The organism is Sorangium sp. So ce295 (assembly GCF_051527405.1).
Lineage (GTDB): Bacteria > Myxococcota_A > Polyangia > Polyangiales > Polyangiaceae > Sorangium > Sorangium cellulosum_B.
The window spans coordinates 1897547-2012889 of sequence record NZ_CP150324.1 but is presented as its reverse complement, the minus strand read 5'-3'; the positions used below and the strand labels follow the sequence as shown (position 1 = coordinate 2012889).

The 115343-nt window shown below is 71.4% G+C and carries 85 protein-coding genes, 1 tRNA gene and 1 pseudogene (2 of these 87 running past the window's edge); 39 read left to right on the top strand and 48 right to left on the bottom strand.

Features of this window, described 5'->3' with window-relative positions; translation table 11 throughout:
* Both WMF11_RS07680 and WMF11_RS07675 read left to right on the top strand, forming a co-directional pair.
* Positions 1 to 10: the final stretch of an FG-GAP repeat domain-containing protein gene (locus tag WMF11_RS07680; protein WP_437976978.1), read on the top strand. The gene continues 1064 nt to the left of window position 1, outside the view; the window shows 10 of its 1074 coding nt (coding positions 1065–1074); its start codon lies beyond the left edge, outside the window; its stop codon occupies positions 8 to 10.
* A gap of 506 nt (positions 11 to 516) precedes the next feature.
* Complete coding sequence (locus WMF11_RS07675) at positions 517 to 1710, top strand: hypothetical protein (RefSeq protein WP_437976977.1); 1194 nt, start codon at positions 517 to 519, stop codon at positions 1708 to 1710.
* 33 nt (positions 1711 to 1743) lie between these two features.
* Here the strand turns inward: WMF11_RS07675 and WMF11_RS07670 are convergent, their stop codons facing one another.
* From WMF11_RS07670 to WMF11_RS07660, 3 genes are all read right to left on the bottom strand, one after another.
* Complete coding sequence (locus WMF11_RS07670) at positions 1744 to 2541, bottom strand: hypothetical protein (protein ID WP_437976976.1); 798 nt, start codon at positions 2539 to 2541, stop codon at positions 1744 to 1746.
* 5 nt (positions 2542 to 2546) lie between these two features.
* Positions 2547 to 3962 carry an AAA family ATPase gene (locus tag WMF11_RS07665; RefSeq protein ID WP_437976975.1) on the bottom strand — a complete coding sequence of 472 codons (1416 nt, stop codon included), beginning with the start codon at positions 3960 to 3962 and terminating at the stop codon, positions 2547 to 2549.
* A gap of 109 nt (positions 3963 to 4071) precedes the next feature.
* A complete protein-coding gene (locus WMF11_RS07660; RefSeq protein WP_437976974.1) occupies positions 4072 to 5772 on the bottom strand; it encodes a hypothetical protein in 1701 nt (566 codons plus the stop codon).
* Between the two features lie 233 nt (positions 5773 to 6005).
* On the opposite strand from WMF11_RS07660, the pseudogene WMF11_RS07655 reads away from it, so the two are divergent.
* The 3 genes and pseudogenes from WMF11_RS07655 to WMF11_RS07645 all read left to right on the top strand — a co-directional run.
* Positions 6006 to 6143 (top strand): annotated as a pseudogene (locus WMF11_RS07655) (AAA family ATPase); the annotation flags it as partial.
* A gap of 9 nt (positions 6144 to 6152) precedes the next feature.
* Positions 6153 to 7259 (top strand): AAA family ATPase, encoded by a 1107-nt coding sequence (locus tag WMF11_RS07650; protein WP_437910962.1) that lies wholly within the window; start codon positions 6153 to 6155, stop codon positions 7257 to 7259.
* Positions 7260 to 7399: 140 nt separating this feature from the next.
* Entirely contained in the window at positions 7400 to 7987 is a 588-nt protein-coding gene (locus WMF11_RS07645; RefSeq protein WP_437976973.1) for a DUF4276 family protein, read from the top strand.
* 501 nt (positions 7988 to 8488) lie between these two features.
* Here WMF11_RS07645 and WMF11_RS07640 read toward each other — a convergent pair.
* Complete coding sequence (locus WMF11_RS07640) at positions 8489 to 8725, bottom strand: hypothetical protein (protein ID WP_437976972.1); 237 nt, start codon at positions 8723 to 8725, stop codon at positions 8489 to 8491.
* A 453-nt stretch (positions 8726 to 9178) separates the two neighbouring features.
* On the opposite strand from WMF11_RS07640, the gene WMF11_RS07635 reads away from it, so the two are divergent.
* On the top strand, positions 9179 to 10486 hold the full coding sequence (locus WMF11_RS07635) for an ABC transporter substrate-binding protein (RefSeq protein WP_437976971.1): 1308 nt from the start codon (positions 9179 to 9181) through the stop codon (positions 10484 to 10486).
* A gap of 163 nt (positions 10487 to 10649) precedes the next feature.
* Here WMF11_RS07635 and WMF11_RS07630 read toward each other — a convergent pair whose 3' ends face one another.
* The 6 genes from WMF11_RS07630 to WMF11_RS07605 all read right to left on the bottom strand — a co-directional run bounded on the left by WMF11_RS07630 (position 10650) and on the right by WMF11_RS07605 (position 19834).
* Complete coding sequence (locus WMF11_RS07630) at positions 10650 to 12797, bottom strand: TonB-dependent receptor plug domain-containing protein (RefSeq protein ID WP_437907766.1); 2148 nt, start codon at positions 12795 to 12797, stop codon at positions 10650 to 10652.
* Positions 12798 to 12890: 93 nt separating this feature from the next.
* Positions 12891 to 15740, bottom strand: coding sequence for a response regulator (locus WMF11_RS07625; protein WP_437907765.1), 2850 nt, complete (start codon positions 15738 to 15740; stop codon positions 12891 to 12893).
* A 5-nt stretch (positions 15741 to 15745) separates the two neighbouring features.
* Positions 15746 to 16312, bottom strand: coding sequence for a response regulator (locus WMF11_RS07620; protein WP_437907764.1), 567 nt, complete (start codon positions 16310 to 16312; stop codon positions 15746 to 15748).
* A 62-nt stretch (positions 16313 to 16374) separates the two neighbouring features.
* Positions 16375 to 17412 (bottom strand): hypothetical protein, encoded by a 1038-nt coding sequence (locus WMF11_RS07615; protein ID WP_437976970.1) that lies wholly within the window; start codon positions 17410 to 17412, stop codon positions 16375 to 16377.
* Complete coding sequence (locus WMF11_RS07610) at positions 17403 to 18029, bottom strand: hypothetical protein (protein WP_437550540.1); 627 nt, start codon at positions 18027 to 18029, stop codon at positions 17403 to 17405. The genes WMF11_RS07615 and WMF11_RS07610 overlap by 10 nt, the downstream gene beginning before the upstream one ends.
* Positions 18030 to 19315: 1286 nt before the next feature.
* Positions 19316 to 19834: a hypothetical protein gene (locus WMF11_RS07605; protein WP_437907762.1), complete on the bottom strand. Its 519-nt coding sequence runs from the start codon at positions 19832 to 19834 to the stop codon at positions 19316 to 19318.
* Between the two features lie 960 nt (positions 19835 to 20794).
* Between WMF11_RS07605 and WMF11_RS07600 the strand changes: the two genes are divergently transcribed.
* From WMF11_RS07600 to WMF11_RS07585, 4 genes are read left to right on the top strand one after another with little or no spacing between them, the layout of a single operon-like run.
* Positions 20795 to 21067 (top strand): hypothetical protein, encoded by a 273-nt coding sequence (locus WMF11_RS07600; RefSeq protein ID WP_437976969.1) that lies wholly within the window; start codon positions 20795 to 20797, stop codon positions 21065 to 21067.
* Positions 21064 to 21690: an RNA polymerase sigma factor gene (locus WMF11_RS07595; protein WP_437298401.1), complete on the top strand. Its 627-nt coding sequence runs from the start codon at positions 21064 to 21066 to the stop codon at positions 21688 to 21690. Before WMF11_RS07600 ends, WMF11_RS07595 begins: the two co-directional genes overlap by 4 nt.
* Entirely contained in the window at positions 21683 to 22591 is a 909-nt protein-coding gene (locus WMF11_RS07590) for a hypothetical protein (RefSeq protein WP_437976968.1), read from the top strand. Before WMF11_RS07595 ends, WMF11_RS07590 begins: the two co-directional genes overlap by 8 nt.
* A gap of 9 nt (positions 22592 to 22600) precedes the next feature.
* Positions 22601 to 23620: a hypothetical protein gene (locus tag WMF11_RS07585; RefSeq protein WP_437976967.1), complete on the top strand. Its 1020-nt coding sequence runs from the start codon at positions 22601 to 22603 to the stop codon at positions 23618 to 23620.
* Positions 23621 to 23623: 3 nt separating this feature from the next.
* On the opposite strand, the gene WMF11_RS07580 is transcribed toward WMF11_RS07585, so the two are convergent.
* The gene (locus WMF11_RS07580; protein WP_437976966.1) at positions 23624 to 24478 is read right to left on the bottom strand and encodes a LamG domain-containing protein; all 855 of its coding nucleotides are present in this window, start codon (positions 24476 to 24478) and stop codon (positions 23624 to 23626) included.
* Positions 24479 to 24826: 348 nt separating this feature from the next.
* Between WMF11_RS07580 and WMF11_RS07575 the strand changes: the two genes are divergently transcribed.
* From WMF11_RS07575 to WMF11_RS07565, 3 genes are all read left to right on the top strand, one after another.
* Entirely contained in the window at positions 24827 to 26287 is a 1461-nt protein-coding gene (locus WMF11_RS07575; RefSeq protein WP_437976965.1) for a DUF1592 domain-containing protein, read from the top strand.
* A gap of 52 nt (positions 26288 to 26339) precedes the next feature.
* Positions 26340 to 27917: a DUF1552 domain-containing protein gene (locus WMF11_RS07570; RefSeq protein WP_437976964.1), complete on the top strand. Its 1578-nt coding sequence runs from the start codon at positions 26340 to 26342 to the stop codon at positions 27915 to 27917.
* Positions 27918 to 27996: 79 nt separating this feature from the next.
* Complete coding sequence (locus WMF11_RS07565; protein ID WP_437976963.1) at positions 27997 to 30309, top strand: di-heme oxidoredictase family protein; 2313 nt, start codon at positions 27997 to 27999, stop codon at positions 30307 to 30309.
* Between the two features lie 113 nt (positions 30310 to 30422).
* On the opposite strand, the gene WMF11_RS07560 is transcribed toward WMF11_RS07565, so the two are convergent.
* Entirely contained in the window at positions 30423 to 31208 is a 786-nt protein-coding gene (locus tag WMF11_RS07560; protein ID WP_437976962.1) for an SDR family NAD(P)-dependent oxidoreductase, read from the bottom strand.
* A gap of 266 nt (positions 31209 to 31474) precedes the next feature.
* Between WMF11_RS07560 and WMF11_RS07555 the strand changes: the two genes are divergently transcribed.
* From WMF11_RS07555 to WMF11_RS07540, 4 genes are all read left to right on the top strand, one after another.
* Positions 31475 to 33859: a lysyl oxidase family protein gene (locus WMF11_RS07555; protein ID WP_437976961.1), complete on the top strand. Its 2385-nt coding sequence runs from the start codon at positions 31475 to 31477 to the stop codon at positions 33857 to 33859.
* A 99-nt stretch (positions 33860 to 33958) separates the two neighbouring features.
* On the top strand, positions 33959 to 35710 hold the full coding sequence (locus WMF11_RS07550) for a M16 family metallopeptidase (RefSeq protein WP_437976960.1): 1752 nt from the start codon (positions 33959 to 33961) through the stop codon (positions 35708 to 35710).
* A gap of 4 nt (positions 35711 to 35714) precedes the next feature.
* The gene (locus WMF11_RS07545) at positions 35715 to 37358 is read left to right on the top strand and encodes a M16 family metallopeptidase (RefSeq protein WP_437976959.1); all 1644 of its coding nucleotides are present in this window, start codon (positions 35715 to 35717) and stop codon (positions 37356 to 37358) included.
* Positions 37355 to 38161, top strand: a complete 807-nt coding sequence (locus WMF11_RS07540) for a phosphatase PAP2 family protein (protein ID WP_437976958.1) — start codon at positions 37355 to 37357, stop codon at positions 38159 to 38161. The genes WMF11_RS07545 and WMF11_RS07540 overlap by 4 nt, the downstream gene beginning before the upstream one ends.
* Positions 38162 to 38230: 69 nt before the next feature.
* Here the strand turns inward: WMF11_RS07540 and WMF11_RS07535 are convergent, their stop codons facing one another.
* Positions 38231 to 39892, bottom strand: a complete 1662-nt coding sequence (locus WMF11_RS07535; RefSeq protein ID WP_437979287.1) for an FG-GAP repeat domain-containing protein — start codon at positions 39890 to 39892, stop codon at positions 38231 to 38233.
* A gap of 198 nt (positions 39893 to 40090) precedes the next feature.
* On the opposite strand from WMF11_RS07535, the gene WMF11_RS07530 reads away from it, so the two are divergent.
* From WMF11_RS07530 to WMF11_RS07520, 3 genes are all read left to right on the top strand, one after another.
* Positions 40091 to 40567: an SRPBCC family protein gene (locus WMF11_RS07530; RefSeq protein WP_437976957.1), complete on the top strand. Its 477-nt coding sequence runs from the start codon at positions 40091 to 40093 to the stop codon at positions 40565 to 40567.
* 119 nt (positions 40568 to 40686) lie between these two features.
* Positions 40687 to 41145, top strand: coding sequence for a thioredoxin family protein (locus WMF11_RS07525; protein WP_437976956.1), 459 nt, complete (start codon positions 40687 to 40689; stop codon positions 41143 to 41145).
* A 276-nt stretch (positions 41146 to 41421) separates the two neighbouring features.
* The gene (locus WMF11_RS07520; protein WP_437976955.1) at positions 41422 to 42414 is read left to right on the top strand and encodes a hypothetical protein; all 993 of its coding nucleotides are present in this window, start codon (positions 41422 to 41424) and stop codon (positions 42412 to 42414) included.
* A 77-nt stretch (positions 42415 to 42491) separates the two neighbouring features.
* On the opposite strand, the gene WMF11_RS07515 is transcribed toward WMF11_RS07520, so the two are convergent.
* From WMF11_RS07515 to WMF11_RS07455, 13 genes are all read right to left on the bottom strand, one after another.
* Entirely contained in the window at positions 42492 to 43655 is a 1164-nt protein-coding gene (locus WMF11_RS07515; RefSeq protein ID WP_437979286.1) for a sigma-54 interaction domain-containing protein, read from the bottom strand.
* A gap of 152 nt (positions 43656 to 43807) precedes the next feature.
* A complete protein-coding gene (locus tag WMF11_RS07510) occupies positions 43808 to 44563 on the bottom strand; it encodes an ABC transporter ATP-binding protein (RefSeq protein ID WP_437976954.1) in 756 nt (251 codons plus the stop codon).
* Positions 44564 to 44632: 69 nt separating this feature from the next.
* Entirely contained in the window at positions 44633 to 45415 is a 783-nt protein-coding gene (locus WMF11_RS07505; RefSeq protein ID WP_437976953.1) for an ABC transporter permease, read from the bottom strand.
* 23 nt (positions 45416 to 45438) lie between these two features.
* On the bottom strand, positions 45439 to 46299 hold the full coding sequence (locus WMF11_RS07500) for an ABC transporter permease (protein WP_437976952.1): 861 nt from the start codon (positions 46297 to 46299) through the stop codon (positions 45439 to 45441).
* 64 nt (positions 46300 to 46363) lie between these two features.
* Complete coding sequence (locus WMF11_RS07495; protein WP_437976951.1) at positions 46364 to 47446, bottom strand: ABC transporter substrate-binding protein; 1083 nt, start codon at positions 47444 to 47446, stop codon at positions 46364 to 46366.
* 166 nt (positions 47447 to 47612) lie between these two features.
* Positions 47613 to 49010 (bottom strand): hypothetical protein, encoded by a 1398-nt coding sequence (locus WMF11_RS07490; RefSeq protein ID WP_437976950.1) that lies wholly within the window; start codon positions 49008 to 49010, stop codon positions 47613 to 47615.
* A gap of 302 nt (positions 49011 to 49312) precedes the next feature.
* On the bottom strand, positions 49313 to 50842 hold the full coding sequence (locus WMF11_RS07485) for an amidohydrolase family protein (protein WP_437976949.1): 1530 nt from the start codon (positions 50840 to 50842) through the stop codon (positions 49313 to 49315).
* Positions 50843 to 50974: 132 nt separating this feature from the next.
* Positions 50975 to 51223, bottom strand: a complete 249-nt coding sequence (locus tag WMF11_RS07480) for a hypothetical protein (protein WP_437976948.1) — start codon at positions 51221 to 51223, stop codon at positions 50975 to 50977.
* 425 nt (positions 51224 to 51648) lie between these two features.
* A complete protein-coding gene (locus WMF11_RS07475) occupies positions 51649 to 52545 on the bottom strand; it encodes an STAS domain-containing protein (protein WP_437976947.1) in 897 nt (298 codons plus the stop codon).
* Positions 52546 to 52680: 135 nt separating this feature from the next.
* A complete protein-coding gene (locus WMF11_RS07470) occupies positions 52681 to 53709 on the bottom strand; it encodes a hypothetical protein (RefSeq protein ID WP_437976946.1) in 1029 nt (342 codons plus the stop codon).
* Positions 53710 to 54089: 380 nt separating this feature from the next.
* Entirely contained in the window at positions 54090 to 55043 is a 954-nt protein-coding gene (locus WMF11_RS07465) for an aminoglycoside phosphotransferase family protein (RefSeq protein ID WP_437976945.1), read from the bottom strand.
* Positions 55040 to 55582 (bottom strand): hypothetical protein, encoded by a 543-nt coding sequence (locus tag WMF11_RS07460; protein WP_437976944.1) that lies wholly within the window; start codon positions 55580 to 55582, stop codon positions 55040 to 55042. Before WMF11_RS07460 ends, WMF11_RS07465 begins: the two co-directional genes overlap by 4 nt.
* Positions 55583 to 55872: 290 nt before the next feature.
* Positions 55873 to 57237 (bottom strand): FAD-dependent monooxygenase, encoded by a 1365-nt coding sequence (locus WMF11_RS07455; protein ID WP_437976943.1) that lies wholly within the window; start codon positions 57235 to 57237, stop codon positions 55873 to 55875.
* On the opposite strand from WMF11_RS07455, the gene WMF11_RS07450 reads away from it, so the two are divergent.
* The gene (locus WMF11_RS07450) at positions 57232 to 57876 is read left to right on the top strand and encodes a TetR/AcrR family transcriptional regulator C-terminal domain-containing protein (protein WP_437907737.1); all 645 of its coding nucleotides are present in this window, start codon (positions 57232 to 57234) and stop codon (positions 57874 to 57876) included. The two genes, WMF11_RS07455 and WMF11_RS07450, sit on opposite strands and share 6 nt — an antisense overlap.
* A gap of 146 nt (positions 57877 to 58022) precedes the next feature.
* Here the strand turns inward: WMF11_RS07450 and WMF11_RS07445 are convergent, their stop codons facing one another.
* A complete protein-coding gene (locus tag WMF11_RS07445) occupies positions 58023 to 59036 on the bottom strand; it encodes a hypothetical protein (RefSeq protein ID WP_437907736.1) in 1014 nt (337 codons plus the stop codon).
* A 363-nt stretch (positions 59037 to 59399) separates the two neighbouring features.
* Between WMF11_RS07445 and WMF11_RS07440 the strand changes: the two genes are divergently transcribed.
* Positions 59400 to 60236 (top strand): cyclase family protein, encoded by an 837-nt coding sequence (locus tag WMF11_RS07440; RefSeq protein ID WP_437976942.1) that lies wholly within the window; start codon positions 59400 to 59402, stop codon positions 60234 to 60236.
* A gap of 26 nt (positions 60237 to 60262) precedes the next feature.
* Here the strand turns inward: WMF11_RS07440 and WMF11_RS07435 are convergent, their stop codons facing one another.
* Both WMF11_RS07435 and WMF11_RS07430 read right to left on the bottom strand, forming a co-directional pair.
* Positions 60263 to 60652 carry a tautomerase family protein gene (locus tag WMF11_RS07435; protein WP_437550482.1) on the bottom strand — a complete coding sequence of 130 codons (390 nt, stop codon included), beginning with the start codon at positions 60650 to 60652 and terminating at the stop codon, positions 60263 to 60265.
* A gap of 32 nt (positions 60653 to 60684) precedes the next feature.
* A complete protein-coding gene (locus tag WMF11_RS07430) occupies positions 60685 to 62373 on the bottom strand; it encodes a D-glucuronyl C5-epimerase family protein (RefSeq protein WP_437976941.1) in 1689 nt (562 codons plus the stop codon).
* Between the two features lie 431 nt (positions 62374 to 62804).
* Here WMF11_RS07430 and WMF11_RS07425 point away from each other — a divergent pair, with 431 nt between their 5' ends.
* The 4 genes from WMF11_RS07425 to WMF11_RS07410 all read left to right on the top strand — a co-directional run bounded on the left by WMF11_RS07425 (position 62805) and on the right by WMF11_RS07410 (position 68184).
* A complete protein-coding gene (locus WMF11_RS07425) occupies positions 62805 to 63971 on the top strand; it encodes an RtcB family protein (RefSeq protein ID WP_437976940.1) in 1167 nt (388 codons plus the stop codon).
* Positions 63972 to 64116: 145 nt separating this feature from the next.
* A complete protein-coding gene (locus tag WMF11_RS07420) occupies positions 64117 to 65898 on the top strand; it encodes a Rieske 2Fe-2S domain-containing protein (protein WP_437976939.1) in 1782 nt (593 codons plus the stop codon).
* A 73-nt stretch (positions 65899 to 65971) separates the two neighbouring features.
* On the top strand, positions 65972 to 66859 hold the full coding sequence (locus WMF11_RS07415; protein ID WP_437976938.1) for a serine/threonine-protein kinase: 888 nt from the start codon (positions 65972 to 65974) through the stop codon (positions 66857 to 66859).
* A 5-nt stretch (positions 66860 to 66864) separates the two neighbouring features.
* Positions 66865 to 68184: a GNAT family N-acetyltransferase gene (locus WMF11_RS07410; RefSeq protein ID WP_437976937.1), complete on the top strand. Its 1320-nt coding sequence runs from the start codon at positions 66865 to 66867 to the stop codon at positions 68182 to 68184.
* 10 nt (positions 68185 to 68194) lie between these two features.
* Here the strand turns inward: WMF11_RS07410 and glgX are convergent, their stop codons facing one another.
* Together glgX and WMF11_RS07400 are read right to left on the bottom strand one after the other, a co-directional pair.
* Positions 68195 to 70324, bottom strand: coding sequence for a glycogen debranching protein GlgX (gene glgX / locus WMF11_RS07405; RefSeq protein WP_437976936.1), 2130 nt, complete (start codon positions 70322 to 70324; stop codon positions 68195 to 68197).
* Between the two features lie 88 nt (positions 70325 to 70412).
* Entirely contained in the window at positions 70413 to 70664 is a 252-nt protein-coding gene (locus tag WMF11_RS07400; protein WP_437716242.1) for a hypothetical protein, read from the bottom strand.
* A 619-nt stretch (positions 70665 to 71283) separates the two neighbouring features.
* Here WMF11_RS07400 and WMF11_RS07395 point away from each other — a divergent pair.
* Positions 71284 to 72417 (top strand): hypothetical protein, encoded by a 1134-nt coding sequence (locus WMF11_RS07395; RefSeq protein WP_437976935.1) that lies wholly within the window; start codon positions 71284 to 71286, stop codon positions 72415 to 72417.
* Positions 72418 to 72540: 123 nt separating this feature from the next.
* Here the strand turns inward: WMF11_RS07395 and WMF11_RS07390 are convergent, their stop codons facing one another.
* Together WMF11_RS07390 and WMF11_RS07385 are read right to left on the bottom strand one after the other, a co-directional pair.
* Positions 72541 to 73734 (bottom strand): glycosyltransferase family 4 protein, encoded by a 1194-nt coding sequence (locus WMF11_RS07390; RefSeq protein ID WP_437976934.1) that lies wholly within the window; start codon positions 73732 to 73734, stop codon positions 72541 to 72543.
* A gap of 14 nt (positions 73735 to 73748) precedes the next feature.
* Positions 73749 to 74828 (bottom strand): glycosyltransferase family 4 protein, encoded by a 1080-nt coding sequence (locus WMF11_RS07385; protein WP_437976933.1) that lies wholly within the window; start codon positions 74826 to 74828, stop codon positions 73749 to 73751.
* Positions 74829 to 75078: 250 nt separating this feature from the next.
* Here WMF11_RS07385 and WMF11_RS07380 point away from each other — a divergent pair, with 250 nt between their 5' ends.
* From WMF11_RS07380 to WMF11_RS07365, 4 genes are all read left to right on the top strand, one after another.
* The gene (locus WMF11_RS07380) at positions 75079 to 75975 is read left to right on the top strand and encodes a hypothetical protein (protein ID WP_437550460.1); all 897 of its coding nucleotides are present in this window, start codon (positions 75079 to 75081) and stop codon (positions 75973 to 75975) included.
* Between the two features lie 78 nt (positions 75976 to 76053).
* Positions 76054 to 77136, top strand: coding sequence for a nucleotidyltransferase domain-containing protein (locus tag WMF11_RS07375; RefSeq protein WP_437550458.1), 1083 nt, complete (start codon positions 76054 to 76056; stop codon positions 77134 to 77136).
* A gap of 28 nt (positions 77137 to 77164) precedes the next feature.
* The gene (locus WMF11_RS07370; RefSeq protein ID WP_437976932.1) at positions 77165 to 77881 is read left to right on the top strand and encodes a hypothetical protein; all 717 of its coding nucleotides are present in this window, start codon (positions 77165 to 77167) and stop codon (positions 77879 to 77881) included.
* Between the two features lie 173 nt (positions 77882 to 78054).
* Entirely contained in the window at positions 78055 to 79458 is a 1404-nt protein-coding gene (locus WMF11_RS07365) for an ATP-binding protein (protein ID WP_437976931.1), read from the top strand.
* 40 nt (positions 79459 to 79498) lie between these two features.
* Here the strand turns inward: WMF11_RS07365 and WMF11_RS07360 are convergent, their stop codons facing one another.
* From WMF11_RS07360 to WMF11_RS07350, 3 genes are all read right to left on the bottom strand, one after another.
* On the bottom strand, positions 79499 to 80821 hold the full coding sequence (locus tag WMF11_RS07360; RefSeq protein WP_437976930.1) for a glycoside hydrolase family 113: 1323 nt from the start codon (positions 80819 to 80821) through the stop codon (positions 79499 to 79501).
* A gap of 52 nt (positions 80822 to 80873) precedes the next feature.
* On the bottom strand, positions 80874 to 82859 hold the full coding sequence (locus WMF11_RS07355) for a serine/threonine-protein kinase (RefSeq protein ID WP_437976929.1): 1986 nt from the start codon (positions 82857 to 82859) through the stop codon (positions 80874 to 80876).
* Positions 82860 to 83141: 282 nt separating this feature from the next.
* Positions 83142 to 83489 (bottom strand): transcriptional regulator, encoded by a 348-nt coding sequence (locus WMF11_RS07350; protein WP_437976928.1) that lies wholly within the window; start codon positions 83487 to 83489, stop codon positions 83142 to 83144.
* Positions 83490 to 83693: 204 nt separating this feature from the next.
* On the opposite strand from WMF11_RS07350, the gene fusA reads away from it, so the two are divergent.
* Positions 83694 to 85805, top strand: a complete 2112-nt coding sequence (gene fusA, locus WMF11_RS07345) for an elongation factor G (RefSeq protein ID WP_437976927.1) — start codon at positions 83694 to 83696, stop codon at positions 85803 to 85805.
* Positions 85806 to 85830: 25 nt separating this feature from the next.
* On the opposite strand, the gene WMF11_RS07340 is transcribed toward fusA, so the two are convergent.
* Positions 85831 to 87453 (bottom strand): L,D-transpeptidase, encoded by a 1623-nt coding sequence (locus WMF11_RS07340; RefSeq protein ID WP_437976926.1) that lies wholly within the window; start codon positions 87451 to 87453, stop codon positions 85831 to 85833.
* A gap of 220 nt (positions 87454 to 87673) precedes the next feature.
* Between WMF11_RS07340 and WMF11_RS07335 the strand changes: the two genes are divergently transcribed.
* Positions 87674 to 87747, top strand: a tRNA-Arg gene (locus tag WMF11_RS07335).
* Positions 87748 to 87953: 206 nt separating this feature from the next.
* Here the strand turns inward: WMF11_RS07335 and WMF11_RS07330 are convergent.
* Together WMF11_RS07330 and WMF11_RS07325 are read right to left on the bottom strand one after the other, a co-directional pair.
* Positions 87954 to 88790: a hypothetical protein gene (locus WMF11_RS07330; protein ID WP_437976925.1), complete on the bottom strand. Its 837-nt coding sequence runs from the start codon at positions 88788 to 88790 to the stop codon at positions 87954 to 87956.
* A gap of 244 nt (positions 88791 to 89034) precedes the next feature.
* The gene (locus WMF11_RS07325) at positions 89035 to 90069 is read right to left on the bottom strand and encodes a GNAT family N-acetyltransferase (protein WP_437976924.1); all 1035 of its coding nucleotides are present in this window, start codon (positions 90067 to 90069) and stop codon (positions 89035 to 89037) included.
* 91 nt (positions 90070 to 90160) lie between these two features.
* Here WMF11_RS07325 and WMF11_RS07320 point away from each other — a divergent pair, with 91 nt between their 5' ends.
* From WMF11_RS07320 to WMF11_RS07310, 3 genes are all read left to right on the top strand, one after another.
* Entirely contained in the window at positions 90161 to 91618 is a 1458-nt protein-coding gene (locus WMF11_RS07320) for a PLP-dependent aminotransferase family protein (protein WP_437976923.1), read from the top strand.
* Between the two features lie 163 nt (positions 91619 to 91781).
* Positions 91782 to 92042 (top strand): SemiSWEET transporter, encoded by a 261-nt coding sequence (locus tag WMF11_RS07315; RefSeq protein ID WP_437976922.1) that lies wholly within the window; start codon positions 91782 to 91784, stop codon positions 92040 to 92042.
* Positions 92043 to 92219: 177 nt separating this feature from the next.
* Positions 92220 to 92882: a methyltransferase family protein gene (locus WMF11_RS07310; RefSeq protein ID WP_437550435.1), complete on the top strand. Its 663-nt coding sequence runs from the start codon at positions 92220 to 92222 to the stop codon at positions 92880 to 92882.
* Between the two features lie 109 nt (positions 92883 to 92991).
* On the opposite strand, the gene WMF11_RS07305 is transcribed toward WMF11_RS07310, so the two are convergent.
* Entirely contained in the window at positions 92992 to 94308 is a 1317-nt protein-coding gene (locus tag WMF11_RS07305; RefSeq protein WP_437907716.1) for a serpin family protein, read from the bottom strand.
* Positions 94309 to 94407: 99 nt separating this feature from the next.
* On the opposite strand from WMF11_RS07305, the gene WMF11_RS07300 reads away from it, so the two are divergent.
* Entirely contained in the window at positions 94408 to 94893 is a 486-nt protein-coding gene (locus WMF11_RS07300; RefSeq protein WP_437907715.1) for a gluconokinase, read from the top strand.
* 82 nt (positions 94894 to 94975) lie between these two features.
* Here the strand turns inward: WMF11_RS07300 and WMF11_RS07295 are convergent, their stop codons facing one another.
* Positions 94976 to 96289, bottom strand: coding sequence for a hypothetical protein (locus WMF11_RS07295; RefSeq protein WP_437976921.1), 1314 nt, complete (start codon positions 96287 to 96289; stop codon positions 94976 to 94978).
* Between the two features lie 978 nt (positions 96290 to 97267).
* Here WMF11_RS07295 and WMF11_RS07290 point away from each other — a divergent pair.
* Positions 97268 to 99901, top strand: a complete 2634-nt coding sequence (locus WMF11_RS07290; protein ID WP_437976920.1) for a GAF domain-containing protein — start codon at positions 97268 to 97270, stop codon at positions 99899 to 99901.
* A 720-nt stretch (positions 99902 to 100621) separates the two neighbouring features.
* Here the strand turns inward: WMF11_RS07290 and WMF11_RS07285 are convergent.
* The 4 genes from WMF11_RS07285 to WMF11_RS07270 form a co-directional block, all read right to left on the bottom strand.
* Complete coding sequence (locus tag WMF11_RS07285; protein WP_437976919.1) at positions 100622 to 100966, bottom strand: hypothetical protein; 345 nt, start codon at positions 100964 to 100966, stop codon at positions 100622 to 100624.
* A gap of 744 nt (positions 100967 to 101710) precedes the next feature.
* The gene (locus tag WMF11_RS07280) at positions 101711 to 103852 is read right to left on the bottom strand and encodes a response regulator (protein ID WP_437976918.1); all 2142 of its coding nucleotides are present in this window, start codon (positions 103850 to 103852) and stop codon (positions 101711 to 101713) included.
* Between the two features lie 727 nt (positions 103853 to 104579).
* Positions 104580 to 105695 carry a prephenate dehydrogenase/arogenate dehydrogenase family protein gene (locus WMF11_RS07275; protein WP_437907710.1) on the bottom strand — a complete coding sequence of 372 codons (1116 nt, stop codon included), beginning with the start codon at positions 105693 to 105695 and terminating at the stop codon, positions 104580 to 104582.
* Between the two features lie 197 nt (positions 105696 to 105892).
* Complete coding sequence (locus tag WMF11_RS07270; RefSeq protein WP_437907709.1) at positions 105893 to 107023, bottom strand: serine/threonine-protein kinase; 1131 nt, start codon at positions 107021 to 107023, stop codon at positions 105893 to 105895.
* Between the two features lie 404 nt (positions 107024 to 107427).
* On the opposite strand from WMF11_RS07270, the gene WMF11_RS07265 reads away from it, so the two are divergent.
* Positions 107428 to 112509 (top strand): AAA family ATPase, encoded by a 5082-nt coding sequence (locus WMF11_RS07265; RefSeq protein ID WP_437976917.1) that lies wholly within the window; start codon positions 107428 to 107430, stop codon positions 112507 to 112509.
* A gap of 33 nt (positions 112510 to 112542) precedes the next feature.
* Here WMF11_RS07265 and WMF11_RS07260 read toward each other — a convergent pair whose 3' ends face one another.
* The 3 genes from WMF11_RS07260 to WMF11_RS07250 form a co-directional block, all read right to left on the bottom strand.
* The gene (locus WMF11_RS07260; protein ID WP_437976916.1) at positions 112543 to 113112 is read right to left on the bottom strand and encodes a cytochrome C; all 570 of its coding nucleotides are present in this window, start codon (positions 113110 to 113112) and stop codon (positions 112543 to 112545) included.
* A gap of 65 nt (positions 113113 to 113177) precedes the next feature.
* Complete coding sequence (locus WMF11_RS07255) at positions 113178 to 115331, bottom strand: heavy metal translocating P-type ATPase (RefSeq protein ID WP_437976915.1); 2154 nt, start codon at positions 115329 to 115331, stop codon at positions 113178 to 113180.
* Between the two features lie 2 nt (positions 115332 to 115333).
* Positions 115334 to 115343, bottom strand: the 3' end of a protein-coding gene (locus tag WMF11_RS07250) for a hypothetical protein (RefSeq protein ID WP_437907705.1). The gene runs 581 nt beyond the window's last position; the window shows 10 of its 591 coding nt (coding positions 582–591); its start codon lies off the right edge, out of view; the stop codon is at positions 115334 to 115336.

The following is a 115343-nucleotide window of genomic DNA, read 5'->3' as shown; positions in this document are numbered from 1 at the left end:
AGGCAACTAGCGCTATTGCGGGAAGTCGGGCCGGGAAGCGAACCGCCCTGACGCCAGGGGCGCCGAGGAACCAGGGGAATAGGAGGGAAATGCAGGAACAGCCCTTCCCCTCGCCTCTTGGCGGCCTTGGCGCCACGGCGTTTTTTCTGCTGATCCGGGGCAACTTCCCGCAGTGGTGCAAGGTGCCCTGCGAGGTCACACAAGCAACCGAGCATGTTCCGGTATGGTTCTCAGGGTCAGGCAGTCCGGGCGTTGAGCGCATCCACCGTGCTTCGCGCCGGACCTGGGCGCGGCGCCACCTGCGCGCCCACACGGCCAATCCCCGCTTCTTGCATCCAGGGTCGTTGGAGATGCATTCGATGCACATCGAGCTGGTCGCGCTTCTGGATCCAGGGTGCTTGCCGCGTTTGCGCGATGGTTCCGGGAGGCCGAGGGAGACCATCGGCTCCTCGGCGCTCTGCACGGCGGCTCGGCTCCGTCTCTTCGCTGCGTTGATTGCAACCCAGGGGAGTGCACATGTTCGTTCCTGACGTGAAGCTCGTGCTCGGCACGGCGATGCTGCTCGTTCCATCCATCACTTGCGTGAGCCCGCGGGATGCGTCCGAGGTGCCCGAGCGCGCGGACAGCGGCGTACGGGCCGGGGTCGGCGAGGCCCGGCAGGCCCTGTGTTTTGGTCGGACGATCACGAACGTCCTCGTCCTGCCGGAGACGTTCCACTGGGAGGACGCCGCCCACCTGCTCCGCGTGGCGGAGGGGTTCGGCCCGCGGACCCTCAGCGTCTCCGTGTCGGCGAGCGTCACGCCGGCGGTGCGCGTGCTGAGCACCACCGCGCCCAGGGTGCCCCCGCCCCGGCCCGTGGCGCGCGCACGCGACAGTCGCGCGCCCAACAACCTCTGGCCCTTCCCGGCGCTCGCGGAGGAGGACCCGTTCGGGGTCTTCCAGCCCTTCCCGGGCGCGCCGGGCGGCTTCGGCGCGTTGAGCCCTCAGCCCTCGACGGGAATGCCGGGCAGCGGCGGCGGCTGGAGCTATCAGCCCGCGCCGGGCATGCCGGGCGGCGGCACCTGGGGTCCTCAGCCTTCCTCGGCCACGTCGGGCACGCCGGGCGGCGACACGTCCGCGGGCGCCCAGCCCACACCGGGACCGCTGGACGACTGCGTGCCGTCGGACGACCAGATCACCAGGGCGGTCGGGTTCGACGTGAGCGCGAGCGTCGGGCTCGACGCGACCTCGGTCCTGTTCGTGCCCACGGCCGCGCTCGCGCGGGTCTCGGCCTATCCGGTCTACCAGCAATACACCTGGGATATCGTCAGCACCACCGGCTGGAACTGGGAGACCCATGCAGCGGAGACCGTCGTCGTGGGCTCTGGCATCGCCTACAGGCCGATCGGTATCTATTTCGATACCGACCTCATCTATGACCTGGCCGCGATCGGCGGCGGTCTGATCGACCCGGGCCCGTACGTGGACCCGGGCGGCGGCACCGGCGGTGCGGGCAACGGCTCGACCTCCCCCGGAGACGACGAGGCCAGCGGCGCCGGGACCACCGGCGTCGCGGCCACCGCCGCGGCGACCGGCGGCACGGGCACGGGAGCCGGCGCGGGCGGCCCCGGCGATTCGGGCTCCGGCGCCGGTGGCCGCGACGGCGCGGGCGGCGCCGGCGCCAACGACGGCGCGGGCGGCGCGGGTGGTCCTTGGATCATCGATCCGTAGACCGCTGCCGGTGCCGGCGCTTCACGTCCTCCATCACGGTCGCTCGAGCTCGAGGCCCCACTGCCGCCGGACCTCCGGAGGAAAGTGGTGATCGAGGACGTCATGGGAGAGCGCCTTGAACGCCTGGCGCCGATAGAACAGCGTCCTCAGGGCGGATCGCCAGGCCCTCGCGACGGCGCGGCCGCCTCCCGCACGGATTGCCTCCCGGATCGCCTTCACATGATGGCTGACGAGGTCGGACACATGATCTCCGTAGTCCGTCACGAGCGCGGGGCGGTCGAGCTTGAGGACCTGGATCGTCCTCTTGCCCCGTCGGCTCCCGCCACGAGCCACGGGGATCCATTTCTCTTTCTTCCCAGTCTGGCGGAATGGCACGAACTGGATGTGCTCGATCGGATCGTCCTCGCCTGAAGGATCGATGAGGATGGCCCGCTCGGGCCCCGGTGGACTGTGCCCCGCCGGCAGGATACGGCTCTCGCGGGCGAGGGGGAATCTGTTCTTCTTGTGCCGTCGATTGCAGCTGGGACAGGCGAAGAGGAGATTCTCCCACGTCCACGCCAGCCACCAGTAGCCGTGCGTGGGACGTCCCTGGCCGCGGCAGGCGCGGGTCTTGGGCCGGAAGTGCTCGACATCGTTGTAGAGGCGGTCGATGCGGCGCTCGCAGTAGCAACACGTCCGCCCTTGCGCTTTCCAGAGATCACGGCGGGCGATGTTGTATCTGTTGCCGAAATCCTTCGCCTTCGGTGGCGCCTCCCGTACGAGGGCCGCGAGCCGCTTCACCTCCACCTTGCGGATGGCCTCCAGCCCTTCCGGCTTCGGGCCTCGGTCCACGCGGATCACCGTCCTCGCGCCTTCTTCGTTGACCGCCCCCCGCTCGTCCTGGTGCGGGGCACCGGTTCCCACTCGGGCTCGACCTCGGCGGCGCGGAGCTTCTGCCGCAGCGCGACCATCTCCTGCTCCTCCGCGTCCGAGCGACCGGGGTCGTTCGCGAGCAGGCCGTAGCGCTGCGCGGCCTCGCCGAGATCGGTCGGAAAGAGGCGATCGATCCCGAAGAACTCCTCGTACAGCTCGCTCCCGGTCATGAGCGCAGGCGACTCCCCGGTCTTCCGGGCGATCACGTCGCCGTCCCGGTTCCGGCCGAGCCGGACGATCTCGTCCTTCGCGAAGCCGGGGAGGACCAGGGGCGAGTGGGTGGTCACCACGAACTGCATCCGCGGGAACACCTTCCTCAGCTTCGGCACAAGCTCAGCCTGCCAGCTCGGGTGCAGGTGGAGGTCGATCTCGTCGATGAGGACGAGACCGCTCTTCTCCGAGGGGTTCACGAGGGCCCCGTAATTCGACGTAGTGGCCAGGATCTGAGTATCGGCCACGATCTGACCGATGAGGTCCGCGATCCAGGAGATCAGCCCCTGGTAGCCATGGGACAGCCACGTCGCGGGCAGCGTGAACGTGGAGGAGCCCGAGCGCAGCTCGAAGCGGTGCGCTTCCACGAGGTCGGCGGCGCTCTTCACCCCGCCGCGGCGCCGGAGCTCCAGCCCGCGCACGCGCGGAAGCAGGCGGGAGCGGCGAAAGAGGGCGTCGGACAGCATCTCGGCGTAACGGGAAGGATCGATGCCGAGGTCCTGGAGGATGTCGGCGAACCCGGTGCCGAGGATCGGGGCGCCGTCGAACAGCGAGTCGAGACGGCTCAACGTCGGATCGTCCGGGCGCGCGGCGCCGTGCGGCTTGGGTAGGCGCCGGTTGACGCCGTACCCGGCCACGAACCACCACGGCGCGCCGATGGCGCGGGCTTCGCGCAGGGGGCCCGGATCGGCGCTGCGCACTGGATCGAGGTGTTCCTGTGGATGCGCAGAGGGCTCCCCGTAGTCGGACGAGCCCACGAAGACCTTCCATCCGGGCGCCAGGCTGAGCCGGCTCTGCAGGAACTTTGGCGGCTGGCCTGGCTTGCCGCCCCAGCCGGGATACATGCGCGAGCGCCCTTCGGGCAGGGGGCCGAACGCGAAGTTGGCCGCGATGTCGAGGGGCTCGTCCGGGTGCCGCCGGTCCGGCAGCGAGGGGATATCGGCGAGCTGGTTGGCCCGGTCGGGGCCGCTCGCCGCGAGGGCGATGGCCTGCAGGATGGATGTTTTGCAGAGGCCGTTCTCGCCGACGATCACGGTCCACATCCGCGGTTCGCCGGAGGAAGAGGTGAACGACAGCCGCAGATCGCGGAGCAGCTTGAGGTTCCGGACGTGGATCTCGCGGAGGTACACGGCGGCATCCTAGCGCAACCGGCGCGCGGGGTTGGGTGCGGAGCGCTGGCGGAGCTCGCCGCAATGAAGCGGCATCGCCAGCCTGTACAACAGCTCCGCTGCGCCGCCCCTACGGCGCCGCCCGCGCGATCTCGTCGGCCGCCCGCGCCCTCTCCTCCGCCGCCTTCGCGAGCGGCCCCGTGAGGAGCGCCTGCGCCTCGCGGAAGCGCGCCGCCACGTCGGACCAGTAGCTCGCCTCGGCGCTCTGCGGGGCGGCGATCTGCTTGATGACGGCCGCGTCGTACGCCGCGATGCCCGCGTACGCCGAGGCGGGCTTCGCGCGGGCCACCCAGTCGAGCGCGGCGAGCTCGCCCAGGCCGAGCCCCGCGAGCGGCGCCCGCCGCATCATGAGCGCCGCGTCCTCGGGGCCGTTGCGCAGGCCGAGCGCGACCGCGAGCAGCGCCGTCGCCTCGGCGGGGCGCGGGGTGTCCTTGGGCCACGCCGCGAGCAGCGCGGTCGCCTGATCGAAGTCCACGGCCCGCCAGTACAGGCGGCCGAGCTCGAGCCGCGCCCTCGCATAGAGGAGCCTCGACTCGGGCGAGAGCTGCGCGGTGCGCAGCGCCGCGCGGTGCTGGAGCGGGACGCCCCGGCCGAGCAGGACGCGCAGGAGCTCGGGCCGCGCCGCCGCCTCGGGCGCGATCAGGCGGCCCGCGTAGTACGTCGGCAGCCGGGCCGCCAGCCGCTCGACGGCCGACGAAGGGGCGGCGCCCGCCGCGAGCGGCGGCAGCTCCAGCGCGTCCAGCGCGTCGACGCGCCGGCCGCCGTAGAGGCGCGAGAGCATCTCGCGCGCGCCGTCGACGCGGGCGTCGCGGAGGACGCCGACCGACGAGAGCTCGCGCAGGCCGACGAGCGCGGCGTCACGGCCGCGCGCCTTCCAGGGATCGAGCAGCTGATCGAGCTCGCCGTAATAGACGTTCGCGAGCTCCGCGTCCTTCCGCATGGCGTCCGGCAGCGGCGCGGACCGGACCGCCTCGACGAGCCGCATGTCGGCCCGCCCGGACTCCACGGCGACGATGCCCTTCGCGTAGAACGGAAGCTCGACGCCGCGCCGCCCGAGATCCTCGATCGCCCGGGCCTGCTCCGTCACCCACGCGAAGAGCGGCCCCTTGGTGAACGCGAGGACGCGCTGGACATCGTAGGGCGGCCGCAGCGTGGGCGGCTCGGTCGCGGTGCGCGCGAGCCGGGCGGAGAGCGTCAGGCCGAGCAGCACCTGGTAGAGGTCGCCCCGGAGCGCGGCGGGCGGCGCTTCGAGGAGCGGCGCGGCGACGGCGTCGCCGCAGGTGATGGGCGCGAGCTCGGCCCGGAGCGCGCGCGCGAGGCCCGCCTCGAGGCCCGCGCACGCCTCGACGCCCGCGAGCCGCGCGTCGCGCTTCGCCGCGTCGTCCTCGGCGAGCGCGGCGTCGAGCGCCTCGAGCGCGCCCTGCGCGTCGCCGCAGGGCTGCGCCGGCGCGACGGCGGCGCGCCGCACGAACGCCTCGCAGGCGCGCGGCGCGGCGGGCACGCCAGCCGGCGCCGGGGGGACCAGCGCGGTCTTCGGGTCGAAGGGCGCCGGCTTCAGGATCGGGAGCCACTCGTCCTTGAGCGTGCCGTGGACGGCGAAGGCCTCTTCCTCCGGGAGCGGCGCCGGCGGCGGGGTCGCCGGGCGGCCGTCGCCCGGCGAGACCGGCGCGTTCGGCGCGGGCGGAGGCGCCCCGGCGCAGGCCGCGAGGGAGAGCCCGATCGCGGCGGCGAGGGCGTTGAAGGCGAAGTGCGAGCGAAGGTGGGAGGGCATCACGTCTCCTTGGACACGGGCGGTCCGCAAAGGTTTCGCGGAGGAGCGGCGGGCGTCCATCACAATCCGAGCGGGGGCATCCGTGGAGCGCACCGAGGAGGCGGGCGGGGGGCACAAGGTCACGGTCCGCGGAAGCGGAAGCGCGGGCTCAAGGCGAGGCGGGTCGCGCCGGGGCACGATGGATGCGGGCGAGAACGCCTGCAGCGCCCGAACCACGGTAAGCTCGACGCCCGATGACGAACGCCGGACCTACGATCCCGATCCAGCAGCTGCACGTCGAGAATTTCGGCTGCGTGCGAGACGCCACGGTCGAGCTCGAGCCGCTGACGGTGCTGGTGGGGCCCAACGACTCCGGAAAATCGATGCTGCTCAGGTCGCTCTTGACCTGGGCGGCGGCGAGCCGCTCAACGGATGGCTGGGGAGCCGTCTTCCCCACGCCCGAGGCCATGAACGCACATTCGTTCAACGGAAAAGGGGGGCCGATCCGGATCGGCTCGCGTGGCCTGAGCGGCAATGTCGAGTACAGCTATGATGTCGCGGTCGATGTAGGGCGCTTCGGCGTGCAGGTCCAGGCCGAGCATCTGCGCCTCGGTTCGGCCTGCGCGGAGAGGACCGGGCAAGAACTGACGTTCCGCGCTTCGGCCGACGACCGACCCGATGGACCGCACGGTTGGATGGATCTGGGCGCCCCCCTCCTCAACCGGCGATGGTTCCCTGCTCCGGACGGGGCAATCAAAGAATGGCAGCGATTCTCCGAGATGTTCCAGGCTGCGGAGCCGCTGCTCGCGGTGCTAAGCGCCACTGGCATCTATTCCTTGCGCCCGGAAGCGCTGCATCGCGGTGTACCCCATGCGATCGCGTCCTCGCGCGAGGAGCGGGTTGCGCGCCTGGGAGTCCACGGAGACGGGCTCGCCAACGTGATCGCCGACCTTCTGCTCCGCGGCCGAGACATCCTGGAGCGTATCGAGGATGCGCTCACGAGAGCGATGCCCCAGGTCAAGCGCATCGACATCAAGCAAAGGCGTGCGGACCACGGCGCGGCGCCGGTGAACGAGATCGAGCTCGTTATCCGGTCCGGCACACGGATCCCGAGCCGCTCGGTCTCCCATGGGGTGCTCCTCTATCTCGGATATCTCTATCTGGTGCTCGGCCCGGATCCCGCCCCGTTGCTCCTGGTCGAAGAGCCAGAGACGGGGCTGCACCCCGGCATGCTGCGCAAGCTGGTAGGGCTCTTCCGCGACATGAGCACGGGGGCCCACGGCGGCGCAGCCACGCAGGTCATCCTCACCACGCACTCGCCGATGCTGCTCAACCTGATCGAGCCGCAGGGGATCCGCGTCGTCCAGCGAGGCGACGACGGCGCGACCACGGTCACGCCTTTCATGAAGCCTTCCGGGATCGAGGCGCTGCTCGACTACCAGGGCCCCGGGGAGATCTGGGTCAACGAGGGGGAGGAGTACATCGTCGGGAGCGACGCTCGGCCGTGACCCTGCGGATGGAGCTGTGGGTAGAGGGACCCACCGATGCACGGACAGCGCGCCGCGATGGCCGCCCGGAAGAACGAGAGCCGGCCGAGGGCGGCGCGCTCGTGCCGCTCGTACGCAAGGCGCTGGCACGCGCGCCAGGCATGACCGAAGCTGCGCTCGACGAGGCCCTCCCTGTAGAGAGGATCGTCGCGCACCGCTTGCAAAGCCGTATCCGCGACGAGGTCAAGCTCGATGACGGCGAGCGGCGCCGCAAGCTGAGCATCAAGGGATGGAAGGTGCTCTCGGCGATCCAGAAGTCGCGACGACGGAGCCCCGAGACGCTCATCGTCGCGGTATGGGATCGGGACCGGGAGGACGCGCCGCTGCGCGATCGTGAGACGATCCTCGATGCGCTCCGCGTCCACGGCACGAGCGGGGCTGCCGTCGGGATCTGTGTCGAGGAGCTCGAAGCTTGGCTGCTCGCCGATTCCGGTGCTTTCCGCCGCGCCTTCGGCCGAGGTCCCGCGAGTGGGCTCTCGAGAAGCCCCGAGTCCGAACACGACCCCAAGACGATGCTCGAAGCTGTGCTCTCCAGTTACCCTGGTGTCGAGGACCGAGCCCGTGCATACGGACAGATCGCGAAATCCGTGGATATCGAGGTCCTCATCCGGTGCTGCCCGCGCGGCTTCGGCGCGTTCGTGGATGCGCTCGGAGAGTTCATCGCCCCCGATCTGCGCGCGCGTCGCTGAGCGAGGCGCAACAACGGCGCGCGACGCCCGTGGGTCGCGAAGCCCACGGCGCCGCGACCCTGCTCCCTATCGTGGGCGATGCCTACGACCTCGGCACCGCCTCCCAAACGACGCCGCGGCCAGGTCGCGACTTCCGCGTCACCTCAAACGACGCCGCGACCGAAGCGCAACCCAGCGTGCCAGCGCGTGCCGGCGCGTACCAGCCGCCGTGCGCTCACCTTGACACCGTCTCGGCTCCTCTGGATGCTATGACCCTACAGCACGACGCGCTCCCGAGATCCGTTGAGCGGATCCGCGCGACACGCGATCGAGGAGGCTCGCTCTACGGCACGGGTGCTGTGCGGTGGGCAGCGCCGCGCGACGCTGCAGCGCGGGACGCATCGGCCAAGGAAGTCGCGCAGGAGCGCGGGCCGTCGACGCGGGCGTGGCGGAGCAGGCCGACTGCCGACAGCCCGCGCAGGCCGACGAGCGCGGCGCCACGGCCGCTGGTCCACCAGGGCTCTAGCAGCCGGCCGAGCTCGCCGTGGTAGACGTTGCAGAGCGGCACCTTGGCGAACGCGAGAAGGTGCTGCCCGTCGTTGGGTGGCTCGGTCGCCCGGTGAGCGCGAGCCGGGTGGTGAGCGTGAGGCCGAGCAGCACCCAGCACATGTCGCACCGCAGCGCCGCGAGCGCCGCCTCCGGCAGCGGCGCGGCGATGGCGCCACCGCAGGCGATGGGCGCGAGTTCGGCCCGGAACACGCGCGAGGCCCGCCTCGACGCCCACGCATACATCGACGCCCGCGAGCCGCGCGTCGCGCTTCGCAGCGTCGCCCCCGGCGAGCGCGCCCTCCGCGTCGCGTCGCCGCAGGGTTGTGCGGGCGCGGCGCCAGCGCGTCACGAGAAAGCCTCGCACTCGCTCAGCGCGGCGGGCGCGCCGGCCAGCGCCGGGAGGACCTGCGCGGTCTTCGGGTCGGAAGGTGCCTGCTTCGACAGCCGCGTTCGACGGGCATCGATCGCAGAACGCAAACAGCAAACCTTGTGGTGCGCATCGCACCCACGGCCCTTGACAGCTCCGTCCTCAATGCGATGTCATCGTCTCGAAGGACAACCATGTACACTGCGATGCCTACCGTTCGGGACTGCCTCCATCGAGCCGGCGCGTGGCTGGGCGCTCGCAGGCGACGCATGCGCTGTATGGAGACCGGGCTGATTGTGGGACTCGCGTCCCTGCTCTCGACGTCCTGCTCGTCGACGGCGCCCGATGAGCCCGATGAGCCCGAGAACGCCATCAGAATCGGGGCCCTCCTCCCCTTCTCCGGGGGCGAGTCGGCCATCGGCCGCAACCTCGAGCAAGCCATGTTGCTCGCGGTCCAAGACCTGAACGCCGCGGGCGGGCTCGAAGGGAGGCCGTTCGACATCGTGAGCCGAGACAGCCACTCGACCCAGGACCGCGGGCTCGACCAGCTGCTCTCGCTGATCTACACAGATGATGTCCGTTACCTGGTAGGGCCCGAAGAGAACGAGCTCGCCCGCGACATCGCGATCGAGGTGAAGAAGGAGGACATCCTCCACATGCTGACGGGTTATGCCGCGCCCTCCATCGCGCGCCGTGAGGACGTGGGCGGCAGGATGAGGCTCGCCCCTTCCCCGTTCGGCATCGGCTGCGCGCTCGCGAAACACATCGTCAGCGAGGGTGTCCGCACCGCCAATAGCCTCTCCGCGCGGGACGACTACAACACAGCCGTCAGCACCGAGTTCACGACCCATTTCGCGGCGCTCCAGGGCAGGATCCTCCCCTCGGTGACGTTCAAGCCGGGCGAGACGTACAAGGACAAGATCAGAGCCGCCTTCTACCTGGACGACGAGACGGAGCGGGCGCCGGCCGGCCGCACGCTGCTGGCCGCCTATCCCGCCGCCGCCTCGACCATCGTGACCGAATGGACCGTCCACGGGCGTCCGGGCAGGTGGCTCCTCGGGCCTGCGTTGCACACCGAGGTGTTCCTCGCCAACATCCCTCAAGGCGCGCTCGATGACTCCTACGGGATCTCGCCCTCCCTCAGCCTGCGGAGCGAGTGCACCCCCAAGGACGAAACCGGGGAGAAGCTCGATTGCACGAACTGGAACACCACGGCCTTCACCTATCACTTCTCCCGCCGGTGGAACCGCGAGGTGCCGTTCCCCGCAGCGCACTTCTATTACGACGGCGTCGTCCTCATCGCGATGGGCCTCGTGTACGGCTACGCGACCACCGGGCAGATCATCACGTCCGGACATGAGCTGCGGCAGAAGATCCTCGAGCTCAACGACCCCAAGAACGACGTCGCCTTGTGGTGGGATCTGAACACCGCGATGGCCAGGCTCCGCGCGGGGACCCCGCTCCGCTACATCGGCGCAGCCGCCGAATACGAGTTCGACTCCTACGGGGCGAGCCAGAATCACATCATGCAAACGTGGACCATCGAAGGCGACAAATTCCGCGATCTCGACCCCTTCGACGCCAAGTGTGTGGTCCAGCACTGATCGAGAGCGGTTTTCAGCTGAGCCTGGTACGAGCGTCGCAGAGCGGCGGTCACCCGCACAGGAGACGGGTCCAGATCGGCGTTTTCGGCGCGGAAGCGCACTCCTGTGCGCTGAGCACCGAAAACGTCGAGATGGGCCCGTATCCGAAGCGGGTGACCGCCGCTCAATAGCGGTGTCGTAGCTCGAAGAAGATCTCGCGCGGCGCGAGCGGGTACTCGAAGCCCGAGAAGCCGGGATCCGGGCCGAAGGTGCCGAGGATGTTCTTGGCGCGCACGGCCAGGGTCGTCTCGTGCCCCGGGATGATCCACAGGTTGCGCGCGACCAGGCTGGCGTTCCACCTGAGGTACGTGGGCAGCTCGAACGCGCCGCCGGCCTCCAGGGTGCTCGCCTCCGCGGACTGCCGGGGCCCGACGAGGATCCCTTGCGTCGAGAGCTCCAGCGGCACGGAGCTCGGCGACGGCAGCTTCACATAGGCGCCGGCGCGGGCGATCCAGCGCGGGTACGCGACCATCGACGAGCCGACCAGATCCGCCTGGTACCCCACCTGGCCGGAGTCCCGGGTGGAATGCACGGTCTCGAACGACCCGTAGCCCCCGAAGGCGTCGCCGTGCCGCAGCTCGGCGCGGGTCGCCCAGATCAAGGACTTCTGGCTGGCGATGTTCAGCGCCGTCTTGTTGATGCCCCGCGGAACGAACTCTGCCTTGTCGTTCAAGAGGCTGTACGACACCCCCGTGCTCGCCGAGGCCCAGACAGCAGGCCTCCACGTCAGCTCCGCGTCCACGGTGTGGATGAGCTGAGGCGACAGGCGCTCGTTCCCGATCACGTCGCCCGGCACGAGGGGCTCGGCGAAGAGCAGATACGGGGACGGCGCCTTGAAGGCGCTGCCGTATAGCAGCTTGGCCACGACCGTCTTTCCCAGGTGCGAGGTCGCCCCGAACCGACCGGTCAGCTGATTGCCATACTTGCTGTGGTGATCGTAGCGGAGCCCGCCCGTGACCTTCAGCCACGGATCGAGCACCTTGAGGTTGGCGCTAAGGAGCGCTCCGATGTCGACAAGCTCGGCCGATTGCTGCTCCCGCTCCGGGGAGCCGAAGGACTGCCCCGTTTCCTTGGTGACCCGGCGGAAGGACGGCAGGTCCTCCTTGTCGTAGACGGACTCCAGATTCAATATCAGGTTGAATCGGTCCCACGGCATCCACCGGGCCTCGACGCTCGCGTCCACGCCGCGATACGCCATGCGCCGCTCGATGTAGTACCAGCCGCCGGCGAGGTCGACGCGGTCGTCCGGCAGGACGCCGCCCTGGAAGTACATCCCTTGCACCGCGAACGCGAGCTCCCGGTTCAGCTGGTAAAGCCCGTCGATCGCCACGCGACGCTGCTGGAGGCTGATCACCGTGCCGACACGGTTCCCCTCGTCGTCCGTCCCGCCGGTGAGCTGGGCCCATTGCGCAAAATCCCCGCCGCGCCGGAGGCCTGACCAGTACGCGCTGAGCCTGAGGTGGTGCCCACGCTCGGGATGGCGATACCCGATGCGCGCCCCGACGACCCCCGACAAACGCTCGAGGTTCTGGGCGTCCAGGCGCCCCGCGTTGTAGGGCGGGATGCGTGGAAGCGGGGACTGGGTAGGCATCTCCAGGCCGCTTCGATCGTCGAGCTCCCCCGCGGCCGTCAGCATCATCTCGAAGCGGTCGGTGAACATGCCGCCCACGAGGTCGAAGCGGCCGCGCGGGTGGTCCCTCGTCACGCCGGCTTGCACCGTGCCGTCGACGAAGGGAATGTCCTCCGGATCGAGGGTGATGATGTTGACGACCCCGAGGAACGCATCGGCGCCATAGAGCGCCGACGCCGGACCGCGGACGATCTCGATCTGCTTGATGGCCGACAGCGGGATCAGCTCCGTGCCCAGCCAGTTGCCGCTGGTGGTCCGGAACGCCGCCGATCGACCGTTGATCATCACCTTGATCCCGCCGCTCTCGGCCCCCAGCCCGCCTGTCATCCCCTGCACGCCGGCGTTCGGCAGGATGTGGTCGTCGATGAGATAGAACCCGACGACGTGCTCCAGCACCTCGCCGACGCTCGTGTATCCCCAGCGCTGGATCTCTTCGGCGGTGATCGCCGTCATGATGGCGGGCGCGTCGTCGAGGGTCTCCAGCGTCTTGGTGGCGGTGGACACCTCGACGTCGAGCAGCCTCAAGAGGTCGACGTCCTCGAGCGCGTCGTTCCGGCGCTCACCCCCCACCGCCTTCGGCGCTCCCGGCGCCGTCGCGGTCGTCGGCTGGGCCCATGCGAGACCGGGGATCGAAGCGATCACCAGCGCAACCATCCACCGGGTTTCGAGTGAGGCAAGCATCATGCGGGTTCAGTGGGCTCCAGACATTCGTCCATCGTCGATTCGGCGCGATCGTCACGTCGCCTTGGCTGTCGCAGCGAGCTCCTCCTTCAGGGCAGCGCTCACGGAGTCGAACTCGTCACGTAGCCGCGTGATATCGCCCGCCTGCGGCAGCTCGCCTTGACCTGCGGCGAGCTGCATCTTCTCCGCCAGCTCCGCGACGCGCGCCGCGCCGATCGAGAGCATGCTGCCCTTCAGCTTGTGAGCGTTCGCCTTGATCTCTGCAGCCACGGCGCTCCGGATGACCGCCTCCAGGCCATCGAGCTGCGCCGGCACGTTCTTGAGGACGAGCTCGATCAGCTTCCGCGAGCGCGGGACCTCCGGGTCGAGCACCGGCGCGCGCGCCGCCTCCAGCTCGGGGGCGGAGGGAGACCGCGACGACGGGGGCTCGTCCCGGCTCAGGACCACGTGCCGCCACAGGGTCTTCTGCAGAGATTGAGGGCGTACCGGCTTGGCCAGATAATCGTCCATCCCCGCCGCGAGCACCCGGTCCCGCTCGCCGACGAGCGCGTGCGCCGTCAGCGCGATGATCACCGTGTGTCGATTCCTCGAGCGCTCCCAGGCGCGGATCTCCTGGGTGGCGGTGTACCCGTCCATCACGGGCATCTGGCAATCCATGAGCACGGCGACGTACCGCTTTCGCTTGACGCACTCGAGCGCCTCCTGGCCGTTGCACGCGGTCTCCACGCGCAGACCCAGCTGCTCGACCTGCTCCATCGCCACGTAGCGGTTGATCTCGTTGTCATCGACGACCAGCACGGGGAGCTTGCTCGCGATCTTACCCGGCTCCGCGCCGGGCTTGCTAGGCGGCGGGGTCGAGGCGCCCGTGAGCGCGCTCTGCAGCGTGTTGTACAGCTCGGAGACGCGGAGCGGCTTGGGGAGCTGCGTGACCATGCTGGAGTCCATCCCGCTCAACGTCACGCTCGATCCCATGTGATAGAGCGCCACCACGGGCAACGTCTGCAGCGCCGGGACCGACTGGATCGTCCTGAGGAACTCCTCGAGGCCGAGGTCGTCCATCTGGACACCGACGACGGCGGCGCTGAACGGCCGCTTCTCCAGCACCGCGAGCTCGAGCCGGTTGATCGCGTCCCTGCCGGAGGTCGCGGACTCGGCGTCGAAGCCCCACGCCACCAGGTGCTCCACCACGACGTCGCGCCAGCTCCTGCTGATCTCCACCACGAGCGCGCGGCGCCCGCTCGCCCACTCGGCGGAGCGGATCTGCTCGCCGCCGGCCGTGACGCCGACCCGGATCGTGAACCAGAACCGGCTGCCCTGCCCCGGCGTGCTGTCGAGGCCGACCTCGCCGCCCATGACCTCGACGAGGCGCTTGCTGATCGCGAGCCCGAGGCCCGTGCCGCCGTGCTTGCGGACCAGCGAGCCGTCCACCTGCGAGAAGGCCGCGAAGAGCTTCTTCTGGTCGTCGGGCGCGATGCCGGGGCCGGTGTCCACCACGGCGAGCTTGATGAGCGCCGTGGCCTTGTCCTGCTGAGAGATCGAGGCGTCGATCAGCACCTCTCCGCGCTCGGTGAACTTGATCGCGTTGCCGACCAGGTTGGTGAGCACCTGGCGGAACCGGTCGGGATCGCCCACGATGCCCGTGGGGACGCGGCGCTCGACGCGGTACACGAGCTCGAGGCCCTTCTCGTGCGCCTGGCTCGCCATCAGCTCCGCGACCTCCTGGATGACGAGGCGCAGATCGTAGGAGACGTGCTGCGCCACGTACTTGCCGGCCTCGAGCTTCGAGAAGTCGAGCACGTCGTTGATGATCGACATCAACGTGTTGGCGGAGGCGTCGACGGTCTCCACGTAACGCCGCATCTTGCCGTCGAGCGACTGGTTCTGCATGAGCCGGATGACCCCGAGGATCCCGTTCATCGGCGTCCGGATCTCGTGGCTCATGTTGGCGAGGAACTCGCTCTTCATCCGCGACGCCTCGAGCGCCTGCTCGGTCTTCACGCGCAGCTCCTCGAACGCCTGCTCGTTCGCCTCGACCATGCTGTTGAAGGCCGATCCGAGCAGCTCGAGCTCGTCGCCGCTCGTGATCTGCACGCGCTCCCACTTCTTCCGATCCACGATGGGCGATTCGGTCGGCGGTGCGCTCGATCGGAGCCCGGTGGCGATGGCCCCCGCCGCCGTGCGCAGCGCGAGCAGCGGCTCGGTGATGTGGACGGCGACCCGCTTGACGAGGAAATAGCTGGCCGCCCCGCTGCCGAGGATCAGCGCCACGATCAGGCCGAGCGTGGTCACGAGCCGGTTCGCGGCGAGGTCCCGGGCCTGGACCATGCGCTCGGCGACGCTCCTCGTGCTGACGCCGTAGATCACGCTCCCGGCGTGGGCCCCCTCCGAGATGACCGGGGCCGCGACCTCGAGGACGTCCTCTCCGCCCAGGGGGTTCTGCCGCCGCCGCAGCACGAGCCGGGACTGGTGCGCGGTGCTGATCCCGAGCGACTCCAGGTCCGCCGCTGTGTAGTTCGGCGCCGCCGGGCCGGGCGCGTCCTTCGAGGCGGGCGCCCGGGCCAGGCCGCTCGCCGCCCAGACCCGGTTCTCCGCGTCGAAGAACACCCCGTAGGCGATGTCGTTGTTCTCCGAGACGGTCTGGTGAATGAGCGCCTTGACATCCCCGAAGAGGTTGTCAGCCACCAGGCTGCGCAAGGCCAGCGCCTGGTTGAAGCCGAGCAGGCGCGCCTTCTCTTCCAGGCCGCTCAGGAGCTCCTGCTCACGCTTGGCCTGGACCGCGCGATCCGTCGAATAGATGAGCGCGCCGCTCGCGAGCAGCGTGGTGCCCCCGAGCAGCAGCAGCGCGCCCAGGATCAGGCGAAGCAGCTTGATGCGGAGCGAGCCGTGGGTGTTCGGGGTTGCCATGCACTCTACTTTGGACGCCTCATCGAGGGCGGCGGGTTAGAGGAGGACGACGCCGCAGAAGACCCCGCAGACGAAGGCGGCGGCGGGCTGGTCTTCCCGGCGCGCGCGGCCACCGCGCGCTCGACCGCCGGCGCCAGCGCCACGTGCAGCTTCGCCTTCGAGACGATGCCGTCGGCGCCGACCTTCTCGCCGATCGCGCTCAGCTTGTCGATATCACAGCTGGAGACGAGGACGATACCCAGGTTCGAGAGCTGCGCGTTGTCCCGGAGCAGCTTCGCCAGCTTGTCGCCGTTGATGGTCGGCATGTTGATGTCGAGCGCGACCACGGAGATCTTGTCTCGCTTGATGACCGCCGTCGCGCCGATGGGCGTGGCGAGCTCGACCACATCGAAGCCGGCCCTGACCAGGACGGCGCGCATCGCCTCGCGAGCGATCTCGTCGTCATCGATCACGAGCACCCGGATCATGACGGCGCGCTCCAGGGGCGGCAGCACCGCGCGCGACGCTCTCCACGCGACGAGCAGATGGCGGGCGAGCCCGGGATCTCGATGGTTCGAGCTGGCCCGTCGCATCGTGACCATGTGCCCGGTTGGAAAGGTAATCGCACGGCGCCTCCATTCCCCCCGATACGCGCTCACCTACCGATGAGAAAGTCAACCTGGCCGAACTCACTGGAATTCAGCCCGAAGCGCCGTGCGAGCCTCACGTCGACCAGGCGTTTCACCGAGATGGGCAGGCGGACGCCCGACGACCGGAGCTTCCAGTCGGCGTCCGCGAGCTCGTAAAGCACATCCGCCGCTTGCACCGCGAGCGCCTGGGTGTCGGGGATGGCAGCGAACGTCCCGAACTCCGCGTGCTCGTTCACGAGCGAACGGACGGCCACGACCACCGGCGCGCCGAGCCGGTCCACGTAGGGCAGCCAGACGTTGGTCAAGAACCTCGGGCTCAGGAGGCCATTGTCGTTCGGCAGCCAGATCGCGTCGACCTTCGCCCGCTGGAGGTTCACCAGCGCGGCGCGGAGGTCCTGCACCCGTGGCTTGTTCGAGAGCTCTTCCTTGACGAAGGTCAGCTTCTCGACGTGCATGAGCGATTCTTGTCGCGCGATGTGATCCGCGAAGCCCTGGCGGTAGACGACGCCGACCCGATGAGCGTCGAGGCCCAGCGTGCGCAGGCCCACCATGGCCGTGACCGCCGGCACCTCGTAGGAGATGGCGACCGAGTTGGGGACGGTGCGCTGGAGCTCCTCGGCGAAGGACGCCATCAGGATCAGCGCGACCGGCGGGGTCGGGACGGTGCGCGCCCACTCGCGATACAGGAGCACGGTCGAGTTGTTGACAAGCACCACCGCCTGCGGGCGATCGCGGGCGACGATCTGCGCCACGAGATCGGGGCTCGACGCCTCGCCGCGCAGCAGCGAGATGATGACGCGGTGTTCCCCGGACAGCTCGACGCGGAGCGATTTCAGCATGTCGTCGAGCTGCGGATCCGAGGGGGCGATGACGGAGATGACCGGCCTCGCGTCCGGAGGCGGCGGCGTGAGCGTCGGCGCCGGGTCGCTGGCCACGGGCGTGGCTGGGCCCGACGAGCAGCTCAGGGACAGCACGAGCCCCGCGAGGGCGGAGGCCCGCAGCAGCGAGCGCCGAGAGAGGGGACGCGTCGACCTTACTTCCATTCGTCAACCCCCAGATCGGCCAGCACGTGTTTCGGAAGCCTCCGGATCGCGCCCTCCAGCGTCTGGCGCTCGCCCAGGAACGTGACCGCCACCAGCCCGACCTTCGCCGTCGAGAGGCTGAGGATCGTGAACGTCATCTTGCTCCTCGACTCGAAGTCAGAACGAAATCGCTCGGGGAGGAGGACCGCATCAGCCGTCTGGAACTGGAGCAGCTGCAAAAGATCTTCGATCTTCGTGACGCGCTGGACCTCAGGCGCGGTGCTCACACCCAGCAGCCCGGCCACGAACTTAGGGAGCGATTTCCGTTCGACCAGATCGACGATCCCGTATCTGAGACCGGAGAGCATCTCCTTGGTCAACGCCCTCGTCGAGACCAGGAGGTACTGCTCCGCGTCGCTCCCCGCCTTCATGCCCTGGATGTCGGCGGTCCGATTGAGCGAAGCCAGGACCGGCTTTGGCGAGAGGGCCGCGTCGGGCGGCGTCGACTCGAGCGCGGCTTTGAAATCGCTCAACTTTCCGAACACGGTGACATCGACGCCGGGCATCGACTCCTCGATCTTCTGCTCGAGGGCCCGAGCGCGGAGCGGTGTCACCGCATACACATAGAGCGTGGCCACGGGCCCAGCCGTGATAGGCGGGCTGAGCAGCAGAAGACAGCACCCGATGAGCAGAGCCGCCGCGAGCAGGGCCGCCGGCGCGCGCGTCGATCGGAGCCCCCGGCGAAGCGGAACTCCGGTCCTGTCGGGCCAAGCGCGCTCGGCGAGGGTCCTGAGGAGTGAGCGAAATCCCCCGTGCCGAACCGGAGGAGCCGCGCGGTTATTTCGTGGCACCCACGATGATGCCCAGCGGGTTGCGATTCGCGCCCGACACGCGAGGTGCCCCACGGCCCGCTCGACCGCTGACCGCCGTGCCCCCGTGGAGCGCCTGCAGCTCGTTTCCACCAGGCTCATGCCCTCCCGGTCATCATGGGTAGGGAGCGTAGCCGATGGTTAACCCTCTTTGTCAAGCGCCCCCGCGGAGGCGCCCCCGCGGTCCCACGGAGCTTGGCGAAATGGGGACGCCGGAGAGGGTGACGACACCCGACGGCCGCTCCCCCAGCAGCCGGCCAGCACGACCACGCCGGCGCTGCCGAGCACGCCAAACACGAAGGCGAGCGCTTGACATGCTCCTCACGCACCTCGGTCTCAGGGCTCGATCTCGAGTCCCAGGAGCGGCATGCCCCCCGCACAGCGTAAGCAAGAGATGGCGCCTCCGAGAGACCAGCAGATGGCGTCCCGGATTCGCGCGACACATCCTGCCTTGTCGACCTACATGGTGAGCGATGGTGCATCGTGATACTCGGTAATTTTACCTTGTCATGCACAACAGCGGATCCATGGGTGCGCGTTCGCTCCCTGCCACCGAGCTCGAAAGCTCGCGCATCGCGCTCGATCTACGTACCGCCTGCTTACCGCTGGCGCTCTATCGCTGGCGCTCTACTTGGTGGCGCTCTGCCGCTGGCGCTCTCCTGCTGTCGCTTGCCGCTGCCGCAGGACGATCGTGGCGCCCAGCTCTCCGGTGCGGCGTCCCGCCAACAATCGCCCCGACAATGGGATTGTAGTCCATCGGGTCGCCACACAGCAACCCTCGCGAACCGCGAACGCAGGGTCGGGGTATCGCGGCTCACGGCGGGTGGCGCGCCACAGAGGCGCTGGCGCCGACCGCCGCGCAGTCGTGAGGCAGGGCCCCCTTGCGACCCGGCGTATTTGCGAGGAACTCTCTTGACCTGGGGAACGAAGGTTCCACTCGAAGGGCGCTCAGCCAGCGGACGGGCACACCGCTGCCCGCCGCTGCCCGGAGCGCCGGGCGAGCGGAGCGGCTCGCCCGGCGAGGCGGCGCGCCGCGCTCCGGCGCGCCGTTCGTCTCAGTACCACTCGCTGCCGAGGCCCAGCGTGAAGGTGAATGTCGTCCCCTCTGGCAGGAACACCGGGTGGAGATCCGCGCTGATGGCGAAGCCGCTCCGGCGCGCGCCGCTCCCGGCGAGGCCGCCGAGGATCAGCGCGCCCCGCGCGTGAGCGCCAGGGTACCAGGCCGCCGTGCTCTCACAGCCGGCGCTCGGGAGCGGGATGCCGCCCTCCGGGACCTCCGCGCCGCAAGTCGCGACGGCCACGTAATCCATGGACGGTCCCGCGCCGAGATCGAGGAAGTGGAACAGCGTGAAGCCCGCGAGCACCGAATTGTAGTCGATGAACCCCGCCTCGAATCCAGCGCTGTTCTCGGTGCTCTCGGGGGTGAGCGTCACCATCGGTGTGTTCTGGTAGTATATCCCGAAATAGTGGTTGACCTGGACACCGAGCCGGCCCGAGAGCGCGAAGACGGCCCCCGCGCCCGTGGGTGACTCGATGATCCCGCCGCCGAGCGTCGTACCGAAACGAAAGCGCATCCCGTCCTTCTCGTCGTCCTCGGGCTCCTTCGGTTGCTCCTCGGGAGCGGGCGGAACCGGCGCGGGCGGCTCCGGAGCGGGCGTGGCCGCGGCCGGCGCGGACCGCGGCGCGGGCGGCGGTGCAGGCGCTGGCGCGGACCGCGGCGCGGGCGCGGGCGGCGGTGCAGGCGCTGGCGCGGACCGCGGCGCGGGCGCAGGCCGCGGCGCAGGCGGCACCGGCGTGGGAGATGGCGGCGGGAACGGCATGGGAGCGGGCGCAGGCGCAGGCGCGGGCTGCACCGGAATCGGCGCTGGCGCGGGTGCGGGCGCAGGTGCGGGCTGCACCGGTGTCGGCGCGGGCGCCGGCTGCACGGGTGTCGGCGCGGGCGCCGGCTGCACGGGTGTCGGCGCGGGCGCCGGCTGCACGGGTGTCGGCGCGGGCGCCGGCTGCGCCGGTGTCGGCGCGGGCGCCGGCTGCACGGGTGTCGGCGCGGGTGCCGGCTGCACGGGTGTCGGCGCGGGCGCGGGCGCAGGCTGCACCGGTGTCGGCGCAGGAGATGGCGGGGGTGCTGGCTGCGCGGAGGCAGACGGGAGCGGCTCTGGAGGAGGAGGCGGCGGGAGGGGAGCGTCGCCCTGGGTCAAGGCCGTCGCCGAGACCGCCAGTGGAACGGTGAGCGCCGCGAGCGCGGCAAGCCAGCGAGGGGGTGTCATCCGGTCTTCCTCGATGCGCTCCTCGCGGCCGTCAAGCGCGCGGAGGTGCGCGCTGTCGGTCGCGGTGCGCCGCAGCGGATGATCCGCCCGCGAGCCGTAAAGCGCCAGCCCATCGACGACCGCCCGATGAACGTCGCCCCCCGTCCCTCCACTTTTCTTCACGGAACGCGGCGGCTCCGGTCACCAGCCCCTCGATCCATGCGCCGAGCTCGCCAAGCCCTCCGCTGCGGTATCAGCCCCCTGCTCGGGATCCGCTTCTCCGTGGCATGTGTGGAGGAAACGCTCCCCCCAGACGCGACCGGGGGCGGCGGCACTGGAAATATCCAGGAGACGAGCGACGATCGGTCGCTCGAAGCGCAGGCGGCGACCATGCGAGAAGCGGTTCCACTACTCGAATCGGACCCCGACGTCTTCCGGCGCGCCTGGTTCTCCGGAAGGACCGACGCGATCCCCGACGTGAACCTGCTCGGCGCGAGCGCCGAGCTCACCGCGCTCGGCGAGCTCACCGTCTCGCTGCCCTGCGAGGAGGAGCGCAGCCCGTGACGGCCCGCGCGGCGGTCGCTCCCTCGACGCCTCCGCCCGCCGGCGCGGTGGCCGCCGTCCCCGCCGCCGGCGTGCAGGCCGCGCCGCTCGACTTCGCCGAGGTGTACGAGGAGATGTTCCCCTTCGTCTGGCGGACCGTGCGCCGGCTCGGCGTGGACGCCTCGGCGCACGAGGACGTGTGCCAGGAGGTGTTCGTCGTCGTGCACCGGCGGCTCCCGGAGTTCCTGGGCCGCTCATCGCTGAAGACGTGGGTCTTCGGGATCGTCGTGAACGTCGTGCAGACGCACCGGAGATCGCTGCGCCGCAAGAGCCCCGCCCACCGCGGGACAGGAGAGACCGTGGATCCCGAGCTGCTCGCGGGGCCGAGCAACCTCAGCCCCTACGAGGCCATGACGAGGGCCGAGGCCGCGCGCGTCGCGCACGAGCTGCTCTCGTCGCTCGACGAGGAGAAGCGCGTGGTGCTCCTCCTCGCCGAGCTGGAAGAGATGCCGGCGGCGGAGATCGCGCGGGGCATCGGGGTGAACGTCAACACCGTGTATGCGCGGCTGAGGGCCGCTCGACAGGCGTTTTCCGACGCGGTGCACCGCCACCACGCCAGGATCCGAGGAGGCCGCAATGGATGAGCTGGGGACCGGGGAGCGAGCGCTCCTGAACGCCCTTCGTGACGAGGACGAGCCGACCGACGACGACAGACGTCGCACGCGCGCGGCCGTGTGGGCGAGGCTCGGCCTCGCAGGGACGGCGGCCACGGCCACGGCCGTGGCCGTGAGCGCCGAGAGCGCCGGAGCCGCGGGCTCCGCGAGCGCCGGCGCGGCCGCGCACGCGGTCGGCCCCGCCGCCGCGAGCATGGCCGCGGGCGCGAGCACCGCGGTCGCGAAAGGCGCGGCCATCACGCTGCTCGGCGCCCCGATGAAGATCGGGCTGGCGGCGCTGGTCGTCAGCCTCGCGACGGGGGCCGCGCTCTACTTCCCGACACCGGGCGAGGCGCCCGGTGCGCAACGCGCGCAGGAGGCGGCGGAGAGCGCGGCCGAGGCGCCCCGAGCGGCGCGCGCCGCCGCGCCCTCCAGCGCCCCGAGCGACGGGACGCCTGCGTCCGCCGAGGCGAGCGCCTCCAGCAAGGCCGACGCTCCCGAGGCGTCCGGCGCGCCCGCCGAGCCGAGCGCCGCGCCCCCGGCGGCGGCCGCGGCGCGCGCGACGGCGTCGCGCGCGCCCCGGGCGGCGGCCGCCGCGAGGCAGGGCTCCGAGGGGCTCGACGCGGAGATCGCGCTGCTCCGCGACGCGCAGCAGGCGCTGCAGGCGGGCCAGTTCGCGCAGGCGCTCTCGAAGCTCGACGAGCACGCCAGCCGGTACCCGCGGGGCGTGCTGTCGACCGAGCGCGAGGCGTCGCGCGCGATCGCGCTCTGCCGCTCCGGCCGCGCGCCGTCCGGCAGGGCGATCGCGGCGAGGCTGCTCGCGAAGAGCCCGGGCTCGCCGCTCGCGACGCGCGTGCGCGCCGCGTGCGGACAGGAGGAACAGGAGGAGTAGAGTGCGCGGGTGCACGTCTCGAGGTGGGCGCATGCGCCGTCGATCGTTCCGGCGCTGATCGCCGCGGCAGGGCTCCTGCCCGCGCGCGCGCTCGCGGCGCCCGCCGCGCCGCGCACCATCGATCTCCGCTGGGAAGCGCCGGCGGGGTGCCCGCCGGTCGACGAGGTCCGGAGCGAGATCGCCCGGCTGCTGGGGACGTCGGAGCAGCGCCAGCCGATCGAGGTCGAGATCGCGATCGCTCGCGAGCGCCACGAGCGCTACCGGCTCGACCTGCGCATCCGCGCGCCGGCGCCGGGCGAGCGGGTGATCCGTGGCGACGACTGCGCGTCCATGTCGCGGGCAGCGGCGCTGATCGTCGCGATGTCGATCGATCCCGACGCGGTCGCGCGGAGCGCCGCCGCGCAGCCCGCGCCGCCCCAGGCGATCGCCGCCCCCGCCGCCAGCGCGCCGCGCCCGCCGCCTCCCGCGCCGCGCCGCCCACCTCCCGCGGCGGCGCGGCCGTCCGCCGCGAACGAGCGCGACGTGGAGGGAGCGCTCTGGGTGAGCGCGCAGATCGAGCAGGCGCTCGTCCCGACGATCGGCGTCGGGCTCGCCGCGGGCGGCGGGATCCGCAGCGGCTGGTTCCGCGTGGACGGCGCGGCCGGCGTGGTGCCGTCGAGCTCGAGCCACATCGCGGGGCAGGCTGCAGGCGCCGAGTTCCGGCTCTGGTTCCTCGAGGTCGACGCGTGCGCGCTCCCGCTCGAGCGCCCCATCCGCGTCTACGCCTGCGCGCTCGGCCGCCAGCACTGGCTCCGCTCCAGGGGGCGGGACGTCGACGAGCCCTTCACCCTCACGACGCCGATCTTCGCGGCCGGGCTCGGGACGCTGCTCGAATGGCGCATCGCCGCTCCCGTGAGCGTCGAGGGCGCGCTGCACGCCGTCGTCCCGCTGAGGCGGCCGCGCTTCGTCGTCGAGAACCTCGACGGCACCGTCTACCGCCCCCCGGCCGTGGGCCTCAGCGCGCGCCTCGGTCTCGCTCTCACCTTCTGAGCCTCAGGGCAACTCCGGGCCGGCGCGCCACGCGGCCTCGATCGCGCAGCCGGCCAGCGCCCCGCGGTAGAGGCGCAGCTCGTCGTAACGCCCTCCGAAATACGGATCCTGATCGAACTGGGACCGCCCGAGCCAGTTGTTCGCGTCCTTTATCGCCGAGAGCGGAAAGCCGACCGGCGTGCTGCCGAGCAGCGCACCGTCGAGGTAGAGCGAAAGGGTCCCCGCCGCGCCGTCGAAGACCGCGGCGAGCTGATGGATCTCGGCGTCATCGAGCGTGGGCGCGGTGGTGACCTGCACCTGACCCGCGGCGCCGCTGTCGCTCGCGAACGCGGCGATGCCCGGCGGGTCGAAGCCCGTCGAGGGGGTGATGACGAGGTAGGACCGCCCCACGCTCGAGTCGCCTTCGACGGGATTCTCCCCTGTGCTGCCGACGCCGAAGTCGACGACGCGCAGGTACGCCCCTCCGCCGTTGCGGGCGACCCAGACCATGACGGTGACGTCGCGGAGCCCCGAGAGGAGACCCGCGGGCAGATCGACGTAGTCGTCCTCTCCGTCGAGGGTGAGCCCCCCTCCGCCGTCGAGGCTCGCGCCGCCGAAGATCTCGCCGTCGGCGCCGCCGACCGTATCGGCGACGACCGTCCCCACCCCGTCGAACGTGTACCGATGAGCCAGCGACGGCAGCGCATCGCAGGGGGCCGCGCCGCTGCCGCCTTCCCCGCCGCCGCCCGCCTCGCCGCCGCTTCCCCCCTGCCCGCCGCTTCCCGCCTCACCGCCGCTCAGCGCCCCACCACCACGCCCCCCTTCCCCGCTGCCACGACCACCTTCCCCGCCGCCGCCCACAACCGACGTCGGAGTCATACGGCCCACCGCAATATCCATATCTGCCCCACATCCGGACAGGCCGAGGAGCAGCACCATCATCGTAGTCTTCCGCGCGCACGACACAGGCTGATCGTAGCGCGGGTGTGCGGTCGATTCGATCACGAAAGGCGCGCGCTCCGGCGACGAGGGGGAGAGTGCTGATTCCACACGCGGGAGCCGACCATGATGTGCCGACTTGACCGAGTGTTCGCGAGTCCCTGGCTCGTCGCCGGGGGATGTCTCTTGAGCGTCTCGTGCACTGGCATCCTCGGAGGTGATGACGCTCCGGGGCAGGAACCGGGAGACGACGCCGCCGTCGCGCCAGGCGGGATGCCTTTGCACCACATGACAGCATCGGAGTACAACAACACCGTCGCCCACCTCCTGGGCACGCGCCTGCGGCCGGCGGACGGGTTCCCGGCCTCCGGCGCGAAGGGCTTCGACGCGAACGCCAGCGCGCTCTCGAGCCTCTCGCAGGTCCTCGTCCAGGGGTATTACGACGCCGCCAAGACCCTGGCGGCCGACGCGTTCTCGAACGAGGCGCAGCGCGCCCAGATCCTCGTGTGCGACCCGGCGGAGGGCGCGGGCGCGGACGACGCGTGCGCGCGCGAGATCATCGAGCGCTTCGGGCTGCGCGCCTTCCGGCGCCCGCTCGAGGCGGCGGAGGTCGACCGGTACGCGGCGCAGTACGACGACGCGGTCACCACCCTCGAGATGTCCCCCGTCGAGGCGGTGCAGCACGTCGTCCGGAGCCTGCTGACGTCGCCGAATTTCTTCCTGCGGATCGAGGTCGGCCCTGACTCGAAGCGATCGCCGGGCGCCCTCGGCGGCCATGAGATCGCGTCGCGCCTCTCGTACCTCCTCTGGAGCTCGCTCCCGGACGAGGAGCTCTTCGACGCCGCAGAGGGCGATGCGCTGGCCACCGAGGACGAGCTCCGGGAGCAGGTGGACCGCATGCTGGCCGACCCGAAGAGCGCCGCGTTCTTCCAGAACTTCTTCGGGCAGTGGCTCGGGACCCGCACGCTCCCGAGCCACAGCGTCGACACAGCGATGTTCCCGGGCTGGAACGACGAGATGAAGGGCGCGATGATCGACCAGGCCAACGCCTATTTCACCGGCTTCACGACCGGCGAGCGGCCGTGGTCCGAGTTCCTCACGGCGCCCCACCCGGAGAGCCCGCTGCTCGCGCCGCTCTACGCGAACGACCCCGAGGCCGAGCGCGCCGGGTTCCTCACGCTCCCCGCGTTCCTCACGCTGTCTTCCCGCGCCGATCGGACCTCCCCCACGTCCCGCGCGAAGACGATCCTGGCGCAGCTCTACTGCGCCGAGCTGGCCCCTCCCGCCGGCGTGGATATCCCGGAGCTCGAGGCCGCGGGAGGCGACACGGGCGCCGTCGACAACGTCCGCGAGAAGCTCGAGAAGCACCGCGAGTCGCCCGACTGCGCGGGCTGCCACGATGTCCTCGATCCCATCGGGCTGAGCCTCGAGAACTTCGACGCGATAGGCGCCTACCGGACCGCGTACCCGAACGGCGACGCCGTCGACGCGACTGGCGAGTACGGGGGCGCGAAGTTCCAGGACATCTCGGGCCTCATCCCGGAGCTCCAGAAGGACCCCCAGCTGGGGATCTGCCCCTCCGAGCAGCTCTTCACCTATGCGTTGCGCCGGCGCCCGAGCGGCGGCGACAGGGGCGCGCTCGAGGCGATCGCCGCGCGCTGGGAGAAGGGGACGATCGCGGATCTGGTGAAGCAGGTGGTGACCAGCGAGTCGTTCCGCCTCCGCGCGGCGAAGGTCGGGGCGAAGTGAAGCCGCAGGCGTTGTTTCCTCACGGAACCAGGGACGAAGGAGCGATGCGCACATGAAACGCGGAATGACACGCAGGAACCTGTTGCGCGGCGCGGGCGTCTGCCTGGCGCTGCCGTTTCTCGAGAGCCTCGCGCCGCGCACCGCGCGCGGCGGGGAGCCCGGCACGCCGAAGCGCTTCTTGCTCTGCACCTTCCCGAACGGGGCGCCCCACCACTGGTGGGAGACGGCGCCCGCGTTCGGCAAGACGCTGAGGGGCGCCGATTTCAAGCTGCCGAGGGTGCTCGAGCACTTCGCGCCGGTGAAGTCGAAGATGCTCATGATAAGCCGCCTCGGCAACCACACGTGGAGCAAGCAGCAGAACGCGTTCCTCGAGCCGTCCCACTCGCGCTGCATGGCCGCGCTGTCGACCTGCGTGGACGCCGATGAGCTCGGGAGGGCCGCCGGGCAGGACCTCGGCGAGTGGGTGGGCAACGGCGTCTCGGTCGACCAGCTCATCGTGCAGAAGGCAGGCCCGGAGCAGGCGACCCGCATCCCGTCGCTGCAGACGGGGCTCGGGGTGAAGCCCGGCTTCTTCGACGGGCGCAGCTACGCCTACAATCAGGCCGTCTCCTGGAAGAGCCCGAGCGAGCCGCTGAAGCGCTCGGTCAACCCGAAGGCGGTGTTCGACGCGCTCATCAACGCGGGCGCCGCGAGCGCGCCCTCCGTGCCAGGGCAGACCGACGAGCAGGCCAGGATCGAGGCGGAGCGCCGCGCCGCGACCGAGAAGAGCGTCATCGACGCGGTGCTCGCGGACGCGAACTCGCTCATGGGCCGGGTCGGCTCGGACGATCGCAAGATCGTCCAGCAGTACCTGGACGCCCTGCGAGAGACCGAGAAGAACGTGACCCGCGTCCAGTCGACGATGCCCCCGTCGAGCCTGGGCTGCAGCCCGATCGGCCAGCCCGGCGTGGTCCCCGAGCCGCCGGGGCAGCAGGAGGGGCTCAACGAGAACGACAGCACGGAAGCCGGCGAGTACAAACACGAGGATCACGCGAACGTCATGATCGATCTCATCGTCATGGCCATTCAATGCGACGTGACGCGCGTGATCACCCACATGCTCGACGACGCGCGCTCCGAGTTCGAGTACCGGTGCATCCCGGCCGACGTCCGCGCGAAGGTGGGACTCGAGTACAGGGAGGGCAGCAGCCTCCATTATCACTCCTGCCAGCACGGCCCCGGCAACCTGGGCGCCACGGACGAGGGCGGGCGCTACGCGGTCGTCGAGGAGAGCAACCTCGATTTCGCGGCGATCAACTGCTGGCTCGGCCAGAAGACAGCGCAGCTCGCGCAGCGGCTCGACGCGATCCCCGAGGGGGATGGAACCGTGCTCGATCACTCGGTGATGGTCTACATGAGCGAGATGCGTACGCACGACCACGACGCGTACGATCTGCCCATCGTCCTCCTGGGCGGCGACGGCGTCTTCCTGAACGACGCGCACGTCGCGTATGGCCCCCTCGGCCAGGATCGCCAGCTCCGCGATCTGTGGTTCACCATCATGAACCAGTACTACAACCTCGGCGTCGCGTCGTTCGGCGAGGATCGCCGCGGCGTGCCGAACGCGCTCCTCGAGGAGATCCTGCGGTAGCTCTGCGGTTCACGGTCTCGATGGATGGGCTCACACCGGAGGTCGAAACGCGATGTTCGAAAGCCGCTCACGTCGGTTGGTGTCCGGGGGTCTTCATGTCGCGCTCGGGCTGCTCGTGACCTGCGCAGCAGAGCTCGGGTGCTCGAGCGACCCTTCGCCCGCGTCTCCCTCGCACGGGTCGCCTTCGCCGGAGTCGCCCTCGCCGGGCGACGGGGGCGGTCCGGGAGGGGCGCCGCCCTGCGAGGAGACGAGCGACGGGCCAGCGCTGCCGCAGGCGTTCGCGCTGAACTGCGGCGGGTGCCATAGCGCTCACGGCAAGCCGGCCGGCGGGTTTCCCGATCTGTTCGCCTTCGAGGGCACCCTGGAAGAATTCACGGCGCAGGTGCGCACGGGACGCACGGAGGACGCGCGCATGCCGGCCTTCGGCGAGCAGCAGATCGCGACGGCCGACATCGAGGCGATCTTCGCTTATTTCTCTGCGGGAGCGCCGCCCGCGCCGGCCTGCGACGGCGGCGCGGTCGATCCCGGCGAGTGCTCCGGCGTGGACGGCGAGATCTCCCCGCTGTTCCCCTCGGCGACGGCGGGCAAGCCGATCACCACGAGGGCCGCCGACGGGACGATCACGCTCGAGGCCGCAGGGCGCGTGCGCGGGCGCCACGAGAAAGAGGAAGAGTTCAGCCCGTACCAGCCGCGCTATTTCGAGAACCGGAGCTACAAGTTCATCGTCGAGGACACGATCCCGGCGGGCGGCAGCACCGTCAAGTTCACCTGGCTCCCCAAAGCCAGCGCATCGCTCAACCAGACCATCAACTTCCGCTGCTGGTACTCGGGCGAGGGCAACGTGTTCGACTCGAACAACGGCATGAAGCGCATCACGAGCACCCACTGGGAGTTCGTCGTGGATCGCAACGCCAGGGACAGCAGGGAGATCCGCGCGGGAGATCTGCTGGAGTTCGAGTTCGGCGTGTTCCTTGACGCGGGCACCGTCGAGGGGAGGACGAGCTATTACAGCGACACGTTCCGCTACCGCGTCGGGAGCGGCGAGCTGACGCCGTTCAACGAGCCGAACGAGGCGGCCCTGTCGGGCGGCGACGGGACGATACCGTACATCTACGAGGAGCCTCATCTCTATTACGAGCAGATGGCGCTCAACATCCAGGAGAGCTCTATCCAGCCTTTCCTCGAGGGGCGCCGCCTGTTCCATACCGATTTTGCCACAGGCGAGCACAGCGAGGGCGGTAACCCCGTCTTCGACGAGCACGCGGGCAAGGCGGGGCCGCTCTCGAACCAGGCGGCGTGCGTGGGCTGCCATATCAACAACGGTCGCGGCGCCCCGCCCGAGCCCGGCGAGGCGATGGAGACCGCCGTCGTGAAGCTGTTCGGCGCCGGAGCGAACGCGGACGGCGGGCCCGCCGCCGACCCGAGCTACGGCCGGCAGCTGCAGGACAAGGCGCAGGGCGGGGTCGAAAGCGAGGGTACGGCCACCGTGGCCTATACCGAGGAGCCCGGGCAGTTCCCCGATGGCACGCCGTACGTCCTGCGAAAGCCCACGTTCCGCCTCGACGGGCTCTCCGCAGGGCCCATCGCGAGCTACTCGGTCCGCGTCGCACGCCCGCTCGTGGGCATGGGCCTCCTCGAGGCGATCGCAGAGGACGCGCTGCTCGAGCGCGCAGACGGGATGGACTGCAATCAGGACGGTATCTCGGGCCGTCCGAACCTGATCCCGGACCCCGCCTCGGGGGTGACGCGGATGGGGCGCTTCGGCTGGAAGGCGGGCAAGGTGAGCGTGCCCCACCAGGTCGCCGACGCGCTGGTGGCGGACATGGGCGTGACGACGAGCCTGTTCCCTGTCGAGGAGTGCGGCGAGGCGCAGACGGGTTGTCAGGACGGTACGCGCGGAGATCCCGAGCTCTCCGACGAGGATCTCGACAGGCTCTCCGTCTACATGCGCATGCTGGGCGTGCCGCCGCGCCGCGACACGGCGGACCCGGCCGTCCAGCGCGGCGAGGCGCTGTTCAGCCAGGCAGGGTGCGCGAGCTGCCATGTCCCCTCGATGAAGACCGGGGGCCGCCACCCGCTCGTCGAGCTGCGGGATCAGCTCATCCAGCCCTTCAGCGATCTGCTCCTGCACGACATGGGAGAGGAGCTCGCGGACACGTCGACGAGCGACCACCTCGCGGGGCCGCGCGAGTGGCGGACGCCGCCGCTGTGGGGCATCGGGCTGCTCGAGGCCGTGAACGGCCACACCCAGCTGCTGCACGACGGCCGCGCGCGGAACGTCGTCGAGGCGATCCTGTGGCACGGCGGCGAGGCGGACGCCGCGAAGCAGCGCTTCATGGCGCTCCCCGCGGGAGATCGCGACGCGGTGGTCGCCTTCCTGCGCTCGCTCTGAGCCCCCGCCTTGCGGAGCCCGCTCCGGGCGCCCCCTCCCCGCCCCCACCTTCCTTCGGCTTGCTCGGGTGCTCGGTCCGCTCGGCGTTCCGGCGCGGGAGGGGCGCGCTCGGCTCAGAACCCCGACCGGCGCGCCATCCGCTTCGAGAGCCAGCGCATGGGGCCAGGCGCCACGCGGGCGGCGAGGCTCGCGGTCTTCACGAACAGGCTCGTCTCCAGGACGTCGCGGCCCGCATCGACGGCGCGCACGATCATCTCGGCGACCTCGTCCGGGCTCTGCTTCTTGTGGCCGGGCGGGCGGTAGCCGACGTTGTCGTCGGTCACGACGGCGTTCGCGTGGAACGGGGTCTCGACCGGGCCCGGCCGCACCACGAGCACGCGCACCCCGCGCGACGAGAGCTCCGCGCGGAGCGACATCGCGAGCGCCTCCAGCGCGAACTTCGACGAGGCGTACGGGCCCATCCGCGGCGCCGCGACGAGCCCCGCGATCGAGGAGACCATGACGAGGGTGCCTTTCGTGGCCGCGAGGGGCTCGATCGCCAGCTGCGCGAGGCGCACGGGGGCGACGACGTTCAGCCGGTAGAGCGCCTCGAGCTCGGCGGGATCGATCTCGATCGACGGCGTGTAATAGCCGCGCCCGGCGTTGTTCACCAGCACGTCCAGCCGGCCGTACGCGGCGAGCGCCCGCTCGCAGAGCGCCTTGCGGTCCTCCTCGACGGTCACGTCGCCGGCCACCGCGAGGGCGTCGCCGCCCGCCGCGCGCACCTCCGAGGCGACGCCCTCGAGCGCGTCCCTCCCGCGCGCGCTCAGCACCACGCGCGCGCCGCGCTTCGCCCAGGAGAACGCGAGCGATCGACCGATTCCGCTGGATGCACCGGTGATGACGACGACGGGAGCCATGTCGGCGAGAGTACACGCTCCGCCGGTGAACCGAGCGAAATACGCTGTTCGCGCCCGACCCGGGCGCGCCAGGCACCGAGAGATCCCGCAAAGGGACGGTCGGAATGTCGCGTGGCCGCGCGCTCGAGCTGCTTTCGACCGCCCGCGCGCCTACGATGCGGGCCTTGCTTCGCTGTGCGCAGCGGCGACGCGACACCGCCCGATCCACGCCGCTCCTCAATCGTCCTCGCCCGGTGACCATGAAGAAGCTTGTCAGAACGCTGTTGGTGGGAACCCTCCTGACGGCCGCCGCCTGCGGCGATGGCGGGCCGCCCTCAAGCGGGGCAGGAGGCGGCAGCGCGGGAGAAGGCGGTTCCGGCAACGGCGGTGAGTCCGGGAGCGTCCGTTGCCCCGGCTCGGACATCGTGTGTCCCGGGGGCGCGCGGTGTCAGATCGACGCCGAGGGCAAGCCGTCGGGCTGCGCCGCCGCGTGCGACGAGGCGCGCGCGTGCGGCGACGCGGTGTGCTGCAGCCCCGGCGCCACGTGCGTGCGCGGCGGCTGCGAGGCGGCGGACCTCGTGCTCGGGCCCCCGGAGCGAGGAGAGCCGGTCACGTTCGCCACGGTCCGCGTGGACGAGGACGCGTGCGAGCTGCTGCATGGGTGCTTCGGCGCGAGCGGCCGGCGGGCGCTCATGCGCTTCCACGTCTCGCTCGAGAACGCCGGCGACGTTCCGCTCGACCTCGGCGTGCCCTCGGAGAGCGACGTCTTCGAGCCGAACTTCTGCGAGGACAGCTACGTCGTCCCGCGCTTCTTCCGCGCGCGCCTCAGCCAGGGCGGCGCGGTTGTCGCCGAGGCCGAGCTCGACGCGCGCTGCGTCGCGATGCCAGGCGGCCAGTACGGCTGCGGCGCGCAGGGCCTCGGCCCGGGAGAGCACGTGGAGCAGCCCGGCACCCTGGCGTGCAACGCCCTCGACGTGACCGGCGTCCCGGCCGGGCTCTACGAGCTCGAGATCACCGTGAACCCGGACAGGACCGTCGCCGAGGCGCGCTTCGACAACAACACGATCGTCCTCCCGGTCGATTACCCCGCCTGCGACGGGGCGATCTGCGGCGGCGCGTGCTGTCCCAGCGGCCACGCGTGCGAGGCCGGCGTCTGCGTCGTGCCCGACCTTCGCCCGGACAGGCAGCGCATCGTCGACACGATCCGGTTCTCGTACCAGACGTTCCCCAGAGACGCCTGCGAGCTCATGGAAAGGTGCATCGGCGGCCCGGGCCGGCGGCATCTCCTCGAGTTCGAGGGGCGCGTCGAGAACGCAGGGCCCGGCCACCTCGACCCCGGCCCCGAGTTCAACAGCCCGCTCTTCGAGTATGCGCAGTGCCACCAGCACTTTCATTTCCTGGACTTCACCGATTACAGGCTGGTGGACGCGGAGGGCGAGGTCGTCTCCCTGGGGCACAAGCAGGCGTTTTGCCTCGTCGACATGGAGCCCCTCGATCCTTCGTCCCCCGCGCCGCGCGGCTACCCGACCTCGGGGGGCATGGGGTGCAACTTCCTGAGCGCGGGCTGGGCCGACACCTACGACGTCGGCACGCCGTGCCAGTGGGTCGACGTGACGGACGTGCCCGAGGGGGACTACACCCTCCGCGTCACCGTCAACCCGGTCGGCGCGATCGCCGAGCAGGCGATCGAGAACAACGTGGTCGAGGTGCCCGTCCACGTCCCGGCGTTCGCGCCCTGCGAGCCCGAGCCGGAGATCTGCGGGGACGCGGTGGACCAGGACTGCGATGGGCTCCCCGATGACGGCTGCGAGGGCGAGGGGTGCGCCTCCCCGGTGCCCGAGGTGTGCGGCAACGCGGTCGACGAGAACTGCAACGGCGTCCCGGACGACGGCTGCGCGCCGATCCCGGGCGCCGACCGCTGCGAGACGCCGGGGGAGCTGGCGGGCTCGATGGATTACGCGGCGGAGATCACGGCCGGGAACACCTCCGACGTCGCGCTGCCGTGCGGCGGCAGCGGCGGCGAGGTGTTCTTCCGGTTCACGCTCCCGTCCGACGAGGTCGTGTACCTCGGCACCCTGGCGTCGGACGTCGACACGGCGCTCGCGGTGCTCGAGGGCGACGGGTGCGGCGGCCCCCCCGTCGGCTGCGCGGCCAGCAGCTGCGGCGACGCCGCGCCGGGCGCGCACTTCGCGGCCAGGCTCCCGGCCGGGACGTACACGGTCGTGGTCAAGGCAGCGCACCCCGAGGCGCTCGGCACGGTCCGCCTCAGGTTCCAGCGCGCGTCGTGCCTCGGCGAGAGGGCCGGGGTCATCTCGGGCAGCGGCCTCGTCAGCGGCGACACCACCGGGGCGCCGATCCCTCCCAGCTCCCTGTGCGGCGCGAGCAGCCCTGAGCAGACGTTCTATGTCCCCGTCTGCCCGGGGATGTCCACCGTGGTGTCCTCGTGCGGCCTGACCGACTTCCCGATGACGATCAAGACCGCGGACGACGCATGCAATCCCATCAATATCGAGTGCTTCGGCCCGCTCAGCGCATGCGCGGGCGAGAGGGAGGGCGTGAACTCCCGGATTTACGGGGCACGACCGGGAGGGAGCCTCGGCGCCATCACCGTGAAGGGGCGTACTCCGGTGGATTTCGGGCCGTACCAGATCTTCGTCACGCCATTCCAGTGACAGGGGCGCGCCGCGGGGCGTGAACACACAGCGCCGCGCCCCCATTCCACGAGCGAAGTTTGCGCTCGACCTCGGGCAATCTGCGCTAAAACCGCGCCCATGCGAGCCCACCACCGGTCCGAACGGACGCGCCTCCGGGCGCTCTCGTCCCTGTCCAGCGCGCTCGTCGCCGCGCTCGGCCTGACGTTGCCCGCCTATGCCGCGCCCCCGGCCGCAGCGCCGGCGCAGCCTGCGGCGGCTCAAGCTGCGGCCAAGCCCACGCCCGCGGCGGCGGCGCCGATCGCGACGAAGGCGCAGCCCGCGGCGGCGGCGACCAGCGTGAGCGTCGCGATCCCGGTCGAGAAGTACACGCTGGAGAACGGGCTCGAGGTGGTCCTGCACGAGGATCACCGCACGCCCGTCGTGGCCGTCAACGTCTGGTACCACGTCGGCTCCAAGGACGAGCCGCGGGGGAAGAACGGCTTCGCGCACCTGTTCGAGCACGTCATGTTCCAGGGCTCGAAGCACGTGGGCGAGGACATGTTCTTCAAGTACCTGGAGCGGGCCGGCGCGAGCGAGCGCAACGGGACGACGAACAGCGACCGCACCAACTACTTCGAGACCGTCCCCGCCAACGAGCTCGCGCTGGTGCTCTGGCTGGAGAGCGACCGGATGGGGTGGCTGCTCGACCACGCGAACGACGCGACCTTCACGAGCCAGCGCAACGTCGTGAAGAACGAGCGCCGCCAGAACTACGAGAACGCGCCCTACGGCCTCGTGCCGCAGTTCCTCCGCGCGGCCCTGTTCCCGGAGAGCCACCCCTACCACCTGCTGACCATCGGCACGCCCGAGGATCTCGACGCGGCGCAGATGGACGACGTGAAGGCCTTCTTCCGGACGTTCTACGTGCCCAACAACGCGACCCTCGTCGTGGCGGGCGACATCGAGCGAGACAAGGCGAAGGAGCTCATCCAGAAGTACTTCGGCCCCATCGCGAAGGGCGCCCCGCCGCCCGTGGCGACGAAGCCCGACCCCGGCGACCTCGCGACCGAGAAGCGCCTCGACATCGAGGCGGACGTCGAGCTGCCCCGCGTGACGATCAGCTGGGTGACGCCGCCGAGCTTCGCGCCCGGCGACGCCGAGCTCGACCTCGTCGCCAACGTCCTCGCCTCGGGCAAGACGAGCCGCCTCTACAAGAAGCTCGTGTACGATCTCCAGATCGCGCAGGACGTCTTCGCGTTCCAGCAATCGAGCCAGCTCGCCAGCACCTTCCAGATCACGGCGACGCTGAAGAAGGGCAAGTCGCCCGAGCAGGCCCTGAAGCTCATCGACGCCGAGCTCGACCGGCTGCGCAAGGCGCCGCCGACGCAGGACGAGCACGACCGGGCCCAGGCCAAGGTGCTCTCGGAGCTGGTCTTCAGCATGGAGCAGGTGACGGCCCGCGCGAACGCCATCAACAACTACAACCAGCTCACCGGCGATCCGGGGTACTTCCCGAGGGACGTGGCCAGGTACGAGAAGGCCACCGCCGCCGACCTGCAGAAGGCGACAGCGGATCTCCTGCCCCAGGGCAGGCGCGTGATCGCCCTCGTCACGCCGAAGCCGGGCGCTCCGAAGGCCGGGCGCCTCGTGAAGCAGAGCGGGGCGGCGACGCCCGCGGCGGCCGCGAAGCCCACCACCGCGGCGCCGTCGGCAGCGGCGAGCGTGCAGCCCGCGGTCGCGGCGCCCGCGGCCGCGCCGGCGGGCGCGAAGCCCGCGGCCGCGCCGGCGACCGACAAGCCGGCGGCCGCGCCGGCCCTCATGAAGCCCGCTGGCGACAAGCCCGCGGTCGACAAGCCTGCGGCCGGGCCGGCCGCGCCGAAGGGGGGTTGAGCCCATGCGCATGAAACGAACCGTCTCCGCCTCGCTCGCAGCCGTGGCGCTCGCCGCCTGCGCTCCGGTCACGTCGACGCCGCCCCCCGCGCCCCCCGGCGCGCAGCCCCCCGCGGCGGCGCCGCCCGCCGCCGCGGCGGCGGACGACTTCCGCAAATCGCCGCCTCCCCCCGGGCCGGACGTGGTCTTCCGGCCGCCGCAGATCGAGGAGGCGAAGCTCGCGAACGGGATCCGCGTCCTCGTCGTGGAGCGGCACGAGCTGCCGATCGTGGCCGTGGACGTGACGACCGTCCGCGGCGCCGATCAGGCCGAGCCGGGCGTCGGCGCGTTCGCGGGCGCGATGCTCATGCAGGGCACCAAGACCCGCAGCGCGCTCGCGCTCAGCGACGCGCTCGGCAAGCTCGGCGCGAGCTTCTCGTCCGCGGTCGGCTTCGACGGCGGCGGCGTGCAGGGCCAGAGCGTGACGCCGCGGTTCGGCGAGATGCTCACGCTGCTCGGCGACGCGTACATGAACCCGGCCTTCGCGCCGGCGGAGATCGAGCGCGAGCGGTCGCGCCGCATCACCCAGCTCGCCGAGATGAACGATCGCCCCGCGTCGCTCCTCTCCATCGCCCAGGCCCGGGTCCTCTACCCCGAGGGCCACCCGTACAACGCGCCGCTGATCGGCACCGAGGCGGCGCTGAAGAAGATCACGGCGGGCGCCCTGGCGAAGTTCCACGCCGCGCAGTTCCGGCCGGAGCTGACGACCGTCGCCATCGCCGGGGACATCACGAAGGCCGACGCGGTGAAGGAGGTGGAGCGGGTCTTCGGCGCCTGGAAGGGCCCGGCCTCCGCGCCGCCCGCCCCCGCCAAGGCGGCGATCCCCGCCGATCCGCCGGCGCTCGCCGCAGGCGCGCCGCGCGTCGTCATCGTCGACAGGCCGGGGCTCACGCAGTCGACCGTGACGGTGGCGCTGCCGGGCGTGCCGCGCGCGACGGCGGACTACGACGCGCTGCTCGTGATGAACACGCTCCTCGGCGGGCAGTTCTCGAGCCGGCTCAACCTGAACCTGCGCGAGAAGCACGCCTACACCTACGGCGCGCGCTCCGGCTTCGACATGCGCCACGGAGCGGGCCCGTTCTCCGCGGGCGGCGCCATCGTGCGGGAGAACACGGGCCCCGCCGTGAGGGAGATCTTCGCGGAGATCGACCGGATGCGGAGGGAGCCCGTCACGAACGAGGAGCTCGCGGACGCGAAGGCGAACCTCATCCGCCAGCTGCCGGCGCGCTTCGAGACGGCGGACGCGACCGCGTCGACGATCGCGGGCCTCGCGGTCTACGATCTGCCGCTCGACGAGTACGCGACGCGACCGGCGAGGCTCCAGCGCATCACGCCCGCGGACGTGCAGCGGGTCGCGCAGAAGTACCTCGTGCCCGAGCAGCTCCGGGTCGTCCTGGTGGGCGACGCCGGCGCTGTCGGAGAGCAGCTCTCGGCGTTGCAGCTCGGTGAGGTCATCGTGCAGAAGGCGCCAGGCGTGGCGGCCGGACCGGCGGCGGCGGCGAGCAAGCCGGCGGCGCCCGGCAAGCCGTCGGCGCCCGCCGCGCCCCAGGCTGCGAAGCCCGCGGCGCCCGCGCAGCCCGCGGCGCCCCCCGCAGCGAAGAAGCCGTGAGGTACGCCGCGCCGCTCGCCTGCGTGTGCGCGCTGGCGTGGAGCGCGCCCGCCGCCGCGCAGGCGGGGCCGGCGGCCCCGGACTGGGCGTTCGGGGCGCCGGCGGGCGAGGTGGCGGTCGTCGCGGCCTGCACCGCCTCGCTGGCGACGTACTTGCTGCCTCAGCGCCGCTCGGCGTGGGGCGCAGCCTCCAGCGAGGAGCGCAACGAGACACTCGGCCTCGCCAGCGACATCACCGGCGCCGCCGCGGGCACGCTGCTCCAGCTCGGCAGCGGGTACGCCCTCGAGGGCAGCTACCTCGCGGGCGCCGGCGTCCCCCACCCCTTCTCCCGGGCGCTCAGGACGTCGCTGATCGAGCTCGAGGCGGCGGCGCTGTCGACAGGCCTCTCGAGCATGATCAAGCGGCTGTCGGGCCGGTGCCGGCCGCGCTCGTGGCGGACGGACCGATGCGGGGACACCGATCTCGACTTCGACGCCTTCCCGTCGGGCCACACGACCCCGGTCGCGGCCATCGCGGGCGTGCGCCTCAACCTCGCGCTGCGCACGACCGGCGACGCCGCGCCGCGCCTGGGCGCGCTCGCCCTCGCCGAGGCGGCGACGGTGGTGACGATGGCGCTGCGGATCGGCGCCGGCGCGCACTCGTGGCAGGACGTCGGCGCCGGCATGATCCTGGGCCACGTGACGGGCTTCGCGCTCGCAGCGATTCACCCGATCCAGCCGACCAGGACGCGGTTTGCGGCGGGCGCGCTGCCGCAGGAGCCGGGGGCGGAGCCGGCGATCGTTACTTGGTCGTGGGCGTTCTGATCGTGCGCCCGCGAGCGCCCCCCGCGCGGGCGGCGGGTGAGCTCCAGCGGAGAGGCGCCCAGGCACGCGTCAGCGGTGCGCCACGGCAAAGCCGAACTCTCTGTCCCCCGGCGGCTGTGAGATCGAGGTGTCCTCGACCTTGGGATCTGCGATGACCGAACCACCGAGATACAAATAGACGATGTTCTCCTCCGTGATGGCGATCGTGAGATCCGAGTACCCGTCGCCGTTGATATCACCGGGAGAGCCAAGGCGCTGTCCTGTCCTGTCTTCGATGGCGTCTCTGTATATGGCCGTATCCGGTTCGTCCAGCTCCGACTCATTGCCACCGAGGTAGACAAGCACCTTCGGGGAGCGGTCCGCGACGGCGAAATCGTCGAACCCGTCGTTGTTGAGATCGCCCACCCCAGCAACGGTGATGCCGAACGCGTCGTCGCCTGCGAGCGTGACGTCCGGCGCGGAGCTCAACCCCTGAGGTCCGCCGAGGTAGAGGTACGCGTGGCTCGTCTCGTACGACCCGAGGATGACGTCGCCGAAGCCGTCGCCATTGACGTCGCCAGCGGCGTCGAGCGACCTAGCGAACCTCGAGCCACCGGACGGATCGACCAGCTCTACTTTGGGTGTGGTATCGAACCCTTTGCCGGGGTTCCCATGGTAAATGCGCACGACGTCGCCGTCGGACGAGTAGAACAACACCATGACATCCGAGAAGCCGTCGCCATTGACGTCGCCGGCCGACGACACCATCGTACCAACGCTGCCTGCGCTCTCCACGCTCTGACCAAACGCTAGCGCAATCGGCCCGTCGAGCGCTGCCGAGCCTCCCAGGTACACGTAAGCGGTCGGCTCGGAAAAGCCGGTTCCCGAGACGAGCACATCGCCGAACCCATCTCCGTTGACATCACCGGCAGAAGCGACGTAGGGACCTAGCTCACCCAGCGCCGAGATCCCTTCGAGTGTCTCGTAGTCTGCCCTGAACCGATCGCCGCCACCACCGCGGTAAATGTATGCCTTATCGTGATAGGTTGCTCCCGTCAGCGCATCGGCATAGCCGTCGCCGTCCACGTCGCCCGCGCACGACAGGGACATCCCGAAACCATCGTTCCGGCCGTTCGGGCTGAACACCAGGCCATCGTCGTCCATGCCGAGCTGCTCAAGAGGCGCCCCATAGTAGAAGTAGATCGCATTCTCGGCCACGAAGCTGTATGCACTTATAGCGATATCGTCATAGCCATCGGCGTTGTAATCGCACCTGGCTCGGCCGACGTTGATCCATCGCGCCCGCGAGAACTCCGAGCAGGAGTCTCGCGAGCAGGCGCGCACGCGCCAGTAATAGCGCCGCCCGACGGGCGGCAGGAGCGCTATCGGCAGATCCTCCTCCGGCTGGAACTCGGTGTGTTCCGTGGTGGCCGAGATCGCGTCCGTCATATCTGGATCGGCGCTGTACTGTAGCTCGTACTCGATGGGCGCGTCGGTGGGCGACACGGAGGCCTCCCACACGAACCGGGGTCGCTTCGAGCCGCTCTTGCGCAGGGCGCCGAGATAGGCATCGTTCTTCGGGAGCCGCAGGACGGGCACCGACGGCGGCTCTCCGGAGCCGCCGTCACCCCCGACGGACGACGTCGATCCGCTGCCGCCCGCTCCCGCGTCGCCGCCGCGGCCGGCGATATCGACGAACTCATCGAGGCCCAGAATCTGGCCGCAGCCGGTGACCAGGCCGATGGCGACCATCGCCACCGCACCGGCTCGATGAACTCCACCTTTCGCACCAGCTCGCATGAGATGCCATGAAATCATGGGGGTTCATGAAGGTCAAGCGACTCGCTCGCACTCGCTCTCGGTCTGGGAGCGGTGGAGATCGCTCTCTTCCGGGATGCAGGCACGAGCCCATGACGAGCGCTGCACGCCGCGCGGGCGCGACTGCGCGCCGTGATCCATCCTCGCGGCATGCCCATCTTCGAGAAGCGCACGCGCATCGCCGCGCCCCCCGAGCGGGTCTTCGCCTTCCACGAGCAGCCCGACGCCCTCGAGCGCCTCACGCCCCCCTGGGAGCACGCGCGCGTGCTGGAGAAGGCCGGCGGCATCCTCGTCGGCGCGCGCGTGGTCGTGGAGACGCGCGTCGGCCCCGTCCCGCTGCGCTGGGTCGCGGAGCACACGCAGTACGAGCGGGGGCGGATGTTCCAGGACACGCAGCGCAGCGGGCCGTTCAAGCGCTGGGTGCACACGCACCGCATGGACCCCGACGGCTCGGGCGGCTGCTACCTCACAGACCACGTGGAGTACGAGCTCCCGCTCGGCGCGATCGGCCGGCTCGGCGGCGGCCTCTTCGTCCGGCGCAAGCTGGAGCGGATGTTCGACTACCGCCACGAGGTGACGCGACGGGCCTGCGAAGCCCCGCCGCGGTAGCCCGCTCGCCGACCGCCGCGTCCGCCGCACGGCCGACACGCCCCCTGGTTGCCAAGGCGTACGCCGGACCCAAGTTGCTCGCAATGCCGCGGCACGCGGCGACGGCAAGGAGAAGGATCATGGCTATCTACCGTTGCGGCCGCTGCGGCTCGATCAACCGGGTTGCGGACCAGAGGGTCAAGGATCGGCCGGTCTGTGGCCGCTGCAAGGCGCACCTCGACACGACGGGCGCTCCGCAGCCGGTGAACGGGGCCGCGCTCGAACAGGCGATTGCGAGCTCTCCTGTCCCCGTCCTTGTCGACTACTGGGCCACCTGGTGCGGCCCGTGCCGTGTCGTCGCGCCGGCCCTCGACGAGCTCGGCCGCAGGAATGCGGGCAAGGTGCTGGTCCTCAAGCTCGACACCGACGCCGATCCGGCGGAAGCCGGGCGCCGGCGCATCCAGGGGGTGCCCACGTTCGTGCTCTTCAGCGGAGGGCGAGAGCTCGATCGCCGCAGCGGCGTGACCTCGCGCGCCGATCTGGAGCGCTGGATCGAGACCAGGGCCGGGCAGCCCTCCACGGGCGCGAGCCACGCTTGAGCCCGCGCTGCGGGCCGTGGAGGGAGGGGAGCTGGGAGCCGAGAAGAGCGGGTGACGCGACGCGCCTGGTCGACGTCATCAGGGCGTCGTTGATCAAGCGTTGCGCGTCCGGCGAGGCAGGCGTGGCGTTGAAGAATTGATTCATTCCGCGTCGGTCGACGCAGCCATTTGGATTTCTGCGTGCCCCCGATGCGCTGGAGTGGCGCTGCTGTGAGGTGGGCGCGGGAGGCGAGCAGAACTTGGCCGCTCACCACCCTTTCGGCGTAGTCACGCGCCGTGCCGAGCACACCGCACGAGGTTTTGATCGTCGCATTGCGTGAGCAGCCGGGGCTGCTCGGAGCGCTCGTCTCCAAGCTCACCGGCGTGCGGCTGCCGCGACGCCTCAAGCCCGCCGACGCCACGCTCCGCTTCGTGAAGCCGGCGGAGCTGCGGCTCGATCTCGTCCTTCATGGCGGCCGGCGCCGCTGGGTCCTTGTCGAGCTGCAGCGCAGCGTTGATCCGGCCAAGCGCCGCCGGTGGCCCCTCGCGGCCAGCCTGCTCTTCAGTCAGACCGGCGCGCTCGGCGACGTGATCGTCATCACCGCGCGCCGCGCCGTCGCCCGCTGGGCCGAGCGCGTCGCGTGCGTGCGGACGCGCCTCGGAACCGTGCTGCAGCTCAAGCCCGTCGTGCTCCACCTCGGCCACGCCGAGGGCAAGGCGCTGCTCGATGAGCGCCACCCGGAGCTCGCGCTCTTCGCGGCCTGGGCCATGCAGCACCGCCATGGGCCTCGGGCGCGCGCCGTCGTCGAGCGCGCGTTCGAGCTGACCGAGCGGCTGCCGCGCGCGTTGCGACGGGCCCAGCAGCGTGCGATCCTCTCCGTGCTCAGCGAGCGGATGCTGGAGCTCCTCAGGGAGGCCTCGATGAACCCCGACAAGATCCCGGAGACACCCGCTGCCCGGAAGCTCCGCCTTTTCCTCGAAGCGCAGGGGCGGAAGAAGGGCCGCGCCGAGGGCGAGGCCAAGGGCCGGGCCGAGGGCGAGGCCAAGGGTAGGGCCGAGGGCCGTCAAGACGCGCTGCTCACGCTGCTGCGGGCGCGCGGGCTCTCCCCCTCGGAGGACGACGAGGCGCGCATCCGGGCCTGCGCGGACGCGGCGAAGCTCGATCGGTGGATCGCGCAGGCGGCCACGGCCACGACGGTGCGAGAGGCCCTCGGGTTGAAGGCCCCGGGCGTGAGGGCTCGCCCCCGCACGCCGGGTCGCCCCCGGCCGGCCTCCCCGTCGCGCTCCTGAGGCGCCCCGCCGGCCTCGCTCGCCTCAGCGCACCCGCCGGGCCAGCGTGCCCCGCACAGCCGCGCCGACGCGCTGGCTCAGGTCGTCCCCGGGGCGCGCGGCGCGGTGCTCGCCTCCCCTCGCCCGAACGCGGCGGCCGCCGCCCCGCCGCGCGACGCCCGGTAGCGCGCCAGCTCCCCGAACTGCGCGAGCCGCGCGCGCACGATGTTCCTGCTGATGCCGAGCAGCCTGGCCGTCTGGAGCTGGTTGCGATCGCAGTAGCGGTACGCCGTCCGGATGATCGTCTCCTCGATCTGCTCGTGCAGGTTCGGCAGGTTCTGCTCGAACAGCGCGAGCAGCGCGCCCTCCAGCGCCGTCGCCTGCGCCGTCGGCCTGACCTGGGACACGGCGTCCGTCGCCCCCTGCTCCGGCGGAGGAATGCTGGCCCCGGCCTTCGGCTGGAGCGCCGTCAGGCGCAGATCCGCCGGGGTGACCTCCTGGCCTTTGCAGACCAGGAGCGCGTGGTGCATCGCGTTCTCGATCTCCCGGATGTTCCCGGGCCACGGGTGCCCGAGGAGCCGCGCCGTCGCCTCCGCCGTGAGCACGGCCGGCCCCGAGCCGAGCCGGTGGGCGTAGAGCTCGAGGAAGTAGCGCGCCAGCGGGAGGATGTCGCCCGGCCGCTCGCGCAGCGGCGGGAGCGCGAGCGTCGCCACGTTGAGCCGGTAGAAGAGATCCTCGCGGAACTTCCGCGCGATCACCGCCTCCTCCAGGTTCACGTTGGTCGCCGCGATGAGCCGCACGTCGATCGGGATCGGCTGGCGCGAGCCGAGCCGCACCACCTCGCGCTCCTGCAGCACGCGGAGCAGCTTGACCTGGAGCGGCAGCGACAGATCCCCGATCTCGTCGAGGAACAGCGTCCCGCCTTCCGCGGCCTCGAACCACCCGGCCTTCGAGGTCGTCGCCCCCGTGAAGGCGCCCTTCTCGTGGCCGAACAGCTCGCTCTCGACGAGCGACTCCGACCAGGCGCCGCAATTGACCGCCACGAAGGGCCGCCCCCGCCGGTGGCTCAAGGCGTGGATGTGACGGGCCACGATCTCCTTGCCCGTGCCGGTCTCCCCCGTCACGAGCAACGTCGCGTCGCTCGGCGAGAGCTGCCGGATCCGATCGAGGATCGCCTGCGAGCGCGGATCCTCGAAGACAAGCGCCTTGGCGCGCACAGAAAGGGCCAACGAGCTCGTGTTGGGAAGCGTGAGCAAGGGCATCGTCATCGGGCTCAACTCACCATGATAGCGGATGGTTCGTCCATTATAACGGATGACCCTGCCATGCGCCAGAGATCTTTCTCTGGCGCGGCCCCACCGGTTGTCCCAGAGGACTTCGGGCCTTCCGTCACGCTGCGCCTCGATCCGTCGCGCTAGGCCTCGAGGAGGTGGCCGCGCACCTCGTCGACGAGGGCCTTGATCTCGTGATCGGTGCGGGACCTCGGGCGCGGCGCGCTGACGGGGACGACCTGCTTGATCCTCCCGGGCCGCGGCTCGAGCACGACGACGCGATCGCCGAGGAACACCGCCTCCTCGACGTCGTGCGTGACGAGGATCATGGTGATCTTCTCCTCCTGCCAGATGCGCTGGAGCTCCTGCTGCAGCTTCGCGCGGGTCAGCGCGTCGAGCGCGCCGAACGGCTCGTCGAGCAGCAGGATGCCCGGCCGGTTGACCAGCCCTCGCGCGATCGCCGCCCGCTGGGCCATCCCGCCGGAGAGCTGGTGCGGGTACGCCCGCTTGAACCCGGACAGGCCCACGAGCTCGAGGTGCTCGTCGACCGCGCGGGCCTTCTCGGCGTGCGTCCACGCCGAGCTCTCGAGCCCGAGCGCGACGTTCTGCTCGATGGTGAGCCAGGGGAAGAGCCGGTGCTCCTGGAAGACGATGCCCCGATCGAGGCTCGTCCCCTCGACGCGCGCGCCGCCGACGAGGATGTCGCCCTCGTAGTCGCCGTCCAGCCCGACGAGGAGCCGGAGGAGCGTCGATTTGCCGCAACCGCTCGCGCCCACGACGCTGATGAACTCGCCGGGGTGAATGGTCAGGCCGATCCCCCGGAGGACCTCCAGGGGATTGTCCTTGACCACGTACTTCTTGCTGACATCACGAATGTTGATGACTCCAGGCGAGCCCATGAGTTCCTCCTCGAAGCAGATGAAGCAGACGGAATCAGACGTTGGCGACGTTGACGACGTTGACGACGTTCACACGCCGCGGACGCGCCATCGCAACAGGCGGTCTTCCGCGGCCTTGGCCAGCGCGTTCAGGCCGAAGCCCACGAGGCCGGACACGATCAGCCCGACCAGCACGACATCCATGGCGAAGCGCTCGCGCCCGTCCACCATCAGGCTGCCGATCCCGGGCGCGGGCTCGAGCAGGTACTCGGCCCCGAGCGTGCCGAGCCACGCGTAGATGAGCCCCTGGTGCACGCCCGCGAAGAGCGACGGCGCGGCGGACGGCAGGATGACCTTGCGGAGGGTCTGCCACCGCGAGAAGCGGAGCACCCGCGCCACCTCGATGTGCTCGACACCGACGCTGCGCACGCCTTCATAGGTGTTCACGACGACCGGGTAGAAGGCGGAGAGCGCGATGAAGGCGATCTTCGCCTGCTCGCCCACGCCGAGCCACACCGACATGAGCGGGATCCACGCGAACAGCGCGACCTGCTTCGCCGCGTGGAAGCTCGGTGAGAACAGCTTGTCGGCGGTGCGCGAGACGGCGAGCAGACCGCCGACGGCGCCGCCCGCGACGATCCCGAGCGCGAGCCCAAGGAGATCGCGGACGAGGCTGGCGCGCAGGTGTGTCCAGAGATCGCCGCTCTCGTGCAGCGCGCTCGCGGCCCTCCAGACCGCGAGCGGCGGGACCAGGATGCGGGTATTGGCGAGCTCGTAGCGGCAGACCACGAGCCACGCGACGAACAGCAGGACGGGCAGGACCAGGCCGCGCCGCAGCCGCGGCTGGATCAGAGCATGGGTGATGGCGCTCATCGTGTGGGTTCTTCGGTGAGGTGCTAGAGGGCGGCGCGCCGCCAGCGGAGGAGGCGGGCCTCGATCGCCTCGAGCCCCTTGTCGAGCGCGAGCCCGACGATCCCCACGACGAGGATCGCCGCGAGCACCACGTCGAGCTGGAACAGCTGGCGGCCCCAGACGATCAGGAACCCGACGCCCTCGGACGAGGCAAGGAGCTCGACCGTGACGAGCGACAGCCACGCCTGCGTCAGGCCGTAACGGACGCCGACGGCGATGGACGGCACCGCGGCGGGGAGCACGACCTTCCGGAGCAGCTGAGCATGGCTGAAGCGGAAGACCCGGGCCACCTCGATGTACGATCTCGGCACGTTCTTGATGCCCTCGAACGTGTTGATCGCCACGGGGATGAGGCTCGCCTGCGCGATGAGGATCAGCTTGAGCGACTCGCCGATCCCCGCCACCATCATGACGAGCGGCAGCCACGCGAGCGCGGGGACCTGCGCGAGCGCCTTGAAGAGCGGGTGGACGTGCTCCTCGATCCGCCGTGAGAGCCCCATGGCGATGCCGAGCGCGAGGCCCGCCGCGCCGCCCGCGGCGAAGCCGCCGAGGACGCGACCGAGGCTGATGGCGATGTTCGTGTGCAGATCGCCCGAGCTTGCGAGCTCGGTCAGCGTCTGCGCGACGAGCCCTGGCGCGGGCAGGATCTGCGCCGGTATCAGCTCGCGCTGCGAGGCGTAGCTCCACGCGAGGAGGAGCGCCGCCGGGAAGACGAGCCCCACGGCGACGTTGCCCACCTTCCGCGACAGGAGCCGGGAGGCGCCGCCCGCGGGCAGCGCCACGTCGCGCGCCGCGAGCTCGTAGCCGGCCTGGGTCTGGCTTTCTTGAATTCCCTGCTGCGTCATCTTGGTTGCCTTTCTCTCGTGGCGTTCCGCCCTGCGCTAGGCCCCTTCGCCGCGCGCGCTCCTCTCATGACCTCCCGGGGTGCTTGACCTTCCCGTTCACGTCGAACTCGGGCCAGTAGCCCTCGAGGTTCAGCTCCTTCAGCGCCGCGTTCAGGAACCGCAGATCGATCCAGGAGTCGACGTCGAACGTGCTCCTGATCAGGCCGAACCGCTTCGCGTCGGCGGCGGCCGCCTTGTAGCGGGAGGTCAGGTATTCATCGAACAGCGGGCTCGCGCGCACCTTGAGCGAGTCGCCCGTCTGGTCCGCCTTGAAGTTCGAGTACGGCACCCCCGACTTGGACCAGAGCTGGTAGATCGGCGCCGGGTTGGCCTCGTTCTGCGCGATCCAGTGGGCGGCCTGCACCACGACCTTGACGACGCGCTTCGTGATGTCGGGATACTTGTTCGCGAAGTCTTCCGTGACGATCAGGTGGGCGTGCCGCAGGTAGGCCGGCGAGTCGTTCTTCGTCGAGTAGACGATCTTGGCGACCCCCTGATCCTGGAGCGTGAGCAGGTCGTACCCGCCGAAGGCGGCGTCGATGTCTCTCGTCGCCAGCGCCGCCTTCGCGGTCGCGCTGTCCATGTTGAGGATCCGGAGATCGCGCTCCGACAGCCCGCTGCCCGCGAGGATCTTGTTGACGGCGAGCTGCAGGTTCGTGCCCTTGAAGAGGGCGACCTTCTTCCCCTTGAGGTCCGCGAGCGACGCGATCGACGAGTCCGCCGGGACGGCGAGGTACGTATGCTGCCTCGTCGACACCCCCGCGAGGAGCTTCGTCTTGAGCCCCCCTGCCCTGCCGATGCTCGACGGCAGGTCTCCCTGGAGCGCGAAATCGAGCAGCCGGTTCGCGTACGCCTCGTTGACCGCGGGCCCGGCCCCCTTGAAGAAGGACCACTCGATCTTGATGTTGTCCTTCTTGAACTCCTCCTCCAGGAGCCCCCGCGCGTGCACCACGCTCAAGCTGCTACCGCCCACAAAAGGCCGGTTCCCGATCCCCACCCCCGCAAACGCCACCCGGATAACGCCAGGCGCCTCCGCCCGCGCCACATGCGCCGACAACGTCAAAATCGCCGCGATCAACATCTGCACCAAAACCAAAGCTCGTCTCATAAATCTCCTCTCTGCTTTCATTGCATTGCCACGCACCGCCCCCAGAGGGGGCTCTCCCGCACAGGAGACGGGTCCAGATCGGCGTTTTCGGCGCGCAGGCGTACTCCGGTACGCCGAGCACCGAAAACGTCGAGATGGGCCCGTATCCGCAGCGGGTGAGCCCCCTCTAGAAGGCGCCTTGGAGTTGGGCTAGGACCTCGTGTTTGGCCCCCTCGGTGCTCGTGCGGTCGTCTCGGCGGTTGACGTTGAGCTGGAACTTCGTCGTCTCCGCGAAGAAGACGTTGAAGCCGAGCGTGTAGACGTCGACCCGGTTCTCTTGCACCTCGGTGCTGGGGTCGAAGAGGTCGACGCGGAGGAACGGCTGGTAGGTCTTCGGCCACCAGTCGTCGTAGCGGCCCTGGTTGCGGTAGCCCCTCAGGAACTGCTCGCCCCAGTTGTAGAAGAAGGTCGCCACGTGCGACAGGCTGGTTTGCCTCGTCTTCCGGGGGTCCTCCGCCGTCGTCCCGAGCGTCACGTCGTCCTGGCCGTAGATGAACTCGTAGGTGACGCCGATCGGATAGTGGTTGTAGTAGATGTCGCCGCCGAAGCGGCGCTTGACGCCCTTGCCGGACAGCGTCTTCTTCTCGTCCTTGAGGAACGTGTTCTGCCAGCCGATGTACGCGCTCCCGCCGAGCGTGATCTGGCGGAGGATGGAGTTGTAGTCGGACGGCACGGTGAACGCGAGGCGGCCGATGATGTCCTTCTCGCTGTTGTCGTCGGGCGTGTTCGGCCCGCTCCCGTTGATGATGCCGATCGCGTAGGCGAGGAGAGGCGCCCGGTAGTTGTAGCCGTAGTCCACCTGCGGCAGCACGTCGCCGCGGACGATGAGCCCGAGGTCGCGCCGGTTCAGCCCGAGCTTCGTCGTGAATTGCGCGTTGGTGATCACCGGCTTCAGCTCCTCGCTCGCGGGGACCTCCAGCCCGAAGGGCAGGAGCTGCTGGCCCAGGGTGACCTGCAGGACCCAGTCCTCGGGGGCGAGGGTGGGGAGCACGGAGTACGCCAGCTGGGCGTCCAGCAGGTTGAGGAAGCTGTTGTTGCTCGCCTGCTGGGGCGAGGCGCCGAAGCGCACCGAGTAGGTCAGGTTGCGACCTTCCTCGTAGTCCTTGTAGAGGATGCCATTGAACGTGAGGGTCGCGGCGCCCGTGTCGAACGTCACCTTGCGATCCTTCGAGGTCGCCGTGTTCACCGGCTGCTCCGTCCATCCGATGCGCGCCTGGATGACGCCGCCGACGAGGAGGGAGCGGGTCGAGAGGGCGGTGTGGAGGTCGCGCTCTCGCTGCCACTGGAACTTGAAGTTCTCGAGGTCGGTGACGAGCCCTTGCAGGTCGTCGCGCGTGACGGCGTTGGGATCCGGCTCGACGAAGGCCTCCGCGGCTGCGTCGCCCGCGGGCGGAGCGCCGGGGTCCGGCGCGCCGGGGGTGGCGCCGGGAGCAGCCGGGGCGGCGCTCGCGGCGCCCGGCGCGGCGGGGGCTGCGCCAGCAGGCGCCGCAGCCGCGCCAGCGGGCGCAGGGCCCGCGGGAGGCACGGCGGCCGGCGTACGGGCCGCGCCAGCGGGCGCAGGGGCCGCGCCGGCAGGCGCCTGAGCCGCACCGGCGGGCGCAGGGGCCGCGCCGGCGGGCGCAGGCGCGGGGCGTTCACCCTGGGCTCTGCCGGGCGGGTTCTGCGCGCTCGCCTGCGTCACGCAAAGGACGAGGCTCGTCGCGAGGATCGATGAGATGGCGGTTCTTGAGCGGTCGAGCAAACGCATGAACGGATCCAGAGGGGTTCGTTGATTCACAGCTACCGTCGGGCGGGGCCGCTTCCGTCGCCCCGCCCGACGCTCCACGTTCAGGCCGCCTTGCTCTTCCGCAGCTTCTGCTCGACCGCGGTCCCGGCGAAGAAGCCGGGGTTCTTGCCGGCAAAGAAGTTGTATGGATGGGTGAACACGAGATCGCGGAAGTTCGCCTCCGTGAGCGCCCCCCGCTCGACGAGGCTCCAGGTGTCCGCGAGGACCTCGGTCAGGTCCGGCACGTCCCAGTGGCCGCTGTCCGACGCCCAGAAGGCGTTGAGCTGGACGCCGAGCGGGTTGACCTTCGTGTTGAACGCGTACGCGATCGTCGGGTCGTCCGCCTCCGAGCCGAAGTAGAAGTTCGGCACGTACCTGTCGCGGATGTCCTCGATCCGCTCGATGCCCGCCGCCGCGAAGTCGTCGAGCGCGCCCGGGTCCTGCGGCTGCCTCCGCGAGTTGTTCGAGACGCCGAGCGCCCCGCCGAGGACAGCGTGGATGTCACCGAGCCGCGCCCCGACCTCCTCGCCGCCGTACTGCTGGTAGAGCGCGTACAGCAGCTTCGCGTCGATCAGATCGGGGTTGTAGTTCTGGACCGCCCTGCCATTGCGCTTCTCCCAGTGCCCCACCAGATCCGCGAACAGCGTCGCGCCCCACGCCGCCCCTCCCTCGAGGAAGCCGACGCGGAGATCGGGGAACCGGCGGGTCACGCCGCTGAAGAAGAGCGACTTCGCGAGCGCCTCGGAGGCGGAGGCGAAGTGGCCGATGTGGTTGTACATGTAGCTCGACACCGAGCTGCGGCTGGTCCACCCCATCCCGGCGGAGTGGGTGGTCAGCACCGTCCTGAGCTCGACCGCCTTGGCCCAGAACGGGTCGTAGTTGTGCTCGCTGTCCACGCCGAACGTGTCGAGCCAGTTCGCGTGCCGCGCGACGTCCGGGTGGTGCCGCGACGGGTACTTCTCGGCGACCGACCGGATCGGCCGCCGGAGGTTGCCCGGGATGAGGGCGACCTTGAGGCCGAGCTCGCGCACGGCGAACTCCAGCTCTTCGACGCCCTCCTCCGGCGTGTGCAGCGGGATGGCCGCGACAGGCGTGAGGCGGTCGGCGTACGGCCGGTACACGTCGGCGTGATAGGCGTTGACCGCGCGGATGAGCACCCGGCGCAGGTCCTCCTTGCCGACGTGGGTGGCGAACGTGGAGACGTTCGGGAAGAGAACCGCGTAGTCCGTCCCCGACTCGCCGAGCCGCTCGTGAAGCAGCCTGGGCAGCGACACCGTGGCGAGATCGAGGGTGTTCTTCGTCGGCAGCGCCCACCACGGCGGGCGGACCGAGCGCTGCGCCGCGCGCTGCTCGGGCGTGAGCTCGTACCACTCGTTGCTCAGGTAGCCGAAGCCCCGGTTGATCGCGTCGCGGAACTCGTCGACGGACCTCGCGCCGCCGTACTTCGCGATGTAATCCTCGAGGATCGGCGCGAACTCGATCGTGTGCAGATCGGTGTCGATCACCGGATAATCGAGCTTGTCGCGCACAACCCGCGAGCGAGAGGTCTTCTTGCCGTCTTTCAGCGAGAGGTGAGAGGATGAGACGCTCATGACGATGACTCCGTGGCGCGATCGCGCGGTCGCGCGGCGGCCATCGGCGCCGGGCAGCCGCGCCCAGGGCGCACGAGGCCGCGCGCCGACCAGGCGCCCGCTCCTGTGCTGAGAATGTGAGAGGCCTTCGAGCTAGAGCGCCGCGAGCGCGGCGCCCCTACAGCGCGTGGCGGTCCATCGCTCGACGTCGGCGCCGATCCGGCGGGGCGCGAGCCGCCGCGGGCGCCGGGGGAGCGCCGCGGAGCGCGCCTCTGCGCAGAGCGCAAGGCGCCTCGCGACCCGGCGCAACACGACGGCTCGCGCGCCCGGGAGGGCGTTCGTCAGGGTCGTGCTCGCGAGGATGTGTGAGACCGCGTCGATCGCGATCACTGGATCTTTCATGGCTTTCTTCAGGTCGACTATCGCCCTGACGCATTGCACTGTGCGGACCAAGCCTTCACCGTGGCCAGCAGGGCAGGTCGGGCGGAAGCACCATCGATGCGCTCGGCCTTGTGACCGCGCCCGAACGCTCCAGCGCGCCGTCCCGTGGGAGAATTCAGAGAGGGCTCGAAGGCCCGATGCCTCCCGGCAACGAAGGAAACTCGGCCGCACGCGGCGCACGCCGCGCACTCTGTCAGGAAAGCAGCTCGACGCTCGTTGCGCCGCTGCCGATTACGTTCTGGTTTCTGCGTTTTGCATGCGGCGTACCAGGCTTACGTCCGCTTCAAAAGACATGGATCCGTTATACCGGACAAGCCCTTGCTGCTGGAGCAGCAGGCGCGTGCTGCGGGGGTGCTGCTCCAGCAGCAGCCCCCGGGCAAGGTGCGTCAAGGCTGGGACGGCGACGCGGGCGCCAGGCTCATCCCGGTCGCGAACGAGATCGCGCTCTGCAGGTCGCGGCGGGTCACGACGCCGGCGAGATCGATGTCGAGGCTGACGATGGCGTGGGACACCTCCGGCCGGATGCCCGTCAGGACGACCTGCGCCCCGAGCAGCCGGACCGCCCGCGCCACCTGCAGGAGGGCGCTCGCCGAGGCCGCGTCGATGTGCGGCACGCCGGTGACGTCGATGATCGCCACACGCGCCTGCCGCTCGACCACCTTGCCCAGCAGGTTCTCCATCATCTGCTGCGCTCGCGCCGCGTCCAGCACGCCCACGAGCGGCAGCACGAGGACGCCCTGGCTGATGGGCACGATGGGCGTCGACAGCTCCAGGAGCGTCCTCGCCTGCAACCGGAGCGTATCCTCGAGCCGCTTCCGGTCGGTGATCACCTCGGTGAACAGCATGATCCCGCCGATCTCGCCGGTCGACTTGTACCAGGGAAAGATCTTCCAGCGCACCCAGTCGACGCTCCCGTCGGCCCGCGCGAAGGGCTCTTCATCATTCGATTCCGAGGCCCCTGCGATGCAGCGCCGGTGGATCTGCCTCCAGTGCTCGGGGATCTCGGGGAAGAGATCGTAATGACATCGGCCGATGATGTCCTGCTCCTTCATGCCGAAATCTTCCCGCCAGCGGTGACTGGCCAGGATGTAGCGCATGTCCTTGTCGAACATGGCCACAGCAGCCGGGCTGTAGGTGACAAAGACGCGCGCATGCTCCTCGCTCTGGCGCAGCTCCGCCTGGAGGCGATCCCGCGCCTCCTCGGCCTCCTCCAGCTCGCGGATGCGCTGCTTCAGCTGCTGGTTCTCCGCGACGACAGCCATGTAATCGGCATCACCGTTCATCCGCACCTCGGTTCCGTCCTGGCTTGTATATCAAAGAAGCGCGGTGCATGGCGCTCGCCCGGCAGACGCGTGCGCTACCGAGGAGCGGGACAAGGCTGCAGCCGTCGAGGCAGGCGGCTCGTGCTCTGGTCGTCGCTAGCGGTAGGGCCCGCCCCCGGGCCCACGCAGGAGGTTGCGCTCGATCCTTGCGCGCACCTCGTCGAGCGTGTCGATGGCCCACACCACCGTGTCCGGCGCGATCGAGGGGGCGATCGGCCCCAAGGTCACGCCGCGATCGTCGATGGTAACGGGGCCAGCGCGCTCGTCGAGGGCGAGGAGGGCCACACGGGCGCCAGGGTCGAGCAGCGCGGGGGTCCGGTCGGTCTGCCGCGGATCCACACGCACGTGGAAGCGGCGATCGAACGCCTCGTCATCAACGACGATGTCCTGCCCGCCCAGCATCGTGGCGAGGCCGTCGAGGAGTCGTTCGCGCCGGACGGCGAGGCCAAGGCCGAGCTCGGTCTCGAAGCTCGCGCGCGCGGTGATCCGGTGGCGGCCGCGCGCCGCGCGCGCCGAGCCGACCTCGATGGGGCCGCCCTCGATCCGGCCCGTGACCGAGAGCGGCACGCTCGCGAAGGCGAGGCCGCGCGCCGAGGCGAGCGCGCGGAGCGCCTCGGCGTGCGCGGCGAGCGGCGCCGCGGCGCGGAGCCCAGCGCGCGCATCGTCGAGGAGCTCGACGGTCTGCGCGGCGCCGTGGGCGGCGCGCACGATCCACGCCTCATCGGTGGAGCCGTACGGCTCGGAGAGCGTGCAGCCGCCGTCGTGGATGCGGAGCTCGTAGGACGCGCGGTGCAGCGCGACGAGGTGCTCGCGGAGCGCCACGGTGAAGAGATCCCCTGTCCGGGAGGGATCATCCGCTGCGATCGAGAACTCGCTGTCGAGGTCGTCGCTGCCGGTCATGACCGCGTTCACGAAGCCCAGGGTCGTCTGCCTGCGCTCCATCTCGAGGCCCAGATCGAGGGGTGGCCGGAGCCAGCCATGGACGAGGGCGTACGGACGATCTTGTGTGTCGCTGAGCTCCACGGAGACGCGGCGCCCCGCGACGAGGCCCTTCGCTTCGCCGCCCCGCGCGTCGAGGCCGAGCGTCGCGGCCGCGGCCTGGACTTGCTGCTCCCAGCTCCTCATGCACCCACGCTATCCGCGCGATGCACCGGGCGCAATCATCGCAATCCCACGCGCCGCCGCCCAATGGCCCTCGCCTCGCTGCGCCCCTCGCCTTGGTGAACGGAGGAGCGTCATTGTTCCTTCGAGGCCAGAACGCCTTCCTGGGGCGCGCGCCTCGAGCTCAGGGCGCTCGAGCGCGCTTCACCCGAGGAGAAGGCGAGGAGTCCCCACGAGGGGACTCCGCGTCTCCCTGGATGTACTGCTGTCGTGCTGCGCAGCCGCCGGGTCGCGGCGCGACTGGCAGCGTCACCGCGGGCCGCGGAGCTCGCTGGGCAGCGCCGAGGTGGGACGCGATCCTCGTCGGGGGTCCGCGCCCCATGCCTTTCAGCGTGACGTCACGGTCAGCCGCGCAGGACGTCGAGCGCCCCGGCTTCCTGTCGCATCTCGCGCAGGAGGGCGGCGGCGACGACGCCGGGGTGCGTGCGCTCCGGCGCGGCGCCGAACGCGGCGAGGACCTCCGCGAGCGGGCGGGACGCGTCGTCTTCGGCAGGCGGCCCGCCGAGGCGCGCTGCCGCGAAGAAGAAGCTCGCCGCGTAGAAGGCGAGGGCGATGGCGCGCGCGAGGCCCGCCCGCGCGCGCTCGCCGTCGCTCGCTGGCCTCCCCAGGTACGCCGCGAGCAGCGCCTCGCGCTGCTCGGGCCGCGGGCACGCAAAGACGCCGAGCTGCGCGAGATCGATGAATGGATCTCCCGCGCCCGCGTGGGTCCAGTCCACGAAGTACACGCGCTCGGCCGTCACGAGCACGTTGTTCGGGTTGAGGTCGCGATGACACGCGGCGGCGTGCGCGTGCGGCGCGCTCACACGCTCGAGCTCCACGACCGCGCGCACGAGCTCGGCTGGCAGGCCCGCGCCTGCGAGCGCGGCGCACTGCGCGTCGAGGGAGCGCAGGAAGTCCATGCGCGACGGGCTGCGCGGGAACGGCGGACCGTCGTGGAGCCGCCGCAACGCCGCAGCGACCCGCTCGATCTGCGCCGGATCGCGCGTCGGGCGGAGCTGTGCCCCCGCGATGCGGTCCATGATCGTCACGCCCGTCCGCGCGTCCGCGTGGTGCAGGCGCGGCGCGACGCCGCGCTCGGACGCGATGCGCATGCACGCGCTCTCGCGCGCGGCGCGCTCCGGATCGCTCGGCTCGAGCGCGAAGCGCTTCGCGACGTACGGCGTGCCGTCGACGACGAACGCGATCAGCGCGGCGCCGGAGAACCCGCCGGAGAGTGAGGTCACGTCCTGGACCGGGCGCCCCGGGAACGTTGCCTCGAGCGCGGCGGTGAGGTCCGGGTGCAGCTCGGGGGCGCTCATGCCCACCCCCGCATCGAGGCGAGCCGCTTTGCGTAGAGGCGGCTCCGCGCGGCGACATCGGCAGGCCGTGCCCAGTCCCACCCGATCGCTTGCCAGTCCGGGTCGTCGGGATCGAGCCCGAGCGACGCGACGAACGGGCGATCGGCGACGAAGAAGTGGTGTTTGTACGCGAGGAGGTAGCCGCGCGGCGCCTCCGGCAGCGCCTCGACGTGGGCGCGCGCCTCCTCGTAGGTCGCGAACCAGTGGTGCAGCACGCCGCCATCCCGGCCGTAGAGCAGCGTCCCGAGCTCGGGCGCGCCGGGCTCTCCCGCGAGGGCGAGGCGCGCGCGCTCCCAGCTCGAGAAGCCGCACTCGCGCGCGACCACCGCGAGGCAGTGCTTTCTGCGGATGCCGGGAACGGCCGCGGCGAGCGCGGCCTCGTCGGCGCGCCCGAGCTCGGGCAGCGCGCGCAGGCGCAAGAGCGCCCTGGCGTCGTTCGACGCGAGCTGCTTGTGCAAGAGCTCGGCGCGGGTCTTCAGCTCGCGAACGGGATCCATCATGGACGTCTCCTCTCGAATCGGCCGCTACCCGCTCCCTCGGCCCGAGGATGTCGACGTGGTCATGACGGTGCGAGGTGACTCGCGGTCGTCGCGTCGCAGGGTGAAAGGCTTCTTTCCGGCGGGGAGGGCGCCCCTGCGCACCCTGGCCAGACGCTAGCGCTTCGCGTCGGGGCGCGCCAGGACGAACCCAGGAGCGCGCGGGCGCTGAACGCGCAAACGGCCGAACGGGCGTCGGCGCTCCGCCCTCTCCACCTCTTCCGAGCCGAAGGTGGGAGCGCACCCTGGCGGCCTCACGCGGGCCCGCACCAGGACGCGAGCGCGCTCCTCAGATCGGCGAGGCGCGTCGCCCGTCGGGCGGCGTCGCTCGCCCACGCGACGTGCCCGTCCGGCCTCACGAGGACCGCATCGACGGCGGCGAGATCGCTCTCGGGGGCGGCCGTCGCGCGGACGACCTCGACGCGATCGCCCCACGCCGCGCCTGCCTCCCGGAGATCGACCGCGCCGGCGAGGTCGAGCAGGACGAACCGGGCCGTGTGGAGCAGCTCGTACAGCCGCGAAGCGCCGGAGTCCGTCACCAGCGCGCGATCGGGCGCCCGCCTGCCGACCCAGGGGTGCGCCTCCGCTGCCCCGCCGGTCGGATACGCGACGTCGAGCGCGCTGATCATCTCGGAGATCCGCCGATTGACGGGATCCATGGCGAGCAGCTCGCTCATCATCTGGCGGAGCGAAAGCCCCGCTTCCGAGAAGTCGCCGAGCTTGGTCTGAACCTCCGTGTTGCGCCCCAGGGCCACGCCCACGGGATGGCGCTCGGCATGATAGCTGTCCAGGAGGTGGGGCGGCGCCCAGCCGTTCACCTCGGCCGCGAGCTTCCAGCCGAGGTTCATCGCGTCTTGCAGCCCGACGTTGAGCCCCTGGCCGCCGGCGGGAAAGTGGATGTGCGCCGCGTCGCCCGCGAGGAGGACCCGCCCGCGCCGGTACTGCTCGGCGACCCGCGTCGCATTGCCGAAGCGCGACAGCCACCGTGGATTGCGCATCCGGAAGTCCCTTCCGACGATCCGCGCGACGCCGCTCTGCAGCTCCTCGAGCGTGACCGGCTCGGACGTGCTCACGTGCACCCTTTGCGGATCGAACACGACGAAGCGATAGACGCCCTCGTGATCGCCGGGCGGAAGCGGGGCCGCCAGAACGGAGCCGCGCGAGCACGTGTGCCTGAACGGCCTGGCCGGGGGCTCGTCGAGCTCCACGTCGCCCAGGATGGCCGTCACCGTCGTCTCCGTGCCCGGAAACCCGACGCCGATCGACCGTCGTACGACGCTCCTCGCCCCGTCGCACCCCACCACGTAACGCGCGCGCTCCTCGGCCTGCCCCGCGGGGCCTTCGACCCGCAGCGCGACCTCGCCTTCCCTCTCCGCGACCTCGACGACCGAATGACCGCGCTGGATCTCGACGCCCAGCTCGCGGGCCCGCGCCTCCAAAAGCGCCTCTGTCTGGGCCTGGGCCAGCCACAGCGTGTGCGGGTGCCGCGTGTCGAGGCGCGAGAAATCGAGCGGCGTGTCGAGCCAGGCGAAATGCCCTGCAGGCACCGGCACGCCCCGGCGCTGGAAGCGGTCCACGATCCCGCGCTGATCGAGGATCTCCAGGGTCCTCGGGTGCACCGTGAGCGCGCGCGATTGCTCGGGCAGGAGCTGGATGTCCAGGCGGCGACGCTCTACTGGCACATCAAGAACAAGGAGGAGCTGCTCGACGCGATGGCGGAGGCCATGCTGGCGGGCTGCGCGGAGAGCGCGCCGGCAGCGCTCTCGGGGATGGAGCGCGCGGCGGACATGGCCGAGCGGCTCCGCGGGGCGCTCCTCGCGCACCGCGATGGGGCGCGGGTGTTCGCGGGGACCTACGTCGCGCAGGACAACACGCTGCGGGTCTCGGAGGTGCTGCTCGGCGCGCTGAGCGACGCCGGTCTCTCGCCGCGCGCCGCGGCGTGGGGGTGCTGGTCGATCGTGTACTACGTGATCGGCTTCACCCTCGAGGAGCAGGCCCTGGTGGTCCGCCCGGGAGCGGACCCCGGCAAGGCCGATCCAGCGCTCTTCCGCGAGGCGGTGGAGCGAGGAGCTTACCCGCACCTCGCGGCGGCGCTCCCGCACCTCCTGAGCACCGACACGGACGCGCGGTTCCGGTATGGACTGGAGCTACTTCTCAAGGGACTTGAAGCGGAGCTCGAAGGGGCGCCGCGACCGAGGGAGTCCAGGAGCCCGCCGCACGCCGGAGCCAAGAAGCGGGCGCCCCGCCGGAGCGGCTGACCGCCGCCGGCGCGGATGGCCGGGCCGCTCGGGTCGACGGTCGCTCCCGACCTGGACCGCGCCGCTGCCGCTGCTGTCCGGCGGCTGCGCCTACCTGGATCGAATCGCTGCGATCACGCGCGCGGAGGACCGTCCTCCCGCGGAGCTCACGACGTGCGGAGCGGCTCCGCGAGCCAGCGCACCAGCGCGTCGGCCTCCAGATCGAGCAAGGCATCCTCGACCTCGCCCGGACCGATGGCGCGGGCTCGCTCGATGATCGAGCGCTCTTCTTCGGCCGTCGGTCGCCGCCCGAGCCGCCGGGCGAAGAGCCGACCGAGCAGCTCCGCGATCGCCTGCTGCTTGCCTCGCTCCTCGCCACGCTCCTCGCCGCGTCGCTCGCCCCGTTCCTCGCCGCGTCTCTCCCCCCGCTCCTCACCGCGTCTCTCCCCCCGCTCCTCGCCGCGTCGCTCGGCCTCGATGATCATCTCCCCGATGATCGGCGTGCGCCGGAGCAGCCCCTCTTCCTTGTCCTCCACCATCATGACGAGCTCCTTCAGCAGATTATGCCCCCAGGGATCGATAGTGGCCATCACCAGGAGCGCCGTGTACAGCTCGGCCCGCTCCTCGGCGGTGGCCGCCCCCGCATGGATCTCCGCGACGATCTGCCTCAGCGCCGCCGGGGTCGCGTTCCGGGCGAGAGGCGCGAACACCAGCCAGAGCACGCTGCCGCGCGCCCGCAGCTCGGAGACCGTGCGCTGGTAGACGGCGTCGATGCGGAAGTGCGCGCCGCTGAACGGCCGCCCCGGCCACGCGATGCAGCGTTTGCCCGTCGTTGGCAGTCGCCGCCTGCGGCCCGACAGGACCACGGCGACGCTCTCGATCGGCGGCACCGCCTCCCCATGGGCATCGAGGCGGAGCGCGGCGAAGAGGAAGCCGAGGTACTCGAAGAGGCGATCCGGAACGTCGTCGCGGAGCGCGAAGCAGAACTCGACGTGCAGCACGCGCGGCTCGCCGTCGATCCGCAAGCGAATGGCCTTGTCGACGCGACGCTCGATGTTCGTGACCTGGCTGTCGACCCAGCCGAGGACCTCGACGGAATGGCCCTCCGGGACGAGGGCGCGCACCAGGTCCTCCGGGTGCCTTCGGGCGAGGTGGCGCAAGGTGATGTCGGCGTCTCCCATGCGCGGTGTCCATGGCAGCGCGCGTACCAGGGGCATATACGGCCGAAATCAGGGGAATTCAGGGTGTGGCGTGGCGTCAGGCAGGTGGCGGCGCCATGACGGGAGCGGGTGGCGGCCGCACGAGCTGCGGGGCTCCGGCCAAGATCGTGTTCGAGCAACCGGCCCACGGAACGTTCGTCGGAAGCGGAACTGGACAGGCCGCTTCCCCCGCCTGCCGCTCGCCGCGCTCCTGTCCTCGTCGTTCCCTCCGCTCCTGCCCGCGTTGCTCTCCCGCGCGCGATGTCAGGATCGATGCCCCGGGTTCGAGGCCGGTGGCAGAATCATCTCCGGCGGCCGGTCGCATGGCCGTCCAGGAGGGGCTCGATGCGAACGTTGATCACGACGATACTCGTGCTCGCCGCGCTCTCGGCGGGCTGCGCGGCGGAGCAGGCGGGAGCGCGGGGCAACACCCCTGGAGGCGCGGGCGCGCGCGACATCCGCCTGCCCGAGGGCGCGCGGCTCGTCGACCTGACCTATCCCTTCGACGACAAGACCATTTACTGGCCCACGGCGACGACGGGCTTCACCCACGGCACGGTGCACCACGGCAAGACCGAGGGCGGCTACTTCTACTCGGCGTACACGCTCTGCGCGCCCGAGCATGGCGGCACGCACCTCGACGCGCCCATCCACTTCGCCGAGGGCAAATCGACCGCGGACGCCGTGCCCCTCTCCCGCCTCGTGGGCTCCGCGGTGGTGGTGGACGTGTCGGCCGCCGCGGCCAGGGACAGCGACTACCTCGTGACCCTGGCGGACATCGAGGCGTTCGAGCGGGCGCACGGCGCCATCGAGCCGCGCACCATCGTGATGATCCGGACGGGCTGGGGCGCGCGCTGGCCTGACAAGAAGCGTTACCTCGGCGACGATCGGCCTGGCCACGCCGAGGCGCTGCATTTTCCGGGTATCGGCGAGGACGCCGCGCGGGCGCTCATCGAGCGGAACGTGGGGGCGGTGGGCATCGACACGGCGAGCATCGATCACGGCCCATCGAGGAGCTTCATGGCGCATCGGGCGCTGCTCGGGGCGGATATCCCGGCGTTCGAGAACGTCGCCTCGCTCGAGTCGCTGCCCCCGCGAGGCGCGCTCGTCATCGCGCTCCCGATGAAGATTCGCGCCGGCTCCGGCGGGCCGCTGCGCATCGTGGCCGTGCTGCCGCCCTGACCGCCGGAGCCGCGCCGGCGCCGGACCTAGAGGTTGATCTTGTAGTTCAGCTTGACCTCGTCGCCGTGCATCCCGCGAAACCCCCAGTCGTGGGCGGGCGACTCCGAGATACAGATCTCGATGTCCTGGTGGTCGATCCCGACCTCGTCCCGGATCTTGTCGAACAGGAGCCGCACGAGCTTCTTCTTCGTCTCGACGCTGCGCCCGGTGATCATCGAGATCTCGATGATCGTATAGGCGTCGGTGCGCCCGCCCGGCGCCAGCATGTCCTCGCGCTCCATCGGGAAGAAGCGATGCGCCCGCTTGTCCTGCGGCATCTGCAGCGCCTCCATGACGCAGGCGTGGATCACCCTGGACAGGGCCTCCTTCACCGGATTGAGCTTCTCCTTGATTCCGTAGATCTTCACCTGAGCCATGGGGAGTTCTCCTGGAACAACGTCGATTCGCTTCAGTCGTCCGCGTCCTCGCCCTTCGGCCCGGACTGCCCCGCGGCGGCCTCCTCGCCCTCGTCCTCGGGGAGCCCCGCGTCCGCCGCCTCCGCCGCGAGCGCCATCCGCTCGGCGAGGGGCCGCTCGGGCAGCGTGAGCAGCGGGCCGTCGCCGAGCTCGCCGATCATGTTGAGGTACGCGTTCATCGCGTGGCACACCGAGTCGGTGCGCACATAACGATCCCTGACGCTCCAGAACACCCCGCCCGCGGCCGCCTGCGGGTTCTTCACCACGAACGAGCTCTCCGGACCGTAGGTGTACTGCGAGAGCAACCGGATCGCGGCGACCACCGCGTCCTTGTACCGATCGCAGCCCTCCGTGCCCTTCTTCCGGCAATGGTGGTACACCTCCGACATCACCTCGGCGAGCCAGCCGCTCCCGCTGCTCGACAGCGACCGCTGCCAGCGGCCGTAGCGGTAGGCGTCCTCGGGCCTGCGCCACTGCCGCTTCACGAGGTCGTCGGCGCAGCGGAAGACGGCCTGCTCGGCGCGCTGGTCGCCGCCGGCCTTCGCGAAGTCGAGGAGCGACTGGACCGCCCACGAGCTCGAGATCGGGTTGGGCTTCCTGTAATCGTCGCCGAGGAAACACCCCTTCTCCGCGATCCTGGCGAGCAGGTAGTCCGCGGTCCGGGCGGCGGCGTCGAGGTACTTCTTGTTGTTCGTGGCCCGGTAGGTGCGCGACAGGGCGGAGAGGACCTGCCCCGTGTAGAGCGTCGAGTCCTTGCCCTGGACCTTCCACGCCCCGCCCTCCTGCCCGGTCAGGGCCGAGCGCACGCTGCCGTCCGGCCGCTGCATCGAGATCAGCCACTCGGCCGCGAGCACGGCGGACTCGAGGTACCTCTTGTCCTTCGTGACGCCGTGGAGCTCGAGGAGCGTGAAGATCGACTTCGACGCCGTGCCGACGACCAGCCGGCGCTCGGGCCGCTCACGCTCCAGGTCGAACGCATAAAAGAAGCCGCCGGCGGTGCGATCGCGCGCCTCGCGGCTCTGCATGCCCATCATGAAGCCGGCGGCCTCCGTCGCCAGCCGCAGCAGGCGCTCGTCGGGCTTGTAGGCGTGCAGCTTCAGCAGCGTCAGCGCCGTGGACGCGGTGTAGATCGTATGCAGCTCGCGCTCGAACCGGTCCGCGGGGGCGTGGTAGTATTTGTGAACCCCCTTGTGCCGCGGATCGATGACGCGCAGGAGATAGCCTTTGCCCTCCTCGATGCGCCGCGCGAGGAGGGGCTTGTCGAGGACGCGCACCGGCACGAGCCCCTCGACGAGCTCGACGCCCTTCCCCGGGCGCTCGACGCTCTCCACCATCGACTCGTGATGATCCGGAAGCTCCACGACCAGCCGCGCGCCCGCGAGCGCGCTCGTCATCGCCGCCGCGCCGCCCGCCGCGGCCACGGCCCTGCGCGCGGCGTCCTTCAGCGCGACGCAGAGCCCCGCGTCCGACGCCTCCCCGCGGGCGATCTGCTTCCCCTCCTGAAAGCCCATCACGACAGCGCGGAAGGGGCGTTTGGACGAGAGGGCGAGATCACACGTCACCTTGTCACCGCCCGCTGCCACCTGGCGGACGAAGGCGATGACGCGATCGCGGAAGGTGCCATTGTCGAGCTCGGCGCCCGCGCCGCCGCCCTCCGGGGCCTGGATCGCCGGATCGGGCACCCGGGGTAGGTTCGCCGCGATCTGGGCCGCGAAGCGGTCGTCGCCGGCGGGCAGGGCGCGTTGTCGACGTTCCGCACGTTCCGCACCTTCCGCACCTTCCGCACCTTCCGCGGCGCTGGCCGTCGCGGAAGCCGCGGCGGCGGGCTTCCCGGCCGCAGGGTCCTCGCTCGGCTTGCAGCCGTCACAGCCGCTCGTGACCCCACACGACAGAGCGGCGAAGGCCGCCAGGGTTGCGATGGAGAGCGCGCGAGCAGACGGCATGAACAAGGACCCCGGAAGCAGCGATTTCGACGCGTATCAAGAACCCAGAGGCCCCGCAAGGCCGAACGGGGTAGCCGCCCGCCTCGCGCTCGCCCGCACGCGCCCCTCGCGATTCGCCCGCACGCGTCCCTCGCTGTTCGCCTGCGCGCGCCCCGCGCTATTCTGCCCGCATGGGACCCGCGCAGATCAAGGGCAAGAACGTGGACATCAAGCTGTGGACCCGGCCGGACGAGGTCGAGGAGATCGCGCTGGAGCAGCTGCGGAACATCAGCGCCCTGCCCTGGGTGTTCCACCACGTCGCCGCCATGCCCGACGTCCACTTCGGCAAGGGCGCGACCGTCGGCTCGGTCATCGCGATGCGGGACGCTGTCGCGCCGGCCGCCGTCGGCGTCGACATCGGCTGCGGGATGGGCGCGCTCCGCACGAACCTCACCGCGGCCGATCTGCCCGACGACCTCCGGCGGATCCGCAGCGACCTCGAGCGGGCGATCCCCGTCGGGTTCGCCTCCCACGACGCCCCGCCGGCGGGGTTCGAGCGCCTCGCGCTCTGGGACGAGTTCGCGAGCCTGAGCCCGAAGGTCCAGGGGCTGTTCACGCGGGCGCGATGTCAGCTCGGCACGCTGGGGGGCGGCAACCACTTCATCGAGCTCTGCCTCGACACGGACGGCGGAGTGTGGCTGATGCTCCACTCCGGCTCTCGCAACATCGGCAAGGAGCTCGCCGAGATCCACATCGCCACGGCGAAGAAGCTCGCCCACAACCGCGACCTGCCCGATCGCGATCTCGCGGTGTTCCTCGCCGGCACCCCGGAGATGAAGGCCTACCGGCACGACCTCTTCTGGGCGCAGCGGTACGCGCGGACGAACCGCGAGGCCATGTTCGACCTCGCCGAGGGCGTGCTCCGCCGGCACTTCCCCGAGCTCGCGATCCAGGAAGCCATCACTTGCCATCACAACTACGTGGCAGAGGAGTGTCATTTCGGTGAAGACGTGCTGGTGACGCGCAAGGGCGCGATCCGAGCGGGCAAGGGCGAGCTTGGCATCATCCCCGGCTCGATGGGCACGCGCTCGTACATCGTGCGCGGCCTCGGCAACCCCGAGGCGTTCGAGAGCGCCTCGCATGGCGCGGGGCGCAAGATGAGCCGCGGCGAGGCGAAGCGGCGCTTCACGGTCAACGACCTGGCCGCGCAGACGGCCGGGGTCGAGTGCCGCAAGGACGGCGGCGTCCTCGACGAGATCCCCTCCGCCTACAAGCCGATCGAGCGCGTCATGGAAGACCAGCGCGATCTCGTGGAGGTCGTCGCCGAGCTGCGGCAGGTCCTCTGCGTGAAGGGGTGAGCGGCCGGCGCGGGTCCGGACAGGGAACTTCTCGCGGCGGCCCCGTTCGTGGCCCCTCCCCGCCCCGCCCTCGGCTACGATGCGCGTCGCTCTCACGACGCGCGCCGCGTACCCACCGCGGCGCGCGCCGCGGCGCGGAGAAGCCATGAAGTCGGACTGGATCGATCTGGGCCCCCTCTCCGAATTTCCGGCGGAGGCGCCCGTGCTGCGCAAGGACGACACGGGGCGGCGCTTCGCCTGCGTCCTCCGTGGCGGCGAGGTCCACGCGCTCGACGATCGCTGCCCGCACCAGGGCTACCCGCTGTCGCAGGGCGCGCTGCGCGACGGCGTGCTGACCTGCGCGTGGCACAACTGGAAGTTCGAGCTCGCCTCGGGCGCCTGCATGTTCGGCGGCGAGCCCGTGCGGCGCTACGCCACCCGCATCGACGGCGGGCGCGTGCAGCTCAACCGGGCCGTCGACACAGCGGCCGAGGTGCGGCGCCTCGTCGCCGGCCTGCGCGAGGCGATCCTGCGCGACGAGCCGGCGCGCGCGCTGCGCGAGGGCCTCCGGCTGGGCGCGCTCGGGCTCCACCGGGGCGAGACCGGCCTGGGCAGCCTGCACCTCGCGTTCGAGGTGCTCGCCAGGGACGGGGCGGAGCGCGCCGAGTACGGCTTCGACCACGGCCTCGCCCTGCTCGCGGATCTCTGCGCCTGGGTCGAGCGCGGCAGGATCCCGGCCGAGGAGGCGTTCGTGGTCGCCGCCCACGCGATCGGCGAGGCGTCGGCCCGGCTGGGCCCCCGCGGCAAGGGCCCCGGCAGGGTGGGGGCCCGCTCGCCCCTCGCGCGCATCGCCGACTTCGAGCTCGACGAGCCGGCGAAGGTGAGCGAGGCGCTCGCGGCGGAGCGCCGCGACGAGGCCGAGGCGCGGATGCGCGAGCTCGTCGAGATCCGCGGCACGGCCGGCGCGCGCCGCGCGCTCATGCCCTTCGTCGCGCAGCACCTGTACGACTACGGGCACGGCGCCATCTTCCTCTCGAAGGCGCTCGAGCTGGCCGAGCGGTTCTCGTCCGCCGCCGACGAGGTCCTCGCCGCCTCCACGGTGCAGCTCGCCTGGGCGACCGCCGACACCCGCCTGCCCCCCTTCACCGCCACGCGCGCCGCGCTCGCGCGCCTCGCCGATCTGCCCCTGCCCGGCCCCGACGGCGCCGCAGAGGCCACGCGCCAGGACGCCTCGCCGCTCGAGGGCGCGGAGCGCGCCGCCTTCGAGGCCGAGGTGCTCGCGGGAGAGCAGCCGGCCGTCGAGGCGACCGTGCGCTGGCTCGCGCGCGGCGCCGGGCCGCTCGCGCTGCTCGGCGCGATCGGCCACGCCGCCGCCGTCCGCCTCGCGCGCTTCGACTCGGCCTGGGAAGCGCGCCTCGACGCCGAGGTCGGGGTGCTCGACGTCACCCACGCCGTCACCTTCGCGGAGGCGGCGGCGGCGCTCGGGCGCGAGGCCCTCCCGCGCGAGGCCGCGCAGCTCGCGGTGCTCGCGGCCGGCTTCGTCGGCAAGCTCCGCAAGGCGGACGCCGCCGCGCCGCACGCGTCCGCTACGGCGACTACCCGCGCGCGAGGCGGCGGGCTGCTCCAGGCGGTGGAGGCGCGCGACGTCGGCGCGGCGCTCGCGATCGCGCGGGAGCTCGACGCCGCGGGTCGCCGGCGCGCGTTCGCCGAGCTCGCCCCCTTCGCCGCGTTCGACGCCGCGGTGAGGCCCATCTTCACGGCGCACGCCGTCAAGACGCTCGAGGCGCTGGAGCGGCTCGAGTCGTCCGATCCTCAGCCCGACGGCGCGTACCTCGCGGCGCTGCTCACCCACGTCGTCCCCGTCCGGCGGGAGCTCTCCGCGCGCCGGATCGCGGCTGTGGCCAAGAAGTTCATGTCCGATGGGCGACCACCCGATGGGCTGTATTGAGCCGGCCGCCCGCCCGGTCGACAGAGACCAGAGAGACGTGCACTGGTGCGAGCATCATTCATACTGACTGTCTATGCGGCTTGAGCCTGGATCCCATGTAGCGCCGCACCTGACGCTCGACACCCTCCTCCGGATGGGAGGCGTCGGCAGCATCTGGACGGCGCATCACCTCGGGCTCGGCAAGGAGGTCGCCGTCAAGTTCATCTCTGCGTCGCTCGCGACCGACGCGACCGCGGTCGCCCGGTTCCACCGCGAAGGCGCGCTCATGGTGAGGATCAAGAGCCCTCACGTGGCCGAGGTGTACGAGCACGGCGTCGCCGCCAACGGCCTCTCGTACATCGTGATGGAGCTGCTGCGGGGCGAGGAGCTGTCCGACCGGCTAGCGCGCGCCGGGCGCCTCCCCCTGGAGGAGACGCTCGCGCTCGTCTCGCAGCTCTGCACGGGGCTCACCGCGGCGCACAAGCTCGGCGTCATTCACCGGGACATCACGCCAGAGCACGTCTTCCTCGCCGACACCGGCGGAGGCACCTGCGTCAAGCTGCTCGATTTCGGGGTGGCCAGGGGGGATGTCGACCCGGATGGGACCACGCTGACGAACACGGGCGCGGTGGTCGGCAGCCTCGTTTATATGAGCCCGGAGCAGTTCTTCAACCCGAAGCTGGTCGACGGCCGCTCGGATCTCTGGTCCGTGGGCATCATGGCGTACCACGCGCTCACCGGCGCGCCGCCGTTCGAGCAGAAGGGGATCGAGGCCCTCCTCGGCGCCATCCGGCTCGGCACCTTCTCGCCTCCGAGCCAGCGTTGCGCCGAGATCACGCCCGCCCTCGACGCGTGGTTCATCAGGGCGCTTGCCCGTGAGCCGTCCGGCCGCTTCGGATCGGCCGAGGAGATGTCCGAAGCGCTTCGCCGGGCCGCCGCCGGGCCGCCGGGCCCAGGGAGCGCGCTTCCCAGGGTAGATTGACCGGCATGGCGCGCACCCGCACCCCGAGCCGTTCCAACCATGAGCTCGTGTTTCGCAGCGCCCGCAAGGGCGAGGAGGGCACCCTCGCGACGGTCGCCTACCGCGCGTTCCAGGCGGGTGATCCAGAGGCGTGGCTGCGGTATTTCACCGAGCACGCGCACCTCGCGCTCGACAACGTGATCGTCGCGGAGACCGACGGCCAGCTCGTCGGGTACGTCGCCTCGCTCGACCTGACGATGAGCTTCGCGGGCGCGGACGTGCCGTTCCAGGGCCTCTCGTCCGTGGCGGTGCTGCCGGAGTTCCGCCGCCGGGGCATCGCGGATCGGCTCGTCCGCGAGAGCCTCCGCCGCATGCGCCGCCGGGGCGAGGCGCTCACGCTGCTCCACCCTTTCCGGCTCTCGTTCTACCGGCGGTTCGGCTTCGGCGTCTGCGAGCTCCGGGACGTCGTGCGCACCTCCCCCGATCGGCTCCCGGACTCGGTGCTGCGCCGCCACGTGCGGGCCTTCTCCCGCCCGCGGGACGAGCCGCTCATCAAGCAGGCCTACGACGTCGCGCGGGCCGAGACGACGGGGCAGCTGAAGCGGAGCGACTACTGGTGGGACGTGCGCGTCTTCAAGCGCTCTCCGAGCGGCGCCGTCTACGTGGATCCGGGCTCCAAGGCGATCGCCGGCTACCTGTTCTTCGACGTCCCGGAGGGCGGCGCCTACGGCGCCCAGCAGCTGCTCGTCCGCGAGCTCCACGCGCCGACGCCGGGCGCGTACCGCGGGCTCATCGGCTTCCTCGGCGCGCTCGGCGATCAGTACGAGGTCGTGGAGCTTTCGCTCCCGCGCGGCCAGGGCGCGCCGCTGCTCGACGAGCCCGGCGTCCGCGACGAGCCGATCGTGTACGAGACGGCGGCCCGGCACCCCGGCCTGTGCCCGCCCGCGCACACCGCGCAGCGCCGCAGCGTCCTCGGCCTGACGGCGGCGGGCGCGATGGGGCGCATCGTCGACGTCGCCGCCGCGCTCGCGCTTCACCCGTCGCCGCGGAAGCACGGCGTCCGCGGCGCCATCGGCGTCGACGTCGAGGACCCGGTGTTCACGGACGCGCCGCGCGCCTTCGACGTCACCTTCGCGGCGCGCGGCGTCCAGACGGCGCCCGGCAGCACCGCGGGCGATCGCCTCTCGCTCTCCATCGAGCGCCTCACGCAGATCTATTTCGGCGCCTCCTCGGCGCGCGATCTCCTGAGCCAGGGCTTCGTGGTGGGCAGCGCCAAGGCGGCCGCCCTCCTCGACGCCGCGTTCGCCGGCCCCCCGCTCTTCCTCGGCGCCTTCAACGCGTTCTGAGCGCCCCGCGCTAGGTGTTGCGCCGGCTCCGGAGGAAGAGCTTGAGCGAGCGCGACGCCAGCGCCGTCTCTTCGCCGCCTTTCCGCGTCTCGACGGCGGCGTCGTCCTGGGTGTCCACGAGGAGCTGCCACGGCCTGGGATCATCGGAGAAGGGGAGGAGGAAGCTCAGGTCGCACGGCGACGCGTTGAGCAGCAGGACGAAGTCGTCGTCGATCAGCCGATCGCCCTCCTCGTCCACGTCGTCGAGCCCCTCCCCCGACAGGAACACGCCGAGGCACTGCGTGAACGGGTTCGACCAGTCCTCGTCGGTCATGAGCTCGCCGTCCGGGCGATACCACTGGATATCGTAGGTCTTGCCGCCGCGGATCGGGCGCCCCTTGAAGAAGATCGAGCGCCTGAGCGCCGGGTGCTCGTGCCGGATGCGGAGGCATTTGCGCGTGAACTCCAGCATCGCCCGCGACGGCTCGTCCCAGCCCCACGGCTGCCACGTGAGCGGGCTGTCCTGGCAGTATCCGTTGTTGTTCCCCGCCTGCGTGCGCCCCCGCTCGTCCCCGTGGAGGAGCATCGGAGTCCCCTGCGAGAACAGGAGCGACGCCATGATGTTCCGCGCCTGCCGCGCCCGCAGCTTCAGGATCTCGGGGTCGTCGGTCGGCCCCTCGGCGCCGCAGTTCCACGAGCGGTTGTCGTCGGCGCCGTCGCAGCCCCCCTCCCCGTTCGCCTCGTTGTGCTTTTCGTTGTACGAGACGAGATCCGCCAGGGTGAAGCCGTCGTGGGCCGTGACGAAGTTGATGCTCGTGTACGGCTTTCGCCCGCTGTTCTCGTAGAGATCGCTGCTCCCCGTGAGCCGGAACCCGAGATCCGAGGCGATGCCGCCCGAGCCGCGCCAGAAGTCGCGCAGCGTGTCTCGATAGCGACCGTTCCACTCCGCCCAGCGCACCGGGAAATTGCCCACCTGGTAGCCGCCGGGGCCCACGTCCCAGGGCTCGGCGATGAGCTTCACCTGGCTGAGCACCGGGTCCTGGTGGATGATCGTGAAGAAGCTCGAGAGCTGGTCGACGTCGTGGAGGCCGCGCGCCAGCGCCGCCGCGAGGTCGAAGCGGAACCCGTCCACGTGCATCTCGAGGACCCAGTACCGCAAGGAGTCCATGATCAGCTGGAGCGTCTGCGGGTGACGCACGTTGAGGGTGTTCCCCGTGCCCGTGTAGTCGAAATAATAGCGCTCGTTGCCAGGGACGAGGCGGTAGTAGGTCGGGTTGTCGATGCCGCGCAGGCTCAGCGTCGGGCCCAGGTGGTTGCCCTCCGCCGTGTGGTTGTAGACGACATCGAGGATGACCTCGATGCCGGCGGCGTGGAGCGCCTTCACCATCTCCTTGAACTGCCGCACCTCCGACGCCACATCGGCGCCCGCGCGGTACCCGACGTCCGGCGCGAAGAAGCCTATCGAGTGGTATCCCCAGTAGTTCCGCAGCCCCTTGTCGAGCAGGAATTTCTCGTGCACGAAGGCGTGCACGGGCAGGAGCTCGATGGCCGTGATGCCGAGAACCCTTAGGTATCCGATCATGGCCGGGTGGGCGATGCCAAGGTAGGTCCCGCGGAGCTCCTCCGGGATCTCCGGGTGCTGCATCGTCATGCCGCGGACGTGCGCCTCGTAGATGACGCTGCGGTGGAACGGCACGTAGGGGCGCCGGTCTCCGCCCCAGTCGAAGGACGGGTCGATGACGACGCCGAGCGGGGCGCCGAGCGCCTCCCCCTCGGCCATGGCGAGGTCGCCGTCGGGCTCACCGCTCCGGTGGGCGAACGCGCCCGCATCCCACTGGACCCGCGAGGCGAGCGCCTTCGCGTACGGATCGAGCAGGCGCACCCGCGGGTTGAAGCGCAACCCCCGCTCCGGCGCCCACGGGCCGTGCACGCGATACGCGTATTTCTGCCCCGGCCCGACCTCCGGCACGTAGACGTGCCAGACGAGGGAGGTGCGGTGACGGACCGGCAGGCGTTGCTCGTTCCCCTCGTCGTCGACGAGGCACAGGTCCACCGCCTCGGCGTTCTCCGAGAAGAGGGCGAACTGCGTTCCAGCGCCGTCCCATGTCGCGCCGAGGGGGTACGGATCCCCGGGGCGCATTCCTTTGCGCTTGTAGCTCATGCTGGTCTCGATTTGCCGATCCACGGCCGGGGCGCGGCGCCCCCTTCGGGCCTCATCGCCCCGGCCGGCGTGCTCGCGCGGCTAGCGGCTAGGCGACGTGAGCGCGCCGACTGCCCATGGCGTCGGTGACGACATCCGCGACGCTCCGTGCCATCCCCTCCGCGATGCGGAGCGCCTGGGCCTGATCGCCCTCCGGAGTGCACATCCTGAGGCGCTCGATCATGTCCACGAGCCGCCGGGCTAGCTCGCACGCCTCGGCCATCGAAGCTGGTGACTCGACGGAGGCCCTCCGCGGGAGGGAGACCATCTCTTCGCTCAGTGTCATCGCGGTTGACATCATGCCTGGCTCCTTGTCGGTGATGGCTACGGTCCGCACCCCCCAGAGCAGGCGTCGTGCCAGCGCGGCTCCCGTGCGGATGCTCACCGCAGACACAACGGTAGGTGGTCCGCCGACAAACTGGGCGGCACAAACCGCCACAGGTGGGGCGATTTGTCCCCCTCACAGGGACCGTCGCTCGGCGAAGCAAGGCGGCGCACCGAACAGCCAGGCGCAAAAATTGAAAACACGATGTATGCCGTAAGGGGTCGCTGCACGGTGGCTGTTCGGGACGGCCGTTCGGGCTCTGCTGGGGTGTGCTCGAGCTTCCATGGCCTCTGCGCCCCCCGTGCCGAGGGCGGGCGAGCCGGGCCGCGTGCGCTCGCTGCTTGCGGGGCGAGGACGGCGTCGCGCGCGCCTCGCGGGGGACGAGCGTGGCGAGCACGATCACGACGCCCGCCTTGTCACGCGCGCCGTCCGGGAGGCAGGTGGGCGGCGCTCCGCGCGGCGTCGCGTGAGACCGCGAGGAGATCTTGATCGCTGCGCGGCCCCGAGGCGGCTATGGCTACGCCCGGGGGGGCCAGGTTAGTATCCGTCCCGCCGCGGCGGCCGCCGGTCCAACGCGTCGCGGTCGAGAGAGCTCATGATCGGAACACTCCAGGCGAAGATCCAGTATCTCAAGAACAAGAACCTTCACAACTGGCTCGGCGGCTACGCCCGGCAGAGGATCGAGAACGCCCGTGCTCCGCGCCCGCTCGGCCCGCGGCACCTGCTCTTCTCGGTCTGCGATCACTGGGAGCCAGGGTGGGAGAACGCCACACCGGAGGTCGGCGACGCGCGGGTGAGGGCGTGGTCGAAGGGGTATCCCGAGATGGCCGGCGCGTACCGCGACGCGGACGGCCACCATCCGCGTCACAGCTTCTTCTTTCCGGGGGAGCAGTACACGCCCGGGTGGCTCGACGCGCTGGCGGACCTCACGCGCCGCGGCTTCGGCGAGGTGGAGCTGCACCTGCACCACCACAATGACACGGAGGAGAACCTGCGCGCGGACATCCTCAGGTACCTGGACATCCTGGGGAAGCACGGGCATTTCTCGCGCGACCCGGACGGGCGCATGCGTTACGGGTTCATCCACGGCAACTGGTGTCTGGCGAACTCCGGGCGGGACTCGCGGAACTGCGGAGTCGACGCGGAGCTCCCGCTCCTCTTCGAGACGGGCTGCTATGCTGACTACACGTTCCCGTCGGCCCCCGACGAGTCGCAGCACTCCATCGTGAACCAGATCTACTGGCCGACGGGCAACCTGGCGCGCCGGAGCGCCCACGCCGTGGGCGCGCGAGCCAAGGTCGGCGAGGTGCTGGAGGACCGGATCCTGATGATCGAGGGCCCGCTCGCGCTCGCGCTGACGCGCCGGGGAAGCCGGGTGCGGATGCGGATGGAGTACGGCGCGCTCCAGGCGGTCGATCCGCCGACGCCGGACCGGGTGAAGACGTGGGTGGATCAGAACATCCATATCGAGGGGAGGCCCGAGTGGGTGTTCGTGAAGGTCTACACGCACGGCGCCCCCGAGGACCAGGCGGCGTCGCTGCTCGGCGCCGGGGGCCACGAGCTGCACCGGGAGCTCACCACCCGTTACAACGATGGCAAGGAGTGGGTGCTCCACTACGTGACCGCGCGGGAGATGTACAATATCGCGATCGCCGCGCTCGAGGGGAAGACAGGCAATCCCGGTGACTACAGGGATCACCGCCTGAAGCCGCCGCCCTGCGCGAGCTGACCGTTCATCCCTGAGGCCTCCCCTCAAGTTCTTCGGGAAATTCACAGGGAGGCGGGGAGACGGGGAGGGAAATTTTCGAGTACTCCCCGTCTCCCTGCCTCCCTGTTCAATTCCCCCGTTGAATCAGCCCGGCCCGCGACTGCGGTGCTCGCCGAGGACCTCTTTCAGGAGCGCGTGATAGCGCTCCCCCACGACGTCCCATGACAGCGCCCCCACGCTGCCCCGCAGCGCCTCCGGCTCCCACGCCGTATCCAGCGCTCGCGCCAGCGCGGCCCCGAGCGCCCCGGGATCGCCGGGGGGGACGAGGAGGCCATTGCCCCCGTTCCCTTCACGCACGAGCTCCGGCACTCCGCCGACCCGGGTCCCGACGACGGGGCGGCCCGAGGCGAGCGCCTCCAGGACGACGTTCGGGCAGCCCTCGCGGCGGCTCGGCAGGCAGAACACGTCGCACGCGGCCATGTAGTCCGGGATCTCCACGGGCAGCGCCCAGCCGAACAGCCGCACGCGATCGCCCAGGCCGAGCGCGCTCACCTTCGCGCGCAGCGGCTCGAGCAGCTCGCCACCGCCCACCATCATCAGGTGAATGTCGCGGCGGCCCGCCCGGTCGAGGTGCGCCATCGCCTCCACGAGGACGTCCACGCCCTTCTCGGGCACGTGATAACCGGCGTACAGCACCACCTTCGCGTCCGCAGGGACGCCGAAGCGCCGCCGCGGCTCGGCCCGATCCCGGATCGCGAACCGCGCGCCGTCGACCGCGTTGAGCTGCACCACGACGCGCTCCCGCGGCACCCCGAGCTCCACCAGGCGCTCCCCGAGCGCCCCGCTCACCGCGACCACCCGGGCGCAGCGCTGGAGCGCCGGCGCGATCTGCGCCCGCAGCGCGGCGTTCCTCGGCTGCTCGTTGATGTCGCTGCCGAGCACCGTCGTGACGACCGGCACGCCCGCCTCCCGCGCGAACGCCTCCGCGGCGACGGTATCGGGATAAGCCCACGCGGCCAGGATCGCGTCGTACGGAAACTCGCGCCGCAGCCCCGCCATCGTGCGCCCGAGCGATGCGCGGAGCGCCCGCGCGTGCAGGCTCGGCAGCCCCGGGACCGACCAGTACGTGGGGAACAGCGCGTCGATGCCGGTGTGCGCCTCGCGCGTGCCGCCGAAGAGCTCCCCCGACGCCCCGCGCGCGCGCGTCCACCACGGGATCGGGGCCACCAGCCGGAGCTCGCAGCGGCGCGCGAGCGCCCTGTACGTGTGATAGCTGTACGGCGCCATCGTCGGCAGCCGCGTGGAAGGGTAATGATGGGTGAAGACGAGTATCTTCATCGCGCGCTCGCCTGTCACGTGAGGCGGAAATAGAGTTGCTCGTATTTGCGCGTCATCTTCTCGAACGAGAAGTCGTCGCGCACCCGCGCGTGCCCCGCCTCGCCGAGCCGCCGCCTCAGCGCCGGATCGCTCGCGAGCCGCTCGATCGCGTCCGCGAGCGCGTCGTGCCCGTCCACCGGGACGATCAGGCCGTGCTCCTCGTGCCGCACCACCTCCGGGACCCCGCCGACCGGCGTCACCACGACAGGCAGGCTGCGCGCCATGGCCTCGAGGACGGCGAGCGGCAGCCCCTCGTCGCGCGAGGGCAGCGTGAAGAAATCGGCGGCGACGAGCAGATCGGGCACGTCCTTGCGGAAGCCGAGGAAGCGCGCCTCGGCGCCGTGGACCCCGAGCTCCCTCGCGAGCCCATGGATGCGATCGCGCTCGTCGCCGTCGCCGACGACGAGCACCGCGACCGCGACGCCCCGCTCCCGGAGCCGCGCGAGCGCCCGCAGCAGCACGTCGTGCGCCTTCACCGGGTGGAACGCGGCGGGCATGATGCCGAGGAACACGTCCGGGCCGAAGCCGAGCTCGGCGCGCACCTCGTCGCGCGTCCGCTTGGCCGGGGTGATGTCGATCCCGTTGTGGATGACAGAGATGCTGCTGGCCACGCCGACCGCGCCGCTCTTGTCTGCCGTGTCCTGCGAGCAGCCGACGACAGCGTCCGTTTCACGCCACTCGAAGCGCGATGGAACGCGGATGATCCCGCGCGTCTGGGCATGATCGGTGAAGACGAGCCGCGCGCGCGTAAGGAGCTTTCCGATCGTGGCGTAATGGAGCGCAGTGGGGTTGTGCGCGTGGACGACGTGCGGGCGGGAGCGCGCGAAGGAGAGGGCCGCCTGCGCGAGCCGCGTGGGGAGGCGCCCCCCCAGCACCGTGGTCGGCAGCGCCCGCTGCCGCGCCAGCTCCGCGAGCGGCCCGCCGCGCAGCGCGACGATGGAGGCGTCGTGGCCGTGGCGCCGCTGCGCCTCGGCGAGGCGCAGCACGAAATGCTCCATACCACCGCCGTTGAGGCTGCTCACGACATGGACGATCCGCAGCGACGAATTCCCCATGAAGGCTTGCTACCCGAATCGGGTCCCCTGTTGAAGCGCAAACCGCACCCAGCATCACCCGCGCTGCCAAACGCCCACCCGAAATGCCGGCGGCCGTGGCGTCTGGCGCGCGTCCACGTTCGTCCACGCTCGTTGGCGCGCGTCGCCGCTCGCCGACGCACGCGCCCAAGGTCGCTGGATCAGCGTACCACCTCGCCTCGCCGTCACCTCACCTTTTGATTTGCCGAACGGAAGCGGCTACTAGACGGGCATGAACCCTGAGCTTCGGCGCGCCCTTGACGAAGGCATGCGCCGCGTGCCCGGCATGGACGCCGCGACGAGGCTGCTCGCCGTGCGGCTCGAGACGGTCAAAGCGCTCCTCGCGCGCCGGCTCGCAGAGAACCCGCTCCCCGTGCCCGACGCCGTCACCCCGAGCGACATCCCATCGGTCGCCGAGCTTGGCCCGGGGGACAGGGTGCTCGCGGAGCTCGATCAGGACGGCTTCGCCTTCGCGGTCCACCCGGCCGACGTCGCCTTCTTCAACCGGCGGAGCCAGAAGATGCCGCGCCTGCGTTACCGGCTGCACATCGTGCTGCGCGGCGGCTACGTCTGCGTCCGCAAGCGCTTCGTCGGACAGCCGCAGAACGCGCCGCTCCAGGCGCACCTCTTCGCCCTGCTCGGTCTCTTCTTCTACAACGAAGCAGCCGCGCTCTTCCGCCTGCGCGACCTCCCCAGCGTCCCGAGGATTCGCGATCTCAGCCTCGCCACGCGCACCCTTTACCTCGACTACGTGCGCGGACGGACGCTGCAACATCAGGTCGCCGAGCGCGGGGAGAAGGTGCTCGACATCGACCTCGCGCCGCTCGGGCAGCTGTTCGATCCAGACCGCGACCGGCGGGAGATCGAGGCGTTCGCGAGCGGCGGCGGCGCGGCCTACCGCGGCCGGATCGAGGAGATCGTCCGGGCGATGAACGCGCGCGGCGTCGCGCCGCTCGACGTCAAGCTCGGCAACGTGCTCATCGGCGAGAAGACGGGCGCCCTGTACTGGATCGATTTCGAGCGAGCCGCGCTCGAGGGCACCCCCCGCTACCGCGATCGCCTCGACGAGCACCATGACCTCGTGAACCGGTGGTTCGGGCTCGCGCTCTCCGGCGACGGCGGGGCGTGAGGCGCGCGGCGCGACGCGGCGCGCTGCCATGCGCTGCGGTGGGCTCGATGAACGGCTCCCGCGATCGAGGGTGGTTCGATGACGAGAGATGAAGGCGCGGCGCCGCGGAGCGCCATCGAGCGGATCGGCGAGAAGGCGGGGCGATCGTGGCCGAGCATCGAGGCGGCCGCGCGGCTCTCGACGGAGACCCGGGCGCGGCTCGCGGCGCTGCTCCGCGAGCAGATCCCCTGCGACACGAGCGTCGTGGTCTTCGGCTCGCTGGCGCGGGGCGAGTACACGACCGGCAGCGATCTCGACTGGACGCTGCTCATCGACGGTCAGGCCGACGAGGGGCATTTCAGCCAGGTCCAGGCCATCACGAGGATCCTGAAGGAAGCGAAGTTCCATGAGCCGGGCCCGACGGGCGTGTTCGGCAACGTGGCCTTCAGCCACCCGATCCTCCACCAGATCGGCGGGCAGGAGGACACGAACAAGAACACGACCCAGCGCATCCTGCTGCTCCTCGAGTCGCTCGCGATCGGCCAGCCGGACGCCCACGAGCGGGTGCTCAGGCTCGTGCTCTCGCGGTACGTCGAGGACGACCGCGGGCTGCGGTACGGCAGCAAGCGCGAGATCCTCCCGATGTTCCTCCTGAACGACATCGTCCGGTACTGGCGCACGGTCGCCGTCGATTTTGTCTACAAGCAGCGGGAGCGCAGCTCGGGCTGGGCGCTCCGCAACGCGAAGCTCAGGATGTCGCGGAAGCTCATCTTCGTGAGCGGGCTCCTCACCTGCTTCGGCTTCGAGCTGTTCTGCAAGGATCGGACGACGTTGACCGACGACGGTGAGCGGCTCTCGACGCCCGCGCTCGTGCGCTTCCTGCGAGAGCGCATCCGGGTGACGCCCCTGGAGAGCCTGGCCGAGGTGCTGCTCCGGCCCTCGATCTCGGCGGAGACGGCGCGCACGCTGTTCGACAGCTACGACGCGTTCCTCGCGCTCCTCTCGAACGAAGAGGAGCGCGGCCGGCTGAAGCAGCTGCCGCTGGACGATCAGCTGGGCAGCGACCCGACCTTCAAGCGGGTGCGGGACATCGCGCGTGAGTTCCAGGGCGGGCTCGACCGGCTCTTCTTCAAGGAAGACGACGAGCTCCGCAAGCTCCTCCAGACCTATGGGGTGTTCTGATGCTCCTCCAGACCTATGGGGTGTTCTGATGCGACCCGTGGGCTACTCGACAGGGGCGCTCGCCCTCAGCGACGTCGAGCGGGCGCTCTCGATGCTCGAGGGGAGCTCGGCGACCGCCGTGGAGCTCTCCGCGCTGCGGATCTCGGAGCTCAAGCCGCTGCTCCGGCTCCTCGGCTCGCTCGACCTGTCGCGGTACGACCACGTCTCGTTCCACGCTCCGAGCCGCTTCGACGCGGCGGAGGAGCGCGCCGTCGCCGACGCCATGGCGGAGGTGGCCGCGCTTGGATGGCTGATCGTCCTCCACCCCGACACCCTCCATGATCTCGGCGCCTTCCGGCAGCTCGGCGGCTTCCTCGCGATCGAGAACATGGATAAGCGAAAGCGGACAGGCCGCACCGTGGAGGAGCTCGGGCCCTTCTTCGACGCGCTGCCGGACGCGTCGTTCTGCTTCGATATCGGCCATGCGCACCAGGTCGATCGCACGATGACCGAGGCCCATTTCCTCGTGCGGGAGCACAGGATGCGGCTGAAGCAGCTCCACGTGAGCGAGGTGAACGCGGGGAGCCGCCACGGCGGCCTGAGCCAGAGCGCGGCGCACGCGTTCCAGCGGATCGCGGCCCAGGTGCCCGATGACGCTGCGCTGATCCTGGAGGCCCCGGCGTCGCCCGCGGAGATCGAGCGGCAGATGGCCATCGCGCGGACGGCGCTGTCGATCCCGAACGGCCTGGAAAACACGCGCGCCTGAGGCTGCGCGCTGCGGCCTCGACGGGAGCCGCGCCGCGCCTGAAGCGCCGCGTTCGTCCGCCTCCCCGGCGGCTCCGGGAGCTCCGGATTGCCCGGCGGACGGGCCGCGCGCGCTTGCGGCGCTACGCTTCCGCCCGTTCCCGGCGCGACCTGGGCCGGAACCGGGGGACGACGATGAAGCTGAAGACGCTCGCGGCAGCGAGCACCGCATGGCTCGCCGCCCTCGCGCTGCTGACGGCGAGCGGGTTCGCGCTCAGCGCCACGTACATGACCCGCGAGGTCACGTGCCTCTTCAACATCGTCCGGGAGGTGCGGTCCATCACGCAGCTGGAGGTCCACCTCCTCTCCCACGAGCGCGAGAGCGCCCGCGTCGCGCTGACCCACCTCCCCGAGCACGTCGGCGCGCGCGACGCGGCCAGGCGCGAGCTCTCCAGGTGGCTCGAGGACGCCCGCGAGCAGCCGGTCACCGCGGAGAGCGCCAGCGTCTTCGAGGAGGCCGAGCGGGAGCTCGAGCGCTACCTCGCCACGCACACGCAGGAGCACCGGAAGGCCGGGGCGGACACGGGGGCGTCCCACGACGAGGTCGATCGTACGTTCGCCGCGCTCGAGCGGCTGCTCGCCACCCGGCTCGTCGAGGCGCGGATCGCCCGGCAGCGCGTCGACGAGGTGCACAGGCTCTCGGAGATCGTGAGCCTCGGGGCCGCCGGGATGCTGCTCGCCGGCGTCCTGCTCGCGCTCTGGCAGCTGCGCAGGTGCGTCTATCGCCCGCTCCTCTCGATACGCGCCGCGATCGACCGCTACGGGGCCGGCTCGCACGACGCCCGCGCGCCGCAGGGCGGGCTCGACGAGCTGCGCGAGATCGCCGTCGCGTTCAACGAGATGGCCGCCGCGCTGGCCGAGCAGCGCAAGAGGCAGCTCGGGATCCTCGCGAGCGTCGCGCACGACCTGCGCAACCCGCTCGCCGCGCTGAAGCTCACCGTCGACGGCCTCCGGCCGGATCGGCCCCTCCCCCACGAGGAGCGGCTCCGGTCGATGCTCACCCGCATCGGGAAGGAGGCCGCGCGCTGCGATCGGATGCTCACGGACCTCATGGACATCGCGCGGATCGAGGGCGGTGAGCTCGAGCTGCGCCGCGAGACCCGGGACGCGCGCGAGCTCGCCCGCGACGTCGTGGAGCTCTACCGCCCGACCGCGACCGCGCACGAGCTCGGGCTGTCGCTCCCCGACGAGCCCGTCCCGCTGTGCTGCGACCCGATCCGGATCGAGCAGGTGCTCAACAACCTGGTCGCGAACGCCATCAAGTACTCACCTGCGGGCGGCGCCGTGCAGGTGACCGTCGCGCGGGTAGGCGCCGAGGTCTCCATCGCGGTCTCGGACCGCGGGGTGGGGATCGCGGCCGACGATCAGCGACGGCTGTTCGAGCGCTACTTCCGCGCTCCGTCGTCGAGCGGCGTGGCCCCGGGCGTCGGCCTCGGCCTGTGGGCCGCGCTCCGCATCGCCGAGGCGCACGGCGGGCGCATCGAGGTGACGAGCACCGCGGGCAGGGGCTCGACCTTCACCCTCCGCCTGCCGTCATGAGCGCATCGTCCCGCAAGGAGCGGCTCGTCCGCTCATCCGGCTACGGGAACGGGCCCCCAGGCTCGTCGGGATCGAGCTCCCAGCCGAAGAGCCCCGGGGTGCGGGCGCGGTGTCTGCCGAGCGCGTCGCCGGGCAGCCGGGGGCCGTCGGCGGCCCAGCGGGCGGCGAAGGCGTCGCGCAGCACGAGCTCCGCGAGCTTGCCCCTCGGCGAGAAGCCCCACTCGGCCTCCTGCGAGACGTCGTCCGGATCGGCGTAGAGCCGCCAGACGAAGAAGCCGGCGCACGTGCGCGCGTCGAGGAACGGCGCGATCACCGCGGCGTAGGCCTCGGCCTGCGAGCGCTGGTCGACCACCACGCCCTTCATGCGGTCGGGCCACTCCCACGGGCGCACGGCGGGATCGCGCCGCGTGGTGTAGCCGATCTCCGTCAGCAGGATCGGCTTGCCCCACGCGCGCGCCACGGCGTCCACCCCGGCCGCCACCTTGCGCCCGCCGCGCAGGAGCTCCTCGAACGACGCGCCCTCGCGCTCCGCCAGCGGGTAGAACGCGTTGATGCCGATGAGGTCGAGCGCGTCGAAGATCAGCGTGTGCTCGACGTCGTCCCAGTTCGCCGAGTAGGTGAGCAGCCCCGGATACACACGGCGCACCGCCTCGATGATCGGCAGGAAGCTCGCCGCCCGCGGCGTCGTCACCCAGCTCCGCAGCTCGACGCCCACGCTGAGCATCTCCGCGCCTCCCTCGCGCGCGACCGCGGCCCACGTGAGCAGGAACCGGCGGTACGACTCGGCCCAGCGCGCCCAGCCGGCGTCGTCCCCGGGATCGATCAGGGCCCGCCACTCGCCGCTCTCGACCCAGAGGTGCGGAACGAGCAGCACCTTGAGCCCGCGCGCGTGAGCCTGCGCGATCGCCGCGAGCACGTTGCGCCGGTTCTCCTCGAACGGCGCCTCGAAGACGAGATCGACGCCCGTGCCCTTGCCGTCCCACACGCGGCCGAACGGGGTCAGGCTGACCCACGTCGCGCCCATGGCGACCGCCTCATCCATCGCCCGCCCGCTCGCCGCGGTGCCGTAGCCGCGGCCCGGGTGCCGCAGGTTCTCGATCGGCCCGATCGTCACGCCGCGCACGCCGCCCCAGCCCGACGCGGCCCACCCCGCCGCGCCGTACGGCAGGTGCTCCGGCGCGATCCGCGGCGCCTGCTGCGCGGCCTGCGGCGCGGCGCTCGCAGGGCGCACAGGAGCGCCGACCGCCGCCGCAGACACGGCGAGCGCGGCGCTCGCAGGGCGCACAGGAGCGCCGACCGCCGCCGCAGACACGGCGAGCGCGGCGCCCGCCGCGCGGGCGAGCGCGAAACCTCCTCGACTCATCCCTGACACGGGCCGCCTTATACCAGGCAGGCGAACCGCCGGCCCGAGGACGTCACCCGCCGTCGCTCGCCTGAGGTCGCTGCGCGCCGTCGCTCTCCGCGGGTTGCTGCGGCGCGCGCGCGCCTTCGGCGGGCTGCGCCGGCCCGACCGCGCCCTCCTCGGGCCGCGGCGGCTCGCGCCGGGACGCGTCGCGCTCTTGCCGCGCGCGGGTGGTCGCCTCACGCCACGCCCGCTCGCGCTCGAGCTTCTCGCGCCGCCGCCGCCGCTCGCGCTCGACCTCGTCGTAGATGACCTCGGGGCGTCGCGCGTCGAGACGGGCCCCTCGCGCTTGCGCCACCCGCGGCGCCTCGCTGTCCGGGCCCACGGCGCTCGCGGGAACCAGCTCGGCCGCCGGGGGCTCGGGCGAGGGCTCCGGCGCGGCAGGAGCGGCCGCGCTCGATCGCCTTTCCACCACCGACGAGCGCGCCTCCTGGACCGCGCGCTTCGCCAGCCCCTTCGCCGCAAGCAGCGCGCTCCCGCCGCCGTCGAGCGTGCGCATCTGCACGAGCCACACGCCGCCGATCCCCGCGAGCATCCCGAACAGCGCGAACGCGATCGCGAGCCGCCGGGGCCACGGGGACGGCCCCCGGCGCACCACCGTGAGCCGCTCCGCATCGGTCTCGGCCAGCGCACGCGCCGCGAGCACCGGCGTGACGCGAGGCGCCGCGCCGTCGCTGACGCGGTGCACGACCTTGCGGCCGAGCGGAACGGGCGTGTCCTCGGCGGTCGGCGGCTTCCCTGGCCCGCCCGCCTGAAGATCGGAGCGGCGCTCCGGCGGGCTCAGCGTCAGGACCGGCGGGGGCGGCGTCCGGCTCGCCCGGAGCTGATCGCCGCCGTCCCACGCCGCCCCCGCGTGCGACACCAGCGTGACGTCGGACAGACGGCCCGCGGGAGATTCCCACTTGGCCGTCGTCTCGAGGTCGCTCATGAGATCGTCGGGCGACATCCTCGGCAGGTCCGCCAGCGTGTCGGCCTCCCACTCGTCCGCGGCGACCGGAGCAGGCGTCGCCATGCGGACGGTCTCGTCCGCCCGGAGCGCCTCCCACACGCGCTCGGCCGCGTCCTCCGCGCCCTCGCCCCCGAAGCGCGCGAGCGCGAACGCGAGCTTCGCGACGTCCGAGGGGCGCGCCTCCGGGTCCTTGGCGAGGCAGCGCAGCAGGAGGGCCCGCAGCTCCGGGGGCTCGACGCCCGCCGGAAAGGGCGCGGGCGGCTCGGTCAGGACCTTGGTGCAGATCTCGAGCTCGCTCGGCGCATCGAACGGGCTCGCCCCGCAGAGCAGCGCGTAGGCGACCGCGCCGATCGACCAGATGTCGGCGCGCTCGTCGATGCCGCCCGCCGACCGCATCTGCTCCGGCGCCATGAAGAGCAGCGACGTCCGCATGGCGCCCGAGGCGGCGTTCGGCCCCTCGCTCTCGACGCCGCAGGCGACGGCCGACACCCCGAAGTCGAGGACCTTCACGCTCGGGGCGCCGTCGCCGAAGCTGAGAAAGAGGTTCTCGGGCTTGATGTCCCGGTGGAGGATCCCGATGCCGTGCGCCTCGGCGACCGCCTCGCAGATCTGCAGGAGGTACTTCACCGCCTCCCTGACCCGGATCGGCCCGCGGCGCCGCAGGTAGCTCGTGACGTCGGAGCCCTCCAGGTACTCGCTGACCACGAACGGCGCGCCACCTTCGACCCCGACGTCGAGGATCCGCGCGACGTACCTGCCCTTGAGCGCGCGCGCGGCGCGGGCGCCCCGGAGCAGCCGATCGACGGCGTGCCTGTTCTCGACGAGCCTCGGATCGACGCGCTTGAGCGCGACGCGCTGGCCCGACAGGCGATCGGTGGCGAGCTGGACGACGCCCACGCCGCCGGCGCCGATCCGGGTCTCCACCGCGTACCTGCCGGCGACGATCTCTTGCCACCCCGGGCCGCCCTCGGCCGCCCGCGGCGCACGTCCAGCGTCGGTCCGCTCCCGTGCGGCCGCGCGATCCTCTTCTCTGGGCTTCAGCGACGTCAACGCACTGCCTCGGTGTGTGTCCGCGAGCTCCGCGGACAGAGTCAAAGCCTGTCCCATGAATAACAGATTCAGAGTGCTGCTATCGCGTCCATGACGTGTCGTCTAGTGACACTCGGGCACGAAAATGTCCGTTCTTCACGCATTTGGGCGCGGCTGACTGGCCGGCCAGCTGGCCGGCCGGCCGGCCTGCAGCCATCTCCATCAGCGGCATCCGCGGCACCTGTCATGCGCCATCGAGCCATGGACATCGCTTCCATGCGTGCCACGTGCCAGCCACGCGGCTCACGGCGGGAGCCCCAATGCGAGCGCGACCAGGTAATCGACGCCGCTCAGGATCAGGACGAGCGCTGCGGCGGACGCCGTGCCGAGCCCGAGCGCCTTCAGCGCGCGGAAGCGCGCTGTTCCGTGTGTTCCACGCGCCCCCGGCCGCCCGTGCTGGACGCCGCGCGTGACCCAGCACCACCCGAGCATGGACAGCGGGCCGAACGCATAGAGGGCCGCGCCCCAGGTCGCTCCGTTCCAGCAAGCTGCGCGCTGCTCGGGCGTGAGCCGCCGTCGGTCCCAGCGCTGCAGCGCGAACGGTAGCGCTATACCGAGGACCATCTGGAGCGCGAGGCGGAGAGTGCTCATTTCGTGCGCCGAGCTCCCGGGCGAGCGCTCCACTCAGGCAGCGCCGGACAAGCGCAGATCGCCAGAGCACGCCGCAGCGCGTCGCGGCAGAGCTCGGGTGAGCGACTCGCTGCCCGGCTTCGCTGACCTCCTGCCTCGAGGAAAGCGCCGCAAAAATCGCGTGCCGGCCTTCTCGATCTCGACGGGGATTGGTACGAACGAGGGATGACAACGACTGAGGCAGGGGACATCAGGAACGTTGCAATCATCGGACACAAGGGGGCTGGGAAGACATCGCTTGCCGAGGCCATGCTGTACGTCGCCAAGGCGACGGCCAAGCTCGGCAAGGTGGACGACAAGTCGAGTGTCCTCGACGAGACCGCCGAGGAAAAAGAGCACGTTTGCTCGTTCGAGGCGAGCGTCGCGCACCTCTCCTGGGCAGGGAAGAAGGTCAACCTCGTCGACACGCCGGGCGAGGGCAGCTTCCTCGCCGAGACGCGGCTCGCCCTCGCGGCGGTCGACGCGGCCGTCCTCGTCGTGAGCGGCAAGGACGGCGTGCAGCCGATCACCGAGCGCGTCTTCGGCTGGGTGAGGGACGCAAAGCTACCGTGCATGATCGTCGTCACGAAGGTCGACGCCGAGAACGCCCGGCCCGACGAGGTGCTCGCCGAGGTGCGCGCGCGCCTCAAGGCGCCGCTCGCGGTGATGGAGGAGCGCGTCGGCGAGGGGCTCCAGCACCGGGGGGTCGTCGCCATCCGGACGAAGAAGGCCTGGCTCGACAAGCCCGAGGCGCCCGCCACGGCCGCGGGCGCTCCCGTGCCGGCCGACGCCGCGGGCGCCATCGAGAAGGCCCGGGGGAAGCTCGTCGACGACGTCGCCGGCAGCGACGACGAGCTCACCGAGCGGTACCTGACCGAGGGTGATCTCACGCAGGAGGAGCTCGACCAAGGGCTCCGCGCCGCGGTCCGCCGGGGGGCGCTGATCCCTGTCTACTTCGCCTCCGGGGTCCGCCCGAGCGGCGTCGCCGCGCTGCTCGACGGCATCGTCGAGCTCGTGCCGCCGCCGGCCGAGCACCCGGCCTGGAGCGGCGTCGTCCCGACCGGCAAGCCCGGCGCCGCGCCGCAGGCCGCGGAGCGGCCGTCGTCGGCGGAGGCCCCGGCCGCGGCGTTCGTCTTCAAGACCTCGATCGATCCGCACGCCGGCCGCACCTCGTTCGTGCGCGTGCTCTCCGGCGTGCTCCGGCCCGACGCCACGATGCTCAACGCGAGCACGGGCGGCTCGGAGCGGCTCGGGAAGATCCACAGCGTGGTGGGCAAGGACCACAAGCAGGTGGACGAGGCGCGCGCCGGGGACATCGTGGCGCTGCACAAGCTGAAGGCGACGCTGAGCGGGCACACGCTCTCGGACGAGAAGCACCCGTTCTTGCTCTCCGCGCCGGAGCTGCCGCCGGCCCTCTTCTCGCGCGGCGTGCGGTTCGACGCCAAGGGCGGCGAGGACAAGGTCGGCAACGCGCTCTACCGGCTGACCGAGGAGGACCCGGGGCTCAGCGTGCACCAGGACGCGTCGACCCGCGAGCTCGTCGTCTCGGGCCTCGGCGCCCTGCACCTCGAGATCACGGTGGAGCGCATCCGCCGGCGCGTCGGGGTCGACTGTCGGCTCGGCCCGCCGCACATCGCCTACAAGGAGACGATCTCGAAGAAGGCCACGAACATCGAGGGCAAGCACAAGAAGCAGACGGGCGGACATGGCCAGTTCGGCGTCTGCTACATCGACATGGAGCCTTTGCCGCGCGGCGGCGGCTTCGTCTTCGAGGACGCGGTCGTGGGCGGCGCCGTGCCGCGGCAGTTCATCCCCTCGGTCGAGAAGGGCATCGTCAAGTCGATGTCGAAGGGCGTCCTGGCGGGCTACCCGATGATCGACGTCAAGGTCCGGCTCTTCGACGGCAAGTACCACGACGTCGACTCCTCGGACGCGGCGTTCCAGATGGCGGGCAGCAAGGCCTTCAAGGCCGCCGCCGCGCAGTGCGCGCCGGTGCTGCTCGAGCCCATCGTGCGGCTCTCGGTGACGGTGCCGAGCGTCGCGATGGGCGACATCATCGGCGACATCAACAGCCGCCGCGGGAGGATCATCGGCACGGACTCGGTCGAGAGCCAGACGATCGTGAACGCGTTCGTCCCGCTCGCCGAGGTGCTCGAGTACGAGTCGAAGCTGAAGAGCATGACCCAGGGCAAAGGCACGTTCACGATGAACGTCGAGCACCTGGAGGTCTGCCCGCCGATGGTGCAGGACAAGGTGATCAAGGAGAGCGGCTTCAAGGCCGAGGCCGACGAGGACTGACCCCCGCCGCTTCCTGAGCTCCGCTCTAGGGATGGATGTGGACGATGGTCCCTTCCCCCGTGGCCTTCCCCGCGCTGACCCCGTGCCATCCCTCGGGCACGGGGGGATCGGTCCAGAGGAACACCCGGCGCGCGTCGATCGGCGACAGGTTGATGCACCCGTGGCTGCGCGGCTTGCCGTAGTCGTCGTGCCACGGCGCCGCGTGGATCGCGTAGCCGGCCTCGAAGTACTGCACCCACGGCACGTCGCGGAGCTCGAACTTGTTGTCGACCTCGTGCGCGTCCATGGTCGTCGTGACGTGCTTGTCGCGGATCCGGAACGTCCCGCGCACGGTCGAGAAGGTCTTCTTGGGGTCGCCGAGCCCGTCGCGGCCCGTCGCCGCCGCGGTGGCGTAGACGGGCTTCCTGCCCTCGTAGAGGATGAGCGTCTGGCTCAGGATCGAGATGTCGATCCACTTCACGTTCCCCTGCGCGAACGACGGCAGCTCCGAGGGCTTCACCGCGATGGCGACGTCGGAGTCGCGCACCCACGTCCCGTCCTTCGCCTCGACGAGGCGGGCGCCGCCGACCTTCTTCGAGCGCCCCGTGAGCTGCACGGCGGTGTGCCAGGGCAGCTCGCCCGCCTTCTCCATCTCGCCGCCGGAGATGTCGTAGCGCTTCGCGTCCTGCCGGTGCACGAACGCGAGCGGCAGCTCCCACCCCTTGGTCATGTCGACGCCGTGGAACGTGGAGCCGCGGGCGGGCTTGAGCTTCGAGGTGGGCACGAGCCGCGCGTCGGTCGTCAGGGCGAAGCGCCGCCCGCCGTCGCCCATGAAGGTGTCGATGAGGGCGAGCCCTGCCTTGCGCGCGATCCGGTTGGTGATGATCGCGTAGCCCGGGACCTTGAACGACGAGATGTTCGGGAGCTGCCGCCCGCCCTTGAAGAACCAGGGGATCTCGTCGCTGCCGTTGCCGCCGAAGAGCTCGCTGTCGCCGAGCTCGGGCGGCTCCGCGGGCGGGTCGGCGACGGCGTTGCCCGCGGGGTCGAGCGGCACGTCGTTGGCGCCGACCTTGACCTCGTCCCACTTCTTCTTGAGCTTCTTGTAGCTGCGGAGGTGCCGCTCCAGGCTCATCTCGTACTGGAGCTGCTCCTTCGTGGACGGCATCCGGTAGTAGTTCGGCGCGATGGCCCGGACGAAGGCGTACGGGTACGGCATCGGCTTGGACAGGTCGGGCCGCCGCGTGAGCGCCCGGAGGATCGGGTGCTGCGTGTCGATCGTGGCGTCGCTGTCCGCGCACATGTACCCGGCGGGCAGCACGCGGTAGTAGCCGCCCTGGCAGTCGTCGAACGCGGCGGGCTTCTCCCCGCGGGGCGCCGTCCCGCCCGCGCGGAGGTAGCCGAGCTTGGCCGAGCGCCGGTCCGCCTTCTCGTAGATGGGCGCGACCATCTGCACGGCGCCGATGCGGGGCCCGTCCGGGCGCGGCAGGGTGGCGGGGTCGTTCTCGGCGGACTTCTGGGCCGCGCCCGCGGAGAGGCTGATGATGCCCTCGGGCGTGGCGTTCTCCCCGCCGGTGCAGGCCGGCAGGGCGAGGGCGGCGACGGCCAGGGCGAGCGGGAGGGGTCCGCGCGCGGGGGCCGGGATCGCGGAGCTTCGCTGACGGGCATCCATGCCCCGGGAATGCCGGACAGACGGGCCGGTGGCCAAATTTTGGCCATCGCCACGCCGCCCTCGCGGGGCGGGCGGGCAGCGGCACCACGGCTGGCGCGGGGCCCCTCGGCGAGCGACGGGTCGGGGTGGGCGGGGCGGCGGCGCGCAAAGGTGCAGGAAAGGGGTTGCGCGGGAGCCAGGTCTTGGGTAGGTTCCGGGCCCTCGCGAAACCCGCGAGAGTGCGCCACTAGCTCAGCTGGATAGAGCGTCGGCCTCCGGAGCCGAAGGCCAGTGGTTCGAATCCACTGTGGCGCGCTGGGTCCTCTGCCTCTCCGCAACGTTCGCGGCTGGCTCGGCTGTGCTTCGCCCGGAATCCACGCGAGCGCAACGTTGGTCGGTTGCGTTTCGGGCTGCCGCGCGCTGATCGCCGTTCGAGGGAGCGCCGCTAGAGGGCACGACGGTGGCCGGCCGACTCTTCGGCGCTTGTGTCGGTGGCGTGGCCGCGCGCTCCAGGCGAAGTTCTAGGGGCCACCGCTCGCTTTTGCGCCAATCAAGACACGCCACTCATAAGCGTAGCTCGGATCGTCGCCCGGGTGGCAGGCGCCAGGGTCGCTCACGAAGTTGTCCACGCTCGTGCCCACGATCGCACGGTATGCCCCGCTCGCGTCGATATCCCCTTCGTGACCGTCGAGAATCGAGGCGCCGGGCACATGGTCGACCCAGAACTGGATCCGGGATCTGCGGCTGCTCAGGCATTCACGTCGGATTTCTACGGGACATCCTTCTTCGGCGGCCGGCAACATCGCGATCGGTGTGAAATAGCCATCAGGGGTCCAGTTCGAAGCGCGAACGCCTGCCGCGAGCAGCGCGCCCGTGACATCGGAGCCGGCGCGCACCTCGAACCACTGATAGACCTCGCTGAACTCCTCATATCGCGCCGCCCGAAGGAACACGGGACCGCTCGCCGGAATAGCACCGACGATGTGCAGATTGGAAATGGTGAGCGTCAGGCCGTGCACCGTGCCGTCTGCGTACGTACACGCGAGGTCGCGCGATGCTGCGCTGACTGCCTCCACGTGGCAGGGCGCGGCGAGATTGTAAGAATACTCATCGGACGGATCATCCGGCCAATCCTCCACAATGAGCTCGAAATCAGCCGAAGTCCCGGCCTGTCGAGGCTCGCAGACGGACGCCTGCTCTGGGTTCGTCGGGTCATCGTCGTTGCTCCCGGGGTCGTCGTCGTTGCCCCTGGGGTCGTCGTCGCTGCCGCCGGGGTTATCGTCGCTGCCGCCGGGGTTATCGTCGCTGCCGCCGGGGTTATCGTCGCTGCCCCCGAGGTAGTCGTCGTTGAACGGCATAGGAGCAGGACCGCACGCGATTGTCGTGCAGAGCGGCGCGAGAGACATGAGCGCAAGAGCAAACGTGGAGAATGTGCGTTCCATGTGACAGCGGTGACGCAACGGGTGTGCCGGCACGGACACCGACAAAACCGCGGCGTCTCGCGTCGTGCACACGAACCGCATGGCACACATCGCCATGGCTTGTTGCGGAATGTGCCATGAGCCGCCTCCGCACGGCCGCGTCGGCCGCCCGAGCGCCGCTTCACGCGCGGACGAGCTGCATCTCCGTCGACGTGAACGGCCGCGGCGGCAGCGCCGCGCGGTCACGGAAACCGAACCGCGCGTAGAACGTGTGCGCGTCCTGGGTGCCCAGGTGGACGTGGCTCGCGCCGCGGACCGCCGGGTGCCCGAGCAGCAGCCGCACCACCGCCTCACCCACGCCGCGGCCCCGCAGCGAGGGGGCGACCATCACGTCGTACATCCACGCGCGCCTGCTCCCGTCGCTGATCGCCCGCGCCGTCGCCACGAGCCGGCCCGCCGCGTCGCGCGCGCCCACCCACGCCGACGACCCGAGCAGCGCCCGCGCGATCGCCTCGCGCGACACGCCCTGGTTCCAGTAGCCGCCCTCCAGCAGATCGACGGCCGCTGCCACGTCGCGCTGGCCCAGCGCGCACGCGAGCACGCAGCCCGCCGGCGCCTGCAGGAACTCGGGCACCGGCGTGTCCAGGCAAGCGCCGCGGAGCAGCTCGATCGCCGCGGCATCGCCCGGCGCACCCCGCTCCCAGAGCTTCGTGAGGATCCGCGCCCGCTCCTCGGGCGTCCGGTTCTGCGCGAGCTTCGCCTTGCCGTCGAGCCGCGACAGCGGGACCGCGAGCACGAGGATCCCGGCGATCGCCTTGCGGTAGAGCGGGCTCGACGCGTCGAGCGGCGTGTACCCGCCCTCGGGCTGGTACTTCTGCATCAGCGCCTCCAGCACCTCGGCCTTGTGATCCGGATCGTCCACGCGCTCGATCACCCCGTGGACCTGCGCGCTCCGGTAGAGCGTCGTCGCCGGGCACGCCCGCTCCGGATCGGTGAAGTAGCTCGGGATCGACGCGACGACCTGCTCGCACGACACCACCGCGGGCCGGCCGACAGCCTCGGTCTTCTCGCCCACGGGCGCGCCGTGGAACGCGATCGCGCCCCGGACCACGACGCCGTGCACCGTCCTCAAGACCGGCTGGCCCTCCGCCGTCGTCGACGCCAGGTGGACCACCTCCGCGAGACCGAGGAGCGCCTCGGCCTCCGCCCTCTCCATGCGAAAAATCTCCCTGCGCATGGACCGAGGTTGGCGCGCACCTGGTACTCTCGAAAGATCCGGTTCGCCGATTTCTGCTAGACCAGCTGACATGCCCTGGGAGCTCGCCCTCGCGGTCGATCCCGCCGCGCCGCAGCCGATCTTCCTCCAGATCGCGCGCGCCCTCGCCGACGACATCCGCCGCGGCCGGCTCCGCGCCGGCGCCGAGCTGCCGGGCAGCCGCGCGCTCGCGCGGTCCCTGTCGGTCCATCGCAACACCGTCCTCGCCGCGTACCGCGAGCTCGCCGCCGAGGGCTGGATCGAGGCCAGCGCCGCGCGCGGCACCTTCGTCTCGGCGGAGCTGCCGGCGCCGGCGCCCCGCGGCTTCGCCCGGCGCGCGGCCGCGCGGGCGGAGGTGCCGGCGCGGCTCGGCTTCGATCTCGGCGCGACCTCGCTCCGGCACGTGCCCATCATCCCGCCCGGCACGCTCCGCATGAGCGGCGGCCTCCCCGACATGCGCCTCGTCCCGACCGCGGCGCTGGCGCGCGCCTACCGCCGCGCGCTGCACGCCGGGTCGAAGCAGCTGCTCGACTACGCCGATCCGCGCGGCGACGAGCGCCTCCGCGCCGCCCTCGCCGCGATGCTCTCGGCGGTGCGCGGCCTCGCCGCCGGGCCGGAGTCGGTAATCGTCACGCGCGGCAGCCAGATGGCGCTCGACCTCGTCGCCCGCGCCCTGATCGCGCCGGGCGACGCGGTCGCCGTCGAGTCCTACGGTTACCGCCCCGCGTGGGAGGCGCTCCGCCTCGCAGGCGCGCGGCTCCTCCCGCTGCCGGTCGACGCCGCGGGCCTCTCCGTCGACGCGCTCTCGGAGCTCGCAGAGCGGGAGCGCCTGCGCGCCGTCTACGTCACCCCGCACCACCAGTACCCCACGACCGCGGTGCTCGCGCCCGGCAGGCGCATCGCGCTCCTCGAGCTCTGCCGGGCCCGCCGGATCGCGGTCCTCGAGGACGACTACGATCACGAGTTCCACTACGACGGCCGCCCGGTGCTGCCGCTCGCCAGCGCGGACACGGCCGGCGTCGTCGTCTACATCGGCACCCTGTCCAAGATCCTCGCCCCCGGGCTCCGGATCGGCTTCGTGGTCGCCCCCGGACCGCTGGTCGAGCGCCTCTCCCTCCACCGCACCTTCGTCGACCGGCAGGGCGACCACGCCGTGGAGCGCGCCGTCGCCGAGCTCCTCGAGGACGGCGAGGTGCAGCGCCATGCGCAGCGCGCGCGCCGCGCCTACCGGGCGCGGCGCGATCGGCTCGTCGCGTCGCTGCGCGCGCGGCTCCCCGGCGCGCTCGACTTCGCCGTGCCTGCCGGCGGTATGGCCCTGTGGGCCAAGGTGGACGCCGCGATCGACGCGGACGCCTGGGCCGAGCGCGCGCTCGCGCGGAAGGTGGCGTTCTCCGCGGGGCGGCGGTTCGCGTTCGACGGCAAGAAGCGCCCCTTCCTGCGGCTCGGGTTCGCGGCGCTGGATGAGCAGGAGATCAGCGACGCGGTGGAGAGGATGGTCGAGGCGGTGTGAGCGCCCCGGCGGGCCGACCAGCTGAGCGCCGCGGCCCTCCCCAAGGTGGACGCCGCGCCACGTGGAAGCGTGGAGGCGTCGATAAAACATCCCTATCTCCCTGTCTCTCCGGATACGCCTCCCCTATGCACCTCGGGCGAACCGAAGGGACACGACAGAACGGATGACGCCAGCAGCAGTGACCACGCTCGGGCTCGTCGCGGCCACCCTCACCACGATCTCCTTTCTTCCTCAGGTGCTGCGCACCCTGCGCACGCGCGACACACGCTCGATCTCCGTCGGCATGTACGCGGCGTTCGTCGCCGGCGTGGGCCTGTGGCTCGTTCACGGCGTGCTCACGCAGGACGTGCCCATCGTCGTCGCGAACGCGATCACCCTCGTGCTCTCGGGCACCGTGTTCCTCCTCAAGCTCCGATACGGCTGAACTCTCCTTCTCCCCCGCAGGCGCTGTCTCCGACAGACATCGATCGTCCCGCGGCCCCGCCGCCGTCGAAGCGCGCTGCGCCCGCGGTGGATGGATGATGGATCCGACGCGACGAAAGCCCTGCTGGCTTGACCTCGCTCGCGCCCCCTCTCACGATGCGAAGTAAGGGGGGATACAATGAATGGCGCGGTGATCTACGACCTCGCGATGCGGCTGCCGCTCGCCGTCCTCATGCTCTATAACGCCCTGTTCGTCGGGCGCGAACTCTATGCTCACCTGTTTCTCTGGAGCGGGCCCAGGGGGCTCACCTACGGGACGACGGTGGCCTCGCTCGTGGCCACCGAGGTCTACCTGCTGCTCGTCGCGGCGTTCACGCTCGTTCGCCTCCGCCCTGTACGCAAGCTGAGCGGCGTCGTACCTCGCATCACCGCGCTCGCCGCCGGCCTGCTGCCGGCGAGCATCGCATGGCTGCCCAAGACCCCGCCGATGCCCGGCCGTCTGGTGATTGGCACGCTGTTCATCATCGGTGGAATGGCGCTCGCCGTGGTCAGCATCGGGTGGCTGGGCAAGTCGTTCAGCGTCATGCCCGAGGCGCGACGCCTCATCACGAGCGGCCCCTACCGGCTCGTGCGCCACCCTGTCTATCTCGCCACCCTGATCCAGGGGACGGGAATCATCTTGATCTATCCGTCCATCGCCGCGGTCCTGATCTACACGGTCGAGATGATCCTGCAGGTCATCCGCATGGGATACGAGGAGCGCGTGCTGCGCGACACCTTTCCGGAATACGACGACTACGCGCGCCGGACGTCCGCGCGGCTCGTCCCCCGCCTCTACTGAGGAGGGCTCGCGGCGCGCGCGCCCCCTCACTCAGAGGCGGGCACGCGGCGCCATGAGGCAGGATGCAACGCCTGTCGCAGGATGCCTCGCTCGTCCGGACCCGGCGCTCTTACCTGGACGGGTCGGCGACGCGGCCGACGAACAGGATCGCGCCCGTCGCGCGATCCCGGATGACGAAGAGGAACGGGCGGTCGAAGCGGATGGCGGCGGGCTCGGGCGCCGACGTCTCGCCGATCACCACCGCCGTCGCCGCCGCCGCCTCGGTGCCCGCCTCGTTCACGGAGACGAACGCTTCGTGGAGCACATCGGTGATGAACAGGCCGCCCTGGACGCTCATCCCCGAGAAATCCGCGTGATCGGAGAAGGCGGCGGGCATCCCCAGATCCTCGAGCGGCGGGGCGAGATCCAGGGTCGAGGCGATCTTGAACCGCGGCAGCGCCATCGTGACGCTCCGCGACCCGAGGGAGGCGAGGACGCCATCCAGCCGCTCCGGATCGAGCCCCGCCTCGAAGCCGCCGAGCTCCGACGGGAGCACGAGCACCATCGACAGCTCACCGCCGTCGTAGGGCAGCTCCAGCGCCTCGTAGCCGTCGCCCTCGCCATAACGGACCTGCGCGTGGTTGGTCATCATCGGCACGGACACCGCGGAGCCGTCCGCCAGCGTGAAGCTCCCCGGAGTCGTCTCCTCCTCCTCGAACGGAAACTGCCAGGCAGCGTTGAAGTAGATGGCGTTCGTCAACACGAGCCGGGTCGAGGACCCGAGGGCGCCTTCTGGCAGGATGTCCTTGATGCGGTCCTCGGTGCGCTCGGCCACCCAGCCATTGATGATCCCCCGCGCCTCGTCGGGCGCCTGGACGAAGTCGACGACGTGCAGCCCGGCCCCGTAGCTCTCCGCCAGCACGTCGAGGAACGACGGCACGAACGCGGAGCCGACCTGCCCCCAGATCGCGTTGGCCATGTGGAGCCGGAACCCCTTGCCGTCCCGCCCCTCGGCGCCCTCGCCGCGGCGCGCGAGCGCGAGGTCGAGCGCGTTGAACGCCGGGTGGAGCCGCGCTTGCGGCAGCGTGAAGCGCAGCGCGCGCGCCATCTGCTCCGCCGTTTCCCCGCGCGCGCCGGCGTACGTCATCGCCAGCGCGCTCGACACGCTGTACGGCGAGCAGAAGAGGTTGCCCGGCGCGGCGCCGATCCGGCGGTAGAGCTCGAGCGCGAACGCCGTGTTGCCGAGGGCGAGCTCCCTGGCGTCGGCCTCCGGCACCCGAGGCGCGCGGGCCCGCTGCCTGTCCGAGGCGACGACGCAGCCCGCGGTGCCCGGATCGGCGCACCCGGACGGCGAGGGCCGCGGCTCCGGCTCGGCGCCGCCAGAGGAGCAACCGGCGCAGAGCAGGGAAAATGGCAACAGGACCACAGGGATCGGAGGCCTACGCATGCGCCCGGCGCAGCAGGGGGCGTGCCGAACCGCCCATGATAGGATGGCTCCCACCATGCGGAGAGCGCGAGAGACAGCCATCGGAGAGGCGCGGCGCCCGTGATCGTGCTCGTGATGGGCGTGAGCGGCGCCGGGAAGACGACGGTCGGGGCGCGCCTTGCGCGCGAGCTCGGATGGGAGCTCGTCGACGCCGACGACTTCCATCCCGCCGCCAACATCGAGAAGATGCGTGCCGGCAAGCCGCTCGACGATCGGGATCGCGCGCCGTGGATCGCGGCGCTCACCGCGCGCATCCGCCAGCTCCTCGACGAGGGGCGCGGCGCCGTGATCGCCTGCTCGGCGCTCAAGGCGGCGCACCGCGCGCAGCTGCTCGTCGACCCCGCGCGGATGCGCCTCGTGCACCTGACCGGCGATCCAGCGCTGATCGCCGCGCGCCTCTCGGCGCGCAAGGATCACTTCATGCCCCCCGGCCTCCTCTCGACGCAGCTCGCCGCGCTGGAGCCGCCCGAGGACGCGATCCGCGTCGACGTCGGCGGCACCCCCGAGGAGATCGTCGACGCCGTCCGCCGCGCGCTCGGCGTGTGAGCCGGGCCAGCGCCGCGCCGTCTACCGGCGCCGGGCGCTTGCCAGGCGATCTCTCCGGCAGGACCCGAGCGCCCGCGCGCGGTCAGCCCGGGTCCGGCAAGCGGGTCAGGAAGAGCGCGCCCTGGTCGCTGGAGAGGCGTTCGTCCCCGAGCGCCATCGTGCCCTGGAAGGACCCGGCCAGCATCGGGCTCTCCCACGGGTCCATCTCCAGCCCGGAGACGTGGACGTCCGCGCCGATGCGCCGGGTCCACTGCTCCTCTCCGCTGGAGCTGAGCTCGGCCGCCCACGCGCTGCACGACGCCGGCTCATCCGCCGACGCGCACAGCGCATCGCCTGCCAGCACCACGCGCTCGCCGCTCGCCGTGATGCGGCGGGGGCTCCGCGCGTCGAAGCGCTTCACCCAGATCACACGGCCATCCGGGCCGATCTTGGCGACGAACGGCCGCGGGCCGCCCGGCAGATCGGGCTCGCCGAAGACGCCGCTGCCGGAGAGCAACGCGGCGCCTTCTGGATCCACGGCGAGGTCGTACGCCTCCTCGAGCTGATCCGGCGAGCCACGGAACCGCTTGTGCCACACGAGCTCTCCGTTCCGGTCCAGCTTGGTCACGAACGTCGCCGTGCCCCGCCCGTCCTGGCTCGCGAGGATCGCGTTCCCGTCGCGGTCGACCTCGATGCCGATCTCGTCGCTGTCGGAGCCGCTCGGCGGCAGGCTGACCCACGCGAAGCGACCCGAGGCGTCGAGCCGGACGACGAAGGCGCCGATCGCCCGCCGCTCGATCCGCGCGCCGGCGACCTTCGCGGCCCCCTCCAGCCTGCCGAGCACGAGCGCGCCGCCGCGGCCATCGGCGGCGAGCGCCGTGCCGCTCAGGATCGCGTCCTCCTCCGCGGAGATCTGCGCCGCCCAGCTCGCCGCGCCGCGCGGGCCGAGCTTCGCGAGGAACAGGTCCGCGCCCGAGGGCGACGCCGCCGTGAGCCGGTGCGCGCCGAAGCGGACCGTGCCGGAGAAATCGCCGAGCACGAGCGACTGACCCCCGCTGCTCGCGGCCACGTCGATGGCGCTCTGCGCCGTGCCGTCGCCGAACTGCTTGCTCCAGAGCGGAGCGCCGCACGCGTCGAGCTCGGCGACGAAGGCGTCCGTCGCGCCCGCGCTCCGCAGCCGGGTGCTGCCGAAGGTCAGCTCCCCTTCGAAGGAGCCGGCGAGCAGCGCGCGCCCGGCGCCGTCGACCGTGAAGCCGCGCAGGGTCGCGCCCTTGCCAGGATACTGCCGGCTGAACGATCTCTGCCGGCACGCCCGCTCGGCCCGTTCGCTGTCGCCGAGCCCCGCCGCTCCGGCCAGCCGCCCGCTGGGTGCGACCGCGGCACCCGGACACACGCCCCCGGGGCCGACTGCCCCCATCTCGCACATCCCGGGAGGCGAGGCGTGCTCGGCGTTCGCCCGCGCCGCACCGCCGCTGTCGCCTCCGGGTTCGCCCTCCGACACAGCGTCCGCAGCCTCCGAGGACATACACCCGGCGCCACAGCAGATGACGCCGCAGAGGGCGCTCCGTGCTCTCAAGACAGACCACATACTGAATCTCCTCTCCCGCCTCGACGCGGGCACACTGGAAACATTGCAGGATGCGGACCATGGCCCGCGCCTTTCAAGCTTCTCGCGAAGTTGAAAACTCCAAACTTTTCTCGCTGGATGCGGGCTCATCCGGGGCAGCAGGACGCGTTCGTTCGGCGCCGCCTCATGTCCTCTTCGCCCCGTCGCTCCAGGGCGAGCCGGCCATTCGACCCCGGTCGCGCGATCGTTCGACTCGCGCGCTGACACGCGCGCGCCGACAGAGATGGATAGGGCATCTCTCGCCCTGGACACCGCCTGTTCCGTATCCAGATCATCGATTGTCGAATACGGTCGAGTCGCTCGCCGCTGCCGTCGAGGCGCGGGCGACTGGCATCTTGAACGTCGCCTGGTCCGGCGAGGCGCAGGCGATGGGGCAGGCTGCTCGCGCGCAAGGCCCTGACGCCGGGGCGGCCCTGACGCCGGGGCGTCGGGAGCCGCGAGCCCCGGGCGGGGCGCCCGCGCGGACCCCGAGGCCGCCCTCCCCCCCCGGCTCCGCGGGTGGCCGTCGGCGCGCGCAGAACGGAAAGACGGGCGTCTACCACCGTAGCGCACCCACGCCCACTTAAGGTAGGATGCTGCCACCCGACTCCGGCGGACGTATTCCCGCTGGAGGAGCCCGCGACCGCGGGCGCCGGCCGCTCCATGATCCCCCACCCATCTACGATCACGACGGAGCTCCCTGCGAGCGAAGGCGCGACTGCGCGGCCCCCCCCCGCGCCAGCCCCGCCCTCGCCGCCGGCGCCCCCCGCGATCGCCTCGGAGATGGCGATGAAGTTGCTCTGCAAGCCCGCTGACGAGCGCACTGCGCGTGCGCAGGTGCTGAAGGTCGACATCGACGCCTACGCCGCCCTCCCTGACGCGGAGCGGCGCGCGGTCCACCTGCGCCTCGGGCGTATGGCCGAGGCGCGATCACAGCGCGAGCGCTCGGACGAGGCGCTCTTCGAGGCCGCGCACCACCTGAACCTCGGCGCGCCCTTGATCGTCGAGCCGCGCGAGCGGGCGGCGCTCGCCGCGATGAACCTCGCCGCGGGCCGCAAGGCGAGGGAGCGGGGCGCGACCCCGGCGGCCGCCGATCTCTTCGAGGCCGGGATCGCGGCGCTGCCGGACGGGAGCTTCAAGCGAGACCACGAGATCGCCTTCTCGCTGCACGCGGAGGCGGCCGAGTGCGCGCACCTCGGCGGCCGGCTCGAGCGCGCGGAGGCGCTGCTCGACGTGCTCGCGGCGGAGGCGCGCTCGGATCTCGAGCGGGCCAGGGCGCACGAGCTGCGCATCGCCGTGTACACAACGCAGGGCCGGCTCGACGAGGCGGTGGCGCTCGGAAAGACGGCCCTCGCGATGCTCGGCGTCCCCCTCCCCGAGGACGGGCCGGGGCGGAAGGCAGCAGCAGACGCCGAGCTCGCGGCCGCGCGCGCCGCGCTCGGCACGCGCCGGCTCAAGGATCTGCTTGACGAGCCCGAGGCGTCGGACGCCCGGACCCGCGCGGCGCTCCGGCTCCTCATGGCCCTCATGCTCCCCGCCGCAACGGTGAACCCGCCGCTCTGCACGTTCATCGCGGCCAGGCAGGTCAACCTGTCGCTCATCGCGGCCAGGCAGGTCAACCTGTCGCTGGAGCACGGCCACGGCGGAGTTTCCTCGTACGGCTACATGGCCTACGCCTGGGTCGCCGCGCGGGTGCTCCGCCGCTACGACGAGGCCTACGAGCTCGGCCAGCTCGCGCTCGAGATGAACGAGAGGTCCGGCCAGCCCGAGCTCTCGTGCCGGCTGCGCGTCGTGCTCGGGGCCCACGTCAGCGTCTTCACCGATCATCTCCTTTCCAGCCTCGATCTCTTCCAGGCCGCGCTCGAGGCGGGGCACAGGACGGGCGATCTCACCTATCTGTCCCAGGCGTGCGTCCACACGGCGCTCGTTCGGTTCGGGCTCGGCGACGAGTGCGAGGCGGTGCGGGCCGAGGTCGACGGATTCCTCTCGCTGGTGCGGCGCGCGCGGGAGGAGCTCGCCGCCCTCGCGCTGACCGGGGTGCGCCGCGCGCTCGACGACCTGATGGACGCGACGCGCGCCGGCGCGTCCCGCCCGCCCAGCCACGGTGATCTCGACGACGCAGCGGATGAAGCGAAGCTCTCGGCGCCTGCGCACGGCGCCGCCGCGCGCGTCCACTACGCGCTGCGGCAGCAGATCTGCTTCCTCAACGAGGACTACGAGGGGGCGCTGCGGATGGGCTCGCTGGCCGAGGCGAGGATGCAGGGCGGCGTCGACGATCACCTCGCGACAGAGGTGTTCTTCTACACCTGCCTGACGCTGCTCTCGCCCGCGCTGGCGCGCGGCCGGCAGCTGACCACCGTCTCGGTGGCGAGCTACCGGGATCGGTTCTCGGAGTGGGGCGAGCGGTGCCCGGACAACTACCGTCACAAGCACCTCCTCCTCCGCGCGGAGTCCGCGCGCGCCGCCGGCGAGGAGCTCGCGGCGATGAAGCTCTACGATCAGGCGATCGAGTCGGCGAAGGTGAACGGTTTCGTCCGGGACGAGGCGCTCGCCAGCGAGCTCTGCGCGAAGTTCCACCTGGCGAGCGGCAGGGAGAGGATCGCCCACGTCTACATGGCCGACGCCCACGAGGGCTATCTGCGGTGGGGCGCGCAGGCCAAAGCGCGACAGCTGTCGCGAAAGTACCCGCACCTCGTGGCGCGCGCCGCGCTCGTCGGGCAGCAGAGCCGTCCGCCGGAGTCCTCACTCCCGGCGAGCACGGAGCGCCCCACGTCGCTCGACGCGTTCGCCCTCCTCCGCGTCTCGCGCGCGCTCTGCGGGGAGCTCGTCCTGGAGCGCCTCTTCGAGCGGCTCCTCCGGGCCCTGAGCGAGAGCGCGGGGGCGCAGCGCGCCGTGCTGGTCCTCGCGCGCGACGGCGCGCTGACCATCGAGGCCGAGCTCGACGGCGACCGCGGAGGGGTCCGCCTCGGACCCGCGACGCCGCTCGATTCCACCGCCGATCTCGCCGCGAGCGTCGTCCAGCACGTCGCCCAGACACAGCAGCCGATCGCCCTCACCAGCGCGGCCCTGGACGAACGGTTCGCGGACGACCCTTACCTGCTCGAGGGCGGCCTCAGGTCGATCCTGTGCCTCGCCATGACGCATCAGGGCCGCCTCACCGGCGTGCTCTACGCGGAGAACGGCGCGACCGCTGGCGCGTTCCGCGCCGGCCAGGTCGAGCTCTGCGGCCTCCTCGCATCGCAGGCGGCGGTGGCCGTGCACAACGCGTTGCGCCACCGCGACGCGCAGAGCACCTCGCGCGAGCTCCGTCGCTGCAATGAAGCCCTCGCCGACGAGGTCGCTCGCCTCACCGAGGAACTCCGTGCGTGCAACCGCGACGCTAGCCCCACGAGCGAGTTGCGGCGCTGCAACGAGGCGCGCTAGCCCCGCTGCAGCGGGGTGCGTCCGGGTCCGTCCCGCCGCCCGACAGGATCCCCCGCCAGGAAGGGGAGAGCTTCAGCGAGGCTTCGCGGGGGCGCCGCGGGCAAAGCTCACATCGCGAAGGGCCATCCCCTCTGAAAATCCATGACGCTGGCACCAGAGGGGCCGCAAAACATGCATAGCGCGAGCGCGTCTGCGCCATGGCTCCGTCCGAGATGCGTACAAGCGCGAAGGGGAATGCGGCCGTGCGAACAAGGCGCGCCGCAGCGCGAAAGACACGTGGCAGCGCGGTAGAGCGCGCGGCAGCAGCGCAGACGCCGTCCTGCACCCAGCCCCTCGAGGCCGGCGCTGACAGACACAGTTTCCGAAATCAAAATGCTCGGGACACCACGGGACGGTGGGAAGACACAGAGCACCTGCCGTCTCCCAGCCTACCCGTGATTCCCGAGCCTACAGCGCGGCGCAACTTCGTGCGCTACGGGCTCATCCGCGTCGTTCGGCTCGCTTCAGCGCACATTCGCACGCCTAACGCGCTGGCCTGGCGGTCGAGCTAGCATCCCACGAACCTGCACATCGCGATAGAGCGCCGAACAACGCCCGACCGAGCCATGCAGCCGCGAAGACGCATGGGGACGGGAGGTGATGAGTGGCGCTCCAACGGCCTATCCCCCGCCTGCCGTACCGCGGGCTCGGCGAGGGATGGCCGCTATCGACGCGCTCGTCTCAGGCGCCGCCCGCGCCGCCCGCGCCGCCGGCGCCGCCAGCGCCGCCAGCGCCGCCGGCACCACCGGTGCCGCCGCCCGCGCCACCCTCGCCACCCGCGCCGCCGGTGCCGCCGCCCTCGCCCGCGCCACCCTCGCCGCCGGTGCCGCCGCCCTCACCCGCGCCACCCTCGCCGCCGGCGCCGCCTTCGCCGCCTTCGCCGCCTTCGCCGCCCGTGCCCGACGCCGAGCTCGTCGTCGTGGAGGAGGTGGTGGTCCCATCGTCATCGCCGCATCCGGCGCCGATCATCATCATGGTCGCGCCTAGCAGCAGCGCGCTTGCAAAGATGCTCTTCGAAGCGTTCATGGTTCGTTCTCTCCGTTGGGTTGTCCCCCCCAAAGAATGACTCGGCAGAACCCCGCGCCGATCACCGCTCCACACCGCCAAGCGACTCAATCCACGCAAATTCGCGCAAAATGTGCGCCCTAAAAAGCGCTATGAGCACGCTGCATTCGATGGGCCGGTGTCAACTCCGTGGGGATTCCGTTATGGTGGACGATAAGCCACCATACTGGATTACGCAAGCTTTTTGTCTCACTGCATCATCGTTGCATGTGGGTGCCCCCCCGTGAGCTCCCGCTGGTCAAGCACATTCGCCTACATCGACGCGGGGCGAACATGACGCGTGAAGAGCGACTGCGCCTGACAGCTCATCCGCCATAACGGATTGACCTCCAGAGGTGAGGGCCCCATGAGCCAAAGCCTCCTCGCGTGAGCGGCCTGGAGGAGCGGCGCCGGCGCCGCGCCACACGCGAACAGAGCCCGACTGCAGCGCGGACGCGCCTCGTCTGGCCCCGATGGGTCGGCTCCCGGTCTGGTCATGAGGACACGTTCGCGTCATCACGTGCAAGAAGTGCAAGTCCCAGGCCCGATGCCCATCGGCCATGGTCCTCGTCCCTGCTCACGAGCGCAGGCACGCTGGGGAGAGACCCGATATCGCTGGCGGGGCGGGCGAGGTAGCGAGCGAGCTCAGGTTGGATATGCGAGCGACGGAGAACGCGGAGGCGCGCCGCTATGGAGCGCCCGCGGCCCCTCGTCTCCGCGCGCTCTTCACGGGTTGATCTCCTCGCTCGACCCTCGCTCCCGGGCGCAGGGGAGGTCGCCTGCGCGGGCCCGGGCCGCGAGGCTGGCCACGGCGGCCACGAGGGCGGCGGGCTCGATCGGCTTCGTGGCGTGCATGTGGAAGCCGGCGTCGAGCGCGCGCTTCTGGTCCTCCTTGCGAGCATAGGCCGTCAGGGCCAGCGCGGGCAGATCGCCGCCGGCCTGCGGCGGGCGCTGGCGGATGGCGCGGATGAGCTCATAGCCGTCCTCGCCCGGCATGGCGATATCGCTCACGAGCACGTGCGGGAGATCCGCGCAGAACGCCGCGAGCGCCTCGCGGGCCGAAGCCACGGCCGTCACCTCGGCGTGGTGCTGCGACAGCACCTCCTGAAGGAGCTCCCTGGCGTCCGCGTCGTCCTCGACGAGCAGGACACGGAGCCCGCCGAGATTGGACGCGGACTCCGAGCAAGCGAGCGAGCGCGACCGCCCCTCCCTCGAGAGCGCCGGGAGCGAGTTGCGCCCGACCCCGAGGAGCGGGAGCCGGACCACGAACGTCGACCCCTTGTGCAACCCAGGGCTGTCGGCCACGACCGAGCCGCCGTGGATCTCGACGATATGGCGCACAAGGGACAGCCCGATGCCGAGGCCCGCGTGCGTCCTGCGGCTCGTGCTGTCGGCCTGGCGAAAGCGCTCGAAGACGAGCGGGAGGAAATCCGGCGCGATCCCCTCCCCCGTGTCGCGCACCGTGAGCTCCGCCGTCGCGCCGGCCCGCCGGAGGGAGACGAGGATATGGTCCCCGGGACGGGTGAACTTGAGCGCGTTGGACGTGAGGTTCGAGACGACCTGCTGCAGCCGATCCGCGTCGCCGTTCACCTCGATGTCGGGGTCGAGCGAGACGTCGATCGTGAGGCCCTTCGCCTCGGCGGCGGGGCGGATCGCGTCGATGGCGGTCTCCACGACGGGCGCGAGCGCCATCGGCGCGGCGCTGATGCTCAGCTTGCCCGTCGTGACCCGCGAGACGTCGAGGAGATCCTCGATGAGCTTCGTCTGCGCGGCCACGTTGCGCTCGATCACCTCGAGCCCGTGGGACACCCGCTGCTCATCGAACGGCTCGGACCGCAGGAGGTGCGTCCAGCCGAGGATCGCGTTCAGCGGGCTGCGCAGCTCGTGGGAAAGCGTGGCGAGGAACTCGTCCTTCAGGCGGTTCGCCTCGCGCGCCTCGGCGTGCACGCAGTTCTGGATGGCGATGGAAGCGAGCTGCGCGAGCTGCACGAGGACGGTCTCGTCGTCGTCGGAGAACTCGCCGTCGTTCCGGTCCGAGAGCTGGATCGTCCCGATGTTCTGGCCGTCGGCCGCGGTGAGGGGCGCCGCGAGGTACCCCCGCGGCGGGGGCCTCTGCCCGCCGTTGTCCAGCCACTCCGGGTGCAGCGAGAGCTCTCGCTGCGTCAGCCGGAGAGGCCTGTTCCTGGCGCAGACGAGCGCGCACAGCTTGCCGGCGATGGGGGGAGGCGCCTCCTTCTGGAACGTCGTGTACCGCTCCGAGAGCGACACCGCGGTCCGCGCCCGCTCACCGGGCCGCTCCAGCTTCACGAGGGTCATCGCCTGATGGGCGCCGCCGACGTCGCGGGCCGCCTCCGTGATCGCCGCGACCATGGCGTCGAGCGACAGGGCCGAGTTGATCGTGAGCGCGGCGCGGTTGAGCCGCTGGAGCTGCTCCGCGTGCGCGCGCAGCGACTCCGCCTGGAGCTTGATCTTCTGTGTCTTCTTGAAGAGATCGACGAAGACTGACACCTTGGTGCGGAGGACCTCGGGGGCGAACGGGGTCATGATGTAATCGACCGCCCCGAGCGAATAGCTGCGCTCGACATAGACGCGCTCGGTGTGCGCCGTCAGGAAGATGATCGGCGTGTGCAGCGTGCTCCTCCGCTTGCGGATGAGCGTCGCCGTCTCGAACCCATCTATCTCAGGCATCTTGATGTCGAGGAGGATGACCGCGAACTCCTCCTGAAGGAGATGGCGAAGCGCTTCCCTCCCGGACGCCGCCTTGACGATGTTCTCGCCGAGCGGCGCGAGGACTGCCTCCAGGGAGAGGAGCTGCTCAGGCCTGTCGTCAACGATCAGGATGTTGACTCTGCCTACTTCTGCCCTCATCCCGCGTCTCCTTGCCCCCCTTGCTCCGTTGTCAGCGCCGCGGCCAGCCTCGCAGCATCCTCAGGAATGGGGCTGTGTCCACCGCTTTCAGGCGGCGTCTGCCGCATCCGCTCCAGCCCGCTCCAGCGCTCCGTGCGAGGAGGCTCGGGGAAACCATGTCGCCGCAGGGACGCAGCGCGCGCCCGCGGCGGAGGGTGAGCACGCCCGCCCACCTGCCGGAGCGCCCCTCCGGGCGCCGAAGGGACTTCCTGAAGGCAGCCCTGCGCGGGGGCGCCGGCGCGCGGAGCGCACGCCGGCCACGCTCAGCCCCGGGACGCTCGGCCCGCCCGGCATGGCCGCTCCGCAGATCCATTCCAGCCCCTCCCGTGCGCTGCCCTGCGCCGACGAGCTCGTATCGTAATCGAGGCGCTGTCTTATCTGCGACCCAGGCCTCACCTGCAGTATCCACAAGGGGGCGCCTGACGCCGCTGCATGATTCCCGCACGCAGACCCTACACCGGAGCACGCCAGGGTGGAAAGAGGAATTCGTGCGCCACCGAGCGCCACGGAGCGCCCCCTCGAAGAGGCCGTGATAGCAGCGCGAGAATCGGAGAAACACGAAGAAAGCCGACGCACGTGGCGCGGAGAGCGAGGCATCGACGCTCTCCTGACTCTCTGTCGATACCCGCTCGACGCGCTCGGTGTGCCTCGTGTTTCGGTGTGAGGAGCCGGTCGCCTGCGCCGCGCGCTAGACGGCGGAGCGCCGCTCCTGGAGCGTGCGCGAGTGCCGGAGGATCACCTCGAAGACCTCGGCGACGCCGTCAGGGTCGAGGCCGAGCTCGACGGCGCAGCGGCGGCGCGACTCCATCAGCCGCGCCTCGCGCAACGGATCCCGGACCGCCGCCCCGATCGTGGCCTTGGCGCGCCCGGCGCGCTGGACGAGCTCGGCCCTCCGCGCGAGCAGGCCGACGAGCTCCAGATCCAGGTCGTCGATGAGCTCCCGCGTCTCGCGGAGCTCGGGAGAGAGCGCGCCGAGATCAGGGATCGCGAGCGCGGCGAGGTCCTCGGGCGCGGCGTCCTTGGTCGGGACGTCGAGGCTTCGATCGACGGCGACGAGCGCGTCGATGAGGCGGCGGCGCGCCTCGCCCGCGAAGGGGTTCTCGCGGTGCAGCGCGGCGAACAGGTGCCCCGCGTCGACGCGCACCGTCTCGATCGTGTGCGCGATGCCCTGGAACGAGGGCGGCGCGTAGGGCGCGCCAGCGGGCACGCCCGCGTCCATCATGCCCTTCGCGATGAAGAACGCGAGCGCGTGCGTGAAGGCCATGACGCGGTCGTGCTCCTCCGGCGCCTGCTCGAGCACCTGACAGCCGATCCGCTCGAACAGCGCGACGATGCGGCGCACCGCGTCCGGGTGCGCAGGGTTGGGGCAGACGACGACGCGCAGCGGGCGCTCGCCGCGGGCGAGGCTCGCCGGACCGAACAGCGGGTGCGTCGCCACCCAGGGCCGGCCTTCGCCGAGCACCTCGGCCATGGCGCTCGCCGGCACGCTCTTCACGCTGCCCACGTCGGCCACCAGCTGCCCCGGCGCAAGGTGCGGCCGCAGCGACAGCAGGGCTTCGCGCACCGCCGGCACCGGGACGGCGACGATGACGAGCTCCGCGCCGTCCACGAGCTCCGGGAGCGAGGCGGCCCGCGCGGCGCCGCGGACCTCCGCAGAAGGGTCGAACGCGCGCACCGAGATCCCCGCATCGCGGAGCAGCGACCCGAGCGCCGCACCGAAGCGGCCATACCCGAGGAATGCGACCTTGCCGATGCGCGCGGGCGGAGCGAGACCGCCCCCGGAATGTGGGAGAGAATGCGGCATGCGGCGGATACTACGACAGCCGGTCTACGCGGATGCCACGTTTTCTCGGCATAGCCGCGAGGATCTGCGACCGCGTCCCTGGGAGACAGGACGGCTCTCCGGCTTCTCCCATCCTGCCGCGCTCGCGGCGACGATGCCCCTCCGGCGAGGGCCGGAGGCGGCGCTCCTGCGCCCGCGGCGGCTCGGCCGGCGCCGGCTCACCTGAGCTGCGTCGCGGCCACGCCGAGGATCGCGAGCAGCGACGCGACGGCGGCGATCAGCGCGATGCGCGCCCTGTTGCGCCCCGTGTCCTGCGCGCCGTACGCGCCGTGCCGCTGGGTCACCGGGCCCGCCTCCGAGCTCGGTCCGGCGCTCTCGGGCGGACGGGGCCTCGCGCTGAGCCCGAGCCCGATCGTCGGGAGCGAGGCGCGGGGGCGCGGCGGGAGCGTCGCGCCGAGGAGCCGCGCGGCCCGCTCCACGTGATCCTGGCCCTCCGCCGACGCGTGAGGGGCGAGCGCGATCGCCAGCTCGGCCACGCTCGTGGGCCGCCGCGCAGGGTCCTTCTCGAGGCAGCAGAGGAGCACGCGGTCGATGGCAGGGGGGATGTCGGACCGCAGCGCGCTCGGGAGCGCCGGCGCCGCGCTCGCGATGCGCGGCGCGAGATCCGCGAGCGAGCTCGCCTCGAACGGCGGCCGCCCGGTCAGGAGCCGGTACAGGATCGCGCCGAGCGACCAGACATCGGCGCGGGCGTCGACGGCGACCGAGGATCGCAGCCGCTCCGGCGCCATGTAGAGCGGCGCGCCGAGCTCCTCCCGCGTCCGCGCCGGCGCGCCGCCGTCGCTCGCGCCGGGCAGCTCCCTGGACGCGCCGAAGCCGAGCACCTTGAGGAGCGTCGCGCCGCCGGGGCTCGTCGCGAGGAACAGGCGCGCCGGCTCGAGGTCGCGGTGCACGATCCCCGCGGCGTGCGCCTCGGCCACCGCCACGCAGGCCTGCAGCACCCAATCGATGGCCTCCGAGAGCTCGATCCGGCCGCGGCCGCGCAGCAGCTCGGAGAGGTCCTGCCCGTCGAGGTGCTCCGTGACGATGTACGCGACCCCCGAGGCGAGCTGGCCGACGTCGAGCACCCGCGCGACGTGCTCCCCCTTGAGCGCCACCGCCGCGCGCGCCTCCCGGAGCGAGCGCTCCACGCGCTCCGGGCTGCCGTCGGCGAGCAGGAGCTCGATCGCGACCCGCTGCGGGAGCACGAGGTGGCTCGCGAAGGCCACTGTCCCCAGCTCGCCGCTGCCCGAGATCCTGTCGACCCGGTACTTCTCGGCGATCACGTCCCCTGCGACGACAGGTGCGTTCATCAAAGCTCCCCGCAGCGCGCACCGGCGCGGGGGCAGCCGCCCGCCCCCCGTACATGCGCTGATTCATCCTAGCACCTTCGCTCGCCGGATTGGCGGTCGCCGGTCGTCGCCGGAGCCCGAGGCCAGCGCCGCGCTCCCCCTCTCACCCCTGCCCGTTTCACGCCTGTCCGCGCGGCCCGACGGCATGGCAAAAGACCGCTGGAGGGGAACCCTCGCGACGAGGGTGAGGCAGCGCAGCGCGCGCGTCGTCGTGCCGAGAGGAAGGAAGCGGCGGCGCCGCCGCGCGATGGCGCGAAGCGCACAACCCGACGTCTCTCCCATATCACGAGACCCGGGACTTCCCGGCTCGCACCAGCACGCATCCTGCTTTATATTCTCGCGGCAACGCGCGAGGGGGAACGCGTATGACTCGGGCGGAAGCGACTGAGGTCCACCGCTGCAGCCGATTTCTGCTCCGCAGACAGAGGCTTGCCGGGAGGATGGTCGTGCAGAAAACCGTTCGGGGGCGTCATCCAGCCCCGGGCGCGGCGGCCCTCCTGCTGCGCGAGCACGCCTTCCTGCGCCGGCTCGATGTGCCGGGGGTCGTGCGGCCGCTCGCGCTGGAGGGCCCGGAGAGCATGCCGGCGCTGTTCCTCGAGGACGCAGGCCCCGAGGACCTCGAGCGGCGGCTCGCGCGAGAGCCGCTGGCGCTGGACGCGTTCTTCGACATCGCCATCGCGCTCGCGGAGACGTGCGCGCGCATCCACGGGAGCGGCGTCGTCCACCGCGCGATCGCCCCAGGCCGCGTGGTCCTCGGCGAGGACGGGCAGGTCACCCTTGTCCATTTCTCGGACGCGGCCGAGCTGACGAGCATGCCCCGAGCCGTGGAGCTCGAGAAGCTCGACGCGCTCCCCTTCCTGTCCCCCGAGCAGCTGGGGCGCACCTGCTGGTTCATCGACGCGCGCTCGGATCTGTACGCGCTGGGAGCGACCTTCTACGCCATGCTCACCGGCGCGCCGCCCTTCAAGGACGCCGATCCGCTCGCGCTCGTGCACGCCCACATGGCGAGGAGCCCCGTGCCCGCGCGCGTCGCGAGCCCCAGCGTCCCGGCGGTCCTCTCCGAGCTCGTGCAGCGGCTCCTCGCGAAGATGCCGGACCTGCGATACCAGAGCGCCGAGTGCCTCGCTCAGGACCTCCACGAGGCGCAGAGGCGATGGCGCGCCGCAGGCACCATCGCGCCGTTCGAGCTCGGCCGCATGGACCTGGCGCGGCGGCTCCCGCTGCCCGAGCGCCTGATCGACCGCGAACGCGAGCTCGCCGCGCTGCGCGGCGCGCTCGCCCGCGTGTCGAACGGCGGGACGGAGCTCGCGCTGGTGACCGGGGAGGCAGGCGTCGGAAAGACCGCCCTCGTCGAGGCGCTGCAGGACACCGTCGCCGAGCGGGGCGGGCGGTTCATCCAGGGCAAGTTCGACCTGCGCGCGGCGAACGTCCCCTATGCGTCCCTGGCAGAGGCGCTCCGCGCCCTCGCGGCCGCGCTCCGCGCCGAGCCGGAGGAGAGCCGCGCGCAGCTGAGGGAGGCGGTCAGCGAGCGGAGCCGCGCCCTCGGCGAGCTCTGCCCGGAGCTCACCGAGCTCCTCGGGGACGCGCCCGCGCTGCCGGCCTCGGATCCGATGCGCGCGGAGAACCGCTTCCTGCTCGCGATCCAGGACTTCGTGCGCGCGGTGGCCAGCCAGCGGCCGCCGCTCGCGATCTTCCTCGACGACCTCCAGTGGACGGACGCCGCGTCGCTCCGCGTCCTCCGCGCCCTCGCCGCGGATCCAGGCAGCAAGCACGTGCTGCTGCTCGGCGCGTACCGGTCGAGGGAAGTCGGCGCCGCGCACCCGCTCCACCAGACCATCGAGGAGATCCGGGGCGCGCAGGTCCCCCCGCTGACGCACCTCTCGCTCGGCCCGCTCGGCGTCGAGGCGGTCGTCGCGCTGCTCGCCGAGGCGCTCCGCTGCGAGCCGGAGCGGGCGCGCCCTCTCGCAGAGCTCTTCGTCGCCAAGACGGCGGGGAACCCCTTCTTCATCCGCCAGCTCCTCCGGTCGCTCCAGGAGAAAGGCCTGCTCCTCTTCGACGCGATCCGCTCGACATGGATGTGGGATCTCGGCCGGATCGAGCGGGTCGGGGTCACCGACAACGTGGTCCAGCTGATGTCGGAGTCCGTCCGCAGGCTGCCCCAGGCGGCGCAGGAGCTCCTGCAGGTCGCCGCGTGCATCGGCAAGCGCGCGGAGCTCAGGCTCATCGCGGCGGTGCTCGGCCGATCCGTCGACGAGACGACCGCGTCGCTCGTCCAGCCGCTCCGCGAGGGGCTCGTCGTGCCCGACGGCACGTGCGAGCGCGAGGCGGGGCTCGCGATCCGGTTCGTCCACGATCGGGTCCAGCAGACGGCCTACGAGCTCGGGCCGGAGCAGCTCCGGATGCAGCTGCACCTGGAGATCGGCCGCTTCCTCGAGGCCACCTGCACCAACGGGACGGACGCGGCGCTGTTCGACGCCGCGGACCAGCTGAACCTCGGCGCCGCGCTGCTCGACGCGGAGCAGCGGGGCCACCTCGCCGAGCTCAACCACCGCGCCGGCGTGAAGGCGCGCCGCGCCGCGGCCTTCGGCCCGGCGCTCGCGTACTTCCGCAGCGGCCTCCGCCTGCTGCCGGACGGCGCCTTCCGCGCGCGCTACGAGCTCTGGTTCTCCCTCCACCGCGACGCGGCGGAGTGCGCCGCGCTGACCGATCAGCACGCGATGGCCCGCGCGCTCGTGGAAGAGGGGCTCCGCCACGCGGCGTCGATCCCGGAGAAGGTCGACCTGGAGGCGCTCCGGATCATGAGCACGACGATCACCGGCGAGCACGATCTGGCGCTCGGCTGGGGGCGCGACACGCTGCGCACGGACTTCGGGGTCGAGCTGTGCGCAGCGGATCTCGACGTGGAGATCGCGGCGCAGCGGCGGGCCATCGCCAGCCACCTCGGGGCGCGCTCGCCCGAGTCGCTCGTCGACTTGCCCCGCGTGACCAGCCCAGAAGAGCGGGCCCGCATGAGGCTCCTCGCCGAGATGGTGGCCCCCGCCTGGTTCGCGGACCGGAAGCAGCTGGTGCTCCTCACCTCTCTCGGCGTCCGCTTCGCGCTGGAGCACGGCAACTCGAGCGAGTCGATCCTCTCCTACGCAGGGCACGCGATGCTCCTCGCGGCCGAGGGCGACCTATCGAGCGCCCAGGGCTTCGGCCAGCTCGCCGTGGAGCTCGCGCGGCGGTTCGAGGATCGCGCCCAGGAGACGATCGCCCGGTACATGTACAACGAGTTCGTTCATCCGTGGGTCGCGCCGCTCGCCTCGAGCGGGGCGCCGTTCCGGGGGATCATCGAGCTCGGCGTGTCGTCCGGCGAGCTCCGCTTCTCCTCGTACGCGCGCACGGGGCTCGTGGCGCACTCGTTCGCCGCAGGGGTGGAGCTCGATCGCGTGCTTGTCGATCTGAACGACGCGCTCGCGTTCAGCCGGCAGACAGGCAACAAGTCGACGCTCTTCCACCAGCTCGCCTACCGGCAGACCATCCGGTGCCTCAAGGGGCTGACGAGGGGCCAGAACGCGGCCGAGGACGCCGAGTTCGACGAGCGGGCCTTCCTCGAGGCGGCGCAGCGGGAGCCGCCGGCGAGGTGCGTGTATCACATCGGGCGCCTTCAGGTCTCGTACCTGCTCCGGGACCTGGCCGAGGCCATCGCTCACGCCGACGCGGCGGTCCCGTTCATCCACTTTCTCGGCGGCTACATCCCCGAGTGCCAGTGCGCGCTGTTCACCGCGCTCACGCTGCTGTGGCGATGCGATGAGGCCGACGAGCAGGAGAGGGCCGCGCTGCTCGCGCGCGTGGCCGACCTGCAGCGCGCCCTGCGAAGGTGGGAGCTCGGCTGCCCGGAGAACTTCCGCCCGCGGCGCCTCCTCGTCGACGCGGAGATCGCCCGCGTCGAGCGCAGGTTCGAGCTCGCCGGAGCGCTGTACGACCAAGCGGTCGAGGCGGCGACGCGCGGGGGGTTCCTCCACATCGCTGCGCTCGGCAACGAGCTGGCTGGGCGCTTCTACAACGGGCTCGGACGGGCGCGGATCGCGGCCATGTACCTGCGCGCCGCGCACCAGGGGTTCGCCCGCTGGGGGGCCTCGGAGAAGGCCCACGCGCTCGCGGAGGAGTTCGGGCTCGGCGGGCCCGGCGACGAGCCCGAGCTCGCGGAGCGGCTCCCGGCGGTCGCCCTCGACGCGCTCAGCCTGCTCAAGGCCGCCGAGACCCTCTCGAGCGAGATCGTGCTCGATCGGCTGCTCGAGAAGCTCCTGGGCGTCTGCCTGGAGGCAGCCGGCGCGCAGTGCGGCGCGCTCGTGCTCGAGGAAGAGGGGGAGCTCTTCGTGCGGGCCCAGGGGTCCGTCGCCACCCCTGTCTCCATCGAGCGCACGCCGCTCTCCCGGTCGCGCGAGGTCCCCCGGCGGGTCGTCGAGCACGCCCACATGGCGTGCGAGCTCCTCGTGCTCGACGACGCGGACAGCGCGCCGGCGCGCGACCGCGATCCTCATTTCGCCGGGGGCGGCTCGCGGTCGGTCCTTGTCCTGCCCATCCAGCGGAACGAGGCGCGGCTCGGGGTGGTTTACCTCGAGAACAACCTCACCACGTACGCCTTCACGCGCGCTCGCGTCCACGTGCTGGAGCTCCTCTCCGACCAGATCGCGATCGCCCTCGAGAACGCCCGCCTCTACCGCGAGGCGCAGCACGCGGTGCGCGTCCGCGACGAGTTCCTCAGCGTCGCGTCGCACGAGCTCAGGACGCCCGTCACCTCCCTGCGCCTCGGCCTCCAGGCGCTGCTCCGCCGGGGAGACCACGCGTCCGACGAGCGCCTCGCGCGCGCCCTGCAAAGGATGGATCGGCAGGTGCAACGGCTCGTCCGGCTGATCGACGACGTGCTGGACGTGTCGCAGCTCCACACCGGCCGGCTGGAGCTGCACGTCGAGCCGGTCGATCTCGCGGAGGTCGTGGACGACGTCCTGGAGCGGCTCACCGAGCGCATCGCGCAGTCCGGCTCGTCCGTGAGCGTGCGCGCCGAGCCGTCCGTCGTGGGCTCGTGGGACAGGAGCAGGCTGGAGCAGGTGGTCTCGAACCTGCTCGACAACGCCCTCAAGTTCGGCGCGGGCAAGCCGATCGAGGTCTCGGTCGCGCGGAAGGACGGCACGGCAGAGCTCGTGGTGCAGGATCAGGGCATCGGGATCCCGGCGGGGCGGCTCCCGCACGTGTTCGACCGGTTCGAGCGCGCGGTGTCGAGCCGCCATTTCGGCGGGCTCGGGCTCGGGCTCCACGTCGTGAAGAGCATCGTCGAGGCGCTCGGCGGCGCGGTGCGCGTCGTCAGCCGCCCGGACGAGGGGGCGCGGTTCACCGTGGAGCTGCCCTGCGAGCGGCCGGCGGCGAGCCACCCCGCGTCGGCGACGCTCGGCCGCTTGCACGCCTGACGCGAGCTGACGCGAACCGACGCGAGGCGATGGCTACGGCCTGCTCTTCGGCTGCTGCGGGACCATGAGGATGTACGGCGTCGCGGGCTCCTCCTCCGGCGACACCGCGCGGGGCGCGGGGACGCCCTTCTCACCGAGGCTCCGGATGAAGCGGTACATCGCGACGAGATCGCGCTCGTGCATCGTCACGTAGTTGAGCCATGGCATCGGCGGCCGGCCGGCGGCCTCGCGGAACATCCGCACCCAGGCCTCCTCGCTGAGGTTCTGGGCGGAGATCCGGAGGTTCGCCGCATAACTCGTCCCCCACGGACCTCGGTAGCCGACGTCGCTGCCCGTCAGCCACTCCGAGGTCGGGAGCCTGCCGCCCGCTCGGTCCCAGCCGGGCGTATGGCAGTCGTTGCACCCGCCCACGAGGATCAGGTACCGGCCGGCATCCTCCGGGTTCCCCGCCGCGACGTGCGGCGAGGCAGGCGCCCGTGCCACGGCTGCACAGCCGATCAACGCCAGGAGCGCCGCGCCGGGCAGCCACTGCACAGTCCGGCGCGCCGCGCGCGCCCGGTCCACGGCGGACGATCTCGATCCGGCGCGCGTCTCGCTCTGCATTCCAACCATTCCATCCCTCGTGCAGCGCGCGTGCCGGGCTGAGGCGCGGCGCGCGGACGAGCGCGCTAGGGGCCGCCGGCGCGGGCCTTCCTGCGCGGCGCCGCCATGAGCGGACGGAGTCCGTTCACGCAGGCGAGGACCGCGGAGCCGTTGTTCATGAGCGTCGCCGCGACCGGGTTGAGGAGGCCGGGGATCGACAGCGCGTACGCGACCGCGTTCACGGCGAGGATCATCGAGAAGTTCTGGTGGATGAGGCGCATCGCGGCGCGCGAGATGTCGATCGCCTCGATGAGCTTCGACAGGTCGTCCTCCACGAGGACGACGCCCGCCGTCTCCCGGGCGATCTCGGCGCCCGCGGACACGCTGATGCCGATGTCGGCGTACGACAGCGCCGGGGAGTCGTTGATGCCGTCCCCGACGACCGCGACCGTGCGGCCCTCCTGCGTCAGCCGGCGCGTGATCTCCGCCTTGTCCTCGGGCAGCATCTCCGCGAAGTACCGGGTGATGCCGAGCTCGAGCGCGACCTGCCTGGCCACCTCGCGGCTGTCGCCCGTCAGCATGACGATATCCTCGATCCCGCGCGCGCGCAGGCTGCGGATCGTCGCGCGGCTCTCGGCCCGGATGGCGTCGCGGCAGGCGAGCGTGGCGACGTGCCGGCCGTCGACGGCGAGGAAGAGGAGCGATTTCGCCGCCGCCTCGAGCGCCTTCCTCGCGCCGGGCTCGGCGCGGCAGGTGATGCCGAGCTCGTCGAGGAAGCGGGGGCTGCCGAGCTGCACCACCTTGCCGAACACCCTGGCCTGCACGCCCCGGCCGACGAGGTAGCGGGACTCCTCCCGGTCCGGGATCGTCAGGCACCACGCCTCGGCGAGCCGGAGCACGGCCTGCGATACGGGGTGGGTCTGCCGCGCGGACACCGCGGCGGCGAGGGTCGCCGCCTCGCGCTCGGACAGGGCGTCGTGGACGAGGAGGTCCGTCACCTCGGGGATGCCGGAGGTCAGCGTGCCCGTCTTGTCGAACACCACGGTCGACACCTTCGCGAGCTTCTCGATGTACGCGCCGCCCTTGATGAGGATCCCGCGCCGCGCCGCGGCGTTCATCGACGCGAGCACCGTCGTCGGGGCCGAGACCCGCGGGCCGGTGCCGAAGTCGATCGTCAGGATCGCCGACACGCGGCCGAGGTCCCTGGTCGCGGCGAGCACGACCGCCGAGCAGGCGAGGGCCGGCGGGACGAGCCGGTTCGCCACGAGCTCGGCGTAGTTCTGCGCGCGCGTCTCCAGCGCGGGCGCGTTCTCGATGAGCCGCGCCGTGCTCGCGGCGGTCGTGTCGCCGCCGACCCGCTCGGCGCGGATGTACAGCTTGCCGTCCTTGATGACGGTCGCCGCGAAGCAGCGGTCGCCGGGGCCCTTGAGCACGGGCATCGACTCGCCGGTCAGCGTCTGCTGATCGACGAGCCCTTCGCCGTCCGTGACCGTCCCGTCGACCGGGATGACCGAGCCGGTGTAGACGACGAGGACGTCTCCGGCGGCGAGCTCGGCCACCGGGATCTGCACCTTCGCGTCGCCGCGGACCACCCACGCGAGGTCCTGTTGATACTCGAGCAGGCCGCTGATCGCGCGCCGGGCGCGCGCCTGGGTGCGATCGCGGATGTGGTCGCCGAGCGTGACCAGCCAGATGATGCCGGCCGCGTTGATGGCGTTTCCGGTCGCCACGGCCGAGGCGATCGCCAGGCTGTCGAGCAGGTCGACGTTGAGCTTGCGGTCCCGCACCACCGAGTCCCACGCCCTCTTGAGGATGGGCGCGGACGTCGCGGCGATGAACGGGTACGCGAGCAGCGGCGAGACGAAGCTGCCGAGCGAGAGGACCATGCCGACGCTCGACAGGTAGAGCGGGCGCTTCGCGAGGGCGGCCGCGCGGCGCGCCTCCCGGGCGGCGCGCGCGGCGCGCAGCGCCCCCCGCGGGGCCGGCGCGGCGGAGGCCGAGGCGGCGGCGCGCACGATGGCGTCGAGGTCGACGTGCCGCGGGTCGTGCTCGACGACGGCGCTCGACGCGCCCTCGGCGATGCGCACGGACAGGACCCCGGGCACGGCGGTGAGCCCCGCCTCGAGCAGCGGACTGAAGGCCGCGTCCTTCCCGATGCGCGGGAGCCGCAGGCGGACCCTGCCCGGGACCGCGTGGACCACCGAGACCGGCTCGGTCGCGGTCGACAGGAGCGCGGCCATCGTCACCCCGCC

Excerpts from the sequence above, each read along its gene's own strand:
- WMF11_RS07290 (WP_437976920.1), top strand. The coding sequence starts at position 97,268 with ATGAAGTTGCTCTGCAAGCCCGCTGACGAGCGCACTGCGCGTGCGCAG.
- WMF11_RS07645 (WP_437976973.1), top strand. The coding sequence starts at position 7,400 with ATGACCGAAGCTGCGCTCGACGAGGCCCTCCCTGTAGAGAGGATCGTC.
- WMF11_RS07310 (WP_437550435.1), top strand. The coding sequence starts at position 92,220 with ATGAATGGCGCGGTGATCTACGACCTCGCGATGCGGCTGCCGCTCGCC.
- WMF11_RS07400 (WP_437716242.1), bottom strand. The coding sequence starts at position 70,664 with ATGATGTCAACCGCGATGACACTGAGCGAAGAGATGGTCTCCCTCCCG.
- WMF11_RS07435 (WP_437550482.1), bottom strand. The coding sequence starts at position 60,652 with ATGGCTCAGGTGAAGATCTACGGAATCAAGGAGAAGCTCAATCCGGTG.
- WMF11_RS07385 (WP_437976933.1), bottom strand. The coding sequence starts at position 74,828 with ATGGGGAATTCGTCGCTGCGGATCGTCCATGTCGTGAGCAGCCTCAAC.
- WMF11_RS07550 (WP_437976960.1), top strand. The coding sequence starts at position 33,959 with ATGCGAGCCCACCACCGGTCCGAACGGACGCGCCTCCGGGCGCTCTCG.
- WMF11_RS07285 (WP_437976919.1), bottom strand. The coding sequence starts at position 100,966 with ATGAACGCTTCGAAGAGCATCTTTGCAAGCGCGCTGCTGCTAGGCGCG.
- WMF11_RS07420 (WP_437976939.1), top strand. The coding sequence starts at position 64,117 with ATGAAGTCGGACTGGATCGATCTGGGCCCCCTCTCCGAATTTCCGGCG.
- WMF11_RS07380 (WP_437550460.1), top strand. The coding sequence starts at position 75,079 with ATGAACCCTGAGCTTCGGCGCGCCCTTGACGAAGGCATGCGCCGCGTG.
- WMF11_RS07365 (WP_437976931.1), top strand. The coding sequence starts at position 78,055 with ATGAAGCTGAAGACGCTCGCGGCAGCGAGCACCGCATGGCTCGCCGCC.
- WMF11_RS07560 (WP_437976962.1), bottom strand. The coding sequence starts at position 31,208 with ATGGCTCCCGTCGTCGTCATCACCGGTGCATCCAGCGGAATCGGTCGA.
- WMF11_RS07265 (WP_437976917.1), top strand. The coding sequence starts at position 107,428 with ATGACTCGGGCGGAAGCGACTGAGGTCCACCGCTGCAGCCGATTTCTG.
- WMF11_RS07295 (WP_437976921.1), bottom strand. The coding sequence starts at position 96,289 with ATGGGGGCAGTCGGCCCCGGGGGCGTGTGTCCGGGTGCCGCGGTCGCA.
- WMF11_RS07505 (WP_437976953.1), bottom strand. The coding sequence starts at position 45,415 with ATGAGCGCCATCACCCATGCTCTGATCCAGCCGCGGCTGCGGCGCGGC.
- WMF11_RS07525 (WP_437976956.1), top strand. The coding sequence starts at position 40,687 with ATGGCTATCTACCGTTGCGGCCGCTGCGGCTCGATCAACCGGGTTGCG.
- fusA (WP_437976927.1), top strand. The coding sequence starts at position 83,694 with ATGACAACGACTGAGGCAGGGGACATCAGGAACGTTGCAATCATCGGA.
- WMF11_RS07415 (WP_437976938.1), top strand. The coding sequence starts at position 65,972 with ATGCGGCTTGAGCCTGGATCCCATGTAGCGCCGCACCTGACGCTCGAC.
- WMF11_RS07675 (WP_437976977.1), top strand. The coding sequence starts at position 517 with ATGTTCGTTCCTGACGTGAAGCTCGTGCTCGGCACGGCGATGCTGCTC.
- WMF11_RS07620 (WP_437907764.1), bottom strand. The coding sequence starts at position 16,312 with ATGCGACGGGCCAGCTCGAACCATCGAGATCCCGGGCTCGCCCGCCAT.
- WMF11_RS07425 (WP_437976940.1), top strand. The coding sequence starts at position 62,805 with ATGGGACCCGCGCAGATCAAGGGCAAGAACGTGGACATCAAGCTGTGG.
- WMF11_RS07615 (WP_437976970.1), bottom strand. The coding sequence starts at position 17,412 with ATGGAAGTAAGGTCGACGCGTCCCCTCTCTCGGCGCTCGCTGCTGCGG.
- WMF11_RS07440 (WP_437976942.1), top strand. The coding sequence starts at position 59,400 with ATGCGAACGTTGATCACGACGATACTCGTGCTCGCCGCGCTCTCGGCG.
- WMF11_RS07370 (WP_437976932.1), top strand. The coding sequence starts at position 77,165 with ATGCGACCCGTGGGCTACTCGACAGGGGCGCTCGCCCTCAGCGACGTC.
- WMF11_RS07325 (WP_437976924.1), bottom strand. The coding sequence starts at position 90,069 with ATGGAGAGGGCGGAGGCCGAGGCGCTCCTCGGTCTCGCGGAGGTGGTC.
- WMF11_RS07350 (WP_437976928.1), bottom strand. The coding sequence starts at position 83,489 with ATGAGCACTCTCCGCCTCGCGCTCCAGATGGTCCTCGGTATAGCGCTA.
- WMF11_RS07475 (WP_437976947.1), bottom strand. The coding sequence starts at position 52,545 with ATGAACGGTGATGCCGATTACATGGCTGTCGTCGCGGAGAACCAGCAG.
- WMF11_RS07410 (WP_437976937.1), top strand. The coding sequence starts at position 66,865 with ATGGCGCGCACCCGCACCCCGAGCCGTTCCAACCATGAGCTCGTGTTT.
- WMF11_RS07510 (WP_437976954.1), bottom strand. The coding sequence starts at position 44,563 with ATGGGCTCGCCTGGAGTCATCAACATTCGTGATGTCAGCAAGAAGTAC.
- WMF11_RS07320 (WP_437976923.1), top strand. The coding sequence starts at position 90,161 with ATGCCCTGGGAGCTCGCCCTCGCGGTCGATCCCGCCGCGCCGCAGCCG.
- WMF11_RS07460 (WP_437976944.1), bottom strand. The coding sequence starts at position 55,582 with ATGATGGATCCCGTTCGCGAGCTGAAGACCCGCGCCGAGCTCTTGCAC.
- WMF11_RS07395 (WP_437976935.1), top strand. The coding sequence starts at position 71,284 with ATGATCGGAACACTCCAGGCGAAGATCCAGTATCTCAAGAACAAGAAC.
- glgX (WP_437976936.1), bottom strand. The coding sequence starts at position 70,324 with ATGAGCTACAAGCGCAAAGGAATGCGCCCCGGGGATCCGTACCCCCTC.
- WMF11_RS07495 (WP_437976951.1), bottom strand. The coding sequence starts at position 47,446 with ATGAGACGAGCTTTGGTTTTGGTGCAGATGTTGATCGCGGCGATTTTG.
- WMF11_RS07605 (WP_437907762.1), bottom strand. The coding sequence starts at position 19,834 with ATGCGCTTTCGTTTCGGTACGACGCTCGGCGGCGGGATCATCGAGTCA.
- WMF11_RS07535 (WP_437979287.1), bottom strand. The coding sequence starts at position 39,892 with ATGGTCGCCATCGGCCTGGTCACCGGCTGCGGCCAGATTCTGGGCCTC.
- WMF11_RS07275 (WP_437907710.1), bottom strand. The coding sequence starts at position 105,695 with ATGCCGCATTCTCTCCCACATTCCGGGGGCGGTCTCGCTCCGCCCGCG.
- WMF11_RS07375 (WP_437550458.1), top strand. The coding sequence starts at position 76,054 with ATGACGAGAGATGAAGGCGCGGCGCCGCGGAGCGCCATCGAGCGGATC.
- WMF11_RS07360 (WP_437976930.1), bottom strand. The coding sequence starts at position 80,821 with ATGAGTCGAGGAGGTTTCGCGCTCGCCCGCGCGGCGGGCGCCGCGCTC.
- WMF11_RS07330 (WP_437976925.1), bottom strand. The coding sequence starts at position 88,790 with ATGCCGTTCAACGACGACTACCTCGGGGGCAGCGACGATAACCCCGGC.
- WMF11_RS07445 (WP_437907736.1), bottom strand. The coding sequence starts at position 59,036 with ATGGGAGACGCCGACATCACCTTGCGCCACCTCGCCCGAAGGCACCCG.
- WMF11_RS07315 (WP_437976922.1), top strand. The coding sequence starts at position 91,782 with ATGACGCCAGCAGCAGTGACCACGCTCGGGCTCGTCGCGGCCACCCTC.
- WMF11_RS07625 (WP_437907765.1), bottom strand. The coding sequence starts at position 15,740 with ATGGCAACCCCGAACACCCACGGCTCGCTCCGCATCAAGCTGCTTCGC.
- WMF11_RS07480 (WP_437976948.1), bottom strand. The coding sequence starts at position 51,223 with ATGAAAGATCCAGTGATCGCGATCGACGCGGTCTCACACATCCTCGCG.
- WMF11_RS07590 (WP_437976968.1), top strand. The coding sequence starts at position 21,683 with ATGGATGAGCTGGGGACCGGGGAGCGAGCGCTCCTGAACGCCCTTCGT.
- WMF11_RS07260 (WP_437976916.1), bottom strand. The coding sequence starts at position 113,112 with ATGCAGAGCGAGACGCGCGCCGGATCGAGATCGTCCGCCGTGGACCGG.
- WMF11_RS07390 (WP_437976934.1), bottom strand. The coding sequence starts at position 73,734 with ATGAAGATACTCGTCTTCACCCATCATTACCCTTCCACGCGGCTGCCG.
- WMF11_RS07575 (WP_437976965.1), top strand. The coding sequence starts at position 24,827 with ATGACAGCATCGGAGTACAACAACACCGTCGCCCACCTCCTGGGCACG.
- WMF11_RS07545 (WP_437976959.1), top strand. The coding sequence starts at position 35,715 with ATGCGCATGAAACGAACCGTCTCCGCCTCGCTCGCAGCCGTGGCGCTC.
- WMF11_RS07515 (WP_437979286.1), bottom strand. The coding sequence starts at position 43,655 with ATGCCCTTGCTCACGCTTCCCAACACGAGCTCGTTGGCCCTTTCTGTG.
- WMF11_RS07270 (WP_437907709.1), bottom strand. The coding sequence starts at position 107,023 with ATGAACGCACCTGTCGTCGCAGGGGACGTGATCGCCGAGAAGTACCGG.
- WMF11_RS07500 (WP_437976952.1), bottom strand. The coding sequence starts at position 46,299 with ATGACGCAGCAGGGAATTCAAGAAAGCCAGACCCAGGCCGGCTACGAG.
- WMF11_RS07280 (WP_437976918.1), bottom strand. The coding sequence starts at position 103,852 with ATGAGGGCAGAAGTAGGCAGAGTCAACATCCTGATCGTTGACGACAGG.
- WMF11_RS07465 (WP_437976945.1), bottom strand. The coding sequence starts at position 55,043 with ATGAGCGCCCCCGAGCTGCACCCGGACCTCACCGCCGCGCTCGAGGCA.
- WMF11_RS07660 (WP_437976974.1), bottom strand. The coding sequence starts at position 5,772 with ATGCCCTCCCACCTTCGCTCGCACTTCGCCTTCAACGCCCTCGCCGCC.
- WMF11_RS07580 (WP_437976966.1), bottom strand. The coding sequence starts at position 24,478 with ATGACTCCGACGTCGGTTGTGGGCGGCGGCGGGGAAGGTGGTCGTGGC.
- WMF11_RS07485 (WP_437976949.1), bottom strand. The coding sequence starts at position 50,842 with ATGAGCGTCTCATCCTCTCACCTCTCGCTGAAAGACGGCAAGAAGACC.
- WMF11_RS07340 (WP_437976926.1), bottom strand. The coding sequence starts at position 87,453 with ATGGATGCCCGTCAGCGAAGCTCCGCGATCCCGGCCCCCGCGCGCGGA.
- WMF11_RS07570 (WP_437976964.1), top strand. The coding sequence starts at position 26,340 with ATGAAACGCGGAATGACACGCAGGAACCTGTTGCGCGGCGCGGGCGTC.
- WMF11_RS07470 (WP_437976946.1), bottom strand. The coding sequence starts at position 53,709 with ATGAGGAGCTGGGAGCAGCAAGTCCAGGCCGCGGCCGCGACGCTCGGC.
- WMF11_RS07305 (WP_437907716.1), bottom strand. The coding sequence starts at position 94,308 with ATGCGTAGGCCTCCGATCCCTGTGGTCCTGTTGCCATTTTCCCTGCTC.
- WMF11_RS07255 (WP_437976915.1), bottom strand. The coding sequence starts at position 115,331 with ATGGCCGCGCTCCTGTCGACCGCGACCGAGCCGGTCTCGGTGGTCCAC.